106 protein-coding genes, 1 pseudogene and 1 riboswitch (1 of these 108 only partly in view) are annotated in these 115,343 nt (G+C 70.4%); of the genes and pseudogenes, 36 read left to right on the top strand and 71 right to left on the bottom strand.

The features are described 5' to 3' along the window. Positions 1-118: 118 nt before the first annotated feature. The 4 genes from nusB to IG98_RS0111635 all read right to left on the bottom strand — a co-directional run bounded on the left by nusB (position 119) and on the right by IG98_RS0111635 (position 3,346). On the bottom strand, positions 119-529 hold the full coding sequence (gene nusB, locus IG98_RS0111620; protein WP_030909885.1) for a transcription antitermination factor NusB: 411 nt from the start codon (positions 527-529) through the stop codon (positions 119-121). After that, positions 529-1,089 carry an elongation factor P gene (efp, locus tag IG98_RS0111625; RefSeq protein WP_030909888.1) on the bottom strand — a complete coding sequence of 187 codons (561 nt, stop codon included), beginning with the start codon at positions 1,087-1,089 and terminating at the stop codon, positions 529-531. The genes nusB and efp overlap by 1 nt, the downstream gene beginning before the upstream one ends. 26 nt (positions 1,090-1,115) lie before the next feature. Beyond that, complete coding sequence (locus IG98_RS0111630) at positions 1,116-2,183, bottom strand: M24 family metallopeptidase (protein ID WP_030909891.1); 1,068 nt, start codon at positions 2,181-2,183, stop codon at positions 1,116-1,118. A 122-nt stretch (positions 2,184-2,305) separates the two neighbouring features. After that, complete coding sequence (locus IG98_RS0111635; protein WP_030909893.1) at positions 2,306-3,346, bottom strand: LLM class F420-dependent oxidoreductase; 1,041 nt, start codon at positions 3,344-3,346, stop codon at positions 2,306-2,308. Between the two features lie 161 nt (positions 3,347-3,507). Here IG98_RS0111635 and IG98_RS0111640 point away from each other — a divergent pair, with 161 nt between their 5' ends. Next, positions 3,508-4,413 (top strand): endonuclease/exonuclease/phosphatase family protein, encoded by a 906-nt coding sequence (locus IG98_RS0111640; RefSeq protein WP_051752007.1) that lies wholly within the window; start codon positions 3,508-3,510, stop codon positions 4,411-4,413. Between the two features lie 95 nt (positions 4,414-4,508). Here IG98_RS0111640 and IG98_RS0111645 read toward each other — a convergent pair whose 3' ends face one another. Genes IG98_RS0111645 through IG98_RS0111660 form a run of 4 tightly spaced genes read right to left on the bottom strand, consistent with a single transcriptional unit; the run spans position 4,509 to position 8,400 of the window. Next, positions 4,509-5,144: a nucleotidyltransferase family protein gene (locus tag IG98_RS0111645; protein ID WP_030909900.1), complete on the bottom strand. Its 636-nt coding sequence runs from the start codon at positions 5,142-5,144 to the stop codon at positions 4,509-4,511. Between the two features lie 14 nt (positions 5,145-5,158). Then, complete coding sequence (locus tag IG98_RS0111650) at positions 5,159-6,319, bottom strand: XdhC family protein (RefSeq protein WP_245651509.1); 1,161 nt, start codon at positions 6,317-6,319, stop codon at positions 5,159-5,161. Further along, positions 6,312-7,520 carry a vWA domain-containing protein gene (locus tag IG98_RS0111655; protein ID WP_342666808.1) on the bottom strand — a complete coding sequence of 403 codons (1,209 nt, stop codon included), beginning with the start codon at positions 7,518-7,520 and terminating at the stop codon, positions 6,312-6,314. Before IG98_RS0111655 ends, IG98_RS0111650 begins: the two co-directional genes overlap by 8 nt. Next, positions 7,504-8,400 carry an AAA family ATPase gene (locus IG98_RS0111660; protein WP_051752024.1) on the bottom strand — a complete coding sequence of 299 codons (897 nt, stop codon included), beginning with the start codon at positions 8,398-8,400 and terminating at the stop codon, positions 7,504-7,506. Before IG98_RS0111660 ends, IG98_RS0111655 begins: the two co-directional genes overlap by 17 nt. A gap of 146 nt (positions 8,401-8,546) precedes the next feature. Here IG98_RS0111660 and IG98_RS0111665 point away from each other — a divergent pair, with 146 nt between their 5' ends. Then, positions 8,547-9,887: a TrkH family potassium uptake protein gene (locus IG98_RS0111665; RefSeq protein ID WP_030909912.1), complete on the top strand. Its 1,341-nt coding sequence runs from the start codon at positions 8,547-8,549 to the stop codon at positions 9,885-9,887. Continuing rightward, complete coding sequence (locus IG98_RS0111670; RefSeq protein ID WP_030909915.1) at positions 9,880-10,548, top strand: potassium channel family protein; 669 nt, start codon at positions 9,880-9,882, stop codon at positions 10,546-10,548. The genes IG98_RS0111665 and IG98_RS0111670 overlap by 8 nt, the downstream gene beginning before the upstream one ends. 71 nt (positions 10,549-10,619) lie before the next feature. On the opposite strand, the gene IG98_RS0111675 is transcribed toward IG98_RS0111670, so the two are convergent. The 5 genes from IG98_RS0111675 to IG98_RS0111700 all read right to left on the bottom strand — a co-directional run bounded on the left by IG98_RS0111675 (position 10,620) and on the right by IG98_RS0111700 (position 15,105). Then, complete coding sequence (locus IG98_RS0111675) at positions 10,620-11,078, bottom strand: PH domain-containing protein (RefSeq protein ID WP_030909918.1); 459 nt, start codon at positions 11,076-11,078, stop codon at positions 10,620-10,622. Between the two features lie 130 nt (positions 11,079-11,208). Next, entirely contained in the window at positions 11,209-11,679 is a 471-nt protein-coding gene (gene ribH, locus IG98_RS0111680) for a 6,7-dimethyl-8-ribityllumazine synthase (RefSeq protein WP_030909921.1), read from the bottom strand. A gap of 73 nt (positions 11,680-11,752) precedes the next feature. Then, on the bottom strand, positions 11,753-12,967 hold the full coding sequence (locus tag IG98_RS0111685; RefSeq protein WP_030909925.1) for a bifunctional 3,4-dihydroxy-2-butanone-4-phosphate synthase/GTP cyclohydrolase II: 1,215 nt from the start codon (positions 12,965-12,967) through the stop codon (positions 11,753-11,755). Positions 12,968-13,073: 106 nt separating this feature from the next. Then, positions 13,074-13,709 (bottom strand): riboflavin synthase, encoded by a 636-nt coding sequence (locus tag IG98_RS0111695; RefSeq protein ID WP_051752008.1) that lies wholly within the window; start codon positions 13,707-13,709, stop codon positions 13,074-13,076. A gap of 328 nt (positions 13,710-14,037) precedes the next feature. After that, positions 14,038-14,168: riboswitch (FMN riboswitch) on the bottom strand. Positions 14,169-14,289: 121 nt separating this feature from the next. Beyond that, entirely contained in the window at positions 14,290-15,105 is an 816-nt protein-coding gene (locus IG98_RS0111700; protein ID WP_030909931.1) for an oxygenase MpaB family protein, read from the bottom strand. Between the two features lie 326 nt (positions 15,106-15,431). Here IG98_RS0111700 and IG98_RS0111705 point away from each other — a divergent pair, with 326 nt between their 5' ends. The 5 genes from IG98_RS0111705 (at position 15,432) to IG98_RS0111725 (ending at position 21,399) form a co-directional block, all read left to right on the top strand. Next, positions 15,432-16,433 carry an ABC transporter permease gene (locus IG98_RS0111705; protein ID WP_030909934.1) on the top strand — a complete coding sequence of 334 codons (1,002 nt, stop codon included), beginning with the start codon at positions 15,432-15,434 and terminating at the stop codon, positions 16,431-16,433. A 16-nt stretch (positions 16,434-16,449) separates the two neighbouring features. Then, positions 16,450-18,234 carry an ABC transporter substrate-binding protein gene (locus IG98_RS0111710; RefSeq protein WP_030909938.1) on the top strand — a complete coding sequence of 595 codons (1,785 nt, stop codon included), beginning with the start codon at positions 16,450-16,452 and terminating at the stop codon, positions 18,232-18,234. 125 nt (positions 18,235-18,359) lie between these two features. Further along, positions 18,360-19,340 carry an ABC transporter permease gene (locus IG98_RS0111715; protein WP_030909941.1) on the top strand — a complete coding sequence of 327 codons (981 nt, stop codon included), beginning with the start codon at positions 18,360-18,362 and terminating at the stop codon, positions 19,338-19,340. A 14-nt stretch (positions 19,341-19,354) separates the two neighbouring features. After that, positions 19,355-20,356, top strand: coding sequence for an ABC transporter ATP-binding protein (locus IG98_RS0111720; protein WP_051752011.1), 1,002 nt, complete (start codon positions 19,355-19,357; stop codon positions 20,354-20,356). Continuing rightward, positions 20,353-21,399, top strand: a complete 1,047-nt coding sequence (locus IG98_RS0111725; RefSeq protein WP_030909945.1) for an ABC transporter ATP-binding protein — start codon at positions 20,353-20,355, stop codon at positions 21,397-21,399. The genes IG98_RS0111720 and IG98_RS0111725 overlap by 4 nt, the downstream gene beginning before the upstream one ends. 141 nt (positions 21,400-21,540) lie before the next feature. Here the strand turns inward: IG98_RS0111725 and rpe are convergent, their stop codons facing one another. From rpe to IG98_RS0111775, 9 genes are all read right to left on the bottom strand, one after another. Further along, positions 21,541-22,197, bottom strand: coding sequence for a ribulose-phosphate 3-epimerase (gene rpe / locus IG98_RS0111730; protein WP_030909946.1), 657 nt, complete (start codon positions 22,195-22,197; stop codon positions 21,541-21,543). Between the two features lie 651 nt (positions 22,198-22,848). Next, positions 22,849-24,702, bottom strand: a complete 1,854-nt coding sequence (gene asnB / locus IG98_RS0111740) for an asparagine synthase (glutamine-hydrolyzing) (protein ID WP_030909947.1) — start codon at positions 24,700-24,702, stop codon at positions 22,849-22,851. A 99-nt stretch (positions 24,703-24,801) separates the two neighbouring features. Then, positions 24,802-26,319, bottom strand: coding sequence for an RsmB/NOP family class I SAM-dependent RNA methyltransferase (locus tag IG98_RS0111745; protein WP_084195301.1), 1,518 nt, complete (start codon positions 26,317-26,319; stop codon positions 24,802-24,804). Between the two features lie 5 nt (positions 26,320-26,324). Then, positions 26,325-27,254, bottom strand: coding sequence for a methionyl-tRNA formyltransferase (gene fmt, locus IG98_RS0111750; protein WP_030909949.1), 930 nt, complete (start codon positions 27,252-27,254; stop codon positions 26,325-26,327). Between the two features lie 5 nt (positions 27,255-27,259). Beyond that, positions 27,260-27,808 (bottom strand): peptide deformylase, encoded by a 549-nt coding sequence (gene def / locus IG98_RS0111755; RefSeq protein ID WP_030909950.1) that lies wholly within the window; start codon positions 27,806-27,808, stop codon positions 27,260-27,262. Between the two features lie 75 nt (positions 27,809-27,883). Beyond that, the gene (locus IG98_RS0111760) at positions 27,884-29,260 is read right to left on the bottom strand and encodes a hypothetical protein (protein ID WP_030909951.1); all 1,377 of its coding nucleotides are present in this window, start codon (positions 29,258-29,260) and stop codon (positions 27,884-27,886) included. A gap of 40 nt (positions 29,261-29,300) precedes the next feature. After that, positions 29,301-30,968: a hypothetical protein gene (locus IG98_RS0111765; protein ID WP_037970043.1), complete on the bottom strand. Its 1,668-nt coding sequence runs from the start codon at positions 30,966-30,968 to the stop codon at positions 29,301-29,303. A gap of 49 nt (positions 30,969-31,017) precedes the next feature. Beyond that, the gene (locus IG98_RS0111770) at positions 31,018-33,375 is read right to left on the bottom strand and encodes a primosomal protein N' family DNA-binding protein (RefSeq protein WP_030909957.1); all 2,358 of its coding nucleotides are present in this window, start codon (positions 33,373-33,375) and stop codon (positions 31,018-31,020) included. Positions 33,376-33,656: 281 nt separating this feature from the next. Beyond that, positions 33,657-35,114, bottom strand: coding sequence for an amidohydrolase (locus IG98_RS0111775; protein WP_030909960.1), 1,458 nt, complete (start codon positions 35,112-35,114; stop codon positions 33,657-33,659). Between the two features lie 69 nt (positions 35,115-35,183). Here IG98_RS0111775 and IG98_RS52465 point away from each other — a divergent pair, with 69 nt between their 5' ends. Together IG98_RS52465 and IG98_RS0111785 are read left to right on the top strand one after the other, a co-directional pair. Then, positions 35,184-35,372, top strand: a complete 189-nt coding sequence (locus IG98_RS52465; protein ID WP_211263951.1) for a hypothetical protein — start codon at positions 35,184-35,186, stop codon at positions 35,370-35,372. 114 nt (positions 35,373-35,486) lie between these two features. Next, positions 35,487-37,445 (top strand): hypothetical protein, encoded by a 1,959-nt coding sequence (locus IG98_RS0111785; protein WP_030909963.1) that lies wholly within the window; start codon positions 35,487-35,489, stop codon positions 37,443-37,445. An 8-nt stretch (positions 37,446-37,453) separates the two neighbouring features. Here IG98_RS0111785 and IG98_RS50385 read toward each other — a convergent pair whose 3' ends face one another. Together IG98_RS50385 and IG98_RS0111790 are read right to left on the bottom strand one after the other, a co-directional pair. Next, a complete protein-coding gene (locus tag IG98_RS50385) occupies positions 37,454-37,876 on the bottom strand; it encodes a hypothetical protein (protein WP_157594288.1) in 423 nt (140 codons plus the stop codon). A gap of 122 nt (positions 37,877-37,998) precedes the next feature. Next, positions 37,999-39,570, bottom strand: a complete 1,572-nt coding sequence (locus IG98_RS0111790; RefSeq protein WP_030909966.1) for an NsdA family TPR-like regulatory protein — start codon at positions 39,568-39,570, stop codon at positions 37,999-38,001. A 230-nt stretch (positions 39,571-39,800) separates the two neighbouring features. Between IG98_RS0111790 and IG98_RS0111795 the strand changes: the two genes are divergently transcribed. After that, positions 39,801-40,277: an ATP-binding protein gene (locus IG98_RS0111795; protein ID WP_051752012.1), complete on the top strand. Its 477-nt coding sequence runs from the start codon at positions 39,801-39,803 to the stop codon at positions 40,275-40,277. 20 nt (positions 40,278-40,297) lie between these two features. Here IG98_RS0111795 and IG98_RS0111800 read toward each other — a convergent pair whose 3' ends face one another. From IG98_RS0111800 to pyrR, 16 genes and pseudogenes are all read right to left on the bottom strand, one after another. Further along, positions 40,298-40,744: a type II toxin-antitoxin system VapC family toxin gene (locus tag IG98_RS0111800; RefSeq protein WP_030909971.1), complete on the bottom strand. Its 447-nt coding sequence runs from the start codon at positions 40,742-40,744 to the stop codon at positions 40,298-40,300. 5 nt (positions 40,745-40,749) lie between these two features. Continuing rightward, on the bottom strand, positions 40,750-41,040 hold the full coding sequence (locus tag IG98_RS50390) for a FitA-like ribbon-helix-helix domain-containing protein (protein WP_157594289.1): 291 nt from the start codon (positions 41,038-41,040) through the stop codon (positions 40,750-40,752). 105 nt (positions 41,041-41,145) lie between these two features. Beyond that, positions 41,146-42,333 (bottom strand): methionine adenosyltransferase, encoded by a 1,188-nt coding sequence (metK, locus tag IG98_RS0111810; protein ID WP_030909973.1) that lies wholly within the window; start codon positions 42,331-42,333, stop codon positions 41,146-41,148. A gap of 322 nt (positions 42,334-42,655) precedes the next feature. Beyond that, complete coding sequence (locus tag IG98_RS0111815; protein ID WP_030909976.1) at positions 42,656-43,024, bottom strand: hypothetical protein; 369 nt, start codon at positions 43,022-43,024, stop codon at positions 42,656-42,658. Positions 43,025-43,102: 78 nt separating this feature from the next. Next, complete coding sequence (coaBC, locus tag IG98_RS0111820; RefSeq protein ID WP_030909979.1) at positions 43,103-44,326, bottom strand: bifunctional phosphopantothenoylcysteine decarboxylase/phosphopantothenate--cysteine ligase CoaBC; 1,224 nt, start codon at positions 44,324-44,326, stop codon at positions 43,103-43,105. 9 nt (positions 44,327-44,335) lie between these two features. After that, the gene (gene rpoZ, locus IG98_RS0111825) at positions 44,336-44,599 is read right to left on the bottom strand and encodes a DNA-directed RNA polymerase subunit omega (protein WP_030909981.1); all 264 of its coding nucleotides are present in this window, start codon (positions 44,597-44,599) and stop codon (positions 44,336-44,338) included. A gap of 12 nt (positions 44,600-44,611) precedes the next feature. Further along, positions 44,612-45,184 (bottom strand): guanylate kinase, encoded by a 573-nt coding sequence (gene gmk / locus IG98_RS0111830; RefSeq protein WP_051752025.1) that lies wholly within the window; start codon positions 45,182-45,184, stop codon positions 44,612-44,614. Positions 45,185-45,377: 193 nt separating this feature from the next. Next, on the bottom strand, positions 45,378-45,701 hold the full coding sequence (mihF, locus tag IG98_RS0111835; RefSeq protein ID WP_030909986.1) for an integration host factor, actinobacterial type: 324 nt from the start codon (positions 45,699-45,701) through the stop codon (positions 45,378-45,380). 185 nt (positions 45,702-45,886) lie between these two features. Beyond that, positions 45,887-46,600, bottom strand: a complete 714-nt coding sequence (pyrF, locus tag IG98_RS0111840) for an orotidine-5'-phosphate decarboxylase (protein WP_030909989.1) — start codon at positions 46,598-46,600, stop codon at positions 45,887-45,889. After that, positions 46,597-47,571: a dihydroorotate dehydrogenase gene (locus IG98_RS0111845; protein WP_030909991.1), complete on the bottom strand. Its 975-nt coding sequence runs from the start codon at positions 47,569-47,571 to the stop codon at positions 46,597-46,599. The genes pyrF and IG98_RS0111845 overlap by 4 nt, the downstream gene beginning before the upstream one ends. Then, positions 47,561-48,412: a dihydroorotate dehydrogenase electron transfer subunit gene (locus IG98_RS0111850; RefSeq protein ID WP_030909995.1), complete on the bottom strand. Its 852-nt coding sequence runs from the start codon at positions 48,410-48,412 to the stop codon at positions 47,561-47,563. The genes IG98_RS0111845 and IG98_RS0111850 overlap by 11 nt, the downstream gene beginning before the upstream one ends. A 50-nt stretch (positions 48,413-48,462) precedes the next feature. Further along, complete coding sequence (gene carB / locus IG98_RS0111855) at positions 48,463-51,759, bottom strand: carbamoyl-phosphate synthase large subunit (protein WP_030909998.1); 3,297 nt, start codon at positions 51,757-51,759, stop codon at positions 48,463-48,465. Positions 51,760-51,985: 226 nt separating this feature from the next. Then, positions 51,986-53,089: pseudogene (gene carA, locus IG98_RS0111860) on the bottom strand (glutamine-hydrolyzing carbamoyl-phosphate synthase small subunit); the annotation flags it as partial. A 148-nt stretch (positions 53,090-53,237) separates the two neighbouring features. Continuing rightward, positions 53,238-54,566: a dihydroorotase gene (locus IG98_RS0111865; RefSeq protein ID WP_030910002.1), complete on the bottom strand. Its 1,329-nt coding sequence runs from the start codon at positions 54,564-54,566 to the stop codon at positions 53,238-53,240. Then, positions 54,566-55,495 (bottom strand): aspartate carbamoyltransferase catalytic subunit, encoded by a 930-nt coding sequence (locus IG98_RS0111870; RefSeq protein WP_030910004.1) that lies wholly within the window; start codon positions 55,493-55,495, stop codon positions 54,566-54,568. The genes IG98_RS0111865 and IG98_RS0111870 overlap by 1 nt, the downstream gene beginning before the upstream one ends. Next, positions 55,492-56,061: a bifunctional pyr operon transcriptional regulator/uracil phosphoribosyltransferase PyrR gene (gene pyrR / locus IG98_RS0111875; RefSeq protein ID WP_281178467.1), complete on the bottom strand. Its 570-nt coding sequence runs from the start codon at positions 56,059-56,061 to the stop codon at positions 55,492-55,494. The genes IG98_RS0111870 and pyrR overlap by 4 nt, the downstream gene beginning before the upstream one ends. 291 nt (positions 56,062-56,352) lie before the next feature. Between pyrR and IG98_RS0111880 the strand changes: the two genes are divergently transcribed. The 3 genes from IG98_RS0111880 to IG98_RS0111890 all read left to right on the top strand — a co-directional run bounded on the left by IG98_RS0111880 (position 56,353) and on the right by IG98_RS0111890 (position 60,022). Next, positions 56,353-57,597 (top strand): arginine deiminase, encoded by a 1,245-nt coding sequence (locus IG98_RS0111880; protein WP_030910008.1) that lies wholly within the window; start codon positions 56,353-56,355, stop codon positions 57,595-57,597. A gap of 581 nt (positions 57,598-58,178) precedes the next feature. Further along, positions 58,179-58,673 carry a transcriptional regulator BldD gene (gene bldD, locus IG98_RS0111885; RefSeq protein ID WP_030910010.1) on the top strand — a complete coding sequence of 165 codons (495 nt, stop codon included), beginning with the start codon at positions 58,179-58,181 and terminating at the stop codon, positions 58,671-58,673. Positions 58,674-58,888: 215 nt separating this feature from the next. Beyond that, positions 58,889-60,022 (top strand): PP2C family protein-serine/threonine phosphatase, encoded by a 1,134-nt coding sequence (locus IG98_RS0111890; RefSeq protein WP_030910012.1) that lies wholly within the window; start codon positions 58,889-58,891, stop codon positions 60,020-60,022. 85 nt (positions 60,023-60,107) lie between these two features. On the opposite strand, the gene IG98_RS0111895 is transcribed toward IG98_RS0111890, so the two are convergent. After that, positions 60,108-60,554, bottom strand: coding sequence for an SAV_6107 family HEPN domain-containing protein (locus tag IG98_RS0111895; RefSeq protein ID WP_030910014.1), 447 nt, complete (start codon positions 60,552-60,554; stop codon positions 60,108-60,110). Between the two features lie 369 nt (positions 60,555-60,923). Further along, positions 60,924-61,727 (bottom strand): L,D-transpeptidase family protein, encoded by an 804-nt coding sequence (locus tag IG98_RS0111900; RefSeq protein ID WP_030910017.1) that lies wholly within the window; start codon positions 61,725-61,727, stop codon positions 60,924-60,926. Between the two features lie 119 nt (positions 61,728-61,846). Between IG98_RS0111900 and IG98_RS0111905 the strand changes: the two genes are divergently transcribed. Both IG98_RS0111905 and IG98_RS0111910 read left to right on the top strand, forming a co-directional pair. After that, positions 61,847-62,323: a YbaK/EbsC family protein gene (locus IG98_RS0111905; RefSeq protein ID WP_030910019.1), complete on the top strand. Its 477-nt coding sequence runs from the start codon at positions 61,847-61,849 to the stop codon at positions 62,321-62,323. An 83-nt stretch (positions 62,324-62,406) separates the two neighbouring features. Next, positions 62,407-62,955 (top strand): GNAT family N-acetyltransferase, encoded by a 549-nt coding sequence (locus IG98_RS0111910; RefSeq protein ID WP_030910021.1) that lies wholly within the window; start codon positions 62,407-62,409, stop codon positions 62,953-62,955. Between the two features lie 24 nt (positions 62,956-62,979). Here IG98_RS0111910 and metF read toward each other — a convergent pair whose 3' ends face one another. After that, positions 62,980-63,912: a methylenetetrahydrofolate reductase [NAD(P)H] gene (gene metF / locus IG98_RS0111915; RefSeq protein ID WP_030910023.1), complete on the bottom strand. Its 933-nt coding sequence runs from the start codon at positions 63,910-63,912 to the stop codon at positions 62,980-62,982. A gap of 391 nt (positions 63,913-64,303) precedes the next feature. Here metF and IG98_RS0111920 point away from each other — a divergent pair, with 391 nt between their 5' ends. Beyond that, entirely contained in the window at positions 64,304-65,371 is a 1,068-nt protein-coding gene (locus IG98_RS0111920) for a polyprenyl synthetase family protein (protein ID WP_030910025.1), read from the top strand. 103 nt (positions 65,372-65,474) lie between these two features. On the opposite strand, the gene thiE is transcribed toward IG98_RS0111920, so the two are convergent. From thiE to IG98_RS0111935, 3 genes are read right to left on the bottom strand one after another with little or no spacing between them, the layout of a single operon-like run. Further along, a complete protein-coding gene (thiE, locus tag IG98_RS0111925) occupies positions 65,475-66,116 on the bottom strand; it encodes a thiamine phosphate synthase (RefSeq protein ID WP_030910027.1) in 642 nt (213 codons plus the stop codon). Then, positions 66,094-66,468, bottom strand: coding sequence for an Rv2175c family DNA-binding protein (locus IG98_RS0111930; protein ID WP_030910029.1), 375 nt, complete (start codon positions 66,466-66,468; stop codon positions 66,094-66,096). Before IG98_RS0111930 ends, thiE begins: the two co-directional genes overlap by 23 nt. 50 nt (positions 66,469-66,518) lie before the next feature. Then, positions 66,519-67,697 (bottom strand): NAD(P)/FAD-dependent oxidoreductase, encoded by a 1,179-nt coding sequence (locus IG98_RS0111935; protein ID WP_030910031.1) that lies wholly within the window; start codon positions 67,695-67,697, stop codon positions 66,519-66,521. A 314-nt stretch (positions 67,698-68,011) separates the two neighbouring features. On the opposite strand from IG98_RS0111935, the gene thiO reads away from it, so the two are divergent. The 4 genes from thiO (at position 68,012) to pknB (ending at position 72,122) form a co-directional block, all read left to right on the top strand. Further along, positions 68,012-69,148: a glycine oxidase ThiO gene (thiO, locus tag IG98_RS0111940; RefSeq protein WP_030910035.1), complete on the top strand. Its 1,137-nt coding sequence runs from the start codon at positions 68,012-68,014 to the stop codon at positions 69,146-69,148. Further along, a complete protein-coding gene (gene thiS, locus IG98_RS0111945; protein WP_030910039.1) occupies positions 69,145-69,345 on the top strand; it encodes a sulfur carrier protein ThiS in 201 nt (66 codons plus the stop codon). The genes thiO and thiS overlap by 4 nt, the downstream gene beginning before the upstream one ends. 5 nt (positions 69,346-69,350) lie before the next feature. Further along, positions 69,351-70,109, top strand: coding sequence for a thiazole synthase (locus IG98_RS0111950; RefSeq protein ID WP_051752013.1), 759 nt, complete (start codon positions 69,351-69,353; stop codon positions 70,107-70,109). Positions 70,110-70,184: 75 nt separating this feature from the next. After that, positions 70,185-72,122 (top strand): Stk1 family PASTA domain-containing Ser/Thr kinase, encoded by a 1,938-nt coding sequence (pknB, locus tag IG98_RS0111955; protein ID WP_030910046.1) that lies wholly within the window; start codon positions 70,185-70,187, stop codon positions 72,120-72,122. An 86-nt stretch (positions 72,123-72,208) separates the two neighbouring features. Here pknB and alc read toward each other — a convergent pair whose 3' ends face one another. From alc to uraD, 9 genes are all read right to left on the bottom strand, one after another. Then, a complete protein-coding gene (alc, locus tag IG98_RS0111960) occupies positions 72,209-73,162 on the bottom strand; it encodes an allantoicase (protein WP_030910050.1) in 954 nt (317 codons plus the stop codon). Positions 73,163-73,208: 46 nt separating this feature from the next. Continuing rightward, the gene (gene allB, locus IG98_RS0111965) at positions 73,209-74,522 is read right to left on the bottom strand and encodes an allantoinase AllB (RefSeq protein ID WP_030910054.1); all 1,314 of its coding nucleotides are present in this window, start codon (positions 74,520-74,522) and stop codon (positions 73,209-73,211) included. Between the two features lie 122 nt (positions 74,523-74,644). Then, complete coding sequence (locus IG98_RS0111970) at positions 74,645-75,844, bottom strand: glycerate kinase (protein ID WP_245651520.1); 1,200 nt, start codon at positions 75,842-75,844, stop codon at positions 74,645-74,647. Positions 75,845-76,003: 159 nt separating this feature from the next. After that, positions 76,004-77,389 (bottom strand): 8-oxoguanine deaminase, encoded by a 1,386-nt coding sequence (locus tag IG98_RS0111975; RefSeq protein ID WP_211263952.1) that lies wholly within the window; start codon positions 77,387-77,389, stop codon positions 76,004-76,006. Beyond that, entirely contained in the window at positions 77,386-77,892 is a 507-nt protein-coding gene (locus tag IG98_RS0111980; RefSeq protein ID WP_030910063.1) for a (2Fe-2S)-binding protein, read from the bottom strand. Before IG98_RS0111980 ends, IG98_RS0111975 begins: the two co-directional genes overlap by 4 nt. Then, complete coding sequence (locus IG98_RS0111985) at positions 77,892-78,767, bottom strand: FAD binding domain-containing protein (RefSeq protein WP_030910066.1); 876 nt, start codon at positions 78,765-78,767, stop codon at positions 77,892-77,894. Before IG98_RS0111985 ends, IG98_RS0111980 begins: the two co-directional genes overlap by 1 nt. 5 nt (positions 78,768-78,772) lie before the next feature. Then, entirely contained in the window at positions 78,773-79,672 is a 900-nt protein-coding gene (gene pucL / locus IG98_RS0111990) for a factor-independent urate hydroxylase (protein WP_030910069.1), read from the bottom strand. A 1-nt stretch (position 79,673) separates the two neighbouring features. After that, a complete protein-coding gene (gene uraH / locus IG98_RS0111995; RefSeq protein ID WP_030910072.1) occupies positions 79,674-79,985 on the bottom strand; it encodes a hydroxyisourate hydrolase in 312 nt (103 codons plus the stop codon). Between the two features lie 94 nt (positions 79,986-80,079). Beyond that, positions 80,080-80,643, bottom strand: a complete 564-nt coding sequence (gene uraD / locus IG98_RS0112000) for a 2-oxo-4-hydroxy-4-carboxy-5-ureidoimidazoline decarboxylase (protein WP_030910075.1) — start codon at positions 80,641-80,643, stop codon at positions 80,080-80,082. Between the two features lie 246 nt (positions 80,644-80,889). Between uraD and IG98_RS0112005 the strand changes: the two genes are divergently transcribed. Beyond that, positions 80,890-81,747: a deoxyribonuclease IV gene (locus tag IG98_RS0112005; RefSeq protein ID WP_030910078.1), complete on the top strand. Its 858-nt coding sequence runs from the start codon at positions 80,890-80,892 to the stop codon at positions 81,745-81,747. Positions 81,748-82,312: 565 nt separating this feature from the next. Here the strand turns inward: IG98_RS0112005 and IG98_RS0112010 are convergent. The 3 genes from IG98_RS0112010 to IG98_RS0112020 all read right to left on the bottom strand — a co-directional run bounded on the left by IG98_RS0112010 (position 82,313) and on the right by IG98_RS0112020 (position 85,044). After that, entirely contained in the window at positions 82,313-83,104 is a 792-nt protein-coding gene (locus tag IG98_RS0112010; RefSeq protein WP_051752026.1) for a LytR/AlgR family response regulator transcription factor, read from the bottom strand. Positions 83,105-83,170: 66 nt separating this feature from the next. Beyond that, entirely contained in the window at positions 83,171-84,364 is a 1,194-nt protein-coding gene (locus IG98_RS0112015; protein WP_030910084.1) for a histidine kinase, read from the bottom strand. Between the two features lie 59 nt (positions 84,365-84,423). Next, the gene (locus IG98_RS0112020; RefSeq protein ID WP_030910087.1) at positions 84,424-85,044 is read right to left on the bottom strand and encodes a molybdopterin-dependent oxidoreductase; all 621 of its coding nucleotides are present in this window, start codon (positions 85,042-85,044) and stop codon (positions 84,424-84,426) included. 342 nt (positions 85,045-85,386) lie between these two features. On the opposite strand from IG98_RS0112020, the gene aroF reads away from it, so the two are divergent. Further along, entirely contained in the window at positions 85,387-86,424 is a 1,038-nt protein-coding gene (gene aroF, locus IG98_RS0112025; RefSeq protein ID WP_030910090.1) for a 3-deoxy-7-phosphoheptulonate synthase, read from the top strand. Positions 86,425-86,484: 60 nt separating this feature from the next. Here the strand turns inward: aroF and thiI are convergent, their stop codons facing one another. From thiI to macS, 3 genes are all read right to left on the bottom strand, one after another. Continuing rightward, positions 86,485-87,687, bottom strand: coding sequence for a tRNA uracil 4-sulfurtransferase ThiI (thiI, locus tag IG98_RS0112030; RefSeq protein WP_030910093.1), 1,203 nt, complete (start codon positions 87,685-87,687; stop codon positions 86,485-86,487). 116 nt (positions 87,688-87,803) lie between these two features. Beyond that, positions 87,804-88,442, bottom strand: coding sequence for a response regulator (locus IG98_RS0112035; RefSeq protein ID WP_030910096.1), 639 nt, complete (start codon positions 88,440-88,442; stop codon positions 87,804-87,806). Between the two features lie 49 nt (positions 88,443-88,491). Beyond that, entirely contained in the window at positions 88,492-89,601 is a 1,110-nt protein-coding gene (macS, locus tag IG98_RS0112040; RefSeq protein ID WP_051752014.1) for a MacS family sensor histidine kinase, read from the bottom strand. Positions 89,602-89,678: 77 nt separating this feature from the next. Here macS and IG98_RS0112045 point away from each other — a divergent pair, with 77 nt between their 5' ends. After that, a complete protein-coding gene (locus tag IG98_RS0112045) occupies positions 89,679-90,536 on the top strand; it encodes an MHYT domain-containing protein (protein ID WP_030910101.1) in 858 nt (285 codons plus the stop codon). A gap of 154 nt (positions 90,537-90,690) precedes the next feature. On the opposite strand, the gene IG98_RS0112050 is transcribed toward IG98_RS0112045, so the two are convergent. Beyond that, complete coding sequence (locus IG98_RS0112050) at positions 90,691-91,716, bottom strand: 6-phosphofructokinase (protein ID WP_030910104.1); 1,026 nt, start codon at positions 91,714-91,716, stop codon at positions 90,691-90,693. Between the two features lie 331 nt (positions 91,717-92,047). After that, positions 92,048-92,995 carry a lactonase family protein gene (locus IG98_RS0112055; RefSeq protein WP_051752015.1) on the bottom strand — a complete coding sequence of 316 codons (948 nt, stop codon included), beginning with the start codon at positions 92,993-92,995 and terminating at the stop codon, positions 92,048-92,050. 160 nt (positions 92,996-93,155) lie between these two features. Here IG98_RS0112055 and IG98_RS0112060 point away from each other — a divergent pair, with 160 nt between their 5' ends. Then, on the top strand, positions 93,156-94,058 hold the full coding sequence (locus IG98_RS0112060) for a bifunctional helix-turn-helix transcriptional regulator/GNAT family N-acetyltransferase (RefSeq protein WP_211263953.1): 903 nt from the start codon (positions 93,156-93,158) through the stop codon (positions 94,056-94,058). A 57-nt stretch (positions 94,059-94,115) separates the two neighbouring features. Here the strand turns inward: IG98_RS0112060 and IG98_RS0112065 are convergent, their stop codons facing one another. Then, positions 94,116-94,514 carry a hypothetical protein gene (locus IG98_RS0112065; protein WP_030910112.1) on the bottom strand — a complete coding sequence of 133 codons (399 nt, stop codon included), beginning with the start codon at positions 94,512-94,514 and terminating at the stop codon, positions 94,116-94,118. A gap of 99 nt (positions 94,515-94,613) precedes the next feature. On the opposite strand from IG98_RS0112065, the gene IG98_RS54245 reads away from it, so the two are divergent. After that, a complete protein-coding gene (locus IG98_RS54245; protein WP_030910115.1) occupies positions 94,614-97,952 on the top strand; it encodes a KAP family P-loop NTPase fold protein in 3,339 nt (1,112 codons plus the stop codon). Positions 97,953-97,957: 5 nt separating this feature from the next. Here the strand turns inward: IG98_RS54245 and IG98_RS0112075 are convergent, their stop codons facing one another. Continuing rightward, entirely contained in the window at positions 97,958-98,617 is a 660-nt protein-coding gene (locus IG98_RS0112075) for a hypothetical protein (RefSeq protein ID WP_030910118.1), read from the bottom strand. Positions 98,618-98,974: 357 nt separating this feature from the next. Between IG98_RS0112075 and IG98_RS53260 the strand changes: the two genes are divergently transcribed. After that, positions 98,975-99,805, top strand: coding sequence for an HPP family protein (locus IG98_RS53260; protein WP_245651510.1), 831 nt, complete (start codon positions 98,975-98,977; stop codon positions 99,803-99,805). Between the two features lie 191 nt (positions 99,806-99,996). Here IG98_RS53260 and IG98_RS0112085 read toward each other — a convergent pair whose 3' ends face one another. Further along, positions 99,997-100,539, bottom strand: coding sequence for a TIGR03086 family metal-binding protein (locus tag IG98_RS0112085; protein ID WP_037970054.1), 543 nt, complete (start codon positions 100,537-100,539; stop codon positions 99,997-99,999). Between IG98_RS0112085 and IG98_RS0112090 the strand changes: the two genes are divergently transcribed. Both IG98_RS0112090 and IG98_RS0112095 read left to right on the top strand, forming a co-directional pair. Then, positions 100,538-101,365, top strand: a complete 828-nt coding sequence (locus IG98_RS0112090) for a helix-turn-helix domain-containing protein (protein ID WP_211263954.1) — start codon at positions 100,538-100,540, stop codon at positions 101,363-101,365. The two genes, IG98_RS0112085 and IG98_RS0112090, sit on opposite strands and share 2 nt — an antisense overlap. Before the next feature lie 186 nt (positions 101,366-101,551). Continuing rightward, entirely contained in the window at positions 101,552-103,327 is a 1,776-nt protein-coding gene (locus tag IG98_RS0112095) for a hypothetical protein (protein ID WP_157594291.1), read from the top strand. Positions 103,328-103,472: 145 nt separating this feature from the next. Here the strand turns inward: IG98_RS0112095 and IG98_RS0112100 are convergent, their stop codons facing one another. Beyond that, positions 103,473-103,940 carry a Dps family protein gene (locus IG98_RS0112100; protein ID WP_030910133.1) on the bottom strand — a complete coding sequence of 156 codons (468 nt, stop codon included), beginning with the start codon at positions 103,938-103,940 and terminating at the stop codon, positions 103,473-103,475. Between the two features lie 124 nt (positions 103,941-104,064). On the opposite strand from IG98_RS0112100, the gene IG98_RS50395 reads away from it, so the two are divergent. The 5 genes from IG98_RS50395 to IG98_RS0112125 all read left to right on the top strand — a co-directional run bounded on the left by IG98_RS50395 (position 104,065) and on the right by IG98_RS0112125 (position 110,642). Then, positions 104,065-104,871: a MerR family transcriptional regulator gene (locus tag IG98_RS50395; protein ID WP_037970056.1), complete on the top strand. Its 807-nt coding sequence runs from the start codon at positions 104,065-104,067 to the stop codon at positions 104,869-104,871. Further along, complete coding sequence (locus IG98_RS0112110; RefSeq protein WP_030910139.1) at positions 104,868-107,201, top strand: VIT domain-containing protein; 2,334 nt, start codon at positions 104,868-104,870, stop codon at positions 107,199-107,201. Before IG98_RS50395 ends, IG98_RS0112110 begins: the two co-directional genes overlap by 4 nt. 191 nt (positions 107,202-107,392) lie before the next feature. After that, complete coding sequence (gene mmuM / locus IG98_RS0112115) at positions 107,393-108,250, top strand: homocysteine S-methyltransferase (RefSeq protein WP_030910142.1); 858 nt, start codon at positions 107,393-107,395, stop codon at positions 108,248-108,250. 310 nt (positions 108,251-108,560) lie between these two features. Then, entirely contained in the window at positions 108,561-109,529 is a 969-nt protein-coding gene (locus IG98_RS0112120) for an acetylxylan esterase (protein ID WP_030910145.1), read from the top strand. A gap of 105 nt (positions 109,530-109,634) precedes the next feature. Beyond that, the gene (locus IG98_RS0112125; protein WP_030910147.1) at positions 109,635-110,642 is read left to right on the top strand and encodes a LacI family DNA-binding transcriptional regulator; all 1,008 of its coding nucleotides are present in this window, start codon (positions 109,635-109,637) and stop codon (positions 110,640-110,642) included. Positions 110,643-110,680: 38 nt separating this feature from the next. Here IG98_RS0112125 and IG98_RS0112130 read toward each other — a convergent pair whose 3' ends face one another. Next, positions 110,681-111,400, bottom strand: a complete 720-nt coding sequence (locus IG98_RS0112130) for a lysophospholipid acyltransferase family protein (RefSeq protein WP_030910150.1) — start codon at positions 111,398-111,400, stop codon at positions 110,681-110,683. 149 nt (positions 111,401-111,549) lie between these two features. Between IG98_RS0112130 and IG98_RS0112135 the strand changes: the two genes are divergently transcribed. Further along, a complete protein-coding gene (locus IG98_RS0112135; RefSeq protein ID WP_030910153.1) occupies positions 111,550-112,314 on the top strand; it encodes an alpha/beta hydrolase in 765 nt (254 codons plus the stop codon). A 66-nt stretch (positions 112,315-112,380) separates the two neighbouring features. Beyond that, a complete protein-coding gene (locus IG98_RS0112140) occupies positions 112,381-112,851 on the top strand; it encodes a hypothetical protein (protein WP_030910155.1) in 471 nt (156 codons plus the stop codon). Positions 112,852-112,866: 15 nt separating this feature from the next. On the opposite strand, the gene IG98_RS0112145 is transcribed toward IG98_RS0112140, so the two are convergent. The 3 genes from IG98_RS0112145 to IG98_RS0112155 form a co-directional block, all read right to left on the bottom strand. Beyond that, positions 112,867-113,994, bottom strand: a complete 1,128-nt coding sequence (locus IG98_RS0112145) for a hypothetical protein (RefSeq protein ID WP_030910158.1) — start codon at positions 113,992-113,994, stop codon at positions 112,867-112,869. 141 nt (positions 113,995-114,135) lie between these two features. Continuing rightward, a complete protein-coding gene (locus tag IG98_RS0112150) occupies positions 114,136-114,846 on the bottom strand; it encodes an endonuclease/exonuclease/phosphatase family protein (protein ID WP_030910161.1) in 711 nt (236 codons plus the stop codon). A gap of 263 nt (positions 114,847-115,109) precedes the next feature. Further along, positions 115,110-115,343 carry the 3' portion of an ROK family glucokinase gene (locus IG98_RS0112155; protein ID WP_030910164.1) on the bottom strand. It continues 711 nt past the right edge of the window, so 234 of the gene's 945 nt are visible here — the last part of the coding sequence; its start codon lies beyond the right edge, outside the window; the stop codon is at positions 115,110-115,112.

A 115,343-nucleotide genomic window follows, 5' to 3' on the forward strand; every position in this document is an offset into this window, starting at 1 on the left:
TCCGGGAGGGGCGCCGGATGACTGCCCTCCAGGCCGCGGGGGTGTGCGAATGGATGAGGAGCCGTGCGGGTGCGCGCCGAGGCGGGGAGACCGGGACCGGCTCCCCGCGGGGCGCGGGTTAGAGCGTCAGAGACGGCTTGAGCTGCTTGAACCTGGCCATCAGGCCGTTGACGAACTGCGGCGACTCGTCGGTCGACAGTTCGGAGGCCAGGCTGACCCACTCACTGATGACGACGCCCTCGGGGACGTCGGGCATCCACAGCAGCTCGTAGGTGCCGCCGCGCAGGAGGTTGCGGTCGACCGCGGGCATGCGGTCGAGCGTCCAGCCGTCGGCGTAGGCGGTGATCAGCTCGTCGATGCGCGTCCGGTGCCTGCACACGCCTTCGACGATCGTCGTGGTGTATTCGTTCACGGGCGGCTCGGCCCGCTCCAGGCGCTCGGCGAGAACCCTGAGCGGGTCCTCGCTCCGGGCCTCCGCCTCGAAGAGGATGTCCAGCGCGCGCCTGCGCGCCTTGCCCCGTGCCGACATCAGGCGCGGCCGAGATAATCGCCGGTGCGGGTGTCGACCTTGACCTTCTCGCCGGTGGTGATGAACAGCGGCACCTTGATCTCGGCACCGGTCTCCAGCGTGGCGGGCTTGGTGCCGCCGGTGGAGCGGTCGCCCTGGAGGCCGGGCTCGGTCTCGGCGACGATCAGTTCGACGGCCGCGGGCAGGTCGACGTAGAGGACGTTGCCCTCGTTGATCGCCACGGTGGCCAGCATGTTCTCCAGCAGGTAGTTGGCGGAGTCGCCGACCGCGGCCCTGGAGACATGGAGCATGTCGTAGGTCTCGGTGTCCATGAAGACGTAGTCGTCGCCGTCCATGTACGAGAACTGCATCTCGCGCTTGTCGACGTTGGCCACCTCGACCTTGACGCCCGCGTTGAAGGTCTTGTCGACGACCTTGCCCGATAGCACGTTCTTGAGCTTGGTGCGGACGAACGCGCCGCCCTTACCGGGCTTGACGTGCTGGAACTCCACGACAGCCCAGAGCTCACCGCCGTCGAGCTTGAGCACTAGGCCGTTCTTGAGGTCGTTCGTCGTCGCCACTAGTTCTCTCCTGCGTACGGCCGCTCTTAGAGGACGAGCAGCTCTTTGGTCGTCCGGGTGAGAAGTTCCGGCCCGCCATCACGCGCCACGAGCGTGTCCTCGATGCGGACACCACCCCTGCCGGGAAGATATACCCCAGGTTCAACCGTGACCGGAACTCGGTCCTCCATTCTAGCGTGCTCGTGGTCAGGCTCTGGCTTTCGCGGAGACAGGAACGGCTTCTCGTGGATCTCCAGCCCGACTCCGTGTCCGAGACCGTGCTTGAAGAACTCCCCGTATCCCGCCTCGGCGATCAGGTCGCGGGCCGCGGCGTCCACCTCGTGGAGCGCCGCACCGGTCCGCACGGCCCGGCGGCCGGCCCGCTGGGAGGCGCGGACCAGGTCGTACAGCTCGCGCTGCCAGTCGGCGGGCTCGCCGATCGCCACGGTTCTGGTCATGTCGGCGTGGTAGCCCTCATACAGCGCCCCGAAGTCCATGGTGACCAGGTCTCCGCGCTCCAGCGGCCGGTCCGAGGGCGAATGGTGCGGGATCGCACCGTTGGGGCCGCTCGCGACGATCGTGTCGAAGGCGAGCCCGTCCGCGCCCAGGTCGACCATCCGGCGCTCCAGCGCCCTGGCGACCGCCTTCTCGGTCAGCCCCGGGCGCAGTTCGGGCAGGACCTCGGCGAAGGCCCGGTCGGTGAGCTCGCACGCGGTGCGGATGAGATCGATCTCGGCGTCGTCCTTGACCATGCGTACCGACTCCACCAGTCCCGACAGGCGGAGCCGGTCGCCGCCCAGCCGGAAGTAGGTGGCGACGGACATGTGGTCGGCCTCGATGCCCGTCCGGCCGCTCTCCGGCAGCAGCGCCCCGGCGACGTCGGGTTCCTCGACCACCTCGATGTCGGCGCACAGCCGTCGGGCGGCCCCGATGTAGCGGGAGTCGGTGGCCAGCGTGGCACCGGCGTCGGCCCGGATCAGGACCGCCGCGTTGGAGCTGGCCAGGCCGGTCAGGTAGCGCACGTTCACGCCGCCGGTGACCAGGATCGCATCCGCCTCGTGAGCGGGGAGCAGGGCCGCGAGGTTCTCACGGCGCCGTACGTGGATGACGGTCATGGCACGCATGCTATTGGCCGATTTGACCAATGTCGTCATCTTGGCTCGATCTCGCCGGCTCCTTCCCGGAACCCGGACCCGCCGATCACATGCCCGCCGGGTCCCGGTCCCCGCGAGGCGGGTCAGGAGGCGAGTTCCCTGACCTTCTCGATGAGCCGGAGGCGCTCTGCGTGGGTGCGTCCCAGCGGGGCGACGTTGATGGTCGTGACACCCGACTCGCGCATCGCCTGCAGCCGCTCCCTGACGTGCCCCTCCGGGCCGATCAGCGACATCTTCTCCAGCATCTCCTGCGGAACGAGCGCGGCGGCCTCGTCCTTCTTCCCCTCCAGGTAGAGGTTCTGGATCTGCTCGGCCTCCTTCTCGTAGCCGTACCTGCGGGCGAGGTCGTTGTAGAAGTTCTTGCCCTTGGCCCCCATCCCGCCGATGTAGAGGGCGGCCATCGGGCGGCCCAGCTCCAGCCAGCCCGAGACGTCGTCACCGATGGCCAGCGACGCCTGGGCGATCACGTCCAGCTCTCCCAGCGCCGGGTCCCGCTTGGCCCGGCCCGCCGCCAGGGAGGCGCCCCACACCTCGGCGGCCTTCTCCGGCATGTAGAAGATCGGCTCCCAGCCCTCGGCCAGCTCGGCGGCCAGCTCTACGTTCTTGGGACCGATGGCGGCGATCACGACGGGGATGCGGTCGCGGAGCGGGTGGTTGATGAGCTTCAACGGCTTGCCGAGACCGGTCCCCCGGTCCGCGGGAAGCGGGACGGTGTAGTGCCTGCCCTCGTAGTTCAGGCGCTCACGCCGCCACACCTGGCGGCAGATCTCGATGACCTCGCGGGTGCGTCCGAGCGGGGCGTTGTACGGGACGCCGTGGAAGCCCTCGATGACCTGCGGCCCCGAGGCTCCCAGACCGAGGGTGAAGCGGCCGTCGGAGACGTAGTCCAGGCCCGCCGCGGTCATGGCCAGCAGCGCGGGGGTACGGGAGTAGATCGGCAGGATGCCCGAGGCGATCTGCAGTCTCTCGGTCTTGGCCGCGATGTAGCCCATCTGGCTGACCGCGTCGAAACTGTATGCCTCGGCGACGAAGACGATGTCGAGACCGGCCTTCTCGTAGTCGGCCAGTTCGGCCACCGTCTCCTTGAAGCCCCCCGAGTAGCTCAGGGCCATACCGATACGCATCGTGAGATCGTCCTTCCGCAGCGCCGACGAAACCGAATGTTGTTCCGTTGCCTTGGCTACAAAGGCTATCGACTCACCGCCGAAGCACCAAGCCCCGTGCCGTCGGGCCGGTAGCCTACGCATTCCGGGGTAGGGGATCTTCGACGGTGACAAGGAGGGGTGTGCTGAGGCGGTCGATCATCGTGGTGGCGGGAGTCCTGGCCCTGATTCTCGGAGGGCACCGGTTCCTGCCGGAACTGGGCGGTTTCACTCCCGTGCTGGAGAGCCTCCTTCCCTGGCTCGGCGTCGCGATACCTGTCCTGCTGATCTGCGCGCTGGCCACCCGCTCGTGGCAGGTGATCTTCGCGGCGCTGCTCCCGGCGGCCGTCTGGGGCCTCATGTTCGGCCCGACGCTGCTGCGCGGCCAGCCCGGCGGTCCCAGCGACCTGTCGGTCGCCACGCTCAACGTGGGCGCGGCGAACGCCGACTCGGCCGAGGCCGTACGGTCGGTCTCCAAGGGCCGCGACCTGGTCGCGGTGCAGGAACTGACTCCGGGAGGCCCTGCGGCGGAGGTCCTCAGCGAACGCTTTCCCCACCACTACCGGATCGCCACGGTCGGCCTGTGGAGCAGGTTCCCGATCGTCGAGGCCCGCAAGGCCGACATCGGCCTCGACTGGGCGCGGGCGCTGCGAGCGGTGGTCGCCACCCCCAAGGGGAGGCTGACCGTGTACGTCATGCACCTCGCCTCCGCCCGGCCGGGCCAGACCGCACAGCGTGACGAGACCCTCTCCCATGCCCGCAGGATGATCGACAAGGACGACAGCGCGCGCCTGCTGCTGCTCGGCGACCTCAACACCGCCACCACCGACCGCAAGCGCTCCGGCCTGGTGCCGCCGCTGTCGGACGCCCAGCAGGAGGCCGGTACGGGGTTCGGCTTCACCTGGCCCGCGGCCTTCCCCGTCACCCGTCCCGACCACATCCTCTACCGCGGCCTGACCGCCACCGAAGCGGGCGTCGAGCGGGCAGCGGGCAGCGACCACCGCGCCGCCTTCGCCTCGCTGCGCCTGACCTCCCAGAAACCGGACTGACCGGACCGACCAGCCGGGCCTGAGGGTCCGAAAGACCCGGAAGACCCGGAGGGCTCGGGCGGCGAGGCCGGAACGGGCCCGTAAAGCCGCCGGGCTCAGCCGGGCCGGGCGGCTCGGGCGGCGGCGTCGGAGCGGGCCCGCAGCGCCGACAGGTCCGCCGGGGTGTCGATGTCGGCGGGGTCCGCCACGTCGTCGCAGGGGACCGCGACGACCAGTTCGGGATGGGCCTTCAGGAACGGGCGTGCTCCGGCGTCACCGGTCGCGAGCCGGGCGACCTCGGCGAAGTGCTCCCTGGCGATCAGCACCGGGTTCCGCCGCGCCCCGCCGTAGGTGGCGACGGCGACCGAGGCACCCCGCTCCGCGGCCCGGATGAGCCGCTCCACCGCCGCCGGGCCGACGAACGGCTGGTCCACCAGGCTGATCACCACCTGCTCGGCGGTGGCGGGGATCGCGCCCAGGCCGGCCCTGAGCGAGGAGCCCATCCCCGAACTCCAGTCCGGGTTGTGGACGGTCACCGCCCCCTGCACCCGGACGGCGGCCGCCCCGAGCACCACGACCACGAACCGGCAGCCACCGTCCTGGAGCACCCTGACCCCCCGGTCCACCAGCCGCTCCCCGTCGAACTCCACCAGCGCCTTCGGCGTGCCGAGCCGCGAGCCGGACCCGGCGGCCAGCAGCAGCCCCGCGCTCGTCGTTCCCGCGGGTTCCGCCCCGGCGGTCTCTCCCGGCACCTCTTCGGAGGTGCTCACGCGCCGGGCCCGTCACGGTGAACCGGGTCATCGCCATGAACCGAGCCGTCACCGTGAACCGCGCCGTCGCCGTGGATCCGGCCGGAGCCGTCGGTCAGCGGCCTGCCCGAGCCGCCCCAGCGCAGCTGGATCAGCTCGGCGGCGATGGAGACCGCGGTCTCCTCGGGGGTACGCGCGCCCAGATCCAGGCCGATCGGCGAACGGAGTCGCTTCAGTTCGGCCTCCCCCAGCCCCGCCTGCGCGAGCCTGGCCAGCCGGTCCTCGTGCGTACGGCGCGATCCCATGGCGCCGACGTAGCCCGCCGGGGTGCGCAGGGCCACCTCCAGCAGAGGGACGTCGAACTTGGGATCGTGGGTGAGCACGCAGATCGCGGTCCGCTCGTCCACGGTGACCGAGGTGAGATAGTCGTGCGGCCACTTGACGATCACCTCGTCGGCCTCGGGGAAGCGCTTGGCCGTGGTGAAGACCGGCCGGGCGTCGCACACGACCACGTGATAGCCGAGGAACTTGCCGATCCTGGCGACCGCGGCGGCGAAGTCGATCGCGCCGAAGACCAGCATCCGGGGCGGCGGCGCGAAGGACTGCACGAAGACCGACAACTCGTCGAGCCGCCGCTCCCCCCGGGCACCGTACCTGCGGACGCCCGTCAATCCCTGCGCCAGCATGCCCCGTACGTCGTCGTCCACCGCCTCGTTCAGCCGGTCCACCCCCAGGGAGCCCGAGGAGCGGTCCGGCCAGATCACCCGGCGGCTGCCCACCGTACCCGGCCCGGACAGGATCGTCGCCACCGCCACCGGCTCGTGCCCGAGCACCGAGGCGGCGACCGACCCCAGTTCGGGGAAGGTCTTCGCGGAGACCGGCTCGACGAACACGTCCAGGATGCCGCCGCAGGTCAGGCCGACGGAGAAGGCGTCGTCGTCGCTCACGCCGTACCGCTGCAGGACGGGCCTGCCCGAGGAGACCACCTCCTGGGCCAGCTCGTAGACGGCTCCCTCGACGCAGCCGCCCGAGACGCTGCCCTCCGCCTCGCCGCCGAGCACCGCCATGGACGCCCCCGGCGGGCGGGGGGCGCTGCGGAAGGTGTCGACCACGGTGGCCAGGCCGAACGTCTCCCCCGCCTCCCACCAGCGCATGACCTGCGACAGAACATCACGCACGTGTGCCTCCCAGCAGCATTGCCAGCTCTTCGAAGGCGGCCAGGCTGTGCCCGGCCACGAAGTCGTCGATGTGCGGAAGGGCGGCCCGCATGCCGGCGGTGAGCGGCTGGTAGCCCTCCTGCCCCTTGTGCGGGTTCACCCAGATCACCCGATGGGCCGTCCGCGACAGCCTGGCCATCTCCGCCCCCAGCAGCGAGACGTCGCCGCGTTCCCACCCGTCGGACGCGATCACCACCGTCGCGCCGGCCGCGTCGTTCAGTGCCAGGAGCCGCCGGAGCTCCTCTCCCAGCCGGGTGCCGCCGCTCCAGTCCGGAATGGCGCGGGAGACGGCGTTCATCGCGGTGGCCGGATCGCGGTGGCTCAGTTCCGCGGTGAGCCGCGTCAGCCGGGTGCCCGCGCTGAACACCTCGGTGGCCCTGGGCTCCGACCTGACCAGCGCGTGGGCCAGGCGGAGCAGCGTGTCCGCGTAGGGGGTCATGGAGCCGCTGACGTCGACCAGCAGCACGACCCTGCGGGGTCTGGTCCGGTGCGCGCGGTAGCGGAGACCGGCGATCTCCCCGCCCCTGCGCAGGGTCTCGCGGATCGTCGCCCTGCCGTCCAGCCGCCCCCGGCGCGAGGTCCTGAAACGTCGCGACCGGCGCCGTTCCCTGCCCGCCCGCAGCAGGGCGAGCAGCCGGTGTACCTCGGCCAGCTCCGGTCCCGTCATCCTGGCCACGTCACGGGTGCGCAGCACCTCCGTCGCGCTCGCGGTCGCCGCGAGCGCGGGGGAGTCACCGCTCTCCTTTCGATCGGGCCCCCTGTGCGGCAGCGCCGCGGTGTGCCGGATGACGGTGATCGCCGCCGGTCTCGCGCGGCCCGCGCGCCGCCCTTCGAAGTAGGCCGCGAAGACCCGGTCGTAGCGGGGCAGGTCGTCGGCCGAGGCGCACAGCGTGAGCCTGCCCGCCCAGTAGACGTCGGTGGGCTCCGCGGCGTCCAGGTGGGACAGGGCGCGGAGCAGGCCCTGGGTTCGCTCGTGATCGGCGGGCACCCCCGCGGCACGCAGGGTCCTGGCGAAACCGGTCATGACCGCGACCAGGTCCTCGCCGCTCCCGGCGGGAAGGACGGCGCCGTCATCCGTGGCGGGCGGGCCGCCGATGTCCCGATCCGCCGGGGCACCGGTCGCGCCGGCGGGGAGACCGCGGCCGTCAGCGCCGGGCCACACCGAAGAATCCGTTCCCGAGCACGGTCTCGTGGTCCTCCCTGTGCTTGAGCAGGGCGCCCAAGGTGGCGGCCGCCGCGTCGGGGTCGAGCTCGCGGGATCCGAGAGCCAGAAGTGCCTCGGTCCAGTCGAGGGTCTCGGCGATCCCCGGCGGCTTGATCAGGTCGGCCGCGCGGAGCCGTCCCGTCGCGTGGGCGACCTGCTCGGCCAGGATCGCGGAACAGTCGGGGAGCCGCCTGCGCAGGATCGCCACCTCCCGCTCGAAGGAGGGGTGCTCCAGCCAGTGGTAGAGACAGCGCCGTTTCAGGGCGTCGTGTACCTCGCGGGTGCGGTTGGAGGTCAGCACGACCACCGGCGGACGCGCGGCGCGGATCGTGCCGAGCTCGGGGATGGAGATCGCGAAGTCCGAGAGCACCTCCAGCAGGATCGCCTCGAACTCCACGTCGGCGCGGTCGACCTCGTCGATGAGCAGCACCGAGGGCTGGGTCTCGATCGCCTTCAGCAGCGGCCTGGCGATCAGGAACCTCCGATCGTAGACCTCCCCCTCCAGCCGGGCGGCGTCGGCGATCCCACCCGCCTCCGCCGCCTTCAGGTGCAGGAGCTGGCGGGCGAAGTCCCAGTCGTAGAGCGCCTGGGAGGCGTCCAGCCCCTCGTAGCACTGCAGGCGGATCAGCGGCGCCCCGAGCAGCGCGGCCAGGGTCCTGGCCAGCTCGGTCTTGCCGACGCCGGCCTCGCCTTCGAGCAGTAACGGGCGGCCCATCCGCAACGCGAGGAAGGCCGCCGTGACGAGCCCCTTGTCGGCCAGGTAGGACCGCTCGTCGAGCAGCTCCGCCAGTTGCTCGGGGGACTCCACGTCAGATGCCTCGATTGTCCGCCTCACCACCACCTCAGGTTACGCCCGGCGGCCGAGTTCTCGCGTGGTCGCGCCGTACCCACGGCACCGGGAGGGTCCGCGTCCGACAGGACGGCGCCGGGGATCGAGGACGGACAGGCGTATCGCCGTCCTTCGAAGAAGTATCCTCACCCCCTGTGAAGAACCTCCTCGGCCAGATCAACACCCCGTCCAGAGTCGTCGTGGTGGCGTTCCTGGCCGTGGTCATCACCGGTACGGGGCTGCTGTCGCTGCCGGTGGCGGTCGAGGAGGGTCAGCATGCCTCGTGGACGTCGGCCCTTTTCACCGCCACCTCCGCGGTCTGTGTGACCGGGCTGGCCATGCACGACACCGCGGCGCACTGGTCGTTCTTCGGCGAGATCGTGCTCATGGTGCTGATGCAGATCGGCGGCTTCGGGATCATGACGCTCTCCTCGATCCTGGCCGTGCTCGTCTCCGGCAAGCTCGGCCTGCGCGCCCGCCTGAACACCCAGGCCGAGACCAAGACCCTCGGGCCCGGCGACGTGCGACAGGTGATCGTGGGAGTCGCCAAGGTCACGGTGATCGCCGAGGTGCTGACCGCCACCGTGCTCGCCGCCCGCTTCGTGACCGGGTACGGAGAGCCGGTCGGCCGCGCCATCTATTACGGGATTTTTCATGCGATCTCAGCATTCACCAATGCCGGGTTCGCCCTCTGGTCGGACAGCGTCATGGGCTTCGTCACCGATCCGTGGATCTGCCTCCCGCTCGCGCTGGCGGTGATCGCCGGAGGTCTCGGCTTCCCGGTCTACGCCGTCCTGAGGGAGAACTGGCGCCGCCCGTCGCGCTGGACGCTGCACGCCAAGATCACGCTGTGGATGACCGCGGTGCTGCTGCTCGGCGGGACGCTGGCCATCACCGTCATCGAATGGAACAACCCCGGCACGATGGGCGGCCTCTCCCCGGGACTACGGATCATGGCCGGGTTCTTCCACAGCACGATGACCCGCAGCGGCGGCCTGAACTCCATCGACACCTCCCAGATGAGCGAGAACTCCTGGCTGGTCAGCGATGTGCTGATGTTCATCGGCGCGGGTAGTGCGGGCACCGCGGGCGGCATCAAGGTGACGACGTTCGCACTCCTGGGCTTCGTGATCCTCGCCGAGCTGCGCGGCGAGCCCGACGTCTCGGCGGGCCGCCGCCGCGTCCCGGAGCAGCTTCAGCGCCAGGCCCTGACGATCGCGCTGCTGAGTGTGGCGTCGGTCGCGGTGGGAACGTTCGCGATGATGACGGCGACCCCCTTCAAGCTCGACCGCGTACTGTTCGAGGTGATCTCCGCCTTCGGCACGGTCGGGCTGTCGACGGGGATCACCGCCGACGTCGGCACCGCGGGGCACCTGATCCTGACCGTCCTGATGTTCGTCGGGCGGCTCGGCCCGGTGACCCTGGGCGCGGCGCTGGCGCTGCACGTCCAGACCCGTCGGTTCCGCTATCCGGAGGAGCGTCCCCTCGTTGGTTGACAAGAAGAACCGCAGCGACGCGGTCGTGGTCATCGGTCTAGGGCGGTTCGGCGGCGCGCTGGCGGCGGAGCTGGTGAGCCGCGACGTCGAGGTGCTCGGCGTGGACAACGACTCCAAGAACGTCCAGTACTTCTCCGGCAGGCTCACCCACGTGGTGTGCGCGGACTCCACCGACCCGGACGCCCTGCGGCAGCTCGGCGTCGAGGAGTTCGGCCGGGCCGTGGTCGGCATCGGCACCAACATCGAGGCGAGCATCCTGACCACCTCGATCCTGACCGACCTGGGGGTGGCGGACATCTGGGCCAAGTCGATCAGTCTGCAGCACAGCCGGATCCTGCAGCGGGTCGGCGCGCACCGCGTGGTGCAGCCGGAACACGACATGGGCGAGCGGGTCGCGCACCTGGTCATGGGGCGGATGCTCGACTATCTGGAGGTCGACGAGGGCTACGCCCTGATCAAGACCATGGCGCCCGGGTGGGCCGACGGCAAGAGCCTGGGCCGGCTGGGCATCCGCAGCGAGTACGGGGTCACCGTGGTCGGTATCAAGAAGCCCGGCGGCGGGTTCACCTACGCCACCTCGGAGACGGTGGTGCAGAGCGGCGACATCCTGCTCGTGGCGGGCGACACCGACAAGACCGAGCGGTTCGCCGAGGAGACCTGAGCACCGAGAACCCCGGATCCAGCGTGTTCAGGCGGTGACGGCGGCGTCGAGATGACCGGCCCGCCGGCGGTTCAGCGGGCCTCGTCCGCCTCGCCGCGCTCCCTGATGAGGGCGGCGAGCTCGCGGACCTGACGCATCGTGCGCTTCTTCTCCGACCCCTGCAGGCCCATGGCGCCGACCGTGATCCCGTCGGCAAAGTCGATCTTGGCCCAGGGCTCGTGGTCGGTCAGGGTGACCCCGAGCACCTCGGCCCACTCGTAACGGCGCGATCTCAGCGGGTTGACGACGGTGATCCCTCGCTCGTCGGCCTCCACCCGGCACCGCCCCAGCAGATGGAGGGCCCAGGCGATCAGGAGACCCAGTAGGAGCATCCCGATCCTGTCGGCCAGCGTGAACGGCGCCGGCAGGAAGACCGCCATCAGGATGGCACCGAGCGTGATCACGCACGCGAAGCCGTAGGCCACGATCCGCCCGTTCTTGGGCCGCCAGACGACGGGCAACGGGGGCGGCGAGACGCTCTCCGGGCTCACTCTCAGATCACGATCCTTCGGGAAACCGCCGATCAAAACGGCTGCGACGGCTGGTCATGGTGCCGATGGAAACCTATCGCACGTCCCCGCCGCACCGATCACACGGCGCGGCGGGGTGCGTCCGGGTGCTCTAGGAGCGGAGTTCGCGCAGCAGCAGCGCCGTCTCCAGCGCCGCGACGGTGGCCTCGTAGCCCTTGTCCTCGTGACTGCCCGGCACCCCCGACCTGTCCACGGCCTGGTCGAGGGATTCGCAGGTCAGCACTCCGTTGCCGACCGGGACCTGCTCGTCGAGGGAGATTCGGGTCAGGCCCGCGGTGACGGAGTCGCAGACGTAGTCGAAGTGGGCGGTCTCACCGCGGATCACGGCTCCGAGGGCGACGACCGCGTCGCAGCGCCTGGCCAGGGCCTGCACCACGACCGGGATCTCCAGCGATCCGGCCACCCGGACCACGGTCACCGCCGCGCCGCTGTCCTCTCCGGCCCGCACGGCCCGCGCCACGAGCTGATCGGTGATCTCCTCGTGCCACCGGGCGGCCACGATGCCGACGGTCAGCCCCCGCGCGTCCACGGCCGACACCACCGGCCGTCCTGTCCCACTCATCTGATCAACTCGCTCCGCTCGCGGTTCGCGTTCGCGAACACCCCGTCCATACCGGCTCTCTCGCCACGCTCACTCATTCGCGCTCCCGGGGGATGTCGTGACCAAGGCGGTCGCGCTTTACCGACAGGTACTTCTCGTTGTAGGGGTTCATCGCCACCGGCATGGGCTCACGGCCGATCACCTTGATGCCGTAGCCGTCCATGCCGCGCAGCTTGGCCGGGTTGTTGGTCAGCAGCCGGATCGACTTCACCCCCAGGTCCGCGAGGATCTGCCCGGCGTTGGAGAACTCCCGCGCGTCCACCGGCAGTCCGAGCTCCAGGTTGGCGTCGACCGTGTCACTGCCGGCGTCCTGGAGGCTGTACGCCCGCAGCTTGGCCAGCAGCCCGATGCCGCGCCCCTCGTGCCCGCGCAGGTAGACGATCACGCCTCGGCCCTCGGCGGCGATCCGGGACATCGCGTGCTCCAGCTGCACCCCGCAGTCGCACCGCAGCGACCCGAGCACGTCGCCGGTCAGGCACTCGGAGTGCGCCCGGACCATGACGTTCTCGCCGTCCTCGATGTCGCCGAAGACCAGGGCCAGGTGTTCGCCGCCGTCCACCGAGCTCGCGAAGCCGTAGGCCCGCCACACGCCGAACCTGTTCGGCAGCAGGGTCTCGGCGACCCTGGTCACCATCCGCTCGGTCCTGCGCCGGAACTCCACCAACTGCTCGATCGAGACGAGCGCCAGGTCGTGCTCGTCGCAGAAGCGGCGCAGCTCCGGCAGCCGCATCATGGTCCCGTCGTCGTTGACGACCTCGGCGAGCACGCCGGACTCGCTCAGCCCGGCGAGCCTGGCCAGGTCCACGGCCGCCTCGGTGTGACCGCGCCTGACCAGGACACCGCCCTCCCGGTAGCGGAGCGGGAAGACGTGACCCGGCCGTACCAGCTCGGACGGATCGGTCTCGGAGTCGGCCAGCAGACGGATCGTGCGGGCCCGGTCGGCGGCGGAGATCCCGGTGCTCACCCCGTCCCTGGCGTCCACGCTGATCGTGTACGCGGTGCGCAGCCGCTCCCTGTTGTCGTGCACCATCAGCGGCAGGCCGAGCCGGTCGAGGTCCTCACCGCGCATCGGCACGCAGACCACGCCGCTGCTGTGCCGGATGGTGAAGGCCAGCAGTTCCGGTGTGGCCTTGGACGCGGCGAAGATGATGTCGCCCTCGTTCTCCCGGTTCTCGTCGTCGACGACCACGACCGCCTTGCCCTCACGGGTGTCGGCGATCGCGCGTTCGATCGGGTCCAGCTTGATCACACGGCCTCCTCGGGGACGAGCACGGTCCGCGACCTGTGCTCCTTGAGCCAGTTGACGAATCCGACCGGGACCGGCACCGGTGCCTCGAATCCCGCTTCCACCCGATTCACCGCTCGTCCCCCCGGCCGGTCTGGCCGTCCGTGCTCGCGGGGGCGTACGCGCCGACGAGCTTCTCGACGTGCTTGGCGATCACGTCGACCTCGAGGTTCACCGGGTCTCCGGGCTGCTTGGCACCGAGGGTGGTCAGGCGCAGGGTGGTGGGGATGAGGCTGACGGTGAAACCGCCGGAGCCGACGCTCACCACGGTCAGGCTGATGCCGTCGACCGTGATCGACCCCTTCTCGACCACGTAGCGGTCAAGGTCGGGCGGGAGGGAGATGCGGACGACCTCCCAGTGCTCGCCGGGCTCCCGCGACAGCAGGACGCCCGTCCCGTCCACGTGCCCCTGCACGATGTGGCCGCCCAGTCGCTGGTCGGCGCGGACCGCGCGCTCCAGGTTGACCGGGGAGCCTGGCCTCAGCGCGCCGAGGGAGCTGCGGTCGAGGGTCTCCTTCATCACGTCGGCGGTGAACACCTCATCGGCCACGTCCACCACGGTCAGGCAGACGCCGTTGACGGCGATCGAGTCGCCGTGCCCGGCGTCCGAGGTGACCGTCCTGCCCCGGATGGACAGCCGGGCCGCGTCGCCCAGCTGCTCGATCCCGGCGATCTCCCCCAGCTCTTCGACGATTCCGGTGAACATCACAGCTCCTTGCGGGGGACCGCGCGAAGGCGGGCGGCCGAGGTGTCGCGGGACCGGAGGCGGAACGTCGCCGACGGACATGACGTCGCGTGGGGGCCGGCGGGGCCTGTGCTCGGAGAGCGGGATAAGCCGGTGTGCCCGGTCAGGGAATGGTGGGGGCCGGCGTCGCCATGCCCGTGGGGGGCGTGCCCGGCCACTGGGCGCGTCCGCGTCCGATCAGTCACCCGAGGTCTCCTACTCGCCAGTAGCTGTCTGCCACGGCGGGCCCCGGGGAATTCGATGGGTGCGTACACCCGGTCAGCGGAGGGCGCCAAAGGGCACTCTCCGCTCGCGCGCTTCCTCCCATCCGGACTCTAACCGTCGGTCCTGGAGTTTCACCAGGTCAACCGGTCGATGGATTCGACCGGGTCGCGGACTGTAACCGCCGGCTCGGAATTTCACCGACCCCGGAGCACGCTGCTCTGCCTTGCTTCGGGAAGCGCGCCGCGGGCGGCCAGCTTCCCGTACACCAGTGTGCCATGTCCGGCAAACCGCACCGCACACCCCTCCAGCATATGGACCAAGCGAGCGCTTGGTCAAGTCACGCGGCGTGCTCGGCGATCACCTTCCGAGCTCTCCGCGCGTCCGGGGAGTAGCGCACCGGGGCGGGCACCAGACCGATGCCGGTGTGCAGCGCCCTCAGGGAGGCCGTCGCCCACAGGTCTCCCAGCGGGGTCGCGGGCAGCCCGTAGAGCCTGCGGGCCCAGCGCGGCAGGGTCGCGAAGGCGAGCAGGGTGACCATGGGGAACACCGGCTTGAGCGGGGTCAGGCGCGCCGGGAGCGGCGCGTTGAGCGACTGCCTGAGCGGATGGGGCACCTCGGGCGCGAAGTAGAGACCCGGACGGCAGGCCCGGATGTAGTCGTCCATCTCGCCGACCGAGCCGGGCACGTCCTCGGGGCACAGGCCGACGACCTCGGCCGCGCGGCGCCACTCCGCGACGAACCTGTCGGCCTCCGCACCGCTCAGGCGCACTCCGGCCCGCCGGGCGACCGACAGATAGGAGTCGACCTCGCCGACATGGACCCAGAGCAGCGCGGCGGGGTCGTCGAGGCGGAACCGCTCGCCGGTGTCGGGGTCGAGGGCCGTGAGGCTCGCGTGGATCTTCCTGACCCTGGCCCCCGCGCGGGCGACCTCCTCGGTCGTACCGTAGGTGCGCACCCGGACGAACTCGGTGGTGCGCACGAAGCGGGACCAGGCCTCCGCGGGGTCCATGAGCGCCGAGTTCTGCGCGACCCCGCGCATCGCCCGGGGGTGCAGGCCCTGCATGAGCAGCGCCCTGAAGCCTCCGACGAGCAGGATCGGCTCGCCCATCACCTTCCAGGTCACCGAGTCCGGCCCGAACAACCCGTGATCCATACGCCGCCTCCCTCGTAAGTGGTTAATTACGTTACCTGAGGGGTCTGGGCACACATGTCCCGGGTCTGTGACACAAGCCGAACGGGATCCGGACGAGGGTGTCACGACCAGGTCATCAAAGTGTCACAGATCCGTGAAAAGCAGCTTTTAAGTGCCCCGATTCTTTCACTGCACCCCCCCACCGCGTCAACGGAATTGAAGCTACGAACAGGTGGAAATTACACAACAATAAAATGAGTAAGGACCAGACCATTGATTTGACCTTGACTGTTTTGCGATGGTTCCAGAGATCAGGCTCAGCCATGCTCGTTGGGAGCGCCCGCACGATGACCATCCCTGCACCAGTCGCGTCCACCTCCGTGGAACCCCTCGCGGCGAAGACACCGGAGACGGTGGGCCGCTCCCCCGGCCAGTTGATGTGGCTGCGCTTCCGCCGCGACCCCACCGGCATCGTCTCGGCCGGCGTAGTGATCTTCTTCTTCCTCGTCGCGATGCTCGCGCCGGTCATCTCCTGGCTCTACGGCAGGGACCCCTACATCCTCTACGGCCAGGACACCCCGGGACTGCTGAACGACTTCGGCTACCCGGTGCTGCCCAACGGCGGCATGAGCTCGGACTTCTGGTTCGGCATCGAGCCGGGCCTGGGCCGGGACGTGTTCATGCAGCTCGTCTACGGGATCAGGACCTCGCTGCTGATCGCGATGGCCGCGACGCTGCTCATCTCGATGATCGGCATCGTCATGGGCATCGTCGCCGGTTACATCGGAGGTAAGACCGACTACTTCATCGGCCGCCTGATCGACATCGTCCTGTCGTTCCCCTCGACCCTGTTCATCATCGCGTTCATGCCGGTGGTGGAGAACCTCTTCGTCGACCCGTCCGAGGAGACCCCGGTCTGGCTGCGGGCGGTGACGCTCGTCACCCTGCTGACGGCCTTCGGCTGGGCCGGCATCGCCCGGCTGCTGCGCGGCCAGGTGCTCTCCATGCGCGAGCGGGAGTTCGTCGAGGCCGCCAAGGTGACCGGCGCCTCCCCCGCCCGGATCATCTTCAAGGAGCTGCTGCCCAACCTGTGGACGCCGATCCTGATCCAGTCGACCTTGCTGCTGCCCGCGATGGTGACCGCCGAGGCGGCCCTGTCCTTCCTGGGGGTCGGCATGATCGAGCCCATCCCCGACTGGGGCCGGATGTTCCTGCGGGGCACCGAGGTCTACCAGAACGACATCACCTACCTGATCTTCCCCGGCGCGGCGCTGCTGATCTTCGTGATCGCCTTCAACCTGCTCGGTGACTCGGTCCGCGACGCCTTCGACCCCAAGCTCAAGCGTTAGATCCGATAGGAGAGAGATGAAAGTCCGTACGCGGTCAGCAATGGCCGTACTCGCCATAGGCGCGCTCGCACTCACCAGCGCGTGCGCCCAGGGCAACCAGGGTGCCCCCGCCGCTCCCAGCGGCTCCGCGGGCGCGTCCGCCCCCGCAGTGGAGCCCTACAAGGCGCCGACCATCACGGTCGGCACCGCGGAGGACTCCAAGGGCCCGGCCATCGAGCCGGAGGGCGTCGTCAAGGGCGGCACCGTCACGATGATCGACCGGGACGACTTCTCCCACCTCGACCCGGGCCAGCTCTACGTCAACACCGAGACGAACTTCTCCCTCCTGATCGCGCGTACCCTGACCGGTTACAAGCGCACCGACAAGAGCGAGTACAAGCTGGTCGGCGACCTGGCCACCGACACCGGCACCCCCTCCGACGGTGGCAAGACCTGGACCTTCACCCTCAAGGACGGGGTGAAGTGGGAGGACGGCACGCCCATCACGTCCGAGGACGTGAAGTGGAGCATGGAGCGGACGTTCGCGTCCTTCATCACCCAGGGCCCGACCTACATCCAGCAGTGGCTGACCGACGTCGACCACAAGAAGGCCTACCAGGGCCCCTATGACGGCAAGCGCCTGGACAGCATCGAGACGCCGGACGACAAGACGATCGTCTACAAGTTCAAGACGCCGCACGCCGACGCCAACTACGCCTTCGCCATGGGCGGCTACGGCATCGTGCCCAAGGCCAAGGACACCAAGGAGAAGTACGACAAGGCCCCCGTCTCCAGCGGCCCGTACATCATCAAGAACCACGTGGTCGACAAGTCCATCGACCTTGAGCGCAACCCGAACTGGGACGCGGCCACCGACCCGATCCGCGGCGCCTACCCCGACAAGTGGCGTCTGGAGTTCGGCCAGGAGCCCCTGCAGATCACCGACCGCCTGATGGCGGACACGGGCCCGGACCAGACCGCCTTCACCTTCTACGCGACGGTTCCCCCGGAGCGGCTGCAGCAGGTGCTCGGCGACCCGGCGCTGGCGCCCCGTCTGATGAAGAGCCCCTCGCCGTACGGGAACTACTACTACTTCAACCTTGACCGGATGAAGGACCAGAAGGTCCGCCAGGCCATCAACTACGCGTGGCCCTCCAAGCAGATCCAGCAGACCATGGGCGGCCCGGCCGCCGCGGCGCTGCCCACCACCATCCTCAACGAGAACACCACGGTCGGCTACCAGCCCTACGACCTGTTCGGCAAGACGACCAAGCCCGAGGGTGACATCGAGAAGGCCAAGGCGCTGCTGGCCGAGTCGGGCAACCCGACGCCGACCATCGTCTACGCCTACAACCAGACGCCGGTCCAGGAGCAGATCACCGTCGTGATCAAGAGCGCTCTGGAGAAGGCCGGCATCAAGGTCGTGGCCAAGCCGCTGGACCGCAAGACCTACTACGACTCCATCGGCCTGGTGAAGAACGAGTTCGACTTGTACTGGGGTGGCTGGGGCGCCGACTGGCCGTCCGGCTCGACGGTCATGCCCGTCATCTTCGGCCCGATCGCCGACGGTGCGCCGAACTACTCGCACCTGAAGGACGAGGCGCTCACCAAGAAGATGAACGAGATCATCGCCATGACCGACATCGACGCGCAGAACGCCGCGTGGATGGCGCTGGACAAGGAGATCCAGGAGACGATCACCCCTGCGGTCATCGCCGAGAACCGGATCGCCAACACCCTGCACGGCTCCAAGATCGGCGGCGCGGAGATCGACCCGCAGTCGTGGGTCGTCCAGCCGAACAGAATCTTCGTGAAGCAGTAACCCTCACGAAGCCTTAGGAGACACCGGCGGCCGTGGCCTCGCGAAAGGACGACACTCCCCGCGAGGCCACGGCCAAGGGGCCGTCAGGCCCCCGCAGCGGTCCCAGCCACCTCGGGAAACAGGCAATGCTTCCATTCATCACTCGCCGCACGCTCGGCGCCGCGGTCACACTCCTGATCATCGCCGCGGTCACCTTCTTCCTCTTCTTCGCCGTGCCCGCCGACCCGGCGAGGCTCGCCTGCGGCAAGGTGTGCCCGCCCGACCTCCTGGAGCAGGCGCGACACAACCTGGGACTGGACCAGCCCCTGTTCGCCCAGTTCGTGGCCTGGCTGGCCGGCATCTTCGTCGGCCGCGACTACGAGAGCCTGGGCCACTGCCCGGCCCCCTGCCTCGGCTACTCGTTCGTCAACCGTGAGCCGGTGTTCGAGACGATCCTGGACCGGCTGCCGGTCACCGTCTCCCTCACCATCGGCGCGGCGGTCGTCTTCCTCGTCTTCGGCCTGGCGACCGGCATCGTCGCGGCCCTGCGCCAGGGCAAGCCGCTGGACAAGATCGCCAGTGTGGCGTCCCTGATCGGCGCCTCCGTGCAGATCTACTTCATCGGCACGCTCGCGCTCTACTTCCTCGTCTACCAGAACCAGATCCTTCAACGGCCCCAGTACCTGCCGTTCACCGAGAATCCCATCGCCTGGGCGAGCGGACTCGCACTGCCCTGGGTGGTGCTGGCGATCATCTTCACCGCCAACTACACCCGTATGACGCGCTCGACGATGGTGGAACAGCTCAGCGAGGACTACGTCCGCACCGCGCGGGCCAAGGGCATGTCCGGGCGGAGCGTCGTGATGAGATTCGCCCTGCGCGGCACCCTGACGCCCATCATCACGATCTTCGGCGTGGACCTCGGCACGCTGATCGGTGGCGCGATCATCACCGAGACCACCTTCGGGCTGCAGGGACTCGGACGGCTCTCCATCAAGGCCGTCTGGGACTCCGACCTGCCCCTGCTGATGGGCACGGTGCTCGTGGCGGCCGGGGCGATCGTCTTCTTCAACATCGTCGTCGACGTCCTGTACGCCTTCATCGACCCTCGCGTCCGGCTGAGCTAGGAGTTCTGAAGAAAGTGTCAACTCCCTTCCTCTCGGTCCGTGACCTGACCGTCGACTTCCACACCGAGGACGGTGTCGTCCACGCGGTGGACGGGCTCTCCTTCGACGTGGAGAAAGGCACCACGCTGGGCATCGTCGGCGAGTCCGGGTCCGGCAAGTCGGTGACCAACCTGACGGTGCTCGGCCTGCACAACCCGGAGACCAGCACGATCAGCGGGGAGATCCGGCTGGACGGCGAGGAGCTGATCGGCGCCTCCCGGTCCACCATGGAGAAACTGCGCGGCAACAAGGTCGCGATGATCTTCCAGGACCCGCTGACCTCGCTCTCCCCCTATCACACCATCGGCAAGCAGATCTCCGAGGTCTACCGAAAGCACACCGGCGCGAGCCGCGCCGAGGCCAGGGCCCGCGCCATCGAGATGCTGACCAGGGTCGGCATCCCGCAGCCGAAGACCAGGGTGGACGACTATCCCCACCAGTTCTCCGGCGGCATGCGGCAGCGCGCGATGATCGCGATGGCGCTGGTCTGCGACCCCGACCTGCTGATCGCCGACGAGCCCACCACCGCGCTGGACGTGACGGTGCAGGCCCAGATCCTGGACCTGCTCAAGGACCTCCAGGACCAGATGGGCACCTCGATCATCCTGATCACCCACGATCTCGGCGTGGTCGCCAACACCGCGCACGAGGTGCTGGTGATGTACGCCGGGCGCGCGGTGGAGCGCGGGAGCGTCAAGGAGGTCCTCCGCGAGCCCCGCCACCCCTACACCTGGGGCCTGCTGGCCTCCATGCCCCGGCTGAGCGCACCGGTGGACGTGCAGCTCCGGCCGGTCCGCGGCACCCCGCCGAGCCTGATCAACGTCCCGACCGGCTGTCCCTTCCACCCGCGGTGCGACTTCATGGAGGTGGCGGGGCCCGAGCTGTGCCGCTCGGAGCGGCCCGAGCTGTCCCCGCACCGCGGCCACGGCGACGCGTGCTACCTGACACTGGCCCAGAAGCGGGAGATCCACAAGTGAGCGAGACGACCTCCGAGCCGCTGCTGGAGCTGTCCGGTCTGAAGAAGCACTTCCCGGTGATGGGCGGCCTCGTCTTCAAACGGCAGGTCGGCCGGGTCCACGCGGTGGACGGCATCGACCTGACCGTGCACGCCGGTGAGACACTCGGCCTGGTCGGCGAGTCCGGCTGCGGCAAGTCCACCGCCGGGCGGCTGGCGGCCCGGCTGCTCGAACCCACCTCGGGCGGCATCCGCTACGCCGGACGCGAGATCGGCCACGCCAGTCGCCGGGAGCTGAAGCCGATCCGGGCCGAGATCCAGATGATCTTCCAGGACCCGTACTCGTCACTCAACCCCCGGCACACCGTGGGCACCATCATCGGCGGCCCGATGGAGATCAACGGCATCAAACCGCCGGGTGGCGTGACCAAGCGGGTCCAGGAGCTCCTGGAGATCGTCGGGCTCAACCCCGAGCACTACAACCGCTTCCCGCACGAGTTCTCCGGCGGCCAGCGGCAACGGATCGGGGTGGCCCGCGCGCTCTCCCTCGACCCCAAACTGATCATCGCGGACGAGCCGGTCTCGGCCCTCGACGTCTCCATCCAGGCGCAGGTGGTCAACCTGCTCCAGCAGCTCCAGCGGGACATGGGGATCGCGTTCCTGTTCATCGCGCACGACCTGGCGATCGTGCGGCACTTCTCCCAGCGGGTCGCGGTCATGTACCTCGGCAAGATCGTCGAGGTCGCCGACCGCGCCTCCCTGTACGAGCGCCCCCGCCACCCCTACACCCACGCGCTGCTGTCGGCGGTGCCCGAGGTGCAGGAGGACGACGAGCCGCGCGAGCGCATCCGCCTGGCGGGCGACGTGCCCTCCCCCATCAACCCGCCGTCCGGCTGCCGCTTCCGCACCCGCTGCTGGAAGGCCCAGGACAGGTGCGCCACCGAGGAGCCTCCGCTGCTCAGGCTGGAGGGAAACAGGGAAGGTCACCTGACCGCCTGCCACTTCCCCGAGGAGCCGACCGTGCACGGCCAGGACGTGGTGCTGGACCCGGCACTGCAGACCTGACGCCGGCCGTCACCGGTCCCCGTGACCGGTGACCCCCGGTGCGAGAACGGCGGAGGGCGGACCCATCCCGGGTCCGCCCTCCGCCGTTCGGCTGTCCGCCCGGCGCTCCGGGCTTCCCGGACGCTCTCTGGACGGGACCGGTCAGCCGCGAGTGGCCCGGGCGCGCAGACCGTCGACCGCGCGGGCCGGATCCTCGGCGCCGTAGACGGCGTTGCCCGCCACGAAGACGTCGGCGCCCGCCTCCGCGCAGCGCTCGATCGTCGTGTCGGAGACGCCGCCGTCCACCTGGAGCCAGACCTGCCCGCCGCAGCGGTCGATCAGCTCGCGGGCCCGGCGGATCTTGGGCAGCACCACGTCGAGGAACTTCTGCCCGCCGAAACCGGGATCGACGGTCATCAGCAGCAGCATGTCGAGCTCGTCGAGCAGGTCCTCGTACGGCTCGACGGGGGTGGCGGGGTTCAATGCCAGGCCGGCGCGGGCACCGGCGCTGCGGATCTGGCGCAGCGTGCGCACCGGGGCCTTGGCCGCCTCCACGTGGATGGTCACGCTCTGGGCTCCGGCCTCGGCGTAGGACGGGGCCCAGCGGTCCGGGTCTTCGATCATGAGGTGGCAGTCGAGCGGCATCGAGGTCGCCTTGAGCAGGGACTCGACCACCGGCAGCCCGAGGGTGAGGTTGGGGACGAAGTGGTTGTCCATGACATCCACGTGCAGCCAGTCGGCGTTGGGGACCGCCTCGGCCGCCTCGGCGAGGCGGGCGAAGTCGGCGGACAGGATGCTGGGCGAGATCTGTACGGCCATAATTGGCCGATTCTATGAGGCGACGCCCTGCCCTCTGGCACCCGCCGTCCACCGCGTGACCCGCGTCACGCGTCATCCGGCACTCGACACTCGCCGTATATCGCATGACATATCAGACATATGGCCATATTTCTGTGCTTTCTCACCATTCACCGCACTGCCTCTCCGGCATCGAACTCGCGGATGGCCGGGGATTTCACAGGACGCGAATTCATAACCATCCCGGCGAGCGGGAGATCGCCCGAGTAATTCCCTTCGGGAGTCATTCGAATCATCGAACCACCACCCGGGACGGCACCGTACAAGGGCATCGGCCACCGCCATGTCCACCTGCTCCAGTGAGCCGACGGCCACGGCTACACCACCCACCCGGAAACACGGCACCGCGCCGCGTTTCCTCCCCCGCCCGAAGGCGGGGGTCCCCACGCCGGGGGTATCCGATGACAGCGCAGACGTCATCGGCTATTTGCCTGAAACAGGCAGGAACGTCAGGGGATGCCGAGAAGGCCGGCGGCGGGACGGCCGTCGTCTGCCATCCCGAGAGCCCGGTGGTCAACGACGGGACCGGTGATCGCCGAGCGCCGGGGATACCGGAGCAGATGCGCCGCCGTGCACACCGGTGGACGGATCCTCGGTGGAGTAGCCCCGGGGTCAGATGTCGATCCGGATGTGGTATCTCTCCAGCCAGGCGTTGAACTGCAGCAATCCCTCCAGCGCCACCCGGCCTCCCGCCGGGCCGCCGTCCATCTCCGGCTGGTCGATCACCGCCCGTACCTTCTCCCTGTCGATCAGCGGCGCGGCCGCGATGTCCCCGCGCCCGAGCAGCCGGGCCGCCTCCGCGCGGACGGCCTCGGTGTAGGAGGGGTCCTGCGTCGAGGGGTAGGGGCTCTTGCGGCGGTGGACGACCGAGGGCGGCAGGATGTCCGCCGTGGCGGCACGGAGCAGGCTCTTCTCCCGCCCGTCGAAGGTCTTCATCGCCCAGGGGGCGTTGAAGACGTACTCCACCAGCCGGTGGTCGCAGAACGGCACCCGGACCTCCAGCCCGACGGCCATGCTCATCCGGTCCTTGCGGTCCAGCAGGATCTGCACGAACCGGGTGAGGTTCAGGTAGGAGATCTCCCGCATCCGCCGTTCCAGCCCCTCCTCACCCTGCAGCCGGGGCACCTCGTCCAGCGCGTGCCGGTAGCTGTCCGCCCGGTAGGCGGGGATGTCCAGCTTGCGCATCAGGCCCTCGTCGAGGAGCGCCCCCAGCCCGCCGAACCGTTCCACCCCCGGGGAGACCAGCCACGGGAAGGTGTCGGCGGCGACCGCCTCCGGATCGTGGAACCACCGGTAGCCGCCGAAGACCTCGTCGGCCGACTCCCCGGACAGCGCCACGGTGGAGTGCCCCCGGATGGCACGGAACAGCAGGTAGAGCGAGGTGTCCATGTCACCGATGCCGATCGGCAGGTCCCGCGCCCGCAGGACCGCGTCGCGCACCGCCGGGTCCATGAGGTCGGCGGAGTCCAGGACGATGTCGGTGTGGTCGGCGTCGACGTGCCGCACGACCTCGTGCGCGTACGGCGTGTCGGGGGTGTCGCGCATCTCGTCGGGCTGGAAGTTCTCGGTGTATCCGGCGAAGTCCACGGAGAACGACCGGATCCTCCCCTCCCCCCGCTCCCGGAGCCCCAGCGCGGCGAGTGCCGTGACGGCGCTGGAGTCGAGGCCGCCGGAGAGCAGGGCGCAGAGTGGCACGTCGGCGACGAGCTGGCGGCCGACGATGTCGTCCAGCAGGTCGCGTACGCCCGCGACCGTGGTGGCGAGGTCGTCGACGTGCTCGTGGGAGTTCAGCTGCCAGTAGCGGCGCCGGCACAGGAACTCGTGGGTCACCCGGACGACCTGGCCGGGGCGGACCTCGTACATGCCCTGGTAGACGGCGTGCTCGGGGGTCTTGACGGAGGCGATCAGCTCGCGCAGCCCGTCGGCGTCGACGGTGGGCCTCCCGGCGAGCGGGTTGGCGAGGATCGCCTTGGGCTCGGAGCCGAACAGCACGCCGTGCGCGGTGGGGTGGTAGTAGAGCGGCTTGACCCCCATCCGGTCGCGGACGAGCAGCAGCTCCTCGCGGCGGGTGTCCCAGATCGCGAAGGCGAACATGCCGTTCAGCCGGTCGGCGAGGTCCTCACCCCATTCGAGGTAGGCCCGCAGCACGACCTCGGTGTCGCTCCGGGTCTGGAAGCGGTGGCCGTGGGCGGCCAGTTCGGCGCGTAACTCGACGAAGTTGTAGATCTCGCCGCTGTAGGTGAGGACGGCGAGCGGCAGCCCCTCCTCCGTGACGATCATCGGCTGGCGGCCGCCCTCGATGTCGATGACCGCCAGGCGCCGATGGCCTATCGCGACGTGCGGGGCGAGCCAGATCCCCTCGTCGTCGGGCCCTCGGCAGGCCATGGTGTCGGTCATGGCCTTCGCGATGTCCGATGACTGCCGAAGATCGCCCTCGAAGTCCACCCATCCGCAGATTCCACACATTTCGCCACCCCCGCGTCCCCTTGGAAGCAGTTATGCCCAGTCGAACGGTGTGCGGCATCCATATATGCCCTGAACTGCGATGACGATCCCGAGGTCCGCTCAGCGGCGGCGCAGCAGGGCCAGGAACATGGCGTCGGTGCCGTGCCGGTGCGGCCAGAACCGCGCGTACGGCCCCCCGCCCAGCCCCTCGACCTCGGGGAGGTAGGCGCGGGCGTCCAGCGCCTCGACGTCGTCACGGTCGCGCAGGGCGTCGCCGACCACGACGTCGGTCTCGGCCAGGTGCGGCGAGCAGGTCACGTACCCGACGACGCCACCGGGACGGACCGCCTCGATCGCCGAGGCGAGCAGGTCGCGCTGGAGCCTGCCCAGCTCGGGAAGGCTCCGGGGATCGCGGCGCCAGCGGGCCTCGGGGCGGCGGCGCAGCGCGCCCAGGCCGGTGCAGGGGGCGTCCAGCATGACCCGGTCGAAGACTCCGGGCCGCCAGGCGGGCACGGTGCCGTTCGCAGTGATCACCGCGGCCTGCCGGGTCGTCTGCCACACCAGCCGCGCCCGGTGGTACTGCAGCTCGGCGGCGAGCAGATGCGCCCCACCGGGGAAGGCCGTCGGCCCGGCGCCCGCCGCGAGGCCCGCCTCGTCACCCCGGGTCGCGATGGCGTCGAGCAGGCCGGCCTTGCCGCCGGGGCCCGCGCACAGGTCGAGCCAGCGCGAGTCGGCGCCCTCCACCGGGACCCGGGTCAGGGCCAGCGCGACGAGCTGGCTGGCCTCGTCCTGGACGGCGGCCCGCGACTCGGCCACGGCGAGGATCGCGCCGGGGTCGCCCTCGGGTAGGTAGGCCGCGTACGGGGAGTATCGGGCGGGCTCGGCCCCCGCGTCGAGAAGCTCGGCGACCGACGAGCGGCCCGGACGGGCGACCAGGGTCACCCGGGGACGTTCGTTGTCGGCGGCGAGCAGGGCGGCCGTCTCGTCGAAGTCGCCGCCCACCGCGTCGCGCAGCGCCTCGACGATCCACCTCGGATGGCTGTGGGCCACCGCCAGATGGCCGACGGGGTCGTCGGCGGGGTCGGGCGCCACGATCGGAATCCACTGCTCCAACGACCGGGTGGAGACCTTGCGCAGCACGGCGTTGGCGTACTTCGAGGCGCCGATGCCCACCCGCAGCCGCACCAGGTCGACCGTGGTGCCGACGGCGGCGTGCGGGGGCACCCGTGTCTTGAGCAACTGGTGCACGCCCAACCGGATGGCGTCGAGCAGCGGCGGGTCGACGTCCTCCGGCGCCCGGTCGCTGCAGGCCGCGATGATCTCGTCGTAGGTGCCGAGACCGCGCAGGGTGCCGTAGGCCAGTTCGGTGGCCAGTCCCGCGTCGCGCCCCGACAGGCGGCGCTCGCGCAGCAGCGTGGGCATCAGCAGGTTGGCGTAGGCGTCCCGCTCGTCGACGGCACGCATCAGGTCGTACGCGGTGTTGCGCGCCTCGTCGCGGACCGGCTTGGGTGGACGCCCGGCCCCGGCCGGCCCCCTGCCCCTGCCTCGGTTCCCGCCCGCTCCATGGCCGCGCGGAGCCGGCCCCTGACCGCGCCCGCCTCGTGCGGCGTTACGGCCGTCACCACCAGCACTGCTCATGATCTCTAGGCCAGCCGATCCTCGTCCGTGGGCCGCACGCCGCGGGCCCATTCCCCCGCCCCCATCAGACGCTTGCCCTGCGGCTGCACCTCGCCCAGCTCGACCGGGTAGGTGGCGGTGCCGACCAGGACGGTGTTCTTGGACACCGCGATCTGGCCGGGGGCCAGGGGGGAGGCGTCGGGAACCGGTCGCAGGGCGCCGAGCTTGACCCGCTGACCGCGGAACTCGGTCCACGCGCCCGGAGCGGGAGTGCAGGCACGGACCAGCCGGTCGACGCGCATGGCGGGCGCGGACCAGTCGACCCTGGCGTCGTCGACGCTGATCTTCGGGGCGAGACTGACCCCCTCCCCGGGCTGCGGCACGGCCTCCAGCTTGCCGTCCTCGATCCCGTCGAGGGTGGCCGTCAGCAGCCCGGCACCGGACTCGGCGAGCCGGGCGAGCAGCTCCCCGCTGGTGTCCGTGGGGCGGATCTCCTCGGTGACCACGCCGTAGACCGGGCCCGCGTCCAGTTCCTTGACGATCCGGAAGGTGGCCGCGCCGGTGATCGCGTCACCGTGCAGCACGGCGTGCTGCACCGGCGCCGCGCCGCGCCAGGCCGGCAGCAGCGAGAAGTGCAGGTTGACCCAGCCGTGCCGGGGAATGTCCAGGGCGGCCTGGGGCAGGAGCGCACCGTAGGCGACCACCGGGCAGCAGTCGGGGGCGAGCTCGGTGAGCCGGTCGAGGAAGGCCGGGTCACCCGCCTTCTGTGGCCTGAGCACCTCGATGCCCGCCTCCTCGGCGAGCTCGGCGACAGGGCTCGGATGGACCCTGCGGCCCCTGCCCGACTGGGCGTCCGGCCGGGTGACGACGGCGACGACGTCATGGCGGGGTGAGTCGATCAGAGCCCGCAGCGCGGGCAGGGCTGTGTCCGGTGTTCCGGCGAAGACCAGGCGCAAGGTTCCTACAGAGCCTTCCCGTGGGTGGCGTGCGGGGAGAACTTGACCGCGGGGGCCGACAGACCGCTCCAGTCGGCCTCGCGGATCGCCTTCATGGCGAGTTTGCGCTGTTTGGTGTCCATCCTGTCGATGAACAGCACGCCGTCGAGGTGGTCGGTCTCGTGCTGGAAACAGCGGGCCATCAGGTCGGTGCCCTCAAGCGTCACCGGCTCACCGTGCATGTTGAAACCGGTCGCCACGGCCCGCAGCGCCCTGGGCGTGGGGAACGAGAGGCCCGGGAAGGACAGGCAGCCCTCCTCGCCCTCCTCGTCCGCCTCGTCCGACAGGTCGAGGTTGGGATTGATCAGGTGTCCGAGCTGGTCGTCCACGTAGTAGGTGAAGACCCGGAGCCCGACCCCGATCTGGGGTGCCGCCAGCCCGGCCCCCGGTGCGTCCATCATCGTGTCGGTAAGGTCCTTGACGAGCTTGCGCAGCTCCTTGTCGAAGTCCTTGACCGGATCGGCCGGAGTGCGCAACACCGGGTCGCCGAAAAGGCGGATCGGCTGAATGGCCAACAGGGTCTCCTCACGCTTCAGGGGATCGCCCCAGTCTAAGGGCGCCGGCCGCCTCCCCCGGGCCTTCCGCGCACCTCAGCGGGAGCGGGCCTTCATGGCGGCCTTGCGGGCCGACTTGGCCACCGCGGCGGTGCCGTGCCGGGAGCCGAGCAGGTCGAGGACGGCGAACGTGTCGGGATGCTCCACCAGGGCCATCTCCTCGACCACGCGCATGAGGTCCTCTCCGGGTTCGAGCGCGTCGAACTCGCAGATCGCCTCGGAGGCCTCACCCCGCTCCAGCAGCGAGGCGAGCGAGTCGACCGCGAGCCAGGTGTTGTCCGCGGGGGTGAGCGCGGGCGCGGGCAGGTCTCGGATGTGCAGCCAGGAGGCGGCGTAGCGCCACATGGCGGGCTCGGAGAGCGCCTCCCTGAGCGGGGCCTCGGCCTCGGGGCCGAGCTCCTCCAGGATCGCGCCCGCGACACCGCGCCGGCCTGCCGTGCCCGAGGCGGCGACCTTGACCAGCTCGCGCGCGGCGGCCTCGGGGTGGCGGGACTCCAGCCACACGGTGACGGCGCTGGGCGCGGCGGAACCCTTCATGATCGCCTCGACCAGCTCGGGCGCGCCGAGATCGGTGAAGACGGCGACCTCGGCGCCCGTCGGCGCGTCGTGGCCCTCCCTGATGAGGTCCTGGCGGACGGCCCACATGCCGAGCGGGGTCAGCCGGGGCCTGCCCGCCCGCGAGGTCTCGACCAGCCCGCAGTAGCCCAGGAGCGACAGTGCCGACTCCAGCTGGGCGGGCAGCGTGCCGGTCAGCGTCCTCATCTCGGCGGGACCGGCCCCGCAGGCCACCCGGTGCGACTGCAGGATGCCCTTGACCAGGGTCGCGGTGGACAGTCCCTCGCGCACGGCGTACAGCGTGGCGAGCAGCTCGGCCAGGTGATCGTCGATCACCGGAGACCCGGTCAGGTCGTCGTCCGCACGGTCGAGGACGTCCATGACCACGCCGTCCCAGAATCCCAGCACGGCCCGGTGCGGCAGGTCGGCGGAGAGCGCCAGCGGGCCGGGGTCCACCCGACCGCGGGAGATGCGCAGCATGCCGGTGTTGACCGCGACCACCCAGAGCAGATGCAGCCGCGCCGGGCCCGGCAGGCCGAGCTCCGCGCACGGCCCGAACGGGTCGGGCAACAGTCCCTCGGGGGTCACCGCACGGGTGCCGGTCCAGGCGGCCAGCCGCTGGGCGTCGAGCACCAGCGGCACCAGCGGCACGGACGCGGCCAGCTCGGCGTCCGGGGCGAGGTCGACCGGCGGGAAGCTCAGCGCGTCGCCGCGCGGGGGGCAGTCACGGCCCGCGGCTGTGACCGACTCCTCCAGAACGACTGTGCGCAGCTCGCGGGGTGCCGCTCCCAGCTCGTCCACAAGCCTGCGCAACTCGCCGATGTCGAAGACGTTCCCACTGTTCCCGCTCTTTGCCACCCGTGAAACTTACTGCACTCGCGCCTCACACATACACGGCTCAGCCGATGGCGCGGGAACGTGCTTTGAAAGCCGCCTTGCGGGCCGCCTTGGCCGCGTTGTGGTCCCTCAGGGAGCGTCCGAGCAGCTCAAGGACCTCGACGACCTCGGGGTGGTCGACCCGCCACATCTCCTCGATCACGCTCTGCGGCGGCCCGGAGGCGGACATGTTCTCGGCGAACGTCTCCGGATCCTCCTCGGCCGAGGGCATCGCCAGGACGAGCATGTCCACGCTCATCCAGAGCACCTCCTCCGAGGTGAGCGCGGGGGCCGCCAGACCGCGCGCGGTCAGCCAGTGGATGGCGTGCGGGCGCAGCTCCGGCTCCTCCAGGAAGGCGCGCACCGCCTCCTCCGCGTCGGGGCCGAGCCGGTCGACGATCGTCACCGCTATGCCCCTGGCGACCGAGGGCGCCCCCGAGACGGAGCCGAGCAGCTCGGCGACCGCCTGCGCCGGGCTCCTGTGCCGCAGCCAGCCCTCGATGTCGGCCTCGGCCATCTCGGCGGGCATCCCCGACAGCAGTCCCTCGATGAGGTCGGGCGCGTCGGCGAGGGCCAGATCGGCCGCCTGGGGCGCCTCGATGCCCAGGTCGGTGTAGAGCCTGTGCAGCCCCCACAGGGCCAGTGGGGTGAGCTCCAGGAGTTCGTCGCCCGGCTCGGCCATCCCGCAGTAGGCGAGCCGTCGCACGACCTCGGAGACGTCGATCTCCCCCTCCTCCACCAGGCCGATCTCGTCCAGGTACTCCCTGACCAGCGGGATCGGCACGGGTGCCTGGAGGCGGTAGAGCATGTCGCACAGGCCGTAGAGCTCCTCGTCCAGGGAGGCCTCGCCCGTCACGGCACCGCCGGTCTCCTTCTCGACGACGAACTCGACGGTCGCGGCCCAGATGTCGAGCGGGTCGAAGTCCTCGCCGTCGAAGATGGCGGTGCCCTCGACGGTGACCAGGCCGGTGTGGACCGCGAGTTCCCAGAGCAGACCGGGGTCGGTCACCGAGAGCTGGGCGATCGCCTCGGTGGCGTCACGGACCCTGAGCCTGCCCTTGACGGTCGGGGTGCGCCCTCCCGCGAGCATCCACTGGACCAGCCTGCGCGCGTCGGTCAGCAGCGGCACCCGCAGGGCGCTCTGGACGAGCGTCTCGCGGGGCGCCAGGCGCACCGAGGGAAGCGGCGAGCAGCCGGGGCAGTCGCAGTGCTCGACGGCGGGCTCCTCCTGCGCCGCCGAGACGGAGAGGATCGCGCTCTCAGTGCTCCCGGCGGCCCGCTCCAGCGAGTCGGCGCCCATCGCGCTGAAGAGACTCTTGGCCATGCCGAACCTGGAGGTGTCGGCGAGGGCGATGGGCATCTCGGGCTCGATCCGGTCGAGGACGCTCCTCATCCGGACGGCCATCTTGCCGCCGATCTCCTCGGTCGAGAGCAGGAAGTCGACCAGGGTACGGGCGGCGGCGACGGTCTCGGGGGCACTCTCCGGCGGGGCGATGACCTTGCGTGGATAGATGTTGAGCAGCAGCTCCTCGAAGGCGACGGGGGTGAAATCACCCAGCTCGTTCACGTCCAGATAGTCACTCGCGTAGTCGCAGAGCAGCCGTACCTCGTCCACGTCAACGTCCAGGCCGCGCGCACGCCCCCACGCGCGCAGGTCGTCTACGGCCCGATTCACCCATTCGATCGACACAGGGGAAAATTAACGGCTTACTGCCAGCACCGCGAATCGGGGAAACAACTCAAATCACATCTAGGGGGTCAATGCATACCTTGACCACCTCCGCGGCCTTGCGTGCGGAGCGCACTCCCACGGCTCCTTTCAGGGCCGCGGCCAGTGTGGAGCCGGAGCCTCGCGCGATCCGCACCATGGCACGTTCCCGCACTTGATCCCCCCTGGGCGAGGCCACCGGGACCGGGCCGAGCACCTGTGCCTCGGAGGGCAGCGCCACCTCACCGAGCATTTCCCTGACCCCCGCCGGAGATCCGGTGAGCGTCGCCATTTTCACCGCCGGGGGGAAACCGAGTTCTGTCCTGTCGGCCAGTTCTCTCTCGGCATGTGTCACCGGATCCCAGCGCAGCAACGCCTGCACGACGGGCAACGAGGAATCGGCCAGCACGACCAACTCGGCGCGGGGCCGCAGCAGCGCCGCCGCGTTCATCCACCGGCGCAGCGTCTCCTCTGCGGCGCGCAGGTCCGGCCTGCCGAGCAGCGCCCAGCCGTCCAGCAGCACCGCCGCCGCGTATCCGCCCTCGGGCACCGGCTCGGCTCCCGGGGTGGCCACCACCAGTGCCCGGGCCGCGCCGACCGTGGCCAGCACCCCGTCCTTGCCCGACGTCTTGACCCGTACGGAGGGGAAGGCACGCCCCAGTTCCTCGGCGGTGCGGCGGGCACCGACCACCTGGGCCCGCATCCGTGCCCCGCCGCAGGAGGGGCAGCGCCACTCGCCGGCGATCCGGCCGCACCAGCGGCAGTACGGGGCCACATGGCCACCACGCAGCGCGAAGGGCCCGCCGCAGTGCCCGCAGCGGGCCGGCGCCCGGCAGCCCTGGCAGGCCAGCGCGGGCAGGTAGCCCCGCCGGGGGACCTGCACCAGCACCGGGCCGCTCTCCAACCCCGTGCGCAGGATCCGCCAGGCGAGGCTGGGCAGCCGGGCGGCCCTGGCCGCCTCGTCCCTGGCCAGCTCCGAGTCCTCCCCCGCCGGACGGACCCTAGGCGCCCTGGCCCTGACCGCCTGGCGGGCCGCGACGATGGGCCCCGCCCAGCCCGTGGCGATGAGCTGGGTGGCCTCCGCCGTGCGGGCGTACCCGCCGATGAGCAGGCCCGCGCGGGCCCGGTGGGCACGCAGCGCGAGGACCTCCCTGGTGTGCGGGTAGGGGGCGAGCCGCTCGGAGTGCAGGTCGTCGCCGTCGTCCCAGATCACCGCCAGCCCGAGGTCGGCGACCGGGGCGAACGCCGCCGCCCTGGTGCCGACGGCGACCCTGACCTGGCCCCTGGACAGGCGCAGCCACCGCCGGTAGCGCTCCGCGGGCCCGAGGTCCGCCGTCAGCGCCACATGCGCGCCGGGCCCCAGGACGGCGCTCAGCGCCGCGTCGGCCAGGGCCACGTCCTTGCCGTCGGGAAGCACCACGAGGGCTCCCCTGCCACCGTGCAGGGTCTCCCGTACGGCAACCGCGACCGCCCTCGGCCACCCGGGCCCGTCCTGGTCGGTGCCCGGCAGGGCGGTCCACACGGCTCGGGGGGAGCCCCCCTTCGCCAGGGCCGCCAGGAACGCCTCCCCCTCCCGGTAGTCCGCCCACGGCCCCGGTTCCCGCTTCGGCTCGTCCCCCGGATGCCCGCCCGGGCCGCTCTCGCCGCTCTGTCCCGGCCCCGGCCCCGGCACAGCCTCTGGCCCCTCTCCCGGTCCGCTCTCGCCTCTTCGTCCCGGCCCCGGCACGGTCCCCCGCTCCTCGCCCGCTCCGGGTTCCGTCCGCCTCGGCCCCGCCTCTCCTGCCGTCCGTTCGGATCCGGACTCTGCGGAGGTCTCAGCCGCGTCGTTCCCCGCCCGTGAGTCCGTACCGGTTTCGGAGGCGGCGACGACCTCGGCCTCGACCCTGGCGTGGCGGGGCGGGACGGCCAGGCGCAGGACGTCGGCCATGGTCCCGGCGTAGTGGTCGGCCACCACACGGGCCAGCGCGGCGATCTCCGGGGTGAGCACGGGCTCGGCGGAGACGACCCGCTCCAGGCGGGTCAGCCTGCCCTGGTGCTCGGTGGTCTCCACCCGTTCCAGCAGGAAACCGTCGACGAGCTTGCCCGCGAACCTGATCCGGACCCGGCACCCCGGCACCGCGGCGGCGTCCAGGGGGGCGGGGACGAGGTAGTCGAACAACCGGTCGAGATGCGGCAGCGGGGTGTCGACGACCACCCGGGCGACCGGCAGCTCCTCGGCCGGCTCCGGCACCCCTCTGACCTGCTCGGCCACCCCTTGCGACCTGGCCACCCCGGCCGCTCGGACGGCCCCCGGCCGCGCCCTGGCGGCCCTGCCGGGCCCGGGCCGCTCACGTACGGCGTCGAGTGGCAGGAGGGCGTCGTCATCCGGCGAGGGGTTGGCGTGGGTCACCCGCCTGTCCTACCAGACACCGGCCCCCGCCCAGACGGTCGGCCGGTCGGCGGTAGGGCACCGGTCTCTGGATATAACCGGACATGGGATGGCATATCAGACGGTTCGCCACCTGGCCCAGCCGGGCAGACCTGACGACCCGGCAGCGGATCAGGCAGGGGGCCTCCGGACCCGATCCACCGAATCGAACGGCGCTGCGGCGGGTCCGGTGGATCGAGCGGATCAGACGGCACGACGGCCGGCCAAGCCGGACCGGGTCGTTTTCCTGCCTGGCCACCAGGTCAGATGGCGCGGCGGTGGGTCCAGCGGCCGGCGAGCAGGGTGCCGAGGATCGGCATGTGACGGAGACCGTCCCCGTCCAGCCCCGCCGGGTCGTACTCGGTGATCATCAGGTCCGCGGGGTCGCCCGGGCGCACCCCGGCCCGGCCCCGGCCGGCCGCCGCCAGCGCCGCCGGCAGCGAGATCGCCTGTTCCGGGTGCCACGGCGGGCGCTCGTCGTCGGTCCTGGCCACGGCGGAGGCGATCCCGTCCCATGGGTCGAGCGGCGCCACCGGAGCGTCGGAGCCCAGCTCCAACCTCGCCCCCGCGGCCAGCAGGTCGGCGTAGGCGAAGGCCCGCCCGGTCCGCCCCCGCCAGTGCAGATCGGCCACCTCCCGGTCGTCGGGCGCGTGGGCGGGCTGCACACCCGCCACCAGACCGGGCCTCGCGAACCTCCCGAAGTCCTCCGGGCGGACCAGTTGCGCGTGCTCGATCCGCCCCGGGCAACCGACCCGCTCGAAGGCATCCAGCGCGATGCCCACCGCCAGGTCGCCGATGGCGTGCACCGCCGGGGCGATCCCATGCCCGGCGGCCAACTTCATGACCCCGTGCAGCTCCTCCGGTGGTGTCTCCAGCAGCCCGCGCGCCTCGCCACCGGGATACGGGTCCGCGCAGTAGGCGGTCCTGGTGTTCAGCGAGCCGTCCACGAACGTCTTCACCGGCCCGACCTCCAGCAGGCCCGCCGAGCCGGCGACCGGCTCCCCGGTGCGCAGCCCGCGGCCGATGGCCTCCTCAAGCCGGTTCACCGGGATCGAGCAGCCGACCCGGACGTCGACCCCTCCCCGCGAGACCCGACGGGTCCAGTCGGTGACGTTGTCGGCGAACTCGAAGTCCAGCACGCCGACCACGCCCCTGGCCGCGGCGGCGGTGGTGGCCTCGGCCACCCAGCGGTCCAGCTCGTCCTCGGGCGGCGGCGGCATCGACGCCATCGCGTCGTAGCAGTCGCGCTCGCGCAGCACCCCCGTCGGATGCCCGCCCCTGCCGATCGCCGCCAGCGCGGCCGGGCTGAACCAGGCGGTGTGCAGGTCGTTGCTCACCAGCACGATCGGGCAGCCCGGCGCCGCCGCCTCAAGCAGCGACTTGTCCGGTGTGTCCGGCCACAGGCCGTCGCGGAAGCCGTAGCCGACCGTGAACCCGGCCGTACCCGCCCCCGGGGCGACGAGGTCGACCGCCTCCCGCGCCGACCGCGCCGAGGTCAGGTCGATCCTGCGCCGGGCCTGCGCCCACTGCACGGAGTGCACGTGCGCGTCCCACAGCCCCGGCAGCAGGGTGCCACCCCCCGCGTCGACCGACTCGTCGCAGGCGGGAGGCTCAGTGGTCACCTCCGCCACCCGGCCGTCGACGATCAGGACATGGCGCAGCGGACCCCCGGGACCGATCCGTACGTCGCGCAGCAGCAGGCGGGAGGAGGAAGAGGACATGGGACAGACTTTAGGCGGACAGCCGGCCGATCCCTCGTCTCGTTCATCGCGACTGCCGACTCCGCCGACGTGACGGCTGCCGTGCAATGGCCGACGCCGTCCAGTGACACCGAGCTGACCTCGGTCGACGCGGCCTGGGACATGGTCACCGCACTCGGCTTCGACGTGCTGCGACAAGGCGAAGCGATCTTCGACGAGTTGCGCGATCAGTGGGAGCAGCGAATCGAATTCCTGTCCGGTTGCGATCCGGATGCCTAAGGTAAAACTGGGGATTGCCTTCGGTAGGAGACTTTCGATATGGGGCCGACGCCGCCTGCGTCATCGGAAAACGGGTCATCTCCGGATGAATACTCAGGAATTAATCCGGAGTTGATGGAGCAGTTCATCGCGTCGCTGGAGCAGGCGCGGAAAGTGATCGGTGAGGAGACCGCCAGAGTTCTGAACCTGCTCTCCTCGGTGGACGCCGACCGGTCCGCGGCGCTGCCGATCCGCGAGATCGAAGGCTGGCTGGACCAGGAGATCCCGCGGCTGCGCAAGCGCAACCAGATGATCCAGGAATCCGACTCCCTGGCGGACTGGGCCCCGGGCCTGACGGGTCTGGGCCCGCCGGGACCCACGCCGTCGCCCGGGGGACTCATGGCGTTCGACGAGAGGGACCTCGCGACGCACACCCTCGCCAACGACGAGGGCAAAAAGCTCGCGGAGACCCTCGTTCGGCTGTCGGGGACGGGTCCGCACTCCTCCGGGAACGACTACGACCGGGCCTTCGCGCAGCTCGCCGACCGGCGCGGGGACGCCGACTTCACCGCCGGCGTCTTCGCCGCCCTCGGCCCCAAGGGCGCGGCGGCCGTTCTTCGGGAGCTGAATCACTACCGTGGCGAGTCCGCGCGGAAACATTGGAAGACCATGGGCGAGGCTCTCGCCGCGGCGGTGGCCCGGCGGCCGAAGTCGCTCGGCCCGGCCTGGGAGCCGGAGAACCTCGGAAAAGCGCAGGGAGCCGACCTGGGCCTGCTGCTCGGTCACGGCAGGTTCCCCACCGGATGGCTTACCGAGGTGGTCCGTCCCCGCGTGCGGAAATCCCCCGGGGACGAGGTTCTCGCGCGCTGGACCGCCGACCTGAGCCACTTCCTGTCCGCCCTGGCCAACAATCCGGAAACGGCCAGGGCCCTGTTCAACGACCTGCCGCGCGAGGAACTGCGGGACCTGTTCTCCGAACTCAACGCGGAGGTCTCGCTCTATCCCAATGAGTACGACCCGATCGCCTTCGACCTGGAGGCGGAGTTCGGCCGGATGCTCGCCGCCGGAGCCGGCGTCTTCGAGAAGCGCTCTCCGGGGCCGGGGGCGGTGCGATTCGCCTTCAACGCCATGACGACCATGGGAGATCTCCGGACCGGAGCGGACTTCCGCAATCCGGAGGGGCAGCCGATGGATGTGGCGAAGGGCGCGAGAGTCTTCCTGTCAATGCTCGCGGGGGCCTACGCCGCCGAGATGATGGAGGGAGCCAGCTTCCGGGACGCCAACCGAACCAAGGACAGTGTTTTCGAGAAGACAGACACACTCATCCTCGGGCTCAGCCCAAAGTTCGTCCTCAGCCCCGGCGACACCTATCGATTCATGAAGACATTCGCCGACTCCGCAGAGCATATGAAGCCGTTCGAGGAAGGGATGGGGAAGTTCGCCAGGCATCTTATGGACTCGGCCGCAGTCAAAGACCAGGGGAAAAACGTCGAATACCTGGGACGCGCCTTTATCGGAATGGGCTACCTGGCGGGAATGCAGATCGCTGCTACAAACGAAGCCCAAGGAAAGATGGACGAATACGACCAGAAAGCAAGGGACCGGATCTTCTTCCTGCTGGGGTTGGGGGTCGATGCCACAGGATTCGGCGCCGCCGGGTTGGGCCTCTTGGAGGAATCGTTCCAAGATTTCATCTGGTTGATGATCAGCAAGTCCACTACCGAGACCATCGACTCCTACAAGGACATCGACGGAACCCGCCTGGACAAGCTCAAGGAGACCAATCGCCTGGCCACTCTGGGCAGCGAGTACTGGATATTCCATGAGCTGAGACGCTACGGGTTCTCGTACAAGGTGCCTCCCACCGATCCCGCCTTCAGCCAGCCACCCATCACCGGAGCTGACGGGACCCTCCTCCCCTTCAGCATGTTGGCGAAGGACCCGAAAGCGTTGAAGAACCTTGCGGACTGGCTTATCAGTAACGGTTCGGGGAGCGGAGACAAGAGCACAGCCGGAGAGGCCGCAGCGGAGATCGACATTCTCTTTACCGGAGCAAAAGGAAAAACCAGGGATAATCCTGCGCCGTGGGGATGACAGCGATGTCAGGAATTCTTTAGACATTCGGTTTCCCCAGCGAGAGCGAAATTCTTGTCCTTGGGGGACGTGGTCACCACCCTAACATACGACTCCGTCTTAACGAGTTCGTCACGTGGTGTCGCCGGATCAGCGGAAACAACTTTATAGCCTCGCTTGATCAATCCACCGGCCAACATATTGAGCGTGCTCACCGGATCATCCAAGCTGTATGTACTTACTCCGATAACGCCGTATGTTCGCCTAGATTTTCCTTCCCCGCAGGGAATGTTCCTGCCACCTTCATTCGTCACTTTGACATCCTTCGCATGGATCAGCTTCATCAGCCAGTCGATGTCGGCCTTCAAGGTCACCTCGGCCTGGGCCACCGTCGGTCCCGGAAGATCGGAGGAACACGCCCCCAGAGCCAGAATCCCCAGAGCGACGATCACAGCCGACCTAATAACGGCGGAAGCAAGGTGTGCCACAGAACTCTCCGTCCATATCGGCCGACATCCCCAGCTCCAATGATGTCTGATGGTCGAGCATTTCCTGGGAAAAGCGCCAGAACACATCAGGCCGGGATGGCCAGCGAACGCAACCGTTCGTCCAGGTCCTGGACATACCTGTTGCCCTCCCACGGTGCGAGCCGAGCACGAGTCTGCTGCACGGAGTGAACCAAACGAGCGGAACTGTGCCCCACGACGGCCTGCGCAGCCTTGTCAATCATGGTGGCGGCCGCCGGGATCTCCTGCTTCTTGATCAGCACGGTCGCATATTCGAGCTGAAGGATGCTTTTAACCAGGACAGAACCAGGCCCCATCTTCGCGAGCCTTTGCTCTACTTCGACTATCGCCCGATCGAACTGTCCTGCCTTGATGAGGCAGAACACGGCGTGGCGAGCGATACGGTCCGGCTCAAGCCAGAAAAGGTGCTGGAGTTCTGCTCCGTTCCGGCTTCCGCCTGCCAGCCTGACGGCATGGTCGAGCATCCGGAGCCCTTCCCCCGAGCGCTGCGAGTTCGAGAGCACCCGGGCGACTATGGAGAAGGTCGCTGCCTGCTGCAGGGCGTTGCCACTGTTCTTGGCCCATCCCTCGGCCGCGAAGGCATGATCTATCGCCATGGTTGGCTTGCCTTGAAAAATCGCCATGTCAGCCATCAGCCCATGCAGATGAGCCAGGAGAGCAGGAGTACCCAGCTCGTAACCCGCAGCCAGCCCTTCCTGGTAGCGACGGGCGGCATTTGTGTAATCCATCAGGTCGTAGTGGCACCAGCCCGTCAGGTGGCTCAGGCTCCAGTAGAGGCGTAGCAGGCGCTCGCGCAGGGACGGGGTGAGGGAGCCCCGTTTTAGGATGTCGTCGACCATGACGCGCTTGGCCTCGGCTATCGGCAGGACCCGCTGAGGGCCAGACGCCTCGTCCATGGCCCACAGGCGGGCGGTGAGCCGTTCCAGCACGTCGATGGTGGCCGCGTCGATCGGGCCTCGGTGGCGTGCGGCCACGGCCAGGCGTTCCCGTTCCTGCGGGGTGAGGTGGCGCAGCAGGCCCAGGGCAGGCGTCCCGCCCAGGACCAGGGCCAGTTCGAAGAGCAGCTCGCGGCGTTTCACGTCGGCCTCCTCTGCGCCGACCGCGCGCAGCAGGTCGGCACAGCGGGCGGGCGCGGGCACGGGAACGAGTGGGGAAAGTGCCTCTGTTCCCTTGGTGCCCGGGATGGCCGGTGCGGACACCTCGCGGCGGTAGTGCGCGTCGAGGTGGCGGTGATCCGTCTGGTCGATCAGGTCGCGGTCCCGCACTCCGTACGAGGCGTAGACCTCGTCGGTGACCAGGCGGCGGGCGGTGGTCTGGTAGACGCGGGCGAAGATGGCGACCGCCGCAGCACCGGGACGCCGCCCGGCCTGCGGCCAGGCCTCGTAGTCGTAGAAGCGCGCAGCCCGCAGGGTGGCGGTGCCCGCCGGGTCGAGGTCGTTGTAGGCCGCCACCACATCACCCGCCGTACGGCCGTGCGCGTAGCGATACAGCCGCAGCGGGCTGACCGCATGATCGAGGGCGAACACGCCGGCGATCTGGTCGAACGTGAGGCGACAGGCCCGCAGCGCCTCACTACGCCGCCTGCACCCCAGCAGGATCCGGTATCCCTCTCCGGGCATCCTCAACTCCCTTCCCCGAGCACACACGGATCGTATGCCGATGGTCACGGAGAATGACAGTCCGGCGGAGAAGTGGGGATCTTCGACCGTCAGAGGCGATGTTCTCGCAGGTCAGCGGCGACATTCACGGAGTATCTCGCCGCCGGAGGCTCGGAGGGCTACCGCGCGGGAGGGCCGGACCACTGTTCTGCCAACGATTTTTCCCTGACCAGGAGACCAGGAGAGCACGCATGACCGCTACCCACGACGGCGTGGCCCCGGAGCTGATCGACGCGATGGTACGGCTCCGCCCCGGCGGCCTGACCTGGCGGCGGACCTTCCCCGGCCGCCCCGTCCAGGTTCCCGAGGCCCGGCGCTTCGTCCGGTTCCTGCTGGCCGACTCGCCCTTCTGTCAGGACGCGGAGCAGATCGTCGCCGAACTCGCCGCCAACGCCGTCCGGCACACCGCCAGCGGGGGGCCGTACGGCACGTTCGTCGTCGAGGTCGTCCGCAGGCCCGAGGTCACCCGGGTGACGGTCTACGACTCCGGCCGGGGCTCCGTCCCCGCCATCGTCCACCCCGCCCTCCTCGGCGAGGACGGCCGGGGACTCCCCCTGGTCACCGCCCTGGCCTCCCAGGTCGGCTGCCGGGGCAGCCAATCCCACGGCCACGCCGTCTGGGCCCAACTCACCGCCGCAAAGTTCCCTACCTCTCCCGAGCGCTCATGATGAGCGGGCCGTCATGAGCGCTAGACGGAAGTAAAACCAAGTGCCGCGGCTGCCTCGCTCTGGGCGTTGCCATGGCTGGCGAAGCCGAGCTTGTCTCCCGGATCTTCCAGTAGCGGGACGGCCGCCAACTCCGCGACGGCGAGGTGAATCGCGTCAAGCGCGCGAAGGGCATGGGTGTAGACGATCTCCGTGGCTCGTTGCTCCACGGTGTTGCGAGGAGCGGTCAGCAACGTGACGGGACCGTCCTCTCCAAGGTCTGCCGCCAGTACGGCAAGCCTGGTGTCCAGTTCCGTCAGCCGCCTGGCACGAGAGGCGCGCACCAGCACACCGGTCACCTCCACCACCGTCAAGGTGCTGGTGACAAGCAGATGCTCGGGGTTTTCGAGAAGTTCCCTGGCGCGGCCGTGACCCGGTTCGTCGTGGAGGTAAGCGCAGGCCAGAACCGAGGAGTCGACGTAGGTGAGCACGATGGTCAGCGGCCCTCGGCCCAGAGGTCGTCGAGAAGCGGGCCGATGCCCCTGGTGGCGGCAAGTGCGCGTTCACGGTCGGCTTCGGTCACCGGAGGAGCCGGGGGACGCTCGGCGAGCACGCCGAGCCGACGAGCACGTGCACGAAGCTCCGCCCGGGCATCCAGCACCTCGTCGGACACGCCGTGGGCGAGGATCTCCCCGGCGGTGGCATTGATGGAACGGCCGGTACGGCGAGCCCTCCGGGTTATCCGTCGATGTAGATCGTCATCGATTCGAAGAAGTAGTTGCTTCACACTCCAATGATATCAATCGAAGCCCCAAAATGATATCATTTTCTGCCGAGAACACGACGGCCCCCGTGAACGAGCGTTCACGGGGGCCGTCGTGGAACGTGCGGGTCAGAGACCGGCGGCGGCGCGCAGGGAGTCCGCGCGGTCGGTGGACTCCCAGGAGAAGCCCTCGCGACCGAAGTGACCGTAGGCGGAGGTGCCCGAGTAGATCGGGCGGAGCAGGTCGAGGTCGCGGATGATCGCGGCCGGGCGCAGGTCGAAGACCTTGACCACGGCTTCCTGGATCTTGCTGATCTCGATCTTCTCGGTGCCGAAGGTCTCGACGAACACGCCGACCGGGTGCGCCTTGCCGATGGCGTAGGCGACCTGGACCTCGGCGCGGTCGGCCAGACCGGCGGCCACGATGTTCTTGGCGACCCAGCGCATCGCGTAGGCGGCCGAGCGGTCGACCTTGGACGGGTCCTTGCCGGAGAAGGCGCCACCACCGTGACGGGACATGCCGCCGTAGGTGTCAACGATGATCTTGCGACCGGTCAGGCCGGCGTCGCCCATCGGGCCGCCGATCTCGAAGCGGCCGGTCGGGTTGACCAGCAGGCGGTAGCCCTCGGTGTCGATCTCCAGACCGGCCAGGACCGGGTCGACCACGTGCTCCTTGATGTCGGGAGCGAGCATCTCCTTGAGGTCGATCTCGGCCGCGTGCTGGGTGGAGACGACCACGGTGTCGAGCCGGACCGGCTTGTCGCCGTCGTACTCGACGGTGACCTGGGTCTTGCCGTCGGGGCGCAGGTAGGGCACCGTGCCGTCCTTGCGGACCTGCGACAGGCGCTCGGCCAGGCGGTGCGCCAGCTGGATCGGCAGCGGCATCAGCTCGGGGGTCTCGCGGCAGGCGTAACCGAACATCAGGCCCTGGTCACCGGCGCCCTGGCGGTCCAGCTCGTCGCCCGCCTCGCCCTCGCGGTTCTCGTAGGCGTCGTCGACGCCCTGGGCGATGTCGGGCGACTGCGCACCGATGGACACCGACACGCCACAGGAGGCGCCGTCGAAGCCCTTGTGCGAGGCGTCGTAACCGATCTCAAGGATCTTCTCCCGGATGAGACCGGGAATGTCGACATAGGTCTCCGTCGTCACCTCTCCGGCGACGTGGACCTGACCGGTGGTGATCAGCGTCTCGACCGCGACACGGCTCTTGGGGTCACCCTTGAGCATGGCGTCGAGAATCGCGTCACTGATCTGGTCGGCGATCTTGTCCGGGTGGCCCTCTGTGACCGACTCGGAGGTGAACAGGCGACGGGACAAGTCAGTGGCTCCTCATGCAGCGGCTGCTGGCGTCTGGGGCTCTGGCATCGGCAGGACACCAGTAGCGCTCCGGCGAATTCTAGCCCCACCTGATGCGGGGCCGCGAAACCGTCTCAGGTCGTGTCACCTTAAATGTTCAAATCATGTAGTGGAAGAGCTGCGGGTTCACCGGAATCCGTGGCGGGGAAACCCAGCTGCCACGACGTGCGGCGGGACACGTTCCGGAAGCCGCCCCAAAAGGTCCGGAGCCCGCGAGATCCCCGGCTCCCGCGCTCATCCACATCTCGCGGGCGGGATGCGCAGCCCCCGGATCCCCGGGGACTCACAGATCGGGCAGCGGGTCGGGCGGCAGCGTCTCCGGGGCGAAGACCTCGGCGTCGGCGGCGGAGATCACCGCGGCGTACTCCTCCTCGATCTCGAACACCATGCCGCCGAGCTCGATGGCCGCGCCCGCGGAGAACTCCAGCGGGCCGAGCCGGGTGCGCCGGGTGTGGGTGGCGTACACCGAGGTCGGCGCGTCGCGGTCGAAGAACTTGGTGGAGAGCAGGTAGATGGTCCGGTCAGTGATCACGATGAGGAAGGTCGCCATGCCCGGGGTGCCCACCGACAGGGCCGGCAGCACATAGTGGATCTCCTCCCCCGGAGGAAGCAGCGCTCGGCATCGTGCCCTGACCGCGGCGGCGACAGGCATGATCCAAACCCCTCCCGGCTGCGATGTGGCAGGGCTCTGGGAGGCAGTATCCGCCGTGAGCCGGGCTACGGCAAGTGGTCAGGCCAGGCGCGCGGCGACGAGGTCCCAGACCACGTCGGCAAGGGCCTCCTTGGGGCCGCGCGGGATGTCGACCTGCTCCCCGTCGGCGAGGAGGACCACTGCCGCGTTGTCGGGGGTGCCGAAGGCGAGATCGTCGCCGACCTGGTTGACGACGAGCAGATCGCAGCCCTTGCGGGCGAGCTTGGCCCGCCCGTTGGCGAGGACGTCGTCGGTCTCGGCCGCGAATCCCGCGATCACCCGGGGGTACGGCTTGAGCCCTGCACGGCGCCGTTCCCCCAACTCCGCAAGAATGTCCGGATTTTTCACCAGATGAATGGCGTCGGGCTCGTCGGCGGTCTTCTTGATCTTCGACCCGCTCCGCGCCGAGGGCCGGAAGTCGGCGACGGCGGCGGCCATGACCACGGCGTCGGCGTCCTGCACCGCCTCCAGTACGGCGTCGCGCAATTCCAGGGCCGAGGTGACCCGGACCACCTTGACCCCCGCGGGGTCGGGCAGGGCGACGTTGGCGGCCACCAGGGTGACCTCGGCCCCCCGGGCGACGGCCGTGCGGGCCAGGGCGTAACCCTGCAGCCCCGAGGAACGGTTGCCGATGAAACGGACCGGGTCGATGGCCTCGCGGGTGCCGCCCGCGGAGATCACCAGGCGACGGCCCGCCAGGTCCGCGGGGCGCCCGGAGAGGACGCCGCGGCAGACCTCGAAGATCTCCTTCGGGTCCGGCAGACGGCCGGGACCCGTGTCGGCCCCGGTCAGGCGGCCCACCGCGGGATCGACGACGATCGAGCCGCGCTCGCGAAGCGTGGCCACGTTCGCGCGGGTCGCGGGGTGCTCCCACATCTCGGTGTGCATCGCGGGGGCGAACACCACCGGGCAGCGCGCGGTGAGCAGGGTGTTGGTCAGCAGGTCGCCGGCCAGCCCGTGGGCGGCCTTGGCGAGCACGTCGGCGGTGGCCGGCGCGACGACCACTAGGTCGGCGCCCTGCCCGATGCGGACGTGCGGCACCTCGTGCACCGACTCCCAGACGTCGGTCGTGACCGGGTTGCCGGACAGCGCGGCCCAGGTCGGCTCACCGACGAAGCGGAGCGCCTCCCTGGTCGGGACCACCCGCACCTCGTGGCCGGACTCGGTGAACAGGCGCAGCAGCTCGCACGCCTTGTAGGCGGCGATGCCCGCGCTCACACCGAGGACGACCCTCGGCCTGCGGGGAACCACGGAGGTCGGCATCGAGGTGGGTCAGCCCTCGATCGGCTCGGAGGTGAGCAGGCCCTCGCTGACCTCGCGCAGCGCGATGGAGAGCGGCTTCTCCTGCGCGTGGGTCTCGACGAGCGGGCCGACGTACTCGAGCAGGCCCTCGCCGAGCTGGGAGTAGTAGGCGTTGATCTGACGCGCCCGCTTGGAGCCGAAGATCACGAGACTGTACTTGCTGTCGACGATGTCGAGCAGGGCGTCGATCGACGGGTTGGTGATGCCTTCGGAGTAGGCGGCGCTGGTTGCCACGTGTGATTTCCCCTAGCTAGGTGAACGTCCGAGGCGTGAACCCTCGGGAGCATCAGCCAACAAGGCTATCAGCCGATGACACACATCCTGGACTGACGTGTTGACGAGCGTCAGGTCGAACTCCCGTTCGGCCGCCATCTCGATCCGGCCGGCCGCCAGGCGGCGGGCGATGACGTCCTCGGGCTCGGTGCCCCTGCCGCGCAGCCGCTTCTCCAGCTCCTCCCAGGTCGGGGGGGCCAGGAAGACCAGCAGGGCCTCGGGCATGGTCGCCCGGACCTGCCTGGCGCCCTGGAGGTCGATCTCCAGCAGCGTGGGCACCCCGGCGGCGAGTTTCTCGAGCACCGGGCCGCGCGGCGTTCCGTACCGGTTCCCGGCGAACTCGGCCCACTCAAGCAGCTCGCCGGAGGCGGCGAGGCGGTCGAACTCCTCGTCGTCGGCGAAGAAGTACTCAACCCCGTGGGTCTCCCCGGGACGGGGTTTCCTGGTGGTCACCGAGACCGACAGCCACACCTCCGGGTGTGCCCGCCGAAGCTCGGCGACGACCGTGGACTTGCCGACGCCCGACGGCCCGGACAGGACCGTCAGACGCCTACCGGCCGGGAGTCCGGCGAGGGCTCGCGCCCCCTTCGGACCTCCGGCCGAGGATGTGGAGCGACCGGCTCCGCCCTCGGCGGTTGCCTCCGGAGCCCGGCTCTCGCCGGACCGCGACGTTCCGGTCACTCCAAACCCCCCGTGATGCTGTCCCCATATGGGGTGAACGTGGTCGTATGAACCGAGATTAGCTCTCGGCCCCGCCGAACTCACGCTCGAGCGAAGCCCGCTGGTTCGTACCCAGGCCCCGCACACGGCGGGACTCGGCGATGCCAAGCCGCTCCATGAGCTGCTTGGCGCGAACCTTGCCCACGCCGGGGAGCGACTCAAGAAGGGCCGAAACCTTCATCTTGCCGATGACGTCGTCGGCCTGCCCGTCTTTGAGCACCTCAGCCAGAGAGACCGCACCGTGCTTCAGGCGGTTCTTCACCTCGGCACGCTCTCGGCGGGCCTTGGCAGCCTTCTCTAGGGCTGCGGCGCGCTGCTCAGGGGTTAGGGGAGGAAGAGCCACGCCGGGTCACCTCGAATTTCCTGTCGATGTACTCGGACGGGAAGGGAAACTAGCTGGTCATGGCGCTTCAAGCAACGTCAAGACCACTTTATCCCCCTAGAAAATCTACTTCGTGACTTTCCGTGCTCACGATATCGCCCTGTGTGGACAAAACTACGCTCAACGCCGAGTTTTCCGGGCTTGCGTCATGCGCCGTGTCCGGTGGCCGCGGAGGTGCGCCGGAGGGCCGCGGCGATGCCCGCGGCCGTCGCGCCGGGGTCGGCGGAGCCGGTGATCGGGCGGCCGATCACGAGAAGATCCGCCCCGTCGGCGAAAGCCCGCTCGGGAGTCGCTACTCTTGCTTGATCCTGACTTTCGGCGCCGGCGGGGCGGACGCCGGGGGTGATGAGCGTGATGTCGGGCCCGACCTCGGCACGCACCGCGGCCACCTCGCGCGGCGAGCAGACGAGGGCCTGGGCGCCCGCGGCGACGGCCATGGCCGACAGGCGGCGCACGGCGTCCTCGGCGGGACCCCTGACGCCCATCTGCTCCAGATCGGCCTCCGAGAGCGACGTGAGCAACGTCACCGCCGCGATCTGGGTGTGGGGCACGGCCTCCACCGCCGCCCGGATCATCGCGGGGCCGCCGGTGGCGTGGACCGTCAGGATGGCGGGCTTGAGCCTGGCCACGGCCCTGGCGGCGCCCGCGACGGTGTTGGGGATGTCGTGGAGTTTGAGGTCGAGGAAGACCTGTACCCCGCTCGCTCCCCGGACCGAGGCGATCACGTCGGGGCCGTAGCGGAGGTAGAGTTCCAGCCCGACCTTGACCGTGGTGACGTGTGGGGTGACCAGGCTGGCCCAGTGAGCCGCGGTCTCAAGGTCTGGCGCGTCCAGGGCGACGGCGATGGGTGCGGGCGTCACAGGGAACTCTCCTCAAGGTCTATCCGGTGCCGGGTGGACGCCCCCGGCGGGCGGTGTGCCAGCCCGACCGCGTCGGCCAGCCGGTGGAACCCCCGGGCCGCCAGGATCTCCTCAAGCTCGCGGAGGATGCGCAGGCAGGCGTAGGGGTCGTGGAACAGCGCGGTCCCCACCGCGACGACGCAGGCTCCGGCGAGGATGAACTCGAAGGCGTCCCTGCCGGTCAGCACGCCGCCCATGCCGATGATGGGCACGCTGGGCAGGGCCGCGTGGACCTGCCACACGCAGCGTACGGCCAGTGGCCTGACCGCGGGGCCCGACAGGCCGCCGGTGACCGCGGCGAGCACGGGCCGCATGGCCTCGGTGTCGATGCTCATGCCGAGCGGATTGTTGATCATCGACAGGGCGTCGGCGCCGCCGTCCACGCACGCGCGGGCCACGCTCACGATGTCCATGACGTCCGGGGAGAGCTTGGCCACCACGGGCACGTCGTAGCGCATCACCGAGCGCACCGAGGCGATCACCTCGGCGGAGGCCGCGCCGTCGCGGGCGAAGACCCGGCCCCGGTCCTCGATGTTGGGGCACGACAGGTTGACCTCCACGGCGGTGACCCCGGGCGCGTCGGTGAGCCTGCGGGCCAGCGCGGTGTACTCGGCCACGGTGCCGCCACCGATGGACACCACGGTCCGCACGCCCCGCTGGGCCAGCCAGGGCAGCTCACGCTCCAGGAAGGCGTCCACACCCGGCCCCTGGAGCCCGACGGCGTTGAGCATGCCCGAGGGCGTCTCGGCCATCCTGGGGGTCGGGCGGCCCGCCCTGGGGGCCATCGTGATCGACCGGGTGGTCAGCGCGCCGATCCGGGCGAGGTCGAAGAACTGAGCGAGCTCGGAGCCGGACGCCGCGCACCCGGCGGCCGTGGTGACGGGGTTGACCAGTTCCACGTGCCCCAGGTACGTCCGCATGTCAACCGGCATTCCGTGTTCCTCCACCGGGCGCTCCCAGCGCGTCGAACGGGATCGTCCCGACGTCGTCGAAGCGGACGCGCTCGCCCCTGAAGACCGGTCCTTCGACGCACGAGCGCACCATCCGGGTCACCCCGTCGTCCCCGATGACCGGCAGCACGCACGTCATGCACACGCCGATCCCGCACGCCATCCGCTCCTCGACCGCCACCTGGACGGGGATGTCGAACTCGACGGCCACCGTGGTGACGCCGTGCAGCATCGGCATCGGGCCGCAGGCGTAGACCGCGTCGGCCCGTACGTCGGCGATCACGCCGGGCAGCACGTCGGTCACCCGGCCGCGCATGCCCAGGGAGCCGTCCTCGGTGGTCAGCGTGGTCGTCTCCCCCATCCTCCTGGCCCGCAGGGCGCCGAACACCCGGTCGGCCGAGGCCGCGCCGAGCACGAAGTCGACGCGGCAACCACGCCGCTGGAGGGCGTCGGCCACGGTGAACAGCGTCGCCGAGCCGTGCTCGGCGCCGACCAGGACGCAGGTCACCGGGTCTCTGGGCAGCGGGAACGGGCGGCCGAGCGGACCCACCAGGTCGAGGGTGTCGCGGGCGCGCCGGTCGGCCAGCCAGGCCGTGCCCGGCCCGCTCACCGAGAAGACGAACTCGACGGTACCCCCGTAGTCGGGCTTGACGTCGTGGACGAAGAAGGCACGGCGCGTCAGCATCGACGTCTGCGTCCCGCCCACGGCCACCCCGACGAAGTGGCCGGGCCGGAAGCGCTCGGCGATGCCGGGCGCCACCACGGTGAGCGCATGGTAGGCGTCGACGCGGCGCGTCGTCAGCACCGTGCCTGTCACCTGCACCGGAGTAACAGGCGTCTTCCTCACCTCCGCTGGGGCGCCGGCCTCACTCCTCAACCGCTCCGCAACCGCTTCGCGTGCTCCTGGAGGGACCGTACGCCGATGTCGCCGCGGACGATCGCCTGGATGCCCTGCACCGCCGCGGCCAGGCCCTGGACCGTGGTGATGCAGGGGATGGCGCGCAGCACCGCGGCGGTGCGGATCTCGTAGCCGTCCAGGCGGGGTCCCGACTGTCCGGGGCTACCGAAGGGGGTGTTGACGATGAGATCCACCTCCCCGTCCAGGATGTGCCGGACGATGGTCTGCTCGCCCGCGGGACCGACTCCCTCGCTGTGCTTGCGCACGATCTTGGCACGGACACCGTTGCGGCGCAGGACTTCGGCGGTGCCCTCGGTGGCGAGGATCTCGAAGCCGAGGTCGGCGAGGGCCTTGACCGGGAAGATCATGGCGCGTTTGTCGCGGTTGGCGACCGAGACGAACGCCCGCCCCTTGGTGGGCAGCGAGCCGTACGCGGCGGCCTGCGACTTGGCGTAGGCGGTGCCGAAGAACTCGTCGATGCCCATGACCTCGCCGGTGGAGCGCATCTCGGGGCTGAGCACGATGTCCACGCCGCGGAACCGGTTGAAGGGCAGCACGGCCTCCTTGACCGCGATGGGCGCGTCCAGCGGCATGGTGCCGCCGTCACCGCTCTCCGGCAGCAGGCCCTCGGCGCGCAGTTCGGCCACCGTGGCGCCCATCATCACCCGGGCCGCCGCCTTGGCCAGCGGCACCGCCGTGGCCTTGGAGACGAACGGGACGGTACGGCTGGCGCGGGGGTTGGCCTCCAGCACGTACAGGATGTTGGCCGACATGGCGTACTGCACGTTGAGCAGGCCGCGCACGCCCACGCCCCTGGCGATCGCCTCGGTGGCGGCGCGGATGCGCTTGATGTCGTAGCTTCCCAGTGTCATCGGCGGCAGTGAGCACGCCGAGTCGCCGGAATGGATGCCGGCCTCCTCGATGTGCTCCATCACCCCGCCGAGGTAGAGCTCCTCACCATCGAAGAGCGCGTCGACGTCGATCTCCACGGCCTCGTCGAGGAACTTGTCCACCAGCACCGGGTGGTCACTGGCCGCGCCCGCCTTGTCCATGTAGGCGGTCAGGGTCTCGTCGTCGTAGACGATGGCCATGCCCGCGCCGCCCAGCACGTAGGAGGGGCGCACCAGCACCGGGTAGCCGATCTCCTCGGCGATGGCCAGCGCCTCGTCGGAGGTCACCGCCACGCCGTGCTTGGGGGCGGGCAGGCCCGCCTCGGCGAGGACCCGGCCGAACGCGCCGCGCTCCTCTGCGAGGTGGATCGACTCGGGCGAGGTGCCGACGATCGGGACACCGGCGTCCTTGAGCGCCTGGGCCAGACCGAGCGGGGTCTGGCCGCCGAGCTGGACGATGACACCCACGACGGGGCCGGTCTGCTGCTCGGCGTGGACGACCTCCAGGACGTCCTCCAGGGTGAGCGGCTCGAAATAGAGGCGGTCGGAGGTGTCGTAGTCGGTGGAGACCGTCTCGGGGTTGCAGTTGACCATGACGGTCTCGTAGCCGGCCGCCGACAGCTCGAAGGAGGCGTGCACGCACGCGTAGTCGAACTCGATGCCCTGGCCGATCCTGTTGGGCCCCGAACCGAGGATGAGGACCTTGGGGCGCTCCCCGTAGGGGACCTCGGTCTCCTCGTCGTAGGTGGAGTACAGGTAGGGGGTCTGGGCGGCGAACTCGGCGGCGCAGGTGTCGACGGTGTTGTAGACCGGGCGGACGCCGAGCGCGTGGCGCAGGTCGCGCACCCGCGACTCGGTCATGTCGCGCAGCTCGGCGATCTGCGCGTCGCTGAAGCCGTACCGCTTGACCCTGGTCAGTACCTCGGCGGTCAGCTGCGGCACCTCGCGCAGCTCGGCGGCCATCTCGTCGATCGCGATCAGCTGGTCGACGAACCACGGATCGACATGGGTGGCCTCGAACAGCTCCTCAGCCGTGGCACCGGCGCGGATGGCCTGCTGCATGGTGAACAGGCGCCCGTCGTGCGGGATGCGGCAGGCGGCCAGGAGCTCGTCCCTGTCGCCCGGATCGCCCGCCCAGGTGAAGGAGGCGCCCTTCTTCTCCAGCGAGCGCAGCGCCTTCTGCAGGGCCTCGGGGAAGGACCGGCCGATCGCCATGGCCTCGCCGACCGACTTCATGTGGGTGGTCAGGGTCGCGTCGGCCCCGGAGAACTTCTCGAACGCGAACCGGGGCACCTTGACCACGATGTAGTCCAGCGAGGGCTCGAACGACGCCGGGGTCACCTTCGTGATGTCGTTGGGGATCTCGTCCAGCGTGTAGCCGATGGCGAGCTTCGCGGCGATCTTCGCGATCGGGAAGCCGGTGGCCTTGGAGGCGAGCGCCGAGGAGCGCGAGACACGCGGGTTCATCTCGATGACGACCATGCGGCCGGTGCGCGGCTCGACGGCGAACTGGATGTTGCAGCCGCCGGTGTCGACGCCGACCTCGCGGATGACCGCGATGGCCACGTCGCGCATGTTCTGGTACTCGCGGTCGGTCAGGGTCAGCGCGGGGGCCACGGTGACGCTGTCGCCGGTGTGCACGCCCATCGGGTCGATGTTCTCGATCGAGCAGACGATCACCACGTTGTCCGCCCGGTCGCGCATGACCTCCAGCTCGTACTCCTTCCAGCCGAGGATGGACTCCTCAAGGAGCACCTCGGTGGTCGGCGAGGCGTCGAGGCCCGCCCCGGCGATGCGGCGCAGCCCCTCCTCGTCGTGCGCGAAACCGGAGCCGACCCCGCCCATGGTGAAGGAGGGCCGCACCACCAGCGGGTAGCCCAGCTCTCCTGCGGCGGCCAGGCACTCGTCCATGGTGTGGCAGACGGACGAGCGGGCCGACTCGGCGTTGAGGCCGTACTCCTCGGCGACCTTGGCCACGATGCCCTTGAACAGCTCGCGGTTCTCGCCCGCCTGAATGGCGTCGACGTCGGCGCCGATCAGCTCGACCTCGTAGCGCTCCAGGACGCCGGCCTCGTACAGGGAGATCGCGGTGTTCAGCGCGGTCTGCCCACCCAGGGTGGGCAGCAGCGCGTCGGGCCGCTCCTTGGCGATGATCTTCTCGACGATCTCGGGGGTGATGGGCTCGACATAGGTGGCGTCGGCGAACTCGGGGTCGGTCATGATGGTCGCCGGGTTGCTGTTGACGAGGATCACGCGGAAGCCCTCGGCACGCAGCACGCGGCAGGCCTGGGTACCCGAGTAGTCGAACTCGCATGCCTGGCCGATCACGATCGGTCCTGAGCCGATCACCATGATCGACTGGATGTCCGTGCGCTTAGGCACCCTTGCTTCCCTCCGTACCCATGGTCGCGTCCGGCTCCTCGCCGGCTCCGCGGAGGACTCGTCCCTCGTCCGCCACTCCGCCCGCTCGTTCCCCGGACCGCTCCGTGCTCTTGGTCGCGTCCGGCTCCGCGCCGGCTCCGCGGAGGACTCGTCCCTCGTCCGCCACTCCGCCCGCTCGTTCCCCGGACCGCTCCGTGCTCTTGATCGTCCCGTTGACCGTTCCCCGCTCTCCCGCCATCAACGCGCAGAAGTCGTCGAACAGGCCCGCGGAGTCGTGCGGGCCGGCCGCGGCCTCCGGGTGGTACTGGACGCTGAAGGCCGGGCGGTCCAGCAGTCGCAGCCCCTCGACGCAGTCGTCGTTGAGGTTGACGTGGCTGACCTCCGCCGGGCCGTACGGCGTGTCGAACACGCCCTCCAGCGGGGCCCGCACCGCGAAACCGTGGTTGTGCGCGGAGATCTCCACCTTGCCGGTGCCCCGGTGCTGTACCGGCTGGTTGACACCTCGGTGGCCGTAACGCAACTTGTAGGTGCCCAGCCCCAGGGCACGCCCGAAGAGCTGGTTTCCGAAGCAGATGCCGAAGAACGGGACACCCGCGTCGAGGACCCCGCGAAGCGCCTTGACCGGTCCGTCGGCGGTGGCGGGGTCACCGGGGCCGTTGGAGAAGAACACCCCGTCCGGGCCGAGCGCGAGGATCTCCTCCGCGCTGGCCGAGGCCGGCAGCACGTGCACCTCGCAGCCGCGCTCGGCCATCCGGTGCGGCGTCATCGCCTTGATCCCGAGGTCGACCGCGGCCACGGTGAACCGCCGCGTGCCGATCGCGGGCACCACGTACGGCTTGGCGGTGGAGACCTCTCCTGCCAGATCGGCGCCTTCCATCGCGGGGCTGCCCAGCACCCGCTCCAGCAGTTCCTCGACCGGCGCCAGGGCCTTGCCGGAGAAGACCCCGGCCCGCATCGCCCCCCGCTCCCGCAGGTGACGGGTCAGGGCGCGGGTGCCGGGAATGGCGATGCCGACGACGCCCTGCTCCCTGAGGTAGTCGTCCAGGGAACGGTTGGAGCGCCAGTTGGAGGCCACCCGGGCCGGCTCGCGGACCACGTAACCGGCCACCCACACCCGCGAGGACTCCGGGTCCTCGTCGTTGATCCCGGTGTTCCCGATGTGCGGCGCGGTCATCGCGACGATCTGGCGGTGGTACGACGGATCGGTCAGCGTCTCCTGGTAGCCGGTCATCCCCGTGTTGAAGACCATCTCGCCGAAGGTCTCGCCCTCGGCGCCGTAGGGGGTCCCGTGGAAGACACGTCCATCTTCCAGCACTAGCACTGCGGTCACTCACACACCCCGATCATCTCGGCTACAGCTCCGCAAAGTATGAAATATCTGGCACATTGATTCGTCGCCGCACCGAGCGGGACGCCCCCGCCTCCCGGCGAGAGAGAGCGAAGGTATCCGACGTTCGGCGCGCGAAGGCGGAGAGTCCTCACGTGAGCTTCCCGTCCAGAACCGTCGGCCTGCCGCGCAGGAAGGTCGCCACGACGCGGCCGGGCAGGGTAAGGCCCTGGTAGGGGGTGTTGCGGCTCTTTGAAGCGTAGCCCGCCGGGTCGACCGCGGCACGCACCGCCGGGTCGTAGAGGGTGAGGTTGGCCGGCGCGCCGACCTCGATCGGCTGCCCGTGTCCCCGAAGCCTGCCGATCCGGGCCGGAGCGCAGGACATACGCTCGGCCACACCGGCCCAGTCGAGCAGCCCCGTCTCCACCATCGCCTCCTGGACCACCGCGAGCGCCGTCTCCAGGCCGATCATGCCCATGGCGGCGGCGGCCCACTCGGTCTCCTTGTCCTCGACCGGGTGCGGGGCGTGGTCGGTGGCCACGCAGTCGATCGTGCCGTCGGCCAGGGCCGCGCGCAGCGCCTCGACGTCGGCGCGGGTGCGCAGCGGCGGGTTCACCTTGTAGATCGGGTTGTAGGAGCCGACCGGGGAGTCCTCGACGAGGTCGTCGGTCAGCAGCAGGTGGTGCGGGGTCACCTCGGCGGTGACGTCCCAGCCCTTGGACTTGGCCCAGCGGATGAGCTCCACCGAGCCCGCCGTGGAGACGTGACAGATGTGCAGGCGCGAGCCGACGTGCGCGGCCAGCAGGCAGTCGCGGGAGATGATCGCCTCCTCGGCGACCGCGGGCCATCCGGTCAGGCCCAGCCTGCCGGAGACCGCGCCCTCGTTCATCTGCGCGCCCTCGGTCAGCCTCGGCTCCTGGGCGTGCTGGGCCACCACGCCGTCAAAGGCCTTGACGTACTCCAGCGCTCGGCGCATGAGCACCGCGTCGGAGACGCACCTGCCGTCGTCGGAGAAGACCCGGACCTGGGCCGCCGAGTCGGCCATCGCGCCGAGTTCGGCCAGGTGCTCGCCGCCCAGGCCGACCGTGACGGCGCCGACGGGCTGCACGTCGCAGTAGCCCGCCTCCTGGCCCAGGCGCCAGACCTGCTCGACGACGCCCGCGGTGTCGGCGACCGGGTCGGTGTTGGCCATGGCGTGCACGGCGGTGTAGCCGCCGAGGGCGGCGGCGCGGGTGCCCGTGGTGACGGTCTCCGCGTCCTCACGCCCCGGCTCGCGCAGGTGGGTGTGCAGGTCCACCAGACCGGGCAGGGCGATCAGCCCCTCGGCCTCGACGGTCTCGACGGTCTCGCCGCCGCTCAGCCCCTGGCCGATCTCCACCAGGAGACCGTCGCGGATCAGGATGTCGACGGGCTCTCCGCCGAGGATCCTGGCGCCCCTGATGACGATGCCGTCACGCGTGGTCCCGATGCGGTCGTTCATCAGATCTCTCCCCCGAGGTCGGCGCCGCCAAGCAGCAGGTACAGAACGGCCATACGTGCGGTCACCCCGTTGGCGACCTGCTCGACGATCGTCGAGCGCGGCGAGTCGGCCACCTCGGCCGCGATCTCCATCCCCCGGTTCATCGGGCCGGGGTGCATCACGATGGCGTGGTCGGGCATCCTGGCGACGCGCTCGCGGTCGAGCCCGTAGCGGCGGCTGTACTCCCGCTCGGTGGGGAAGAACGCCGCGTTCATCCGCTCGCGCTGCACGCGCAGCATCATCACCACGTCGGACTTGGGCAGCATCGCGTCGAGGTCGTAGGAGACCTCGCACGGCCAGGAGTCGACGTTGACCGGGAACAGGGTCGGCGGGGCGACCAGGGTCACCTCGGCGCCGAGGGTGGCCAGCAGCAGCACGTTGGAGCGGGCCACCCTGCTGTGCAGCACGTCGCCGACGATGGTGACCTTCCTGCCGTCCAGCGGGCCCAGGCGGCGGCGCATGGTGAAGGCGTCGAGCAGGGCCTGGGTGGGGTGCTCGTGGGTGCCGTCACCGGCGTTGACGACGCTGCCGCGCACCCAGCCGGCCAGCCGGTACGGGGCGCCTGAGGCGCCGTGCCGGATGACGACGGCGTCGGCGCCCATCGCCTCCAGGGTGAGCGCGGTGTCCTTGAGCGACTCGCCCTTGGAGACGCTGGAGCCCTTGGCGGAGAAGTTGATGACGTCCGCCGACAGGCGCTTGGCCGCGGCCTCGAAGGAGATCCTGGTCCGGGTGGAGTCCTCGAAGAAGAGGTTCACCACGGTGCGGCCCCGCAGGGTGGGGAGCTTCTTGATGGAACGTTCCGAGATCTTCGCCAGCTCGTCCGCGGTGTCCAGGATGAGCAGGGCGTCGTCACGGGTCAGATCGGCCGCCGAGATCAGGTGCCGCTTCATCGGCCCTCCTCCTTCAGCAGCAGGACCGCGTCGCGGCCGTCGTTCTCCTCCAGGTAGACCTTGACGCTCTCGGACTTGGAGGTCGGCAGGTTCTTGCCCACGTAGTCGGGGCGGATGGGCAGCTCGCGGTGGCCGCGGTCGACCAGGGTGGCGAGTTGCACGGCCTGCGGGCGGCCCAGGTCGTTGAGCGCGTCGAGCGCGGCACGGACCGTACGGCCGGAGTAGAGGACGTCGTCGACGAGGACGACGGTCCTGCCGTCGATGCCGTCGGCGGGCAGTTCGGTGCGGCCCAGCGCGCGGGCGGGACGCAGGCGCAGGTCGTCTCGGTACATCGTGACGTCGAGGGAGCCGACGGGTACGGAACGGCCCTCGAACTGCTTGATGTGGGCGGCCAGGCGGCGGGCCAGGTGGACCCCGCGCGTTGGGATGCCCAGCAGGACGACGTTCTCGCCGCCCTTGGTCCGTTCAAGGATCTCGTGGGAGATGCGGACCAGGGCCCGGTTGATATCGGGCTGCTCAAGAACGGCGCGCGCACCGCTCAGCGCATGCGAAATGGCATCGGTCAAGGAGTAACACCACCTTTCCCGCCTCACGGGACGGGTCTTAAAGGAAGTCAGCGCTCTTACGTTACCAGCCGCCCGGCGGCTCGCCCTGACCGGTCCCACCTCGGCGGACGTCGAACGCCACCCCAGCGATCTTCCCAAAAGTGAATAAATATCGTGATCTTCACTGACTTTCCATGGTTCTGGCGGGTATGCGCTTTAGATCCGTACCAACGCGAGGTATGGCGAGCGCGCCCACGGAGTCCGGGGCGCCGCCCTCCCGACTCTCTCGTCACCAGCCGCGAAGGAAGAGAAATGGCCTTTCACGTCGACTCCGAAGTCGGCCGGCTCCACCAGGTCCTGCTTCATCGACCCGAGCTCGCCCTGAAACGGCTCACGCCCTCGAACAAGGACGACTTCCTCTTCGACGACGTGCTGTGGGTGCAGCGCGCCGTGGAGGAGCACGAGGAGTGGCAGAGGCTCCTGGTCGACCAGGGGGTCACCGTTCACATGCTCTCCGACCTGCTCTACGAGACCGTCGAGATCCCCCAGGCGCGCAAGCACATCCTGGACGGCATCGCCGACGAACGCTACTTCGGCCCGATGGCCGTCGACGCCGTCCGCAACGCGCTGGACTCGATGGACTCCACGATGCTTCAGCGCTATCTCACCGGCGGCATCACCAAGCGCGAACTGGTGGACATGGGCACCGATCCCAAAAGCCTCGCCTTCCACACGCTCAGGCCGGACGACTTCGTCCTGCCCCCGCTGCCCAACCACCTGTTCACCCGCGACACCTCCTGCTGGATCTACGACGGCGTCTCGATCAACGCGATGAGAAAGAAGGCCCGCCGCCGCGAGACGGTCAACATGGAGGCGATCTACCGCTACCACCCCGCCTTCGCCCCCGGCTACGACCGGCCCGAGGAGGGCGGCTACCACGTCTGGATGCCCGGCATCCCCGCGGCTCCGGCCACCATCGAGGGCGGCGACGTGCTCGTCATCGGCCGGGGTGCGGTGCTGGTGGGGATCAGCGAGCGCACCCAGCCACAGGCTGTCGAGATGCTCGCGCGGAGCCTGTTCGCGAAGGGCGCCGCGACGAGGATCGTCGCGCTGGACATGCCGAAGGCGCGGGCCTTCATGCATCTGGACACGGTCATGACCAACGTGGACGTCGGGGTGTTCACCAAGTTCGCGGGGCTGGGCATGTTGCCCTCCTACACCGTCGAGCCCGGCGACAACGAGAAGGAACTCAAGATCACCGATCATCCTCCCGAGGACATGCACAGAGCCATCGCGCGGGCGATCGGCCTGGACGACATCAAGGTCCTCAGCGCGACACAGGACGTGTACGCCTCCGAACGGGAGCAGTGGGACGACGGCTGCAACGTGCTGGCCCTGCGACCCGGCGTGGTCGTGGCCTACGAGCGCAACACCACCACCAACAACCATCTGCGCCGCAACGGGATCGAGGTCATCACGATCCGGGGCAGCGAGCTCGGCAGGGGCAGGGGCGGCCCGCGCTGCATGAGCTGCCCGCTGGAACGCGACGGCATCTGAGCCCTCCCGGAGGCCGGGCGGATCGCCACCACGAGAGGCACGGCCGTGGGGAGGAACCCGGCTCATCCGCGTCCCAACCGGAGCGTCGGCCGAGACCGGCGGCGGACCGTGGGGACGGCACCGGCGAGCCCTGAGCGGCATGTGGGCACACCGTCGATCCACACCGTCCGGACGGACGGAATCGTCGCACCGGGTATTCCTCCCGACCGCCTTGTCAAAGATCATACGCTTGTCGCCGCGCCCCGAAGATGATGTTGCCCGAAACCTCCAGAAGAAGCCAGAATCCTACGAAAATCCCGTAAAAACTGGAGGTTTCGGGATGTGCGGTAGGACAACTACCGCGTTTGAGGCGGACCACATCGGACCGGATTCGACATCTTTTTTCCAATCAGCTTGACCTTAGGCGCCCACAGCTTTACCGTCACTGTCCGTAACCACACCTCGTGGCGTTATCGGGTGAACCCCGACGCACCGGTCACCGAAGACGCCTACCCCGGGCGCCAACCCGGTGACCGGGGCATAAGTTGCGAGGTAGCACAATCAAGTTGAGAGCAGTACATACAGAGCCGGGGGGCCACACCATGCCGTCTGAGTACGCCAAGTCGCTGGGTGCACGACTCCGCGCCATTCGCACCCAGCAGGGCCTGTCCCTGCACGGAGTCGAAGAGAAGTCCCGCGGGCGCTGGAAGGCGGTCGTCGTGGGCTCCTATGAGCGTGGCGACCGTGCCGTCACCGTGCAGAAGCTTGCCGAACTGGCTGATTTCTACGGGGTGCCGGTCTCGGAGTTGCTGCCTGGAGGGGCTGCCCCCAGCCCGCTGGGCCCGACACCGAAACTTGTGATCGATCTTGAGCGCCTTGCCCAACTCCCCAAGGAGAAGGCCGGCGCGCTTGCCCGTTACGCGGCCACCATCCAGAGCCAGCGTGGCGACTACAACGGCAAGGTGCTGTCCATCCGCCAGGAGGACCTCCGCTCCCTTGCCGTGATCTATGACAAGTCCCCCAGCGAGCTCACCGAGGAGCTCATCGGCTGGGGCGTCCTGGACCCCGAGGCACGCCGCGCCGTCGAGTCCTTCTGACCGTCTGACCGGTCGTGGGTGCGCCGGAACCGGCGTGCCCACCCCGCCCCAAAATCTTGCTCTCAGCAGAACGTCAGCCGCATTCCGCCCCGGCCCACGGCCACTGTGGTAGGAAAAGGCAAACATTCGATCGGCGAGATACGGTGGACATGACTTCGGGAGATGATCGGCTCGATCACTCTCGACCGCGCTCAAAAAGCCGTCTCCACTCGGTCATGGTGTCGCTGGGATCGACCAAGACGCGCACCTTCCTGCGGTTGCTGGCATCGATCGGCACCACCGGGACTCAGGACACCCTGAAGCTGCTGCCCTTCGTCGTCATGGCCGTGGTGGCCGTGATCGACTTCGGCTCGGGCCCCACGTCCGGCCTCCTCCCGCTGCTCGCCCTCGGCCCGGCCTTCGCCAGTGTGGCCTGCGGCCTGGCCCGCACCACCGTGATCGGCGTCGTCGCCCTGGTGCTGTGCGTCGCGCTCGGCCTCTACAACGACATCCTCTGGACGCCGCGTACCAACATCACCATGTTCGCCATCCTCGGCGTCACCGTGGCCAGCGTGCTGGCCAGCGCCGGGCGGCTGCGCCACGAGCGCCAGCTCGCCGACGTGCGCTCGGTGGCCGAGGCCGCCCAGCGGGTGCTGCTGCGCCCGGTGCCCCGCCGCGCCGGTCCCGGCATAGGCGTGGCCGTCTCGTACACCTCCGCCACGGCCGAGGCCAGGATCGGCGGTGACCTGTACGAGGTCGTCACCACTCCGCACGGGGTCCGGATCATCGTGGGAGACGTGCAGGGCAAGGGCCTGGAGGCCGTGGAGACCGCGGCCGTGGTGCTCGGCGCCTTCCGTGAGGCGGCCCACGACGAGAAGAGGCTCCAGGGCGTCGTGGCACGGCTGGAGAAGGCACTGACCCGCGAGTTGTCCGGCGAGCAGTTCGTGACCGCCGTACTGGCCGAGATCCGTGGCGGTTCCACCATCGCCGTCATCAACTGCGGCCACCCCCCGCCCATGGTGCTGGACGCCGAGGGCACGATCTGGTTCGCCGACCCGCCGGATGAGGCCCTGCCGCTGGGTATGAGCGCGCTACAGGCCAGCAAGCCGCAGCCGCACCACATCCCTTTCGAGCCGGGAGACCAGGTCCTCTTCTACACCGACGGGGTCATCGAGGCGCGCAACGGGTTCGGCGAGTTCTACCCGCTGCCGGAGCGGGCGCACCTGCTGGACGGTGAGGACGACCCTCAGGGGTCGCTGGACGCGCTGCGCGCGGACCTGCTCCAACACGTGGGCAGACCGCTGGGCGACGACGCCGCCATGCTCCTGCTGCGCCACCGCGCCGTCCAGGAGAACTCCTCCGCGGCGTAGGCCGCCTCGGGCCCCACCGCATCGTCGGCGGCCTCGCGACTCCGTCCGCCCCGCCCTCACCACGGCGAGATCCGCCGGAGAAGACCTAACCCGCCAGGGGGACGTGGCCGGGGAGCACGGGTTGCGCCGGCACCCCGAGCAGGTTCTCGACCTCGACGACGAAGCGCTCCGCCTCGGAGATGAGCTCCTCGGCGTCTCGTGACGACACCGTGCGGGTCAGCCCCGCCTCGGCGGCGGCCCGCTTGGCCGCGCTCGTCTCGAAGTAGGGCGCCCACTCGGCCAGCCGGGGCTCGGCCTCGGGGAGCAGCTCCCAGGCACTGCGCAGCCTGCGCCTGCGGCCCTGCATGGGACGGGGTCGCGCGGCCAGGACGGCGGCGGCCGCCCTGAGCGCCGCGAGGTGGGCCGCGACATAACGAGCGGCGGAGGTCCGGGCGGCGGCGGCCTCTTCGAGGCAGTCACGCGCGTCTGTGAGGTGCGCCCGCACGGTGGGGGACAGTCGGGGCCCACCGGAATCGCCGAGCCGAGGGGTCATGTGCGTCAGCCTCCTTGGTCGCAAGCGGCTCCCGGCGTTTTCACCGGCGGTGTCAACATTCGCAGACCCCACCGACAAATCCACCGGGTGGCCGGACGAGGAGCTTCCCCTCTCCCCGCCCGCCCCGACCTGGGCCCGATCGTCTCCTCCGACGACGTGGATCCGGCCGACCACCCTGGACACGGGCTGCGAGACCCGCATCATTACATCGAACATAAATTCGACCACTAATACTGTCAAGTGAAACGGCGAACAAAAGTTCGATCTTCCGATATGACAGACATGACGGAGGCCCCGGGAGATCTCCGTCTCCCGGGGCCTCCGCTCGCCGAGCGTCGATCCGCCCGCCGGTTCTCCCGCTTCGCCGCGCTACCGGGCGAACCTGCCCCGGACATGCACCGGCACCCCGGTGCCGAGCAGACCGGGAAGGACCTCCGCCACGTGCATCGGCAGCCGGACACAGCCGTGGGAGGCGGGTGCCAGCGGCACCGACAGCGCGCCGTGGAAGGCGATGCCACCGTTGAAGAAGATCGGGTTGTAGAGCTGGCCCAGGTAGGACTTGTGCCAGCCGTCCCTGCGCCAGGTGGTCTTGTAGTCGCCCGTCGGCGTGCGGGCGTCGCCGCAGAACCGCTGGGTCTTGCCCTCCCAGGTGGCCGTCTCGCAGTAGGCGATCCCACTGCCCGAGGAGGTGTGGCTGATCAGCCGCACCGCGCCGTTGACGTAGAGGACCATCACCTGGGTGGCGAGGTTCACCTCCACCCGGGTCGGCTTACCCCCGGGGACGAGCACCTTCGGCGCCAGCGGACTCTCCAGGGCCTGCCAGGTCCTGCGCGCCACGGTGCTGGTCGGCGAGATGCCGTTGACCTTCTGGAAGGCCCAGATCGCGGTCAGGGTCGCACCGCCGTAGCGGCCGTCGATCCTGCCCGGCGCGTAGCCGAGCTCGGCCAGCCTCTCCTGGAGCGCCTTCACCGTGGCGCCCTTCGCGCCGAGCTTGAGCGTCTTGCCCGGTGCGACGAACCGGGACGCCTCGGTCCTCGTCGCGACGGCCGGCGCGGCCGAGACCGTGGCCTGGGCCTCGGCGACGCCCGCGGAAAGGGTGACGCCCACTGAAGAGAGGAGCACGGCCCCCGCCGTCATCAGCGCGGCCGCTCCCAGCCGCTGTCCAACCCCCACTTTCCACCAACTCCTCATATCACTATGTATTAGGTCAAGGGACCATAGCGCACGGGTTCTCCGTGCAAGTGACCGGTCATGAAGCGGAAATCAACGGTCAACCTGTTTAGAGTGGTCAGGTGCCAGAAAAGTTGCATCCGAACGTTGAGAAAGTCGCCGCCGTGCTCAGTGAGCACGCCGTCCCCGGCGAGATCGTCACCTTCTCCGAGGCCACCCCGACCGCCGCCAGCGCCGCCGCGCAGCTCGGCTGCGAGGTCGGCGCCATCGCCAACAGCCTGATATTCGACGCCGACGGCGAGCCGCTCCTGGTTCTGACCAGCGGAGCCCACCGGGTCGACACCGACCTGATCGCCAGGACGGCCGGTGTGGCGAAGGTGAAGCGCGCCGACCCCGCCTTCGTGCGGGCGGCCACCGGCCAGGTCATCGGCGGTGTCGCCCCGGTCGGCCACCCCTCCCCGGTCAGGACGCTGGTCGACACCTGGCTGGGCAAGTACGACGTCGTCTGGGCCGCCGCCGGCCACCCGCACACCGTCTTCCCGACCTCCTTCGACGAACTCGTCCGCATCACCGGCGGAGTCCCCGTCGAGGTCGAATGACCGCGATCCGGCGGTGAGCACGGCACGGCGCTTTCGGCACCGGCGATGACCCGCGTCATGTCCTCCCTGCTAGGGTGCGACGCGTGATCGGACTGCGACGGATCGGCCCCGACGAGTTCACGCTCCGGTTGGACGCGGTCCTTGACGTCTACACCAAGGCGATGAACCCGCCCGCCGACCAGATCGCCGGCCGCAAGGCGATCATGGGAAACCACGCCACCAACCCCGCCTTCACCTGCCTGTTCGCCGAGCTCTCCGACGGCACCCCGGTGGGCATCGCCTACGGTTTCCACGGGGTTTCCGGCCAGTGGTGGCACGACGTGGTCCGGCGGGCCCTCGCCGAGAAGCACGGCGAGGGCAGCGCCCGCGGCTGGCTGGGCGACGCGCTGGAGCTCGCCGAGATCCATGTCCGCCCCGACTACCAGGGCAAGGGCATCGGACGGTCGATGATCATGGGAATATGCGCGGGCCGCCTGGAGCGCACCGCCGTACTGTCCACCCGCGACCGGCCCACCGCGGCCCGGCACCTTTACCGGAGCCTCGGTTTCGCGGACCTGCTCACGCAGTTCGTCTTCCCTGGCGGGCACGAGCGCTATGCGATCCTCGGGGCGGTCCTTCCGCTGGACGGCTGAGTCGTCCGGCGGGAGACTTCCCGATCAGCCCCCCAGTGAAGGAGCCTTCGGCGTGTGGTCAAGCGCCTGGAAGACCTCGCGGGTCGCGCTGGAGCGGTTGAAGGTGATGAAGTGGATGCCGGGCGCGCCCTCGTCCAGCAGGGTCTGGCAGAGTTCGGCGGCGAGCTCGATGCCCAGGCTGCGCACGGCGGCCGGGTCGTCGGCGACGGCCGCGAACCTCTCGGCCACCTCGGGCGGGAACGGCGCTCCGGAGAGCTGCTCCGACCTGGCGATGGTGCTCATCTGCGTGACGGGCATGATGCCCGGGATGATCGGCGTGTCACAGCCGCTGGCCGCCACCCGGTCACGGAGCCGCAGGTAGTCGTCCGCGCGGAAGAACATCTGGGTGATCGCGTAGTCGGCGCCCGCCCGGCACTTGCGTACGAAGTACTCGGTGTCGGACTCGATCGAGCGCGACCTGGGGTGCTTGTAGGGGAAGGCGGCCACGCCCACGCAGAAGTCACCGGACTGGCGGATGAGCCTGACCAGCTCCTCGGCGTACAGGACGCCCTCGGGATGGCGCACCCACTCGCCCGTCACGTCGCCCGGCGGGTCGCCCCGCACCGCCAGGATGTTGCGAACGCCCGCCCCGGCGAACCGGCCGACCAGGTGACGCAGCTCGCGGATGGAGTGGTTGACGGCCGTGAAGTGGGCGACCGGGGTCAGTGTGGTCTCGTGGGCGATCCGCTCGACGATGTCGACGGTGCGGTCACGGGTGCTGCCTCCGGCACCGTAGGTGACGGAGACGAAGGTGGGTTGCAGCGCCTCCAGCTCGCGGACGGCACGCCAGAGCTGGCGCTCTCCCTCATCGGTCTTCGGGGGGGAGAACTCGAAGGAGAACGAGTGGGCACCGGCGGCGAGGAGTTCGCGGACGGTGGCGACACGATCTGGAAGAACGGACGGGCGACCCAGAGCCATGGGGCAAGGATAGCGACCCGGTCGCTCGGATGCCCGAGCAGATCACGGAGCGATCTTCACGCGGAACAACCGTTCTTCTAGATCAGAATATCCCCTTAGACCGTTAATCTCATTACTTGACCTCCTCCCGGCACCGAAGCCCGAGGGTCCCAACTTTCATAGATTGGGTTTCCTGCCTCATGACCAGTCGCACGAAACCCGGAGGTGTCGTGTCGCGCACCGGCCCCATAACCGTTCCGCCTCTCCACCGCCCCGGCGGGCAGGCTCGTGCCGGCCATGCGTACGGTGGTCGGGGTGTCATCACCGCCGGACACGGTGCCAGGGCGTGCGGCACCGTACCGCGTTTTCTCCCCAGAGCTGAAGCCCGGGGTCTCCATACCGGAGGTATTCGATGATCACTTCTGCAACCGCGCTGGACATGATCCGGTCCGAGGTGGACCATGCTCTCCGGCGATTCGTCGAACAGCAGCGTCCGCAGGTCAGTGCTCCAGAGCTGGCCCCTCTTGTCTCCGCGGCCGAGGACTTCCTCTCGGGCGGCAAGCGGCTGCGCCCCGCCTTCTGCTACTGGGGCTGGCATGGTGCGGGCGGAGGCGACGACCCCGCGCTCTTCGCCGCGGCCGCCTCCCTTGAGCTGCTCCAGGCGAGCGCCTTGGTGCACGATGACGTGATGGACGCCAGCGACCTGCGCCGGGGCATGCCCTCGGCGCACCGCAGGTTCGAGGAGCTGCACAGGAAGGCTGGCTGGCACGGCTCCGCCGAGCAGTTCGGCGAGGGCGCGGCCATTCTGCTGGGCAACCTGATGCTCATCTGGTCCGGTGAGATGTGGCGCAACAGCGGTCTGCCCGCCGCCTCGCTGGCGGCGGCGCAGAAGGTGCACGACGACATGCGCACCGAGCTGATGTGCGGCCAGTATCTCGACCTGCTGGAGCAGGCGCACGGCGAGGGCACCTTCGACAGCGCGCTGCGGGTCGCCCTCTTCAAGAGCGGCAAGTACTCCGTGGAGCAGCCGCTCCGGCTCGGGCTGGTGCTGGCCGCCCAGGGCAGGGAGCCCTGGATCGACCGGCTCTGCGAGGAGTACGGGCGGTCCGTGGGCATCGCCTTCCAGCTTCGCGACGACATCCTCGGCGTGTTCGGCGACCCGGACGAGACCGGTAAACCGGCCGGCGACGATCTTCGCGAGGGCAAGCGGACGATGCTCATCGCCCGCACGCTCGCCGCCGCCTCGGCCTCCCAGGCGCAGGTGGTACGCGCCACGCTCGGCGACCCGGACCTGGACGAGGCCGGAGTGGACCGGCTGCGCCGGATCATCGAGGAGACGGGGGCCCTCGTGGCGTGCGAGGACCTGATCAAGGGGTACCTGGAGAACGCCCTCGGTTCGCTGGAGGGCGCCCCGATCCGCCCCGACGCCCGGGCGGCCCTGGCCGACCTCGCGGTGGCCGCCACCTCCCGGCGCACCTGAACCGCGCACCCGATCCACGCACCTGATCCGTACACCGGGTCGGTGCCGTGCCCGGCGTCCCGTCCGCCCAGCCGGAGACACGCCCCCGCCGGGCGGAAGGACTTCAGCCGGAGGCCACCAGCCTCCGCCTGAACTCCTCCGCCGCCGCCTTGGGGTCGTCGGCCTCGGTGATCGCCCGCACCACCACCACCCGGCGCACCCCATGGGAGATGACCTCGTCCAGGTTCGTCAGGTCGATGCCGCCGATGCCGAACCACGGCCGCTCGGTCTCCAGGGCCGCGGCATGCCTGAGCAGGCCGGGGCCCGGGGCGTGCCTGCCGGGCTTGGTGGGCGTCGGCCAGATCGGGCCACAGCAGAAGTAGTCGACGCCGGGCTCGACCGCCGCGGCGGACGCCTCCTCGGGGGCGTGAGTGGAACGCCCGATGAGGATGTCGTCGCCGAGCATGTCGCGCACGATCGGCACCGGCAGATCGTCCTGGCCGAGGTGGAGCACGTCGGGGCGGATCGCGTAGGCGATGTCGGCCCTGTCGTTCACGGCCAGGAGCTTGCCGTGCCGGTCGCAGGCCTCACGGAAAACGGCGAGGAGGTCGAGCTCCTCGCGCGCCTCAAGACCCTTCTCGCGTAGCTGCACGATGTCGACCCCGCCCGCCAGGGCGGCGTCGAGGAAGTCCGCGAGATCTCCCCGGTCACGCCGTCCGTCGGTGCACAGATACAGACGGGCGTCAGAAACCGAGGGCTTGGGCACGTCTCTTCACTTCCGTGTGGCGGCCCGCCGCGATCGCGTCGACCGGCGAGCCCGGCAGCGTGTCGTCGGGGGTGAAAAGCCAGCGGAGCGACTCGACGTCGTCGTATCCGGCGTCGAGGAGCACCGTGAGAGTGCCCGGCAGCCCCTTGACGACGTCCCCGCCGACCAGGAAGGCCGCGGGGACCTGTGGCTCGCCACCGCCCCTGCGCACTCCGATGAGCTTGCGGTCCTTGAGAAGTTGCTTGGCGCGACCGGCGCTCAGGTTGAGCCTTCTGGCGACCTCGGTCAGGGTGAGCCACTCGCCCACCAACTGGTCGGTCTCCCGGTCGATCTGCGCAACAGAAAGCGTCACGAATCCACCACTACCACATCGAGCCCTTCGCCAAACACCTGGCGGCGAGGTTACGCCACCGTACAGTCGCGCAACGCTATCGCAGGGTCGGCGAGGCGATTGACGTCGAGGCGCCGTCCGCCCTCGATGAGGCGGCGCCCCTGGACGAGGTCACGGGGGCGGTTGACCGAGAGGACCGCGGTGAGCCGGTCGTCCTCGGTCACCCAGCACACCGCCCACTTGGTGTTTCCCTCCGCCTCCGGGTCGCCGCGCCGGATCAGGCGGGCGCCGTCGTGGTACCCGGCGTACTGGACCATGTGGCCGAACTGCTCGGACCAGAAGTAGGGGACCGGGTCGTAGACGGCGACGTCGCCGACGAGCGTGGCCGCGGCCACGTCCGGGGCGCCCAGGGCGGTGTCCCAGTGCTCGACGCGGAGGCGCACCCCGTAGCGGCGCGACCACCAGGCCGCGCAGTCGCCCACGGCGACCACTCCGGGCAGCGAGGTGCGCAGGTGCTCGTCGGTGACCACGCCGTTGTCGAGCCTGACACCGGAGCCGACCAGCCACTCGGTCGCGGGCCGCACGCCGATGCCCGTGACGACCACGTCGGCCTCGACCGCGGAGCCGTCGGCCAGGGTGAGCCCTCCCTGGTCGACCGAGGCGACCATGGTGCCCAGACGCAGGTCGACGCCGGCCTGCGCGTACCAGGCGGCGGTGTACGCGCCGACCTGGCCGAGCGCGGCGGACAGCGGGACGTCGGCCGCCTCGATCACGGTCACGGCGCACCCCGCCCTGCGGGCGGCGGTGGCCACCTCGGCGCCGATCCAGCCCGCGCCGATCACGGCGACCCTCGTCCCCCTGTCGAGCAGGGCACGCAACCGGAGCGCGTCGTCGATGGTGCGCACCACATGCTGCGGGCCGTCCCCGCGCAGCCGAATCGGGCGCGCGCCGGTGGCGATGACCAGGCCCTCGTAGGCCAGCTCGCCCTCGGTGGTCTCGACCACACCGGGGTGGAGCCCCTTGGCGGAGACGCCCGCGCGGAAGTCGACCTCAAGCGCGTCGAGGTCGGAGTCGACGACGGTGGAGTCGGTCTCGCCGAGCAGCACCCCCTTGGACAGGGGTGGCCGGTCGTACGGTCTGTGTCGCTCCTCCCCGATCAGCGTGATCCTGCCGTCGAACCCGCGGGCCCGTAACGCCTCGACGCTGCGTACGCCGGCCAGACCGGCGCCTACCACTACGACATGATTCACACTTCCCGACCATAAGCGTCAGCACCGTACTCCTACCAACGGTCGTTGATAACGAAAACGGTATTTACCTCACATCTGACGCTCTAAGCGTGTTGCCGGACCCCTTAGGGTTGGGGGGAAGACGCGCGGGAGCCCGGAACGCACCGGGCTGAGAGGAGGGCCGCGGAGCGACGAAGGACCCGGCGCGAGCCAGGTGAGGTGCGAGGAACGGATCCGCACGGCACCGGTGAGCGAGGTCCTGAGGCGACCGCGAGCGGGCCCTCGACCGCCACGAACCTGATCCGGGTCATGCCGGCGAAGGGAGCGGAGTACGTATGGCGGACCATTTCCACCTCCTCGTCGTCGGCGGAGGGGTGATCGGACTGTCGGTGGCCTGGCGTGCCGCCGGCCGGGGCCTGAGGGTGGCGGTGGCCGACCCCGCGCCCGCCTCCGGCGCCTCGCACGCGGCGGCGGGCATGCTGGCCCCGGTCAGCGAGGTCACCTACACCGAGGAGCCGCTGCTGCGACTGGGCCTGGCCTCCCTGGAACGCTGGCCCGCCTTCGCCGCCGAACTGGCGGAGGCGAGCGGGCACGACCTCGACCACCGCACCGACGGCACCCTCGACGTCGCCTTCGGCTCGGACGATCTGGCCGCGCTGGACGATCTCGCCGCCTTCGTCGCCAAGCTGGGGTTGCCCGCCGAGCGGCTCACCGGCCGCGAGTGCCGCCGCCTGGAACCCATGCTGGCCCCCGCGGTCCGCGGCGGCCTGCTGGCGGGCGGCGACGCCTGGGTGGACCCCAGGAAGGTCACCACCGCGCTCCTCACCGCCCTGGGGCGGGCGGGCGGCACCCTGCTGCGCGCCCGCGTGGCCGGGCTGCTCACGGCCGCCGGGGCGGTCACCGGGGTACGGCTGGCGACCGGCGAGAGCATCGAGGCCGAGCGGGTGATCCTCGCCGCCGGCGCCTGGTCGGGCTCCCTGCCGGGGGTGCCGCCCGAGGCACTGCCCCCGGTGCGGCCGGTCAAGGGCCAGATCATGCGGCTGCGCTCCCCGGCGCCGATCCTGCGGCGATGCGTGCGCGGGGTCGTGCACGGCTCGAACGTCTACCTGGTGCCACGCGGCGACGGCGAGGTCGTCCTCGGCGCCACGCAGGAGGAGATGGGCTTCGACACCCGTGTCACCGCCGGTGGGCTGTGGGAGCTGCTGCGCGACGCGCGGGAGCTCGTCCCCGGCGTGACCGAGCTGGAGGTGGCCGAGGTCGCCGCGGGACTGCGCCCAGGCACCCCGGACAACCTGCCGCTGATCGGTCCCACGATCGTGCCCGGTCTGCACATGGCCACCGGCCACCACCGGGGCGGGGTACTGCTCGCCCCGCTCACCGCCGACCTCTGCTCGGGCGAGACCGACCCGGAGCTCTCCTCGATCTGCTCACCCCTCCGCTTCCAGGAGCACCCACCGCAGGAGCTGCCATGAACGTGACCATCAACGGCGCCGCGCACGAGTTGCCCGCCGGGGCGACCGTCGCGCAGGCCGTGCAGCGGCTGACCGGCATGCGCAGCGGAGTGGCCGTCGCGGTGAACGACGAGGTCGTCTCGCGCGGCGCCTGGGAGGCCACCGCGCTCGCGGAGGCCGACCGGGTCGAGGTGCTCACCGCGGTTCAGGGAGGATGACGGGCATGGTGGACGATCTGATCATCGGCGGCGAGAAGTTCTCCTCCCGTCTCATCATGGGCACCGGGGGTGCCCCGTCCCTGGAGATCCTCGACGCGGCGCTCGCCGCCTCGGGGACCGAGCTGACCACCGTCGCGATGCGGCGGCTCGACCCGGCCGCGCGGGGCTCGGTGCTCGACGTGCTGCGCCGGCGCGACATCAGGGTGCTGCCGAACACCGCAGGGTGCTTCACCGCCGGGGAGGCCGTGCTGACCGCCAGGCTGGCCCGGGAGGCGCTGGAGACGAACTGGGTGAAACTTGAGGTCATCGCCGACGAGCGCACCCTGCTGCCCGACCCCATCGAGACCTTCGACGCCGCCGAGCGGCTGGTCGCCGACGGGTTCGTGGTACTGCCCTACATCGGCGACGACCCCGTGCTGGCACGCAGGCTGGAACAGGCGGGCTGTGCGGCGGTGATGCCGCTGGGGGCGCCCATCGGTTCCGGCCTCGGCATCCGCAACCCGCACAACATCGAGCTGATCGTGGAGTTCGCGAGCGTGCCGGTGATCCTGGACGCGGGGATCGGCACGGCCAGCGACGCGGCACTGGCCATGGAGCTGGGCTGTGACGCGGTTCTGCTGGCCACCGCGGTCACCCGGGCGCGGCGTCCGGAGCTGATGGCGCAGGCCATGCGCTCGGCCGTCGCGGCGGGCCGGGCGGCGCGCCTGGCCGGGCGGATACCCCGGCGTCGCTACGCGGAAGCCTCCTCCCCTCTTCATCGATAGAAAACGACCACGTCTCGGCATCGGTTTGGGATTCAGGGACCCTGTCGGCGTCAAATCGCCCGTAAACTCGGCCACGTGGACACGACGCTTACGGACCCCCTGGTCGGGAAACTCCTCGACGGGCGTTACCGCGTTGAGTCCCGGATCGCCCGGGGCGGAATGGCGACCGTCTATCTGGCCCTGGACATCCGGCTCGACCGCACTGTCGCCGTGAAGGTGATGCACCGCTCGCTCGCCGAGGACCCCGCCTTCGTACGGCGGTTCATCGGCGAGGCCAAGTCGGTGGCGAGCCTGTCGCACCCCAACGTGGTGCACGTCTTCGACCAGGGCACGGACGGTGACAACGTCTACCTCTCGATGGAGTACGTGCCGGGGCGGACCCTGCGCGACGTGCTCCGCGACCGTGGCAGACTGCCCGCCCGCGAGGCACTGGAAGTCATGATCCCGGTGCTCGCCGCGCTGGGCTCCGCCCACCAGTCGGGCCTGGTCCACCGGGACGTCAAGCCGGAGAACGTGCTGCTCGCCGACGACGGCCGGGTCAAGGTGGTGGACTTCGGCCTGGCCCGTGCGATCGAGGCGACCAACCAGACGCGCACCGGTGTCATGATCGGCACCATCGGCTACATGTCCCCCGAGCAGGTCACCTCGGGGGCCGCCGACGCCCGCAGCGACGTCTACGCGGCCGGCATCATGCTGTTCGAACTCCTGACCGGCCGCCAGCCGTACGAGGGCGACACCCCGATGTCGGTGGCCTACCGGCACGTACACGACACGGTGCCGGTGCCCTCCGCGCTGCTCCCCGGCTCTCCCCCGCTGCTCGACACCCTGGTGGCCAGGGCGACGGCCCGCGATCCCGCGAACCGTCCCGTGGACGCCACCGCGCTGCTGGTCGCCGCCGTCGACGCGCACCGGATGCTGCCCAGGGAGAGCGGCCCGGTGCCGTCCGTCCCCGTCGGGCCGCCGCACGCCCACGAAACCGTCATGTCCGCACCGCCCGCGCCGGCCAACCACACGCTGATCCAGCCCCGCGTCGAGTTGCCCATCAGCCCGGTGAGCGACCAGCCACCGCCCGTTTCCACCGGGCGCAAAATGTCCGGCGCCCGCTGGTTCCTGCTCGCGCTGGCCGTGGTCATGGTGATCGCGGTGGGAGTGACCGGCTGGCTGTTCTCACAGAACACCACCATCGTGGTGCCCTCCACCCTGGTGGGCAAGAACATCACGGTCGCCACCAGCGAGGCCAGGCAGCGCGGGTTCACCGTCGAGGAGGGCGAGGCCGAGCACGACGAGAAGGTGCCCAAGGGCAGCGTGCTCCGCACCGACCCCGTGGCGGGCACCGAGGCCGAGCCGGGGAGCAAGCTGATCCTGATCGCCTCGGCCGGCCCCAAGCGGGTCGCGGTGCCCAACGTGGTGGGCATGACCGAACCCCAGGCCAGGAGCAGGCTGGCGGAGGACTCGCTCGTCGTCAACAAGGTCAGGAAGCAGGCCAGCGACACCGTGCCGCGCGGCCAGGTGATGCGGACCGTCCCCGCCGTGGGAAACCCGGTCAAGGAGGGCAGCAAAGTCGACCTGGTCATCAGCGCGGGCCTGCTCATGCCGGACGTCATGGGCATGCCCCGCGACCAGGCGGACGGGGTGCTGCGCGGGGCGGGATTCGCTCCCGAGTTCGTCGAGCAGACCGACGCCGCCCAGCCGTGCACGGTCATCGCCCAGGACCCCCGGCCCAAGGCCGAGACCGACAAGGGCGCCGTGGTCCGGCTGACCCTTTCGCAGTGCGCCGGCGAGTGGCACTGGCCCTGGGAGAACAACGGCGAGCAGCCTCCCGCCGACGGCGGCAACGTCGTGCAGATCCCGAACATCATGTTCAAGGACTTCAGGGCGGCGCGCGACGAGCTGCGCGCCGCGGGGGTCACGGTGAAGTTGAGGCGGACCCTGGGCAAGGGCAGGGTACTGGCCCAGATCCCGCCGGGCGGCCAGACCGTCCCGACCGGCACCGAGGTCACCATCTGGTACTGACGGCCAGGCGGGCTCGGCGCCAGGTCCCGGCGAGACGGATCTCCGCGCTCCGGCCGGGCCCGGCGGCCGGGGCGAACCTCCGCGTCTCAGCCTTCGGTCAGGAGGCCGTGCAGGCGGATCCTGGCGAGACCGCCGTCGGGGTGGATGTCCACCCTGGCGTACGCGGCCTCGGGCGCGTCGGCGATGCGGAAGCGGTGCCGGGTGTCGGGCAACAGGCGGGTCCTGGGCAGCAGCGGGAACCAGGTGGCGCCGTCCGCGCTGCCGGTGACGGAGACCTCGGCGGGAGCGTTGAACACCAGGTTGGCGGTGTCGATCTCGGCGAGCCTGATGATCCCGGGCCCCGCCAGACGGATGACCAGCCAGTCGTTGCCGCCGTCACGGCGGCGGGCGGTCTCCCACCCCTCGGCCTGGTGGCGGGCGAGACCCGGGGAGATGGTGTTGTTGGGCGAGGAGTAGAACTCGTTGGAGCAGGCGGTGACGAGCGCGCCGTTCTCCAGCGCGGCCAGGTCCAGGCCGAGTCCCTGGTACACCGACAGGTCGGGCCTGACCTCGCCGTGCACCCGCAGCCTGGCGATGCCCCCGTCGGGGAACATGTTCAGCCGCACATGGGTGTATCGGCGCTCTGAGGACACCTCGAAGAAGTGCTCGGCGTCCCCCATGAGGTCGCTCATCGGAACGATCTCCACCCAGTCGGCCGCCTCCAACTCGGCGACCGTCGGATAGCCCTCGGCCTCGCACGCCTCGACGGAGGCGTGCGGCGGGTAGTTTCCCTTGAACCAGGCGGTGTCGATCACGATCCCCCGGACCACCCCGGGCATGCCGAGCCTGACCAGGGCCCAGTCGTGGCCGGGCTCGCGCCGCCTGCGGGTCTCCCAGCCGTCGTAGACCTGGCCCCTGGCGCCGAAGGTGTGCGGGCGGAAGCCGGGGCGCCCCGGCCTGATGAGGCTCTCCTTCTCCGCGAAGGACTCGTCGTTGGCCGCGATCACCGAGCCACCGAGGGCGCGCAGGGCAAGGTCGGGCAGTGCGGTGAACTCGATCAAGAAGAGAGCCTTTCTCGCGAGGAGCGGAATCCCGGCCGCCGGAGCGCTAGAGCAGGACGCCGCCGAAGTCCTTCCCCACGACCCGGCCGCGCAGCCAGGTCGTGCGGACCGCGCCGGTGAGCGTCCTGCCGTGATAGGGCGTTACCGGGTTCCTGTGGTGCAGCCTGGCGACGTCCACGGTGTGGACGGCGCCGGCGTCGAAGGCGACCAGATCCGCGTCGGCGCCCTCGACGATGGCGCCCTTGCCGCGCAGCCCGGCCAGTTCGGCCGGGCGGGTGGCCATCCAGCGCACCACGTCGCCCAGGCCGTGCCCGCGCCGCGCCGCCTCGGTCCAGACCGCGGTCAGGCCGAGCTGCAGGGAGGAGATACCACCCCAGGCGGCGGCGAAGTCGGGCACCTTCAGGTCGGGGGTGGAGGGCGAGTGGTCGGAGACGACACAGCCGAGCACCCCGTCGGCGAGCCCGCGCCAGAGTTCGTCGCGGTTGGCCGCGGTACGGATCGGCGGACAGCACTTGAACTGGGTGGCGCCCTCGGGCACCTCTTCGGCCACCAGCGTGAGGTAGTGCGGGCAGGTCTCCGCGGTCAGCCTGATCCCCTGCCGCCTGGCCCTGGCCAGCGGTTCCAGGCAGAGCACGGACGACACGTGCAGGATGTGCGCCCGCACCCCGGTCTCCGCGGCCAGCGCGGCGACCCGCTCGACGGCACGGCGTTCGGCCTCCCCGGGGCGGGAGTCGAGGAACTCCGGGTACCGCGGTCCCACCGGGTCCGCGAGCAGCGCGGGGTCCTCGGCGTGCACGACCAGCAGGCCGTCAAAGGAGGCGATCTCCACCATGGCCGCCCGCAGTCCGTCCGTGTCCAGCGGCGGGAACTCCTCCACCCCCGACGGGGACAGGAAGCACTTGAACCCGCGCACACCCGCCTCGTGCAGTGCCCTCAGGTCCGCGACGTTGCCGGGGATCGCGCCGCCCCAGAAGGCGACGTCCACCGCGCACTGCCCGTCCGCGGCGCTCCTCTTCACCGCCAGGGCGTCCGCGTTCACGGTCGGCGGCAGCGAGTTGAGCGGCATGTCCACGATGGTGGTCACCCCGCCCGCCGCGGCGGCCCGGGTGGCGGAGGCGAATCCCTCCCAGTGGGTCCTGCCGGGCTCGTTGACGTGCACGTGGGTGTCGACGAGGCCGGGCAGCAGCGCGACGCCGCCAAGGTCGACCTGTTCGGCGGCGGTCAACCGGGCGTCATGGGCATGCACCCCGACGATCTTCCCGTCCCTTACCGCGACGGCCGCCGGTCCCTCCTTCCCCGGCAACACGGCCCGGCGGGAGCGGATGACCAGATCCAGCACGTCCTCAGCCCTCGCGCTCATCGGCTCTCCGTTCCCGCCTGCTGCTCGCCGCGGAACGCGCCGGTCCGAGCGTCCGTACCCCGCCTGCGCTCATCGGCCCCGCGTCCCCTTCCCGCCGTACCCGGACGGCGCCGGAACGGCGCTCAAAGGTGCCTCTCGGCGACCGTGCGCGCGAGCCGTTCGAGCAGCGGGCCCGCCTGCGACATGCACACGGCCGGATCGGGCTCGATGTCGGTGAGCGCGTAGGCGGCCGTGATGCCTGCCGCGCTCAGCTCCTCGTCGCCGAGAGCCCGGCGCCCGCAGACCACGACGACGGGGACCCCTGCCTTGGCCGCGGCGCTCGCGACCCCCGCGGGTGCCTTGCCGCGCAACGTCTGCTCGTCGAGCGAGCCCTCACCGGTGACGACGAGGCGCGCACCCTCCAGGCGGTCGTGGAATCCGAGCAGGTCGAGGAGATATTCGATGCCGGGCCGGAACTCGGCGGCCAGGAAGGCCAGCGCGGCGAAGCCCACTCCCCCGGCGGCACCGGCGCCCGGCTGCCCGGCCACGCCCATCGAGCGGACGACGCCGTCGTGCTCGGCGGCCCCGACCAGGCCGTGGGTGTGCGCGGCGACGGCGGCCAGCCGGGCGAGGGCGGCGTCGAGCAGCCTCACCTCGTCGGGGCTCGCGCCCTTCTGCGGCCCGTACACGGCGGCGGCTCCGTGCGGACCGAGCAGCGGATTGTCCACGTCGCCCGCGACGACGAACTCAACATCATCAATCTTGATAAAGCCGGATTTATCGATTTTCGCCAGGTCACCGAGGGCGGCTCCGCCGAACGGGAGCTCCCGCCCGTCGGCGTCCAGGAAACGGACGCCGAGCGCCCGCATCATGCCCGTGCCCCCGTCGGTGCAGGCGCTGCCGCCGAGACCGAGCACGATCCGCCGGGCCCCGCGCCGTACGGCGTGGGCGATCAGCTCACCGGTGCCGTGGCTGGTCGCGGTGAGGGGTGCCGTCTCGACGCCCTCGTGCGCGAGCGAGCCCGCCGCCGAGGTGACCGGCCCCGAGGCGGGCGGCAACCGCCGCAGCCCTGACGCCTCGGCCAGCTCGACGACCGCGGTGGCCACGTCTCCTTCCCCGAGGGCGTCACGCCAGGCATAGGAGGAGCGGACCGGCTCACCGACGGGGCCGGTGACCTCGACCTCGACCCGGGTGAACCCGCAGGCCACGACCGCGTCCACGGTGCCGTCACCGCCGTCGGCCACCGGCAGCGCGACCGTGGCGACGCCGGGCCCGAGACCCGCGGCGATCCGCGCGGCGACCTCGGCAGCGGTCAGCGAGCCCTTGAACTTATCCGGGGCGATCACTACATGTCCCGACAACTCAGACAACCCTGCTCCCCAATCGCGAATGGGCGGCACGCGCCCCCCGCCGGTGCGAGCCGATGGGGAGCGGATGCCTGACCTCGGTGAAACGGAGCACAATCATCACATCCACCGCCGGACGTCCCCGACGCCCGGTCCTCAACCGCCGACCTCCTGGCCCGCGGTGAAGCCCTGCTCGGCGGCCAGCCGCATGAGGCGGCGGTGGGCCTCGCCACCGGCGCGGCCGAGTTCGTCCTGGGCGACGGTGCGCAGTTCGTCGTCCTCGACGACGGTCTCACCGCCCACCAGCAGCCGGGCCAGCGCTGGCTGCCGGGTGCCGAAGACCAGGGCGCAGACCGGGTCGGCGACCGCGGAGGCGAAGGCCCCGGTGCGCCAGAGGGCGATGTCGGCGAGCTTTCCCACCTCCAGCGAGCCGAGCTCCTCATGCCGGCCCAGGTTCCTCGCCCCGCCCAGGGTGGCCATCTCCAGGGCCTGACGGGCGGTGAGCGCGGTGGGCCCGTACCTGGCCCGCTGGAACAGCAGGGCCTGGCGCATCTCGCCGGAGAGCGAGGTGAGCTCGGCCGAGGCGCTGCCGTCCACCCCCAGGCCGACGTTCGCGCCCCTGCGCAGCATCTCGGAGACGCGGGCGATGCCGGCGCCGAGGCGGCCGTTGGAGCTCGGGCAGTGCGCTGAGCCGGTACCGGTCTGGGCGAAGACGTCGATGTCGCCGTCGCTCAGGTGGACGGCGTGGGCGAACCACACGTCCGGGCCGAGCCAGCCGAGCTTCTCCATGTAGTCGACCGGGCGCTGCCCGACCTGCCGCAGGCAGTGCTCCTCCTCGTCGAGGGTCTCGGCGAGGTGCGTGTGCAGCCGTACCCCCTTGGACCTGGCCAGCGCGGCGGCCTCGGTCATCAGCTCGGCGCTGACGGAGAACGGCGAGCAGGGGGCGACCGCGACGCGGAGCATAGAGGAGAAGGACGGGTCGTGGTAGGTGTCGACGGCCTCGGCCGTGGCGTCGAGGATCTCGTCGAGCCGTTCGACCACCACGTCCGGCGGCAGGCCACCCTGCGACCTCCCCCGGTCCATCGAGCCCCGGGCGGGGTGGAAGCGGATCCCGACCTCCCCGGCGGCCTCGATCTCCGCGGCGAACAGATCCCCGCGCCCGGACGGGAAGATGTAGTGATGGTCGCTGGAGGTGGTGCAGCCGGACAGGGCCAGATAGCCCAGCCCCGCGCCCGCCGCGCCCTTCACCACCTCGGCGTCCATGGCGGCCCACACCTGGTAGAGCGCCGTCAGCCACTCGAACAGGGTGGCGTCCTGGGCGAGCCCCTGGGAGGCCCACTGGTAGAGGTGGTGGTGGGTGTTGACCAGGCCGGGGGTGGCCAGGCAGCCGGTGCCGTCGATCCTGACCGCACCCGGTACGGCCGGGGCGGGGCCCGCGCCGAGCGCCACGATCCGGTCACCCTCGACGTGGATGTGTCCCACGGGGATCTCCGGGCCCACGACCGGGGCGATGTGCGCGTTCTCGATCAGGACGGCGCTCAACGAGACCCCTTCTCCTCGCCACGCGGCCCCGAACCCGCACCGGCCCTGCGGGCCGCGGCGAGGCGTACCGCGTCGAGGATCTTCTCGTAGCCGGTGCACCGGCACAGGTTGCCCGCCAGGGCCTCGCGGATCTCGGCGTCGGACGGGCGCGGGATCCGCTCGATCAGGTCGTGGGCCTGGACGACGAGGCCGGGGGTGCAGAAACCGCACTGGACGGCTCCGCATTCGACGAACGCCTCCTGGACCGGGTCGAGCCGGTCGCCGTCGGCGAGTCCCTCGATGGTGCGGACCACGCGGCCCTCGGCCTGCCCTGCCGCGACCAGGCACGCGCAGACGGGCACCCCGTCGAGGTAGACGGTGCAGGAGCCGCACTCGCCCTGCTCGCACGCGTTCTTGGAACCCGGCAGGCCCACCCGTTCGCGCAGCACGTACAGCAGGCTCTCGCCCTCCCAGACGTCGTCGGCGGTCTCGCTGCGGCCGTTGACCGTGAAGGTGACGCGCATCAGCCTGCCCTCCTCTCGAAGCGCCCGGAGCGCAGCTCGTGCCACGCCCAGGTCAGGGTGCGCCGCGCCATCACCGCGATGGCGTGACGCCGGTAGTCGGCGGTGCCGCGCACGTCGTCGATCGGCGAGGCGGCCTCGGCGGCCAGCTCGCCGAAGCGCCCGAGCAGCGCGGGGTCGAGCCGCGCCTCCCAGTCGAGTTCGGCGGCCAGGAACTCCTCGGCCGCGACGGCGCGCCGGGGGGTCGGGGCGGCCGAGCCGATGCCGGTGCCGACCCGGCGCTCCGCGGGATGGAGCGCGATCGCGAACGAGCAGACCGCGATCACCATGGCGTTGCGGGTACCGACCTTGGAGAAGTACTGCGGGCCGCTCGCGGGGCTCATCCAGAACGCCCTGATCAGCTCGTCGGGTTCCAGCGCGCTGCGTTTGACCCCGAGGTAGAAGGCCGCGGCCGGGATCATCCGCACGCCCCGGGCGGCGGAGGCGACCTCGATGACCGCGTCTCCCGCGAGCAGCGGCGGGTGGCTGTCCCCCGCGGGCGAGGCCGCGCCGAGATTGCCTCCCACCGTGCCCCGGTTGCGGATCTGCGGCGAGCCGACGGTGCGGGAGGCCTGGGCGAGACCCGGCAGCCGGTCGCCCAGCTCGGCGATCAGCCGGGCGTACGACACGCCCGCACCGACCCTGAGCCTGCCGTCCGCCTCCTCGCTCCAGGTCGCGAGTTCGGCGATCCGGTTCAGGTCGAGCAGTCCGGCGGGCCTTCGCACGTCGAAGTTGAGCTCGACCATCATGTCGGTGCCGCCCTGTATGGGCGCCACCTCCGGCCGGTCCGCCTTGGCGGCCAGCGCCTCCGCCCAGGTGGCGGGTCGCAGGAAATCCATGGTCATCACTCCCAGGCGAAGCGGGCGTCGGGGGTGTCGTCGCGGAGCACGCTGCCCTCGATCAGTCCGTAGGGACGGTCGGCGGCGTAGAACACCTCATTGGGGTTGTCCAGCCCGAAGGGGGTGAGATCCACCAGGAAGTGGTGCTTGTTCGGCATCGCCAGGCGCACCTCGCAGACCTCCTTCCGGGTGTTCAGCACCCGCTCGCCCATCGCGTAGAGCGTCTGCTGCAGTGACAGGCTGTAGGTCTCGGCGAACGCGCCGAGCAGGCAGCGGCGTACCTCGTCGTAGGACTCCCCGTAGTGGGAGTCCCCGTACGGGAACACGCCCGGCAGGTGCCGCCAACGGGCCGAGACCTCGGTGGCCAGGACACGGTCCCCGGTGGGTTTCAGGGTGGTGTACTCGTCCTGGGCGAAGCCGGAGAACTCCGACCCCGTCGAGTTGAGCACCACCAGGTCCTTCAGCCCGGAGACCACGGTGGTGGTGCCGTCCCGGTCGTGGTGGACGACGCAGGTGCGCGTCTCCCTGCCGGAGCGAACGAAGGAGTGCCGCCCACCCTCGGCTCCCGAGGCTTTCGGGATCCGGTCCCAGAAGTACTCCTCGATCTCCACCCGGGCGTGGTGGACCGTGGGCTGGGAGTCCACGTAGTGACGGGCCAGCAGGGTCGCGAAGTCCTCGATCTGGGCGACACCGTGCTTCCTGGCGAAGGCGTACACGGTGTTCTTCTGCGTGTCGGTCGGCAGGACCGCGGCGTTGTCGCCGGTGAGGTGGACCGCCTCCATGTCACCGGAGAGTGCCGAGCCGACGGTGACGTCCTTGAGGTGGTGGACGTCACCGTCCCTGACGACACGGACCAGGCGGGTCTCCGCCTTGCCGTAGCGGTTGGGTCCGAGAACGACGGGCATGCTAGCTCCCTCGGTACGTCGAGTAGGCGAACGGGCTGAGCAGCAGGGGCACGTGGTGACGCTCCCCCGGGTCCGCCACCGTGAAGTCGATCGAGACCCGCGGGTAGAAGGCGTCCACCGCGCGGGCGGCGAAGTACTCCCCGGTCTCGAAGACCAGCCGGTGGGCGCCCGCCCCGCACGTCCATCCCGCGATCCGCCCGTCGGCGTCGGTGACGCCCTCGGCGAGCACCTCGCCGTCCCGTTCCAGGCGTACGACGACACCCGCCGCCGGCCTGCCCAGGGCGGCGTCGAGCACATGCGTGGACAGACTCATACGGGACCTTCCGCAAGCGTGGGTTCGGGGAGCACGGTGCCTACCCGGCCTTTCCCGGAGGTACGGGGGTCATGGGCCACGGGGCGCGCGGAGTTCACGTGGCCGGTCCCGGAGACGGGTGGCCGCTTCCGAGGAGTTTCCCGAGCCGAAGGCGAGTGATCTTCGCGAGCTCGGCCCTGACCACGTCCCGCTCGGTGTCCTCGTCGTTGCCGAGCCGCTCGGTGAGGCGGGCCAGCATCTCCTCGGCCGACAGCCCGGTGGCGCAGATCAGGTAGACGTGGCCGAACCGCCGCTCGTAGGCGCGGTTGCCCTCCGCCAGCCGGTCCCGGACCTCCCGCCCCGCCGCCTCGACCCCCGACTGCTCGCGGCGGGACCAGGCCGCCTCCCTTCCGGAGCGACCGCCCTCGCGGGGCGGCTCGTCGATCCTGGGGTGGGCGGCCAGCGCCTCGTGCACACCGGACCAGTCCAGGCTCCGCACGGTGGCCTCCGCGACCTCGGCCAGCCGGCCGAGGTCGCGGTAGGGGCGCGACGCCGCCACCCGCGCGGCGAAGTCCCGGCAGGCGCAGCAGGCCAGCAGTTCGGCCTCGGCCTCCTCGGTGCCCAGCGCGTTGAAGGCGGCCAGCCCCGCGACCTGCGGCGCGGAGTGCAGGTTAGACATGGGAGCAGTACACACACCAGCGGCGCGTACAGTCCAGCGACAAGCGCCCCAAACTGTGCCAAGGGTTTGCCGCAGATTTCCGCAACATACTCCAAACCTGCTGGTACCCGGCGCTCAATCCTCTATGGAAGACGCGGTTGAGCGTTCCCCACCGGTCACCTCGCCCCAGAGTGCGGCGAGGGCAGGTCAGGCGGGCGGCCTGTCGGCTGTGAAGCGCCGGGAGGCGACGCCTAAACTGGGGACACCATGACTTCTCTCTCCCCCATCGGCGGACACGTCTCCGTCACCGGCGGCCTCGCCAAGGGCGGGCTGCGCTACGCCTCCGACGTCGGTGCCGAGATGATCCAGGTGTTCGTCACCAACCCTCGCGGCTGGGCGCTCGCCGTGGGCGACCCCGCCCAGGACGCCAAGCTCCGCGAGTCGGGCGTGCTCTCCTTCGTGCACGCGCCCTACCTGGTCAACATGGGCTCACCCAGCGCGGAAACGCTGGAGAAGTCGGTGGCCGCCGTGCGGCACAACCTGCTGCGCGGCCACGCGATCGGCGCGAAGGGAGTGGTCGTCCACACGGGGTCGGCGGTGAGCCAGTCCCGCGACGAGGCGCTGCGCCAGCTGCGTGAACACCTCCTGCCGCTCCTGGAGGAGATCCCCGACGACGGGCCCGACCTGCTGCTGGAGCCGATGGCCGGGCAGGGCGCGGTGCTCTGCGCGACGGTCCAGGACCTGGAACCCTACCTGGCGGCCCTCGACTGGCACCCCAAGGCGGGGGTCTGCTTCGACACCTGCCACGCCTTCGCCGCCGGGCACGACCTGTCGACCGCGGAGGGCGTCAAGGAGACTCTGGAGGCCCTGCACGCGATCGCCCCCGGGCGGCTCAAGCTGGTCCACGCCAACGACTCCAAGGACGTGTGCGACTCCAGGAAGGACCGGCACGAGAACATCGGCTCCGGCCACATCGGTGCCGAGCCCTTCGCCGACATGCTGAGCCATCCCGTGATGGCCGGGGTGCCGTTCTGCATCGAGACACCGGGCGGCGCCGAGAAGCACCGCGAGGACATCGAGGCGCTCAAGAAGCTCCGCGACCGGGTGGGTTCCCGACCTTCCTGAAGGTCGGACGGGACGCCCGTCCTCGTGATCCGGCCGCCCCCGTGTGGCCGGATCACGGTCCGGCCCGCTGGCTAACGCGGGCGTCCCGTCGTATCGGAGAGCGGCGACCCCTCCCCCTTCCGGTCAAGGACCCGGTGGCCGGATGCCGGCGGTCACCCCGTGTCCGCGCATCAGGTCCTGTGCGAGCCTTACGGCCCTGTCCCCCCTGATCCGGCGGGTCTCGCTCTCCGATGAGGGAACACTAGAGGCGTGTCCAGACGAGCGAGCGGCGCTTTTCCGCCAGCGCGATTAACGGTCAGTAGTTGTCGATGTGCGGAGAGTGCCGACACGACGAACGGCGCGCGGCGGGCGACGAACGGTCGATCGGGGGCTCGTGGGACCCCTGGGACCCGCTCGTGCCGGGGAAACGCCGATGAGCCGTACGACCGCGGAACGGCGCACGGAAGGCGCGAGGCCGGACGGCACGCGGAGACATGCGAGCAGAACGGCGACCGCGGAACGGCCGGCCGGAAGCCCGCGCGGGCGCGAATCACCGTGCGGGGCCCGCGGGGGTGGTGTGCCCCGGTTACCGCAGGGCGGCCGCGGAGGGCAGGGGCCTGGCCCGGACCACACCGGGGACGGCCGGGCGGTCACGGAACTGGCGGACCAGCCGTTCGCGGACCTCGCGGGCGTGCCGGCGGCTGACCGGAAGCGTCTCGTTGCCCACCCGGAGCATCACCCTGCCGCCGTCGAAGCGCAGCTCGCTCACATGCCGCACCGAGACCAGGGTGCTGCGGTGCACCCGGATGAACCCCGACCCCGCCCAGCGCCGCTCCAGGGCGGCCAGCGACATGCGGACCAGGTAGCTGCCCTCGTCGGTGTGGAGCCGGACGTAGTCGCCCTGCGCCTCGGCGAACCAGACGGCCTGCTGGGGCACGAACCGCGTCCGTCCCGCGAGCTCGACCGGGATGACGTCCTCCGGCACGGGTTCGGCCGACGCCGGAATCATGGACTCCAGGCGCCGTACCGCCTCGGCCAGTCGGTCGGCCCTGACCGGCTTGAGCAGGTAGTCGACCGCCTCCAGCTCGAAGGCCTGCACCGCGCACTCCTCGTGGGCGGTGACGAACACCAGCCGGGGCGGGTTGGGAAACCCCGCGATGAGCCTGGCCAGGTCGAGGCCGTCCAGTCCCGGCATCCGGATGTCGAGGAACACCCCGTCCAGCCGCTCGCCCGTGCCGAGCATCTGGACCATGTCCTGGAGCGCGGTGACCCCGCTCGCGGCCGTGGAGACGTGCTCGATACGGGGGTCCTGGCGGAGGAGATAGGCGATCTCCTCAAGGGCGGGGACCTCGTCGTCAACGGCCAGGACTCGCAACATGACCCCACGCTGCCCTCTGAACCACACCCGCCGCAAGCCTCATGGCAACTTCAGGTAATAGTTTGACTACAAATAGCTATTGGCGGGGTGGAGCTTGGGAACACGGAGCCGCACCGTCGTGCCCGCGTCCGGGGTGCTCTCCACGACCAGCCCGTAGTCCTCGCCGTAGATCTGGCGGAACCGCACATCGACGCCCGCCAGCCCGATTCCGCCTTCCTCTCCCGGCGGCGGCGCGGAGCCGTCGAGGAGCCCCCTGACCCGCTCGGGGGGCATGCCCAGGCCGTCGTCCTCCACGCTGATGTGGGCCTCGGCCCCGGCGTCACTGACCACCACCCGTACCTCTCCACGACGTCCCGCGGCGGCCACACCGTGCTTGACCGCGTTCTCCACCAGCGGCTGCAGGCAGAGGAACGGGACGGAGACCGACAGCACCTCCGGCGCGACCCTGAGGGTGAAACGGAGCCGGTCGCCGAACCTGGCACGTTCCAGGAGCAGGTAGCGGTCCACGCAGTGCAGTTCCTCGGCGAGGGTGGTGAAGTCGCGTGCCCGGCGCAGCGCGTACCGGTTGAAGTCGGCGAACTCCACCAGCAGCTCCCGCGCCCGTTCGGGGTCGGTGCGGACGAACGAGGCGATGGTGGTCAGCGCGTTGTAGACGAAGTGCGGAGACATCTGGGCGCGCAGCGCCCGCATCTCCGCCTCCATGGTCCGCCGCCGCGAGGAGTCGACCTCCGCCAGCTCCAGCTGCCCCGAGACCCACCTGGCGACCTCGGTGACGGTCCGCACCAGTGCCACGCTCACCACGGCGTCATACGCGGCGAGCGTCCCGACCACCCGCCCGTCGACGGTGAGCGGTACGACGACCCCACCCCTGGTGGCACAGTCCGGCGCGTCGCAGGCCGGCGCCTCCCCGGTCACCACGTGCGGGCGCGCCGAGGCCAGGACGATCCTGGCGTGCTCGGGCGCGTGGTCGCGGTGGCAGCCCACCGCGCCGTCCCAGGCGAGCAGACCGCCGCTGTCGGCGACCGCGACGGCATCGGTGCCCAGCAGGGTACGCAGGTGGCAGACCGCCTTGCGGGCGGACTCGTGGGTGAGCCCGGCCCGCAGCGAGGGAGCCGCCATCGCCGCGATGTGCAGTGTCAGGAAGGTGGCCTCGTCCGTCGGACCGCCCTGCCGGTCCGGGTGCCGCCGGCGCGGGCGGGGAAGGAGGAGTCCGAGAAGGGCACTGAAGGCGCAGAGCAGCACCCAGCCCATGGTCGACATGCGGAGAACCGTAGTCAACCCACCCCGGAGATCGGGGGCGAACGCCGATCACGGACCGATCAGGGCGGGCCTTCGCCCGCTTCCTCCTGATAGGAGTAGCGCTGCTCGCGCCAGGGGTCGGCGATGTTGTGATAGCCGCGCTCCTCCCAGAAGCCGCGCCTGTCCTCCAGCAGGTATTCCACGGCGCGCACCCACTTGACGCTCTTCCACGCGTACAGGTGCGGGACGATCATCCGCACCGGGAACCCGCGTTCCAGGGCGATGGGCTTCTCGTCCAACTCCAGCGCGAACATCGTCTGCGCGCGGTCGAAGTCGCCCATCCGCACGTTGGCGCTGTAGCCGTACTCACCCCAGATCATCACGTGCTTCACGCCGGGCGCGGGCGGGGCGAGCGCCATCAGTGTCGCCGTGGATATCCCGCCCCACTCGTTACCCATGATCGAGAACTTGGTGACGCAGTGGAAGTCGGCCATCACCGTGGTACGCGGCAGCGCGGAGAACTCGGGCCAGGTGAAACGGTGCTGCTCACCCGAGGCCGTCGCCCCCATGACGTGCAGCTGCCAGGTCTCCGGGCGGAACCGGGGCACCCGGCCGTAGTGGATCACCGGTCGGCCCCTGGGGATGTACTGACCCGGAGGCAGACGAGGCTCCTCCCACGAAGGTTCGGACTGCTCCACCATCACTCCCTCCGCCGTTTCCCCTATGGCACGTGGTAATCCTGCCATCGCGGACTTCCCGCCACCTCGGCGGCTACCAGATAACGTTCTCCCGCCTGGCGGGACGGAGGCGCTCTGACCGTGCGCTATCATTTCCCACTATGCGTACAGCGTTCTGGTTTTTTTATGGCGACGGACCCGTGAGTCGGACCGTTCGCCACCAGATGCTGCGCTGACAGCCTGGCGAACAGAAGGCCCCGGGTCCGGTTTCGGACTCGGGGCCTTCTGCTTTTCCCGGCCTTCATCGAACACACCACAGACCTCGGAGCCGGTCGGACCGGCCGGAGCCGTCGAAGAGGGAGAGACATGGTCATCGTCATGGGACCCGGCGCCACGGAGCAGGACGTCGAGGCGATCGTGGAGGTCATCGGCAGGGCGGGTGGCGAGGCGTTCGTCAGCCGGGGCGTGAGCCGCACGATCATCGGCCTGGTCGGCGACGTCGCCCAGTTCACCACCCTCGACCTGCGGGGCATGACCGGGGTGGCCGACGTGATGCGGGTGAGCGCGCCGTACAAGCTGGTGAGCCGCGACAACCACCCCGAGCGGTCCACGGTCCGCGTCGGCGGTGTGCCGATCGGTCCCGGCACGGTCACCCTGATCGCCGGCCCGTGCGCGGTGGAGACCCCCGAACAGACCCTTCAGGCCGCCCGGATGGCCGCTGCCGCCGGGGCCACCCTGCTGCGCGGCGGCGCCTACAAGCCCCGTACCTCCCCGTACGCCTTCCAGGGGCTCGGCGAGGCAGGCCTGCGCATTCTCGCCGACGTGCGCGAGCAGACCGGGCTTCCGGTCGTCACCGAGGTCGTCGACGCGGCCGACGTGGCACTGGTGGCCTCCTACGCCGACATGCTCCAGGTCGGCACCCGCAACGCGCAGAACTTCGCACTGCTCCAGGCCGTCGGCGCCGCCGGCAAGCCGGTGATGCTCAAGCGCGGGATGAGCGCCACCATCGAGGAGTGGCTGATGGCCGCCGAGTACATCGCCCAGCGCGGCAACCTCGACGTCGTGCTGTGCGAGCGCGGCATCCGCACCTTCGAGACCGCCACCCGCAACACCCTGGACGTCTCCGCGGTGCCGCTCGCCCAGCGACTGTCGCACCTGCCGGTCATCGTCGACCCGTCCCACTCCGGTGGCCACCGCGACCTGGTCCTGCCGCTCACCCGCGCCGCAATCGCGGCCGGTGCCGACGGCGTGATCATCGATGTCCATCCGCGCCCCGACCAGGCCCTCTGCGACGGCCCCCAGGCACTGGTCGACGGCGACCTGGACGAACTGGCCCGGGTGATGGAACGGTTCCCGCCGCTGCTGGGCAAGGTCGCGGCCGTCGACGCCCTGGCCCCCGCCTGACCCACCCGCTCGCCACGGCCCCCGCCCCCGGGTACGCCCCCGGGGCCGGGTGATCCGCCCTCAGGCGTCGAGCCGGTACTCCTGCAGGGATCCGGCGAGCTGGACGGCGAGCTCCTCGGCGTCCAGGCGACGTTCGATCTTCCTCAGGTCGGCGACCTTCGCGGCGGTCTCGGCGCGACGGGGGGCAAGCAGCGAGCAGCAGTCCTCGTCCGGCAGTTCGGAGATCGCCAGGGTTCCGATGCGGCGGGCCTCGGCCATGATCTCGGTCTTGTCGAGGCCGATGAGCGGCCGCAGGATCGGCATGTCGACCGCGTCGTCCTGGGCGGTGATGTTCTGCAGGGTCTGCGAGGAGACCTGGCCCAGGGAGTCGCCGGTGACCAGGGCACCGGCACGCAGGCGGCGGGCGACCTCCTCGCTGGTCTTCAGCATCAGACGGCGCTGGGTGATCACCGCCAGGCGGTCCTGGCCGGAGGCCTTGATGGACTGCTGGGCCTTGCCGAAGGGGACGACCCACAGCCGGGACCCGCCCTGGAACCTGTCGAGTGCCCTGACCAGCGCGTACGCCTTGTAGATGGACTCGGAGGTGGTGAAGGGGATGCCGGAGAAGTGCAGGAAGTCGACGCGCAGGCCGCGGCGCATCATCCGGTAGGCGGCCACCGGGGAGTCGATGCCACCGGACATCAGGACCAGGCCCCGGCCACTGGTGCCGACCGGCAGCCCGCCCTGGCCCGGCAGCCCGCCGGTGAAGACGAACGCCTCGTCGCGATCGACCTCGATGGAGACCACCAGCTCGGGGCGCTTCAGGTCGACCGGCAGTCCGTAGATGTCGTTGAGCTCGCCGCCGACCGAGCGGTCCAGCTGCATCGAGGTGAGCGGGAAGCGCTTGTCGCGGCGGCGGGAGCGGACCGCGAAGGAGACGCCGCGCCTGACGTCGTCGCGGTCGGCCAGCAGCTCGATGGCGGCCTTGGTGATCGCCGAGGGGTCCTTGGCCACCCGCCAGGCGCGGTGGATCCAGACCAGCCCGGGAACGTACGAGACACGCTCGGCGACCGTGTCCGCGACCTCGACCCCGGTGCCGTCCGGCAGGAAGAGCGCGATGACGCCGTGACGCTGCCGGACGTCGACCTTGACGCCGACATCCTTCAGAGCGGCCTTGATGTTGGCCTGCAACCTCCGCTCGAAGAGCTCACGGTTGTTGCCCTTGAGGACGACCTCGCCCAGTTTGAGCAGAACGCAGGGCTCGCCCAAGGCGGACATGGTCATGGTGCAACCTCCGGTAGAACTTCGAGGGGATATGAGGGGATTCGCGGTGGGGCTTCGTCAAGTCTCTCGCGCGTTGGCGTAAAGACAACCTCTCGGCCTTGTCACTTTAGTCGGGACTACGACTCGTCGAGGCCCTGCTCGATCGCGTAGCGGGCCAGTTCCACCCGATTGTGGAGCTGAAGCTTGTTCAGCGTGTTCTGGACGTGGTTCTGCACGGTCCGGTGGGCGAGCACGAGACGCTCGGCGATCTGCTTGTAGGACAACCCCTTGGCGACCAGGCGGAGCACCTCGGTCTCCCGCTCGGTCAGGCGGGGCGTCGCCTCGGGCGCGGATCTGGCCGCCAGCCTCCGGTACTCCCCCAGCACGAGCCCGGCCAGCCCGGGGGTGAAAACCGCGTCGCCCCCCGCGGTGCGCCGGACCGCGTCGAGGAACTCCTCCTTGCTCGCGGATTTCAGCAGGTATCCGGAGGCTCCCGCTTTGATGGCCTCCAGCACGTCCTCCTGCTCACCACTGGCCGACAGCACCAGCACCCTGGGCGGCGGCTCCGCGGCGGCCAGCCTCCTGGCCACCTCGACCCCCGGCAGGTCGGGCAGCCGCAGGTCCAGCACCACCAGCTCGGGCCGGACCGCCGCGGCCACCCGGACCGCCTGCCGCCCCTCCCCGACCGCGGCCACCACCTCGTATCCGGCCTCGGCCAGGTCCCTGGCCACCCCGTCCCTCCACATCGGGTGATCGTCCACCACCATCACGCGCATTGGCCTACCTTAGGCCCGTTCCTCCGGAGATGTCCGTCCACCGTCGCGTCTAGCCGGTCGGCACCGACATCTCGATCTCGGTGCCCCGGCCGGGAGCGGAGATCACACTGACCGTGCCGCCGAGGTCCGCGACACGGCCCCGGATGGACTGCGCGACGCCGAGCCGCCCGTCGGCGGCGGCCTCCTCCAGGCGTCCGGGTGCCATGCCCGGCCCCTCGTCCCTGACGGTCACGGTGACCAGCCCGTCGTCACTCTCGGCGAAGACCCACGCGGGCGCGCGTACCCCGCAGTGCCGGGCGACGTTGTCCAGGGCTGCTCCGACCGCGGCGGCCATCTCCGCCGCGGTGGCCGCGGGCAGGATCAGCGGGGTCGCCGGGGCCGAGACGGTGACCGTGGCCGAGCCGTACCTGTGCAACAGGGCGCACAGGTCCGCGGTGCCCGCGGCGGGTGCCTCGGGCCTGAGCCTGACCAACTCGCGCAGGGCGGCCTCCTGCTCGCCCGCGAGCCTGCCCAGCTCGGCCGCCTCACCGCCGATCTCCTGCCCGCGCCGCTGAACCAGCGCGAGCACCTGAAGCACCGAGTCGTGGATTCCCCGGGCGAGCCGCTCCCGCTCCCGCCCCGCGACCTCCAGTTCGATCGCCCGCTCCATGCGCTCCTCGGCCTTCTTGGCCAGCCGGGCGACGTGCCCGACGACGGTCCCGGCGAGGAAGAGCAGGACGGTGCCGTTGATCGGCAGCGTCTCGAAGCCGCCTCCAGGGACGCCGTGCAGCCACAGGTCGGCCAGTGAGACGATCAACGCGGCCACGGCCCCCAGCCGCCGTCCGCCGTACACGCCCCAGGCGAGCACCGCGCCGCCCATCCAGGTGCCGGTGATCGGCAGGCTGCCCTCCTGGTAGACGCCCTGCGCCATCGGGGTGGCGAGCAGGCAGCCCACGGTCACGAGCATGTCGGCGGCGAGCAGCGGCCGGCCGCGGAGCTCCTCGACGGAGTAGGCGAAGATCGTCCCCGCGGTCCACAGCGCCATGACGCCGATCACCAGCCAGCCGGTCACCGGGTGGGCGTACCCCCCGGCACGGATGAGCAGAACCGCCGCGTAGCCAAGGGATGCGACGCGAAACACCGCGACCGCCCGCCAGAACGGCCCCTCGATTCCGGTCACCCGCCAGCCCTACCTCTCAGCAAGAAAGCGGCGTAGTGCAATAATCCACCGATTTCTCTCTCACGAAAAACTGGAACATGTCCCACGTAGATCACTTTTCTTACGGCCTGCTCACCCCCGTTCTGGCCTATGTCATGTCGAGCGTCGGATGCATGCTCGGCCTCCTGCTCACCGCCAGAGCCCGCGAGACGGTGGGGGCGGCACGGGTCCGCTGGCTGGCGAGCGGGGCACTGTCCATCGGCGGCACCGGCATCTGGGTCATGCACTTCGTCGCCATGATGGGCTTCTCCGTGGGCGACGGCCAGATCCGCTACGACGTGCCGCTGACGATCGGCTCGGCGGCCCTGGCCGTCGTCGTCGTGGGCGTGGGCCTGTTCCTGGTCTCCTACCGGGGCGAGAGGTTCGTGCCGCTCGTCTCCGGCGGTGTGCTCACCGGTCTCGGCGTGGCGGGCATGCACTACATCGGCATGTTCGCGATGAGGATGCCGACCCACCTCTCCTACGATCCGACGCTGGTCGGGATCTCGGTCGCGATCGCGATCGCCGCGTCCGTCGTGGCGCTCTGGTTCAGCCTGCGGGTCAGCGGCATGCTCGCCACCGGCGGCGCCGCGATGATCATGGCCCTGGCGGTCTGCGGCATGCACTACACCGGCATGTTCGCGCTCGAGGTGCGTCCCCGGCTCTCACCCGCGCCGCTCGGGGGGGCCAAGGGCATCGACTTCATGCTGCCCACACTGGCCGTGTTGGGCCTGCTGACCCTCGGCCTGCTGCTCACCGTCGTCCTGTCGCCGTCACAGCCGGAGCTGGACCACGACGCCGTCCTGCTGGCCAGGCTGGAGAACCGCCGCGCCGAGGCCCGGCTGCAGGAGCCGGTCGCCCCGCCCGCCGCTCAGGCACCGAAGAGCCGGTCTCTGTTCGACTCCCCAGAGCGATGATGTACGGCTCGCGCCCGCTGGGCCGCTTGTTCAGGGCGCAAGCCGTACATGGAGGGGAATCGCAGGCGGCCGGCCGCCCGGTCAGGAGGCTAGGGCCGGCCACTTGCAGAACGCTTGCAGGCGGCCACTCTCCGCGGTGGACCGCGGTGGCGTCTCAGCCGAAGAAGACCTCGGCCTCCTCGTAGCGGCTGGCCGGCACGGTCTTCAGCTCCCTGGTGGCCTCGTCGAGACCCACCCGCACGATCTCGGTGCCCTGGAGGGCGACCATCTTGCCGAAGTCGCCGTCCTGCACCGCGTCGATGGCCTGCAGGCCGAATCTGGTGGCCAGCACCCGGTCGAAGGCCGTGGGGGTGCCGCCACGCTGGATGTGACCGAGCACCGTGGTGCGGGCCTCCTTGCCGGTGCGCTTCTCGATCTCGCTGGCGAGGTTCTCACCGATGCCGCCGAGCCTCACGTGGCCGAAGGCGTCGAGCTCGCCCGCCTGCAGCGCCATCTGGCCCTCGACCGGGTGCGCACCCTCCGCGACCACGATTATCGGTGCGTACTTCGTCTTGAAGCGGGACTCGACGTAGGCGCAGACCCGGTCGATGTCGAAGGGCTTCTCCGGGATGAGGATGACGTTGGCGCCGCCCGCCATGCCGGCGTGCAGGGCGATCCAGCCCGCGTGGCGGCCCATGACCTCACAGATCAGCGCGCGGTGGTGGGACTCGGCGGTGGTGTGCAGGCGGTCGATCGCCTCGACGGCGATGTTGACCGCCGTGTCGAAGCCGAAGGTGTAGTCGGTGGCGTTGAGGTCGTTGTCGATCGTCTTGGGCACGCCGACGACCTTCACCCCCTTGTCGAAGAGCTGCTTGGCCACACCGAGGGTGTCCTCACCGCCGATCGCGATCAGCGCGTCGACACCGCCCTTCGCAAGGTTCTCCTTGATCTTCTCGACACCGCCGTCGATCTTGATCGGGTTGGTCCGCGACGAGCCCAGGATCGTCCCGCCGCGCGGCAGGATGCCGCGTACGGCCTCGATGTCCAACGGCATGGTCTCGCCCTCGAGGGGGCCCCGCCAGCCGTCGCGGAACCCGACGAACTCATGCCCGTGGACGCCCACTCCCTTACGCACGACAGCGCGGATAACGGCGTTCAGGCCGGGGCAGTCGCCGCCCCCGGTGAGCACTCCGATACGCATGACATCCTCCGGTTATGAGTCCGAGCCAAGATGATCAGACTAAAGGGCATGGGTCGGTCGGCGACGGATTTCCGCCACCGACGGAACGCATTCTGCCGTCAGATGCGCCAGTGGTCTAGACCAAATAGAACTAGTCCCCTCACAGGTGGCCTCCCGCGATCGACGGAGAAGCGACATATGGGCGCCTTCCCCGGCCCCGAGGTCCGGTTCCGAACGGGTCGCGTGCGTCACGGGCAGGTCAGGTGCGCCGACGGGATTCCGGACTCGGGAATTCCCTGCCACCCCATGGGTCATACCCGCTCGGAACCACCGATCCCCTCCTCACCGCGGCTCAGGGCAGCGGCAGCACACAGGACGGGGTGCCGACGGCGAAGACCTCTCCCGCGGGCCGCGGGACACCGTCCTTCAGCGGGAGCACGGTGACGGTGTCCGAGTGCTGGTTGGCCACGTACATGCGGCCGTCGGCGATGGCGAAGTGCCTCGGCCAGGCGCCGCCGCAGGCGACCTCCGCGACCGGCTTCAACTCGGGGCCGGCGAAGACCGAGATCGTGTCGGGACCCCGGTTGGCGACGTAGACGAGCTCGCCGCGGGCCTCCAGGTGTGAGGGCTGGTTCCGCCCCCCGCTCCCGCTGGCCGGGGCGACGTGGATCTCGCGCCATTCGGCGTCGTAGGCGCGCACGGTGCCGTCCAGCTCTCCCGCCACGTACCGGTGGCCGCCCGCCATGACCATGTGCCGAGGACCCATGCCGGGCGCGAGCCTGACCGGCCCTTCCGGATGCGGGACCACCTCGTCACCGACCAGGTAGCGACGGATCTCGTCGGCACCCAGGTCACTCACGTACAGCACGCCGTCGGGGCCGAAGACCGCCTGGTGGGCGTGGGCCCCCTCGCGATAGGGGAAGATCCACGTGTTGGTCAGCAGGCCGGATCCGTCGATGCCGTGCACGCTGAGGGTGCCGTCGCCGTAGTTGGTCACCGCCAGGCGCGTGCCGGTGGGGTCCACCGCCAGGTGGCAGGGGGCCGTCCCCTCGCTGGGCCGTTGCGCGAGCGGGCTCAGCCTGCCGTCGACGGCGCGAGCGAAGACGCCGACCGTACCGCGCTCGCTCTCCCCCACCGCGTACAGGACCGGGAGGACCGGGTGAACGGCGAGGAACGACGGCCCGGAGGCGGGCGTCTCTCCGAGCCGGGCGAGGCTGCCCAGCTCTATCAGGGTGATCCCCGGCCCGGATCCTTCGGTGTCCGGGGTGTACCCACCGATGTACGCGACCTCAGCCATCATGCTCCCGCCATGGGCACGGCACGCGCCGCCCCAGCTCATCGTCCGTTCCAAGGCAAAATTCGAAGTTAGCGCAGTTAGCCGGTGATCTCACAGTCGCCTGCCCGGAAAGATCTCCGCCATTTCGTTGACCTGGTCAATGAATTCGTTGATGCTGTCAAGCATGGAGAGACACGTCGCGGAGGTCCGGGCCTTCAACCGCTTCTACACCCGGCTCATCGGCGTGCTCCACCAGGGCATCCTGGACACTCCCTACTCGCTCACCGAGATGAGGGTGCTGTTCGAACTGGACCGGGCGGACCGCATGGAGACCGGCGACCTGCGGCGGCTGCTCGGGCTCGACGCCGGATACCTCAGCCGGATGCTCGCCAGGTTCGAGGGCGACGGGCTGGTCGTCCGGAGGCGGTCCGCCACCGACGCCCGGCGGCAGGTGGTCGAACTGACCGACGAGGGCCGGACCGGGTTCGCGCTCTTCGACGGGCGCGCGGCCGAACAGGTACGCGAACTGCTGGCCGGGGTGACCGACGAGGACCGCGGGCGGCTGGTCGCGAGCATGGCGGCCATCGAGGAGATCCTCGGCCGGAAGCCGAGAACGGGCCCTCCCTATCTTCTGCGCCCGCTGCGTTCGGGCGACATCGGCTGGGTGATCTACCGGCACGGCACGCTCTACAGCTCCGAGCAGGGCTGGGGCATGGACTTCGAGGCGCTGGTGGCCAGGGTCGCGGCCGACTACGTGGACCACCACGACCCGGCGCGCGAGGCGGGCTGGATCGCCGAGGTGGACGGCGAGCGGGCCGGCTGCGTCTTCTGCGTGCGCAAGGACGACGAGACGGCCCAGTTGCGGTTGCTGCTGGTCGAGCCGTCCGCACGGGGCATGGGCATCGGCGGCCGGCTCGTGGCGGAGTGTGTGCGCTTCGCCAGGGCCGCGGGCTACCGGCGGATGCGGCTGTGGACCAGGGACGTGCTGCTGGACGCCAGGCGCATCTACCGGGCGGCGGGCTTCGAGCTCATCGAGAAGGAGCAGCACGGCGACATCGTCGACGAGATCTGGGTCCGCGACCTCTGATCCCACCCCGGCCGTCGTCGACGACGTCACGCGGCGAGGTTCGGCCAGTGATCCCGCTCACCCTGATTCCCTCTTTATAGAGGTGACGCCGCCGGCACCGGCGGCGTCACCGCGAGCGCCGCGCTGTGAGGAGAAGTGGAGGCGGTCGCCGCCCGGTGAGAAGGCGGGTCCGGTGATCTCCGACCTGGCGTGGCCCGCGATCCGCAGGACGGGGATGACGATCCGCTCGGGAGTGATCAGGTTGATCTGCATGTCACCGCCGTCCTCGGCGACGTAGAGGTCCCCGGACGGGGTGCCGGTGATGTTGTCGACACCGTTCAGCGGGGCGTCGGCGTCGTAGACGACACCGAGGTGCTCGTTCTCCGTGTCGTAGGCCCACACCCGGTTGTCGCCCTCGGTGGTGAAGAAGAACGCCGAGACTCCCTGAGCGCAAACTTTGCGCCAATCGGAGGACAAACATCCGCCAAACCAGGTCGGTCTATCACCAAGATCGCCATCTGTCCCGCCGGACACGTCCACAGTGGAATCTTCACCGTCGTCGGATCGGGAGGACCGTTGAGCGAGGGACTCGCGTTCGCGAATCCAGTCTTCGAGACCGCGCCCCGGGTGGGCACCCGCCGAGCTCTCGTCTTCCTCGACTCCCCGCCGGACACGCTCCCGTCCCCGGCTCCCGCTCCGCCCTCGGCCCCCGGTCCGTTCCAGGGCCCTGTCCCGCACCCGGCCCGGCCACACGACCGGGCCGGTACGCCGCCTCCTGGCACTCCCACCGATCCGCACCCCGCGGGGCCGGATACCGGGCGGCCGGACGCGCGGCTGGCGAGCGCGCTGCGCGCCGAGGGATTCACCGTCGACGCCGAGACCAGCGGCGGGGCGAACGCGGACGGCGAGCGGGTGTGGAACCTGCTGCGCTCGGCGCGGGAGGGGGACCTGCTGCTGATCCGGCTGCCCGCCGACGGCGGCTGGACCTCGGGACAGCTGGGATCGATGATCGGCGCGTTCGGACGGCAGGTCGGCGAGTCGCTGGCGGCCGCCGTACTGCTGATCGTGGACTTCGGCTGGAGCGCCCTTGACGGCTCCGCCGAACCGGTCAGGCAGCTCGCCGTGGCCGGGGAGCCGAAGGTGGCGGCGGCGGCGCTGACCCTCACGCTGAGGCTCGACGAGACGGTACCCGGCCCGGTGCGCACGCTGACCGACGTCATCGCGGAGGGCCTGATGACGCGGGCCGCCGACCTCGACGGGGACGGGGCGATCAGCGTCGGGGACCTGCACGCCTACGCGCTCGCCCGCTACATGGCGGTCTCGGCCGCCCGCACCCCCATCCTGATCGCCTACGGAGCCGTCGCCGGTGTCGCCCTGACCCCGGCGAGGGACGCCGCCGCCCCGCACGCCGCCTTCACCCGCGCTCTGGCACGGCTCGGCGATCACGCCCCGCCCGGCTCCGGGGTCGAGATCGTCCGGCGGGTCTACGAACTCCACCTGAGCGAGCCGGCCAGGGAGTTGCTGCGCAGGGCCGCCCTGCTCGACGAGGGCGAGCCGATCGACGAGATCCTCGGCGACGCCGCCGAACTCAGGCAGTGGGGCCTGCTGGGCGACACGACCACGTTCGCCCATCCGGACGTGCGGAGATTCGGCCACTCGCGGCTCTCGGCGGCCGAGCGGGCGCAGACCTCGGCGCTGCTCCGCCGCCACCGGGCCGGGCTCCGTACGGTACGGCCTCGGGCCAGGCTCACCGCCGACAGGTGGACCACCGAGGACCAGCTCGGGCACCGGGTCTACGCCGAGGCCATCGCCGCGTTCGTCCGCCACCCCGAGACCCGGCCCCCGCTGACGATCGGCGTCAAGGGGCCGTGGGGCACCGGCAAGACCTCCCTGATGCGGATGATCCAGGACCTGCTGGACCCCGGGGCCGCCGGAGACGATCCCGCCCCGATCCACCTGCCCGGCTCCCGCGCCGAGCGGGCGTTGACCAACGCCGAGGTGCTGGCCAGGACCGGCCGGCGCCCCAGGGGGAGCGCCGGGCAGGCGGAGCCGGACCCGCTCCCGCTGCGGCGGGCGGACTGGCGGCCCACGGTCTGGTTCAACCCGTGGATGTACCAGAACGGCGAGCAGGTCTGGGCCGGACTGGCGCACGAGATCATCAGTCAGGTCACCCGGCGGCTGCCCCGCGCCGAACGGGAGCGGTTCTGGCTGGAGCTGAACCTGTCCAGGATCGACCGGGAGGCGGTCCGCAGCCGCGCCTACCACCTGGCGCTGACCCGCCTGGCGCCGGTGGCCCTCGGCCTGGTCGCCACCCTCGTCCTCACCGGGGCACTGCTGGCCGCCGCCGCGCTACTGCCCGCCTTCGGCTCCCTGCTGGGGAACGCCGCGGCGGCCGTCGGCTCGGCGGGCGCGGCGGCCGTGGTGGGGGCGGGCGCGCTGCGGCTGGCCCGGTTCTTCGGGGAGTCGGCGGACAACGCGTTCCGCGGCCTGGTCACGCAGCCCGACCTGCTCGGCCCGGGTGCGGCCGACGGAGCGGGCGGCGAGGGCGTGACCGCCCCCGGATACCGGTCCAGGACCGGCTTCCTGCACCTGGTGCAGACCGACATGCGGCAGGTCCTCGACCTGGTCGCCACCGAGGAGCGCCCGCTGGTGGTGTTCGTGGACGACCTGGACCGCTGCTCGTCAGGAACGGTGGCGCAGGTCATCGAGGCGATCAACCTGTTCCTCGCCGGCGAGTTCCCCAACTGCGTGTTCGTGCTGGCCATGGAGCCGGAAGTGGTCGTCGCGCATGTCGAGGCCGCCTACCCGGAACTGGCCGGGACACTGCCCACCGGCGGGCGGTCCGGCCTGGGCTGGCGGTTCCTGGAGAAGATCGTGCAGCTACCGCTGAGCGTGCCGCTGCTGGACGACGCCGACCGGCTGCCCGCCTTCGTACGGGCACTGCTCGGCGTCGCCGACACCGTCCGGCCCGCGGACGTTCTTCCCGACCTGGAGACCGTACGACCGGGTGACCCGGGCGCCATACGGACACCGAATCCGGCCGGACCGCGTCCGGCGGGTCCCCCAGCCGCCCTGGAACGGCTCGACCCGCCCCCGGATCCGGCCGGACCGCGTTCGCGCGGTCCCCTGCCTCCCGCACGGCCCTTCCCGCACGACGCGGCCACGCCGGGCTCCCCCGGCACCGCCACGCGGTCGGGAGCGGCCGTGCAGGGGCGGCATACGCCGGGTGCGCGGAGGCTGGAACTGTGGGCGCCGGTGGAGGCGCTGGGACCGCCCCCGGCGGCGGACCTGACGGGATCGCACGTGGCACCGGGCTCGTGGGCGGCCGACCCGCCGGACCCGGTCCAGGTGAGCCGGCTACAGGACGCCATCTGGGCACTGCGCCCGACCACGACGACGCTCGACGAGGCGGCACGGCTGGCCCAGGACGCCCTGGGCATCGAGTGCTCGGACGCCGTCGGCGGCCTGTGCGCGGCGACCCGCGAGGCCGCCGACCGGGTCTTCGACGACCTCTACAGCGACGAGAACGCCTATCTGGCGATCGAGTTCGTGCTTCCGGCCCTGACGTTCTTCAACCCGCGCGAGATCAAGCGGTACGTGAACGTCTTCCGCTTCTACTCGTTCCTGACCTACCGCCGCGCCCTCGCCGGGGCGGCCCCCGCCTCGGACGGCGAGGTCGCCAAGCTCGCCGCGCTGGCCGTCCAGTGGCCGCACCTGCTGGCCCTGCTGGCCAGGGAGATCGACGGGGTGAGCATCCTGCGCCGTCTGGAAGCCGCCGCGAGCGACGATCCGACCTGGGATCAGATCGTCCACGAGACCGGCCTCACCACCTACGACTCCCCCCACCTGGACTCCCTGCGCGACCTGCTCTCCCGCCCCCACCCCATCGCCGACCTGGCCCGATATCTCCTGTGAGCCGGCTAGCGGTTCGTCGTCAGCTTCGGCGTGGAGATCGCCGTCAGGGTGGGGGACGAGACGTGCACTTCCCTTCCGGCTGCCATACCGTACGTCCTGCACCTCAGCCGGACGGCACCCGTGGAAGCGGTGATCGTGACAGGAATGTTGAACGCCATGGAGCCGCTGTACTCCCCGACGGCCTTCCGGTCGAGGCGGCTCGCCACCCGGCCGTAGATGGAGCCATCGGCCACCTGGAGTTCGCACTGGATGCCGTACGCGTCCACTCCTCCCCTGGCGTCGCTGTACCCCAGGTCGGCCGGCATGACGTACGTGCCCTGGGGCAGCCCCGGCACCATGGCGACATCCGTCATCGTCGCCGGGACCGATATCGCGCCGTTGTAGTGGTCCGACCACGCCTCACTGGACTTGCCGGGCGCTCCCTGCGGGCCGGCCGGTCCCGTCTGGTTCCACGAGACCGTCTCCTGGCCCACCGGGCACTGGCCTGTGGAATCGGGAACCCGCAGGATTCCGTTCGGGGTCACACAGGCGGTGATCACCTCGTCGGCGACCGCGGCGGCGACCGCCACGCCCGATCCTCCGGCCAGGAAGCCCACCAGGACGCCGATCGCCAGTGTCCGCTGTTCCTGCCCACGTGTGCCTCTTTCCTCGCGACGTTTGAGCACCGCCCTTCGCGAAGAGGACGACGAGCGGGGCTGATGATCCACTTGCACCTCACTGCAAGCCCGCACGCCACGCGAGGGCGCCTCTGGGGGAACCGACAAAACCAGCGAGCGGGCGCACCGCGGCGGATACGCCCAAGAATTCCCCCCGTTTGCCAGAATGCGTAACGGTCCGATCGTGATGTGGATGACCGCCGCAGGGCGCCCCCGCAACCTCTGTACCCCGCCCTGACAAATCACCGCGGTGCCGTATCAGGCAACGTCTGCCCGGTGGGCAGGCGCTTGCGCTGACCTCCAAGTAAGGCACAAGTACCCTCTGCGATCTTTGGTGACCGGTACCGAGATCGCAGGAGATTTTCCATGGGGGTTCGCAACTTCTTCCCGGCCGACCGGATGCGCGGGTGGACGACGCCGGTCCTGCCGCAGGCGTCCGGACTGAAAGAGGTCCTGGCGACCGCGCGGCTCGATCCGCAGGCCGTCGGGGACACGAAGGAGATCTCACCGGGAGGCAGGACGCACCTGAGGGGGCCCATCGAGGCCATACCGGATCTGGAGATTCGGGCGGAGCCGTCGCGGCCCTGGCGGACCGCCCATGTGGCGTACCCGGTCGCCTTCGGCAGGGACGACGAGAAGACGGCCTTCGTCTCACCGACGAGCGAGAAAGTGGAAATATCCGACGAGACCACCGCGACGGACGCCTGGTGGGGCCTCAGGAGCCGCGCACCCGCCCGGCCGAAGACGGCGGCCATCGCCGTCTTCACCGCGGGCGCCACGATCGCCCTGGTCACCCTGGTCGCGTTCGGCACCGTGCTGGACCAGGTCTGGCTGATGCCCCCGCTCGTCGCCAGCGCCGCCCTGGTCTTCGGCGCGCCGACCCTGCCGCTGGCGCAGCCACGAAGCGTGATCGGCGGTCAGCTGCTGGCGGCGCTCACCGGATTCGCCGTACTGGCCGTCGCCGGCTCCTCCATCTGGGCCGCCGCCGTCGCCGGCGGCCTGGCCCTCGGGGTCACGGCCCTGACGCGTACGCCGCACTCGCCCGCCGCCGCCACCGCGGCGGTCGTGGTCGCCCAGCAGCAGCCCCTGGTGCCGTTCCTGCCGATACTCGTCGCCGCGACCGTCGTCCTGGTGATCGTCGGCATGCTCGTCGGACGCAGCGGAGTGACACCGCGCTACCCCACCTACTGGTGGTGACGACCGGCGACTCCGCCGATGTGAACGGCCGCGGGTCCGGCCCGTGGACGAGCCGCCCACCGCGCCGCCCGGCGGCTCCGCTTTGGCCTGCTCCGGTCCGGCGACGGCGGCATGCGGGAATCCACCCCGTGGATCTCACGGAAGTACGCGCAAGACGGCTCCCGGGAGCCGTCTTGACGGGCTGGAGCGGATCACGGCGTCCAGGCCGGGTCCCGGCCGATGACGCCGAGCAGGCGGTCGAACGGCGGGGCGTCGTCCGGCACCGCCACCGGCGGCCCGAAGGCGCCGAGCTGCCTGCCCGTCTCCACCATCCGATCGGTGAAGTCCAGCGCCCGCGAGACGGCCTCGGGGTCCGGCTCGTACTCCTGACCGGTGGCCCTGGCCAGGTCCCAGCCGTGCACGACCATGTCGACGAGGTACATGTGGGCCAGCGTGGTCATCGGCAGGCCCATGCCGGGGCTGGTCCCCTCCCACGCCTCGGGCCGCGACCAGGCGGCCAGCATTCGCTCCGCCCGCTCGGGGAAGTCGCCCGCGTAGGGCCCCTGCTCGACGTTCGGCCCCCTGCGGCCCAGCGACTCGAACATCTCCGCCACCCATTCGAGATGGTTGATCAGGTCCTTGACGTCGAACTTCGCGCACGGCGTCGGGGACCCGAGCTGCTCCTGCCGTACCGCGCGCACCAGTCCCGCGGTCCGTTCGGTGGCGTGCGTCATCAGCGGCATCATGTCGTCCATGGCAGCCATGGTGCCCCGCCTACCCGAGGCGCGGCTTGTAGAAACGCGACAGCGCGGCTGGGTCGACCCGTACACGGGGCTCAGTACCTTCGATTTCGCCCGTCATGCGCCATCACCCGAAATTTCGGCGTATGTAGATCACTTCTGGGTCGTCACCTGGACCGACCTCGCCGAGCCGTACGAACAGCGCATCGTCTCGCACCCCACCGTGAACATGACGATCACCCCGGACTTCCGCCGGATCGCGGGAGTGATCAGGGGCGGGTTCTCCTACACGATGCGGGGCAGCGGCCGCGTGCTCGGCACGCGCTTCCGCCCCGGTGGCTTCCGGCCGTTCCTCGGCGGCCCGGTGTCCCAGCTGACCGGCCGCTTCGTGGAGATCGACGAGATGTACGGCGCGGCGGGCGCGACCCTGGTCGAACAGGTCCTGGCCGAGCCCGACGTCCGGGCCGCCATCGCGCTCACCGAGGCGTTCCTGCTGAGCCTGGGGCCGGAGCAGGATCCGCCGGCGGAGGAGGTCGCGGCGCTGGTGGCGATGGCGGAGAGCGACGTGTCCGTGACCAGGGTCGACGAGCTGGCCGCCAGATCGGGGCGGTCGGTGCGCTCGCTGCAGCGGCTGTTTCGGGACCATGTCGGCATCGGCCCCAAGTGGGTGATCCGCCGCTTCCGGCTGCACGAGGCCGCGGAGCGAGTCTACCGGGGCCTCGACCTCGCCACACTGGCCGCCGAGCTTGGCTACACCGACCAGGCCCACCTGACCCGCGACTTCACCGCAGCGGTCGGCATGCCACCCGCCGCCTACGCCCGGCTCAGCAGCCAGGCCTGATCCTGGCGTCCGGTGCGAGCCCGTCTCCTTTGGCGAGGCGGCGGCTCCACTCCGCCCCGCCCGTGCCGACGCCGGCGGCCAGGTCGGTCGATGCCGTGGCTGACGTTGCCCGCAACTAAAAACCAAGTAATTCCCAAGCGGCTATCTCGATCATGGAAACCTTTCGCAAACAAGAAAGGGATCCTGATGAAGAGGACAGCGTTGCTGCTGAGCACGGTGGTGCTCAGCGGGCTGCTGGCCGCCGCCCCCTCGTACGCCGCCACATCCTCCGCCCCCGCGGTCAAGACCGCGGTGGCCCAGGTGAAGGCGAGTCCCGCCAAGCGGTCGGGCGCGTGTCCGACCACAGTGGGATTCTCCGCGGTGGTGGCTGCCAAGGGCAAGGGCATCATCCGTTATAGATGGGTACGCGGCGACGGCGGCAAGAGCGTCGTCAAGAGCTTCCGTGTCAACGGCTCGCGCAAGGTGGTCGTGCGAGACCGGCAGACCTTCGACCGCGACACCACCGGCTGGCAGGCCATCGAGATCCTGGGCAAGAAGGGACTGTCGGGCAAGGCGCGGTTCAGCGTCGCCTGTGACGGTCCCGCACAGGTGTGGGACGTCTCCCACCCGCTGCCCGCCCAGCCCGGACGGCCGCTGGAATCGGCGGCGGACGTGGAGGTCAGCCCGGCCGACTACAACGGCGTCTGCCCGACGACGGTACGGTTCACCGCGACCATCCAGGTCTCGCGCACCCCGGCCACCGTCGATTACCGGTGGATCGACAGCATCACCGGCGAAGGACGGCCGGAGTCGCTGTACTTCGCCGCCGGCGGGTCGCGCATCCGCCAGGTCACGCTGCCGATGAGCGTGGGCAGCTCCACCGACGGGTGGAAGGCCGTCCGCATCCTCACCCCCGGCGGACACGACTCCGGCCGCGCCGACTACGCGGTGACCTGTAAGAACGGCCCGGCGCCCACCCCGACGTCCACCCCGACGTCCACGCCGACGTCCACGCCCACGCAGCCTCCGGCGACGCCGGGACGGCAGATCGTGGAGCTCACCCCGGGCGACTACGCGGGCACCTGCGTGGATCCGATCGCGTACCGGGCCACCGGGCGGGTCACGCTTCCCGCCGGAGCCGCACAGAAGGTCACGTACTGGTGGCTCGTGGACGGCGCCGCCTGGCAGAAGCAGGTGCTGGACTTCCCCGCCTCCACCCAGGCCCGTTCCCAGGACGTCTCCGCCTCCTGGACCCTCGGTGCCGCCGGGGGCGGTCCGCACAAGGTCGGCCTCATGGTCGAGGGCGGCCCCTCTCAGCCTGACGAGCGCTCGTACACCTTCACCTGCGACGAAGGGCCCAACGACGCCAACGTGACCTTCCGCTACGTGCTCGTGCCGCTCTACGCGGGCGACTGCGACCGTTCCTTCAGCATGCGCGTGGACGGGCGGTTCACGACGGACCGCGAGACCGAGGTCAGGTACCGTCTGGTGGCCGACGGCCAGCCGGGGCCGGTCAGGAGCCAGGTGCTCAAGCCCGGCGTCGCCCAGACGATCGGCGACTTCTGGTACAAGTCCGCGCAGAGCAGCGGAACCGGCACCGTACGGCTTGAAGTGCTCAACCACAACAAGCCGTTCACACAGCAGACCTACTCCTGGACCTGTGTGCCGAAGGATCCGACGCCGGGCACGGTCCGCATCAGCGGGTTGACCTCGGTGGCCTACCACGGCGACTGCGACGCCGCGCCGTACCCCACCGCGTGGGCAAACCTCCAGGCGGCTCCGGACACGGAGATCAGCTACCGCTGGGTCATCGACGGGAAGCCGGATGACACCCAAACGCTCAAGGTCGGATCCAGCGGACTCCTCGGCCTCCAGGCCTTCCACTGGACCCGGAGTTCGAAGACCAGCGGAACGGTCGCCATCGAGGTACTGAACCACAACAAGCCGACCAAGCAGGCCGAATATCCGGTGCACTGCATCTGATCGGCATCATCCCGCCCGTGGTTCCCCTGCCCCGGCAGGGGAACCACGGGCTTTCACGTTCTCCCGTGTGCTCTGTCATCCAGAGCGCGGAAGCCACCTCTCAAGGCGCCCCGGCCAGCGGGCCGGGGCGCCTTGGTGAGACGACCTAGCGCTGGGCCTCGATCATCCAGTGGTGCTTCTCCAGGTCCTGAGTGATCTCGATCAGGAGGTCCTGGGTCACCAGGTCGGGCTTCTCGGTGGCGACGATGCGCTCGCGCATCCGGCGGATGATGGACCCGAGAATGTCCGTCATGGCGGCGACGACCTTGCCGTCGTTGATGTAACCCGTCTCCAGCTGCGGCACCTCGGTGTGGTTCGCGATCGTGGAGGACCGGCCGTCGGGGTTGCATCCGACGGCCACCGCACGCTCGGCGACGGTGTCCGCGTGCTTCCTGGCAGACGAGACGATCTTGTCGAGCTGCAGGTGCAGTGCGCGGAAGTTATGGCCGATCACGTTCCAGTGGGCCTGCTTGGTCAGGAGCGACAGGTCGAGCAGGTCGACGAGCGCGCCCTGGAGCACCTGGCCGACGACCTTCTTGTCTTCTGGCTTGAGTGGACTGGTGATCGAGGACATGGAATTTTCCCCCTGTTTCTAGCTCGGTTTCCCGTTTGCTCCGGAATGTCCATACCCATCTATCCGCCTCCCTATCCAGCCTCTTACATTGACAGTGTCATGATGACAGTGTCACTATCGATGCATGGAATGGACCATCGGCGAACTGGCTGAGCGGGCGTCCGCGGCGCTGGCCCCCACCGCCCAGCTCAACGGGCGGGTCAGGGACGTGCCCAACGAGCGGCTCATCCGGTGGTACGCCACGATCGGTCTCCTCGATCCCCCTCTGGCCCGACGCGGCCGGGTGGCCCTGTACGGCAGGCGCCACCTGCTCCAGCTCATCGCGGTCAAGCGGCGCCAGGCCGACGGCCGGACCATCGCCGATATCCAGGCCGAACTGACCGGAGCCACCGACCAGACCCTGGAGTCGATCGCCCGCATCCCCGAGTGGTCGCCGGAGCACGCCGCCGAGACGGTCTCCCCCAGGACGGCACGCCCGCGCTTCTGGGCCGAGCAGTCCTCGGCTCCGGCGGAGAGCGGCCTCACCGCACCACGGAAACCCGCGCCACCACCGAAACCCGCCCCCGCCGGCACCCCGCCCCTTCCGGCATCGTCCGGCGGGGCCACGCCTCCACCCGGCCGGGCAGAGCCCCGCTCCGACCAGGCCGCACCCGATCGGGCCGCGCACGACTCGGCCCCGTCCCACCGGCCCGCACCCTGGGCGGACGTACCCGTAGCGGTCCCCCGTCCGGCCGCGGAAACCCGGCCACCCGCCGTGATCGTGCACGGCGTACGCCTGGCGGACGGCGTGACGTTGCTGCTCGACGGCGGCGGCAGCGGCGGCCGCCCCCCCTCACCCGACGACCTCGCCGAGATCGCCGCCGCGTCACGGGAGCTCCTGTCGCTCCTGCGCGAACGCGGCCTCACACCTCCGGAAGGAACACGACCATGATTACCTCGATCGCAACACTGTCACCGGAGGAGTGTTCGCCCGTCCCGGACGCCGGGCTGGGGACGCTCACCACCGAGCGCGGCAACCTGCCGCTGGAGAGCGTGGACGTGACCGCCGCCGTGTCCGGCCTGATGGCCGGGGTCGAGGTGGTCCAGGCCTTCCACAACCCGCACGACGTGGCACTGGAGGCGACGTACGTCTTCCCGCTGCCCGACCGCGCCGCCGTGACCGCCTTCAGGATGGAGGCCGACGGGCGGGTCATCGAGGGCGTGCTCAAGGAGCGCGGCCAGGCCAGGGCCGACTACGACCAGGCGATCGCCCAGGGCAGGCGGGCCGCGATCGCCGAGGAGGACCGCCCCGACGTCTTCACCATCAGGGTCGGCAACATCGTGCCCGGTGAGCGGGTCACCGTCCATCTCACGCTGAACCAGCCGCTCCCGTACGAGGACGGCGCGGCCACCTTCCGCTTCCCGCTGGTCGTCGCCCCCCGCTACATCCCCGGCACCCCGCTGGACGGCGATCGGGCGGGCGACGGGTGGACCCCGGACACCGACGCGGTCCCCGACGCCTCCCGGATCACCCCGCCGGTGCTGCTGCCCGGCTTCCCCAACCCGGTACGGCTCTCGCTGGCCGTCTCCGTCGACCCGGCGGGGCTGGAGTTGCGCGAGATCCGCTCCAGCCTGCACGTGGTCCTGGCGGAGGGCGGCACGATCCGCCTCCAGCCGGACGAGCGGCTGGACCGCGACTTCATCCTGCGTCTGGCCACAGGCGCCTCCACCTCCCTGGCGCTGGTCCCCGACGACGAGAACGGCGAGGGCACGTTCACGCTGACCGTCGTCCCGGAGGCGGCACCCGCCGGAGCGAGGGCCAAGGACGTGGTGCTGGTGCTCGACCGCTCGGGCAGCATGACCGGCTGGAAGATGGTGGCCGCCCGGCGTGCCGCCGCCCGCATCATCGACACGCTCACCTCGCGCGACCGGTTCGCGGTGCTCTCCTTCGACACCGTCGTGGAGCAGCCGGACGGGCTCGGCGAGGGGCTCTGTGCGGCGTCCGACCGCAACCGCTACCGGGCCGTGGAGCATCTGGCCAGGCTGGAGGCGCGTGGCGGCACCGAGATGCTGGCCCCGCTTGAGCAGGCCGCCGCGCTGCTCGCCGACTCCGCCGGGGACCGGGTGCTGGTGCTGGTCACCGACGGACAGGTGGGCAACGAGGACCAGATCCTGAAGCGGACCGGATCCCGGCTGGCCGGTGTGCGGGTGCACACGGTCGGCATCGACAGGGCGGTCAACGCCGGGTTCCTGGGCAGGCTCGCCGGGCTGGGCGGAGGCCGGTGCGAGCTGGTCGAGTCCGAGGACCGGCTCGACGAGGCGATGGAGCACATCCACCGCAGGATCGGCGCCCCCCTGGTCACCGACCTGACCCTGCACTCCGATGGGCTCGACCTGATCACCGAGACGGTCGGCCATGTCGGCTCGCTCTACTCCGGTGTCCCGCTCACCGTCCTCGGCCGCTACCGGGGCGCCGCCACCGGCGCGCTGACCGTACGGGGCCTGGACGCCGCGGGCCTGCCGTGGGAGCGGCGGGTCGCCTCGGCGACGGTGGACAACCCGGCGGTACGGGCGATCTGGGCTCGGGGGCGGCTGCGGACCCTGGAGGACCGCTACGCGATCGGCGACCGGTCGCTGGAGGCCGAGATCGTGGAGACCTCGCTCAGGTACGGGGTGCTCTGCCGGTTCACCGCCTTCGTCGCGGTCGACACGCAGGTGGTCGCCGAGGGCGGTCCCGGGCACCGGGTGATCCAGCCGGTGGAACTGCCCAGCGGCTGGGCGACCCCCGTCGCCGCCGCGCCGATGATGCTGACCTCGATGGCCGCCGAGGCGAGTGCGGCCCCGAGCCCGCCCATGGGGCCGCCCGGGATGGCCGCCCCCGGCTCCATGCCGAAGTTCGCGGCGAGCGCGATCGGCGGCGGCCTGCCACAGGAGGCGGCGGCCGGCGGCTTCGACGACCGCGCCCGGATGCTGCCCCGTCCGGTGCCGGCCCCCGAACCGCGGAGCAGGCCGCAGGAGCCGCCGCGGGACCTGCTCGCCGAGGAGCTGAAGCGGCTGCGCGCCGCGGCGTCCCTGCCCGCCGCCGAACGGCTGTGCGTGCTGGAGGACCTGGGCAGCCGCCTCGCGGCCCTGGTGATCTATCTCGGCGGCCACCCGGAGCTGGCGGCCCTGGCCGAGGAACTGCGGGCCGGTGGGGACGTGGACGCCCTCTGGCAGCGGGCCGTGGAGGTTCTGGAGGCCCTGGTGGGCACCGGCGGGCGCCGCCCGTTCTGGAAGCGATGACCTCCTCCGGGCCCGGACGGACCGCCGAACGGACCGGGCCCGGAGAAGGTGTCCGCTGAGCTCCGTCGCCCGTGGCGTTCTCCTGCGCGGGACACCCGGGTCCGCGACTCCCGGCATTACGGGCATGGCCTGACGGGGCCGGTACGGGACAGCGGGCTTCCCGGCCTCTCGGCTCCACATAAAGTAGCGGAATGGTGATTCTGGACGGCGGCCTGGCCACCCATTTGGAGGAGCTGGGCGCGGACCTGCGAGACGACCTGTGGTCGGCGAAGCTCCTGCTGGAGAACCCCTCTGTGATCCGGCAGGCGCATCTCGACTACTTCACCGCCGGTGCCGAGGTGGCGATAACGGCGAGTTATCAGGCGAGCATACCGGCGTTCCTGCGGCGGGGGCTGAGCGCCGCCGAGGCCGAGGATCTGATCCTGCTCTCCGTGCACCTCGCCGCCCAGGCCAGGGATGCCCACGGCTCCGGCACCGTGGCCGCCAGCGTCGGACCGTACGGCGCCTACCTGGCCAACGGCGCCGAGTACACCGGAAAGTACGACCTCGACGAGGACGGCCTGACCGACTGGCACCGCGACCGCTGGCACATCCTGGCCGACAGCGAGGCCGACCTGCTGGCCTGCGAGACCATCCCCTCCTACTCCGAGGCGAGGGCGCTGCGGCGACTGCTGGCCGAGACGCCGGGGATGCGGGCGTGGGTGAGCTTCTCCTGCCGCGACGGCGAGCACATCAACGACGGCACCCCGCTGCGGACCGCGGCCCGCCTGTTCGCCGGCAATCCCCAGGTGATCGCGATCGGCGTCAACTGCACGGCACCGCGCCACGTGCTCAACCTGATCTCCCAGATCAAGGGCAAGCCCAGCATGGTCTACCCCAACTCCGGCGAGGTCTGGGACTCGGCGAACCACCGCTGGCTCGGGCTGGCCGACCCGGTGGAGTTCGGCGAGGCGGCGGCCGGATGGAACGCGGCGGGTTCCGCCTTCGTCGGCGGCTGCTGCCGCACCACGCCGGAGCACATCCGCCAGATCCGCGCCCACCTGACCTGACCGGGCGCCGAGGTCCCGCCGTCACCTCGCCGGCGGAACCTCGGCGCCCGGGTCGGGGTCGTAGCGCTGCCGCAGTACTCCAGGTGCAGGGTTACGACCAGCTTGCTTGAAAACGTTTTAATAGCAACGAAGAGGCCGGACAGCAGGTCAAGCACCATCCATGTCACGTCAACGCCCCTGGACAGGTCACCGAATTAGTACGTTTTTACCAGCCGGAACCGCGCACTATCCCCGGGCGGCACGACGGCCTACGGTAGTGATCGGCCGGCGTCCAGGGCGTCGGAGCGCGTTCCGCCCCCCGGGAGGTCTCTTGTTCGTCGACATGCCCCTCGACCAGCTCAGGGAGTACCGGCCCGAGCGCCGGGAACCCGACGGGTTCGACGCCTTCTGGACGAGGACGCTCGCCGAGACCCGCGAGCACGACCTGAACGCCGTCTTCACCGAGGTGGAGACGGACCTGGCCCTGATCCGCTGCCTCGACGTCGGTTACGCGGGTTTCGGCGGCCAGGAGATCAAGGGCTGGCTGCTGCTGCCCGCCGCGGCCGAGGAGCCGCTGCCGTGTGTGGTGCAGTACATCGGCTACAACGGCGGCCGGGGGCTGCCACACGACTGGCTCACCTGGCCCGCGGCCGGATGGGCGGTCCTCGTCATGGACTCCCGCGGGCAGGGCGGCGGCTGGCGGCCCGGTGACACGCCCGACCCGGTGGGCGGCACCGGGGCGCAGAGTAGCGGCAAGCTCACCCAGGGCGTGTCCGACCCCGACGACTACTACTTCCGGCGCCTCTACACCGACGGGGTCAGGGCGGTCGAGGCCGCCCGCGCGCATCCACTGGTGGACGCCTCACGCATGGTCGTCTCCGGCGGCAGCCAGGGCGGCGGCCTCGCGATGGCGGTGAGCGCGCTGGTGCCCGGCCTGCTGTTCGCCTTCATCGACGTGCCGTTCATGTCGCACATCCGCCGCGCCGCCGAGATCACCGACGAGGACCCCTACGCCGAGCTCGGCCGGTTCCTCAAGTCCAACCGCCACCGGGTCGACCAGGTCTTCGCCACCCTCGACCACTTCGACGGCATGAACTTCGCCGCCCGCAACACCACGCCCGCGCTCTTCTCCGTCGGCCTGCGCGACGGCATCACCCCCGCCTCCACGGTCTTCGCCGCCTACAACCACTACGCCGGCGACAAGGACATCCGGGTGTGGGCCTTCAACGGCCACGAGGGGGGCGAGTCCGACCAGATCGCCGAGCAACTCAGGATCGCCAGGAAACTGCTGACAGGCTGACCGGCCGGATATGCTGGTCGAAACGTTTTAGTCAAAAGCCAGAGGTGAGCTGTAAATGGTGACTTCGCTGGCGCTCGTATGGTTGTTACGTTTTAATCAGTGCACATGAGTTCGGTGAGCATCAAGGAAGTGGCCGCGCGGGCCGGAGTCTCCCCGGGAACGGTCTCCAACGTGCTCAACCGCCCGGAGAAGGTCGCCGAGTCCACCCGCTCCCGGGTCGAGAAGGCCATTCGTGACCTGGGGTTCGTCCGGCACGGCTCCGCCTCCAGCCTGCGGGCCGGGCACAGCCGCACCGTCGGCCTCTCGGTCATCGACATCGGCAACCCCTTCTTCACGGACGTGGCCGCCGGGGTCGAGGAGGTGGCCAGCGAGCGCGGGTACGCGGTGATCCTGGGCAACTCCTCGGGCGACAGGCTCAAGGAGGAGCGCAACCTCCTGGTCTTCGCCGAGCAGCGGGTCCGCGGGGTGCTCATCACCCCCGCCGGGGGGAACCTGGCCAAGCTCGACCAGCTCAGGGAGCGCGGCATCAACGTGGTCCTGGTGGATCACCCCGCCGAGCGCGCCGACCAGTGCTCGGTGGCGGTCAACGACATCACCGGCGGTTCCCTCGCGGTCTCCCACCTGCTGGCCGCCGGGGCCGGCCGGATCGCCTACGTCACCGGCCCCCTCACCATCCGCCAGTGCGCCGACCGGCTGACCGGCGCCGAGCGGGCGCTGGCCGCGGCGGGCCGCGATCCCGGGCAGGCGCTGGAGGAGGTCGCGATGAGCGCGATGAACGCCAGGTCCGGGCAGCAGGCCGCGGAGAAGCTCATCGCCGAGGGGCGGCTGCCGGACGCCGTGTTCTGCGCGAACGACCTGCTGGCCCTCGGCATGCTGCGGGGGCTGCTTCACGCGGGCGTGCGGGTCCCCCAGGACGTCCTGCTCATCGGTTACGACGACATCGACTTCGCCTCGGCGTCCGCGGTCTCGCTCACCTCGATCCGGCAGCCGACCCACCGGCTCGGCAGGGTGGCCACCGAACTGCTGCTCGACGAGTGCGACAACCCGGAGTCCCATGCCCACCAGCAGGTCATGTTCCAGCCCGAACTGATCGTCCGTGAGTCGACCCACTGATCTCCGCCGGCGGCCGCCGGCGCGGACACCCGGGACGTTCAGGTGCGCTTGCGCGCCTGAACGAGACTCTCCTTGGCGGCGCGGGCGGCCTCGGCCTTGGCGCTCGCGGCATACCTGTCGACATACTCCTGGCCGGAGAGCTCCATCAGCGCGTACATGATCTCGTCGGTGACGGCGCGCAGCACGAGGCGGTCCTCCTCCATTCCGTAGTAGCGGGTGAAGTCCAGCGGCTTGCCGAACTTCACACCGGGACGGATGCCCAGCTTGGGCAGGATGCGGCCGGGAGGCATCATCTCAAAGGTGTTGACCATCGCCCACGGGATGACCGGCACGCGCGACTCCAGCGCCAGGCGGGCCACCCCGGTCTTGCCCTTGTAGAGACGACCGTCGTGGGAGCGGGTGCCCTCGGGATAGATGGCGAGCACATGGCCCTCGTCAAGAATGCGCCTGCCGGTGCGGAGCGCCGCCTCGCTGGCCTTGCCCCCCGAGCGGTCGATCGGGACGGTGCCGACACCACTGAAGAAGGCCCTGCTCAGCATTCCCTTGAGGCCGCGGCCGGTGAAGTAGTCGGACTTGCCGAGAGAGATCACCTTGCGCCGCAGGAAGAGCGCACCGAAGAAATGGTCGGCGAATGACAGGTGGTTTCCGGCCAGGATCACCGGCCCCTGCCTCGGCACATTGTCCACGCCCTCCACCCACGGGCGGAAAATCACGTGGAGCAGGGGTCCGAGGATCGCCTTCACCACCCAGTAGAACACTCCATGCTCCTTCAGTTGACAGGCGAGGACCTGGAGTTATCCTCCCACTTCCGGCCTCGGTCACCTACACCACCGAACCACCCAAATCGACCTCTCGCAAAACACGCCCCAGTCGTGCGACGATCGGGCGAACCTTACAAGGAGCCGCGATGCCAGTCATGCCCGGTGCGGAGGCGTACCACCATGCGGGAGGACAGATCGGCGTCCTGCTCTGTCATGGATTTACCGGATCGCCGCAGTCCCTGCGCCCGTGGGGCGAGTACCTGGCGGCGGCGGGCATCACCGTGTCGCTGCCACGGCTGCCCGGCCACGGCACCACCTGGCAGGAGATGAGCCACACCCGCTGGGAGGACTGGTACGCCGAGTTGGACAAGTCCCTGGCGGACCTGCGTGGCAACTGCGCCGAGGTCTTCGTCATGGGCCTGTCGCTCGGCGGCTGCATGGCGCTGCGGCTGGCCGAGGTGCACGGCGACCGGATCAGCGGGCTGGTGATCGTCAACCCGTCGGTGACCAACGACGTGCTGCTGCTCAGGCTGGCTCCCCTGCTCAGGTTCGTGATCGCGTCGGTGCCCGGTGTGGCGGGAGACATCAAGAAGGAGGGGGCGACCGAGCTCGGCTACTCGCGCACACCGGTCAAGGCGGCGGCCACCCTCCCCCGGCTCTGGGCACTGACCCAGTCGGAGCTGAGCAAGATCACCCAGCCAGTACTGGTTTTTCATAGCCCACAGGATCATGTTGTGAAACCGGCGAGTGTGCGTATTCTGCGTGAGAAGCTGACCGGGGGGAATCTGAATGTGGTGGAGCTCGCCGACAGCTACCACGTCGCGACTCTTGACAATGATGCGGATCGGATCTTTGCGGGGAGCCTGGAGTTCATCAAGACGAACGCGTCTGTACCCTTGCAGAGAGACTGATCCCGAGCGGAGGATGCGCGGTCTCCGGGAGAAAGGGATCGGCCGATGAACAACGGGCCCAGCTAAGTGACACCTCAAAGTGACGAGGACGAGGTCTGGCGTCAGATCGTCGCGTCCTTCAACGATCCCGCCGAGCACGACTCGGCACATCAGCCGTGGCCGGACAGTGAGAACCTGCCGGCCGAACCTCCGCGACGAGTGATCAAGCAGTCGGACGAGGAAGACCTCCTGCGTGAGGACGACCTGGCCGACGACGACTCCGACACCGAACGGAGTGACGGCGAGGAGGAGGAGCACTACGTGCCTCCGCCACCACCCCCGCTGCCCAAGACCGACGCCGCCACCAAGATCGCATGGTTGGCCCTGTTCGGCGGGCCCGCCTACCTGCTGCTCAGCGCCGCACTCAGCTGGAACCTGCAGGGCTGGATGCTGTTCACCGCGGTCGCCGCGTTCATCGGTGGTTTCGTGGCGCTGGTGGTCCGCATGGGCGACGGTCCGCCCAACGACTCCGGCTGGGACGACGGCGCGGTCATCTGAGCGGGAGGCCCGGCCTTACGGCTTGGCGCGCGCCGGGGTACCGAAGCGCTCGATCACGTCCGTGTACTTGCCGGAGGCGTCGACCACGTGGCCGACCGACCACACGGTGCCGGTGCCCGGCAGATAGGTCACGGCCTGGAGCCTCACCGTCCGGGAGTCGGTGGTCTCGGGGCCGCGCAACGCCTTGACCTTGTGCCCGTCGTAGCGAAGCAGGAACGCCTCGCCGGGTCGGTCCAGGTCGACCCCGGAGATCCAGAAGTGGCCCTTGCGGTCGCCGGTCACCCCGTACAGGCGGATGTCACCGGCGGGCGGGGACACCCGGGACCACCTCTTGCCGTTCCACGACAGAATCAACGGGACGGTCTCGCCGGCCCCCCGATACAGGCCGCCGACGGCGATTGCCCGCTTCGACCCGTCGACGTGGACGTCACGCAGGTAGCCGCCGGGAATCTCGGGGGTCTTGAAAGGCTTCCAGCGCCCGCCGGACTGCCTCATGATCAACGGCCTGCCCGCGGCGTCGCCCACCGCCCACCCGTCGCTCTTGCCCGACAGCGCCACGCCGTACAGCGTGCCCCTGCCGGAAAGCTGGGTGAGCTTCCACTTCGAACCGGTGCCGGTCACGATCAGGGGCTGCTTGTCACGGCGGCCGACGGCGACCATCCTGCCGGGGACGGCCGCCACCCCGCCCAGCCAGTCACCCGCGTGCAGTTTGTCGACGACGACCCTGTCGAAGGCCGCCCCGTCTCCCTTCGCCAGGTAGGGAAGACCGTCATGTCCCTCACCGACGGCCCACAGCTCCGACGCCGAGGCCGCCGCGACGGAACGCAGGGGCCCCGCGCCCGTCGGGTCGTTGCGGATGCCGACCTCGTTCCAGGAGGAACCGTTCCAGTGGGTGATCGCGCCACGGCTCTGCCAGACGTCCCAGACGCTCTGCTGGCCCACCGCCCACACACTCGTGGCCGAGACGCCCACCACGTCGGAGAGCGATCCGTCACTGCTCAGGCCCGCGCTGGCCGGAGCCTGCCAGGCCTCGGCCACGGGCGGGCTGACGGGATCGGCATGTGCTGGAAAGGTGTGCGAGGACAGCAGGAGCAGGCCTCCCGCGCAGAGAGCCAGCGCACGCCGCGGAAGGCGACGGGTCATGTTCCAAATGGTACGGGGCTCGTCCCCTCCCCGCGTCCCGGTCTCTCCAGTTGACGGGCGTGATCCGGAAAGACACCTTTCCGTTCGTCACGAAAACCCTGATCCCACCGGTTTTCTCGGCTCCCCGGGAAAGCGGGTTCCTCAGAGGTGGGGCCCGGGGAGCCGATGATCCAGTTCGGCGATCACCGGCAGGTGGTCGGTGGCGGCCACCAGGTCTGCCGGATCGGCCTCGACACCCCCGCAGGAGACCACGGAGAGGCCGGTCACCGCGAAGATCGCGTCAATCCGCTTGTGCGGCCCCCTGGCCGGGAAGGTGAAGCCGTCACCTCGCGGTGAGACCGGGTAGCAGTCGGTCAGCCGTTCGGCGAGGTGCTGCCAGCTCGGCTGCCCGGACTGCTCGTTGATGTCTCCGGCCAGCACCGGCAGCGCGCCGAACCGGTCGGCCACCTCTCCCAGGAGCCTCACCGCCTCGTCCGCGTGCCGGCGCCTGGCCGTCTCGTCGAGGTCGAGGTGGATTGAGCCGACGGCGACCCGCCGCCCCTCCGCCTCCACCACGGCGATCGCGATGGCCCGCCGCTCCAGGGGAAAGAAGGACTCCAGCAGGTGCCCCTCCCCATGCAGCAGCCGCACGCCGGGACCGGTCAGCACCGCGACGCCGCCCCTGCGCCGGCCGGCCGCCACGGACAGTCCGCCGAAGGCGGCCAGCCGTCTGCGCCTGCGGCGCCAGCAGAGGAACCGGGGCGCCTCCTGCACACAGAGCACGTCCGCGCGGAGCGCGGCGACCACCCGCTCCAGCGCCGGGATGTCGTCCCTCATGGAACGCACGTTGTAGCTGGCGATCCTGAGCACCACGGCTGCCTCACTTCGCGACGCGTGACGTGAGGGTAACCGCACACCGTCGGATATACCAGACATCCATCCCTAATCGGTATACAGGCCGCGGGCAGGCGGACGACGGTGCGTGTCCGGTCCTACCCGGGGTCTCCGGCCCACGCGTCCCGGGGGCCCCGCCCGGCAGGACGGGGCATGCCTCTGCCGGATGCCCCGGGAAAGGCCCTCCCTGGGCGGACCGGGGAAAGGCTTCCCGCAGCGGCTTTCCGAGAGGAGAACCCCGGTCAGCGCCTGCGGGCGAGATCCGCGGCGCCCACCAGGCCCGCCGAGGCACCGAGTTCGGCCAGCCGGATGTCGGCCAGCGGGCGGTGCCCCCGGCCGCTCAGGTGCGTGGCGAAGAACTCGCGGGTCTCGTCGATCCACAGATCCGCGGCGCGCGAGACACCGCCGCCGAGTACGAAGCAGCCGGGGTCGAGGACGGCGACGAGGTCGGCCAGCCCCTGACCGATCCAGCGGGC

The organism is Streptosporangium amethystogenes, from assembly GCF_000721075.1.
Classification (GTDB): Bacteria; Actinomycetota; Actinomycetes; order Streptosporangiales; family Streptosporangiaceae; genus Streptosporangium; species Streptosporangium amethystogenes.

Coding starts and splice junctions, on each gene's coding strand:
- IG98_RS0112135 (WP_030910153.1), top strand. CDS start 111,550: ATGCCAGTCATGCCCGGTGCGGAGGCGTACCACCATGCGGGAGGACAG.
- IG98_RS0112020 (WP_030910087.1), bottom strand. CDS start 85,044: ATGGTGGAGCAGTCCGAACCTTCGTGGGAGGAGCCTCGTCTGCCTCCG.
- coaBC (WP_030909979.1), bottom strand. CDS start 44,326: ATGCCGACCTCCGTGGTTCCCCGCAGGCCGAGGGTCGTCCTCGGTGTG.
- IG98_RS0111865 (WP_030910002.1), bottom strand. CDS start 54,566: ATGAACGACCGCATCGGGACCACGCGTGACGGCATCGTCATCAGGGGC.
- aroF (WP_030910090.1), top strand. CDS start 85,387: ATGGTCATCGTCATGGGACCCGGCGCCACGGAGCAGGACGTCGAGGCG.
- IG98_RS0111630 (WP_030909891.1), bottom strand. CDS start 2,183: ATGACCGTCATCCACGTACGGCGCCGTGAGAACCTCGCGGCCCTGCTC.
- IG98_RS0111950 (WP_051752013.1), top strand. CDS start 69,351: ATGGTGGACGATCTGATCATCGGCGGCGAGAAGTTCTCCTCCCGTCTC.
- IG98_RS50395 (WP_037970056.1), top strand. CDS start 104,065: ATGGAATGGACCATCGGCGAACTGGCTGAGCGGGCGTCCGCGGCGCTG.
- IG98_RS0112125 (WP_030910147.1), top strand. CDS start 109,635: ATGAGTTCGGTGAGCATCAAGGAAGTGGCCGCGCGGGCCGGAGTCTCC.
- IG98_RS0111785 (WP_030909963.1), top strand. CDS start 35,487: ATGGAGCAGTTCATCGCGTCGCTGGAGCAGGCGCGGAAAGTGATCGGT.
- thiS (WP_030910039.1), top strand. CDS start 69,145: ATGAACGTGACCATCAACGGCGCCGCGCACGAGTTGCCCGCCGGGGCG.
- pucL (WP_030910069.1), bottom strand. CDS start 79,672: ATGCCCGTCGTTCTCGGACCCAACCGCTACGGCAAGGCGGAGACCCGC.
- IG98_RS0111695 (WP_051752008.1), bottom strand. CDS start 13,709: ATGTTCACCGGAATCGTCGAAGAGCTGGGGGAGATCGCCGGGATCGAG.
- IG98_RS0111890 (WP_030910012.1), top strand. CDS start 58,889: ATGGTGTCGCTGGGATCGACCAAGACGCGCACCTTCCTGCGGTTGCTG.
- IG98_RS0111710 (WP_030909938.1), top strand. CDS start 16,450: ATGAAAGTCCGTACGCGGTCAGCAATGGCCGTACTCGCCATAGGCGCG.
- IG98_RS0112085 (WP_037970054.1), bottom strand. CDS start 100,539: ATGGACGACATGATGCCGCTGATGACGCACGCCACCGAACGGACCGCG.
- IG98_RS0111985 (WP_030910066.1), bottom strand. CDS start 78,767: ATGGATTTCCTGCGACCCGCCACCTGGGCGGAGGCGCTGGCCGCCAAG.
- asnB (WP_030909947.1), bottom strand. CDS start 24,702: ATGTGTGGAATCTGCGGATGGGTGGACTTCGAGGGCGATCTTCGGCAG.
- uraH (WP_030910072.1), bottom strand. CDS start 79,985: ATGAGTCTGTCCACGCATGTGCTCGACGCCGCCCTGGGCAGGCCGGCG.
- IG98_RS0111700 (WP_030909931.1), bottom strand. CDS start 15,105: ATGGATCACGGGTTGTTCGGGCCGGACTCGGTGACCTGGAAGGTGATG.
- IG98_RS0112090 (WP_211263954.1), top strand. CDS start 100,538: ATGGCAGCCATGGTGCCCCGCCTACCCGAGGCGCGGCTTGTAGAAACG.
- IG98_RS0112060 (WP_211263953.1), top strand. CDS start 93,156: ATGGAGAGACACGTCGCGGAGGTCCGGGCCTTCAACCGCTTCTACACC.
- IG98_RS0112035 (WP_030910096.1), bottom strand. CDS start 88,442: ATGCGCGTGATGGTGGTGGACGATCACCCGATGTGGAGGGACGGGGTG.
- IG98_RS0112015 (WP_030910084.1), bottom strand. CDS start 84,364: ATGTCGACCATGGGCTGGGTGCTGCTCTGCGCCTTCAGTGCCCTTCTC.
- IG98_RS0111920 (WP_030910025.1), top strand. CDS start 64,304: ATGATCACTTCTGCAACCGCGCTGGACATGATCCGGTCCGAGGTGGAC.
- IG98_RS0111815 (WP_030909976.1), bottom strand. CDS start 43,024: ATGCCTGTCGCCGCCGCGGTCAGGGCACGATGCCGAGCGCTGCTTCCT.
- IG98_RS0112005 (WP_030910078.1), top strand. CDS start 80,890: ATGACTTCTCTCTCCCCCATCGGCGGACACGTCTCCGTCACCGGCGGC.
- IG98_RS0111880 (WP_030910008.1), top strand. CDS start 56,353: ATGGCCTTTCACGTCGACTCCGAAGTCGGCCGGCTCCACCAGGTCCTG.
- IG98_RS0111745 (WP_084195301.1), bottom strand. CDS start 26,319: ATGAGCAGTGCTGGTGGTGACGGCCGTAACGCCGCACGAGGCGGGCGC.
- IG98_RS0111635 (WP_030909893.1), bottom strand. CDS start 3,346: ATGCGTATCGGTATGGCCCTGAGCTACTCGGGGGGCTTCAAGGAGACG.
- thiO (WP_030910035.1), top strand. CDS start 68,012: ATGGCGGACCATTTCCACCTCCTCGTCGTCGGCGGAGGGGTGATCGGA.
- IG98_RS53260 (WP_245651510.1), top strand. CDS start 98,975: ATGGGGGTTCGCAACTTCTTCCCGGCCGACCGGATGCGCGGGTGGACG.
- thiI (WP_030910093.1), bottom strand. CDS start 87,687: ATGACCATGTCCGCCTTGGGCGAGCCCTGCGTTCTGCTCAAACTGGGC.
- IG98_RS0112045 (WP_030910101.1), top strand. CDS start 89,679: ATGTCCCACGTAGATCACTTTTCTTACGGCCTGCTCACCCCCGTTCTG.
- IG98_RS0112055 (WP_051752015.1), bottom strand. CDS start 92,995: ATGATGGCTGAGGTCGCGTACATCGGTGGGTACACCCCGGACACCGAA.
- IG98_RS0112110 (WP_030910139.1), top strand. CDS start 104,868: ATGATTACCTCGATCGCAACACTGTCACCGGAGGAGTGTTCGCCCGTC.
- IG98_RS0111795 (WP_051752012.1), top strand. CDS start 39,801: ATGACCGCTACCCACGACGGCGTGGCCCCGGAGCTGATCGACGCGATG.
- rpe (WP_030909946.1), bottom strand. CDS start 22,197: ATGGCCGTACAGATCTCGCCCAGCATCCTGTCCGCCGACTTCGCCCGC.
- IG98_RS0112100 (WP_030910133.1), bottom strand. CDS start 103,940: ATGTCCTCGATCACCAGTCCACTCAAGCCAGAAGACAAGAAGGTCGTC.
- bldD (WP_030910010.1), top strand. CDS start 58,179: ATGCCGTCTGAGTACGCCAAGTCGCTGGGTGCACGACTCCGCGCCATT.
- mmuM (WP_030910142.1), top strand. CDS start 107,393: ATGGTGATTCTGGACGGCGGCCTGGCCACCCATTTGGAGGAGCTGGGC.
- IG98_RS0111790 (WP_030909966.1), bottom strand. CDS start 39,570: ATGCCCGGAGAGGGATACCGGATCCTGCTGGGGTGCAGGCGGCGTAGT.
- IG98_RS0112050 (WP_030910104.1), bottom strand. CDS start 91,716: ATGCGTATCGGAGTGCTCACCGGGGGCGGCGACTGCCCCGGCCTGAAC.
- IG98_RS0112145 (WP_030910158.1), bottom strand. CDS start 113,994: ATGACCCGTCGCCTTCCGCGGCGTGCGCTGGCTCTCTGCGCGGGAGGC.
- IG98_RS0111980 (WP_030910063.1), bottom strand. CDS start 77,892: ATGCGCGTCACCTTCACGGTCAACGGCCGCAGCGAGACCGCCGACGAC.
- nusB (WP_030909885.1), bottom strand. CDS start 529: ATGTCGGCACGGGGCAAGGCGCGCAGGCGCGCGCTGGACATCCTCTTC.
- metF (WP_030910023.1), bottom strand. CDS start 63,912: ATGGCTCTGGGTCGCCCGTCCGTTCTTCCAGATCGTGTCGCCACCGTC.
- IG98_RS0112095 (WP_157594291.1), top strand. CDS start 101,552: ATGAAGAGGACAGCGTTGCTGCTGAGCACGGTGGTGCTCAGCGGGCTG.
- IG98_RS0111705 (WP_030909934.1), top strand. CDS start 15,432: ATGACCATCCCTGCACCAGTCGCGTCCACCTCCGTGGAACCCCTCGCG.
- IG98_RS0112010 (WP_051752026.1), bottom strand. CDS start 83,104: ATGTTGCGAGTCCTGGCCGTTGACGACGAGGTCCCCGCCCTTGAGGAG.
- IG98_RS0111870 (WP_030910004.1), bottom strand. CDS start 55,495: ATGAAGCGGCACCTGATCTCGGCGGCCGATCTGACCCGTGACGACGCC.
- IG98_RS0111715 (WP_030909941.1), top strand. CDS start 18,360: ATGCTTCCATTCATCACTCGCCGCACGCTCGGCGCCGCGGTCACACTC.
- uraD (WP_030910075.1), bottom strand. CDS start 80,643: ATGTCTAACCTGCACTCCGCGCCGCAGGTCGCGGGGCTGGCCGCCTTC.
- IG98_RS0111895 (WP_030910014.1), bottom strand. CDS start 60,554: ATGACCCCTCGGCTCGGCGATTCCGGTGGGCCCCGACTGTCCCCCACC.
- ribH (WP_030909921.1), bottom strand. CDS start 11,679: ATGAGTGGGACAGGACGGCCGGTGGTGTCGGCCGTGGACGCGCGGGGG.
- IG98_RS0111845 (WP_030909991.1), bottom strand. CDS start 47,571: ATGCCGGTTGACATGCGGACGTACCTGGGGCACGTGGAACTGGTCAAC.
- allB (WP_030910054.1), bottom strand. CDS start 74,522: ATGAGCGCGAGGGCTGAGGACGTGCTGGATCTGGTCATCCGCTCCCGC.
- IG98_RS0111775 (WP_030909960.1), bottom strand. CDS start 35,114: ATGTCCTCTTCCTCCTCCCGCCTGCTGCTGCGCGACGTACGGATCGGT.